Annotated in this window: 126 protein-coding genes and 1 pseudogene (1 of these 127 running past the window's edge); 41 read left to right on the top strand and 86 right to left on the bottom strand. The window is 45.9% G+C overall.

Features of this window, described 5'->3' with window-relative positions; genetic code table 11:
• On the bottom strand, positions 1-1,190 hold the 5' portion of the coding sequence (locus tag CYJ37_RS07250) for a sensor histidine kinase (RefSeq protein WP_101548806.1). The gene continues 283 nt to the left of window position 1, outside the view; only the first 1,190 of its 1,473 coding nucleotides appear in the window; the start codon lies at positions 1,188-1,190; its stop codon lies beyond the left edge, outside the window.
• A gap of 1 nt (position 1,191) precedes the next feature.
• Positions 1,192-2,190, bottom strand: coding sequence for a sugar-binding protein (locus tag CYJ37_RS07245; RefSeq protein ID WP_009794404.1), 999 nt, complete (start codon positions 2,188-2,190; stop codon positions 1,192-1,194).
• Positions 2,191-2,408: 218 nt separating this feature from the next.
• Between CYJ37_RS07245 and CYJ37_RS07240 the strand changes: the two genes are divergently transcribed.
• Together CYJ37_RS07240 and CYJ37_RS07235 are read left to right on the top strand one after the other, a co-directional pair.
• Positions 2,409-3,305 carry an AraC family transcriptional regulator gene (locus CYJ37_RS07240; protein ID WP_101548805.1) on the top strand — a complete coding sequence of 299 codons (897 nt, stop codon included), beginning with the start codon at positions 2,409-2,411 and terminating at the stop codon, positions 3,303-3,305.
• A gap of 12 nt (positions 3,306-3,317) precedes the next feature.
• Positions 3,318-3,695 (top strand): VOC family protein, encoded by a 378-nt coding sequence (locus tag CYJ37_RS07235; RefSeq protein WP_101548804.1) that lies wholly within the window; start codon positions 3,318-3,320, stop codon positions 3,693-3,695.
• A gap of 30 nt (positions 3,696-3,725) precedes the next feature.
• Here CYJ37_RS07235 and CYJ37_RS07230 read toward each other — a convergent pair whose 3' ends face one another.
• Positions 3,726-4,721 (bottom strand): HAAS signaling domain-containing protein, encoded by a 996-nt coding sequence (locus tag CYJ37_RS07230; protein WP_165352631.1) that lies wholly within the window; start codon positions 4,719-4,721, stop codon positions 3,726-3,728.
• Positions 4,708-5,055, bottom strand: a complete 348-nt coding sequence (locus CYJ37_RS07225; protein WP_022544538.1) for a PadR family transcriptional regulator — start codon at positions 5,053-5,055, stop codon at positions 4,708-4,710. Before CYJ37_RS07225 ends, CYJ37_RS07230 begins: the two co-directional genes overlap by 14 nt.
• Positions 5,056-5,515: 460 nt before the next feature.
• On the opposite strand from CYJ37_RS07225, the gene CYJ37_RS07220 reads away from it, so the two are divergent.
• Together CYJ37_RS07220 and CYJ37_RS07215 are read left to right on the top strand one after the other, a co-directional pair.
• Complete coding sequence (locus CYJ37_RS07220) at positions 5,516-6,424, top strand: Gfo/Idh/MocA family protein (protein WP_101548800.1); 909 nt, start codon at positions 5,516-5,518, stop codon at positions 6,422-6,424.
• A 186-nt stretch (positions 6,425-6,610) separates the two neighbouring features.
• Positions 6,611-7,063 carry a DUF305 domain-containing protein gene (locus tag CYJ37_RS07215; protein WP_101548798.1) on the top strand — a complete coding sequence of 151 codons (453 nt, stop codon included), beginning with the start codon at positions 6,611-6,613 and terminating at the stop codon, positions 7,061-7,063.
• An 89-nt stretch (positions 7,064-7,152) separates the two neighbouring features.
• Here the strand turns inward: CYJ37_RS07215 and CYJ37_RS07210 are convergent, their stop codons facing one another.
• The 3 genes from CYJ37_RS07210 to CYJ37_RS07200 all read right to left on the bottom strand — a co-directional run bounded on the left by CYJ37_RS07210 (position 7,153) and on the right by CYJ37_RS07200 (position 11,184).
• On the bottom strand, positions 7,153-8,508 hold the full coding sequence (locus CYJ37_RS07210; RefSeq protein WP_101548796.1) for a 6-phospho-alpha-glucosidase: 1,356 nt from the start codon (positions 8,506-8,508) through the stop codon (positions 7,153-7,155).
• 2 nt (positions 8,509-8,510) lie between these two features.
• Entirely contained in the window at positions 8,511-10,067 is a 1,557-nt protein-coding gene (locus tag CYJ37_RS07205) for a PTS transporter subunit EIIC (RefSeq protein WP_101548794.1), read from the bottom strand.
• A gap of 316 nt (positions 10,068-10,383) precedes the next feature.
• On the bottom strand, positions 10,384-11,184 hold the full coding sequence (locus CYJ37_RS07200; protein WP_094767969.1) for a MurR/RpiR family transcriptional regulator: 801 nt from the start codon (positions 11,182-11,184) through the stop codon (positions 10,384-10,386).
• A 299-nt stretch (positions 11,185-11,483) separates the two neighbouring features.
• Here CYJ37_RS07200 and CYJ37_RS07195 point away from each other — a divergent pair, with 299 nt between their 5' ends.
• From CYJ37_RS07195 to CYJ37_RS07170, 6 genes are all read left to right on the top strand, one after another.
• The gene (locus CYJ37_RS07195) at positions 11,484-12,809 is read left to right on the top strand and encodes an MFS transporter (protein WP_263625351.1); all 1,326 of its coding nucleotides are present in this window, start codon (positions 11,484-11,486) and stop codon (positions 12,807-12,809) included.
• A 58-nt stretch (positions 12,810-12,867) separates the two neighbouring features.
• Positions 12,868-13,857 carry an ornithine cyclodeaminase family protein gene (locus CYJ37_RS07190; RefSeq protein ID WP_101548792.1) on the top strand — a complete coding sequence of 330 codons (990 nt, stop codon included), beginning with the start codon at positions 12,868-12,870 and terminating at the stop codon, positions 13,855-13,857.
• 160 nt (positions 13,858-14,017) lie between these two features.
• Positions 14,018-14,707: a response regulator transcription factor gene (locus tag CYJ37_RS07185; protein WP_101548790.1), complete on the top strand. Its 690-nt coding sequence runs from the start codon at positions 14,018-14,020 to the stop codon at positions 14,705-14,707.
• Positions 14,704-15,708, top strand: a complete 1,005-nt coding sequence (locus CYJ37_RS07180; protein ID WP_101548788.1) for a sensor histidine kinase — start codon at positions 14,704-14,706, stop codon at positions 15,706-15,708. Before CYJ37_RS07185 ends, CYJ37_RS07180 begins: the two co-directional genes overlap by 4 nt.
• A 101-nt stretch (positions 15,709-15,809) precedes the next feature.
• Complete coding sequence (locus CYJ37_RS07175; protein WP_101548786.1) at positions 15,810-16,571, top strand: ABC transporter ATP-binding protein; 762 nt, start codon at positions 15,810-15,812, stop codon at positions 16,569-16,571.
• The gene (locus tag CYJ37_RS07170) at positions 16,561-18,507 is read left to right on the top strand and encodes an ABC transporter permease (protein ID WP_101548784.1); all 1,947 of its coding nucleotides are present in this window, start codon (positions 16,561-16,563) and stop codon (positions 18,505-18,507) included. Before CYJ37_RS07175 ends, CYJ37_RS07170 begins: the two co-directional genes overlap by 11 nt.
• Positions 18,508-18,567: 60 nt before the next feature.
• On the opposite strand, the gene CYJ37_RS07165 is transcribed toward CYJ37_RS07170, so the two are convergent.
• Positions 18,568-19,176 (bottom strand): LysE/ArgO family amino acid transporter, encoded by a 609-nt coding sequence (locus CYJ37_RS07165; protein WP_101548782.1) that lies wholly within the window; start codon positions 19,174-19,176, stop codon positions 18,568-18,570.
• A 387-nt stretch (positions 19,177-19,563) separates the two neighbouring features.
• On the opposite strand from CYJ37_RS07165, the gene ahpC reads away from it, so the two are divergent.
• Complete coding sequence (gene ahpC, locus CYJ37_RS07160) at positions 19,564-20,127, top strand: alkyl hydroperoxide reductase subunit C (protein ID WP_009794427.1); 564 nt, start codon at positions 19,564-19,566, stop codon at positions 20,125-20,127.
• A gap of 14 nt (positions 20,128-20,141) precedes the next feature.
• Positions 20,142-21,671 carry an alkyl hydroperoxide reductase subunit F gene (gene ahpF / locus CYJ37_RS07155; RefSeq protein ID WP_101548780.1) on the top strand — a complete coding sequence of 510 codons (1,530 nt, stop codon included), beginning with the start codon at positions 20,142-20,144 and terminating at the stop codon, positions 21,669-21,671.
• Positions 21,672-21,781: 110 nt separating this feature from the next.
• Here ahpF and CYJ37_RS07150 read toward each other — a convergent pair whose 3' ends face one another.
• The 5 genes from CYJ37_RS07150 to CYJ37_RS07130 all read right to left on the bottom strand — a co-directional run bounded on the left by CYJ37_RS07150 (position 21,782) and on the right by CYJ37_RS07130 (position 26,067).
• A complete protein-coding gene (locus CYJ37_RS07150; RefSeq protein ID WP_101548778.1) occupies positions 21,782-22,981 on the bottom strand; it encodes an MFS transporter in 1,200 nt (399 codons plus the stop codon).
• Between the two features lie 20 nt (positions 22,982-23,001).
• A complete protein-coding gene (locus tag CYJ37_RS07145) occupies positions 23,002-23,607 on the bottom strand; it encodes a TetR/AcrR family transcriptional regulator (RefSeq protein WP_101548776.1) in 606 nt (201 codons plus the stop codon).
• Between the two features lie 141 nt (positions 23,608-23,748).
• Positions 23,749-24,063, bottom strand: a complete 315-nt coding sequence (locus CYJ37_RS07140) for a putative quinol monooxygenase (protein WP_101548774.1) — start codon at positions 24,061-24,063, stop codon at positions 23,749-23,751.
• A 47-nt stretch (positions 24,064-24,110) separates the two neighbouring features.
• A complete protein-coding gene (locus CYJ37_RS07135) occupies positions 24,111-25,223 on the bottom strand; it encodes a metallophosphoesterase (protein WP_101548772.1) in 1,113 nt (370 codons plus the stop codon).
• 592 nt (positions 25,224-25,815) lie between these two features.
• A complete protein-coding gene (locus CYJ37_RS07130; protein WP_101548769.1) occupies positions 25,816-26,067 on the bottom strand; it encodes a hypothetical protein in 252 nt (83 codons plus the stop codon).
• Between the two features lie 197 nt (positions 26,068-26,264).
• Between CYJ37_RS07130 and CYJ37_RS07125 the strand changes: the two genes are divergently transcribed.
• The 4 genes from CYJ37_RS07125 (at position 26,265) to hpaB (ending at position 30,218) form a co-directional block, all read left to right on the top strand.
• Entirely contained in the window at positions 26,265-27,032 is a 768-nt protein-coding gene (locus CYJ37_RS07125; protein WP_022544543.1) for an SDR family NAD(P)-dependent oxidoreductase, read from the top strand.
• 44 nt (positions 27,033-27,076) lie between these two features.
• Positions 27,077-27,379, top strand: a complete 303-nt coding sequence (locus CYJ37_RS07120) for an ArsR/SmtB family transcription factor (RefSeq protein WP_094767952.1) — start codon at positions 27,077-27,079, stop codon at positions 27,377-27,379.
• Positions 27,380-27,597: 218 nt separating this feature from the next.
• The gene (locus tag CYJ37_RS07115) at positions 27,598-28,497 is read left to right on the top strand and encodes a phosphotransferase enzyme family protein (RefSeq protein ID WP_101548767.1); all 900 of its coding nucleotides are present in this window, start codon (positions 27,598-27,600) and stop codon (positions 28,495-28,497) included.
• Positions 28,498-28,772: 275 nt separating this feature from the next.
• On the top strand, positions 28,773-30,218 hold the full coding sequence (gene hpaB, locus CYJ37_RS07105; RefSeq protein ID WP_101548765.1) for a 4-hydroxyphenylacetate 3-monooxygenase, oxygenase component: 1,446 nt from the start codon (positions 28,773-28,775) through the stop codon (positions 30,216-30,218).
• Between the two features lie 49 nt (positions 30,219-30,267).
• Here hpaB and CYJ37_RS07100 read toward each other — a convergent pair whose 3' ends face one another.
• The 3 genes from CYJ37_RS07100 to CYJ37_RS07090 form a co-directional block, all read right to left on the bottom strand.
• Complete coding sequence (locus tag CYJ37_RS07100; RefSeq protein ID WP_101549646.1) at positions 30,268-31,041, bottom strand: DUF817 domain-containing protein; 774 nt, start codon at positions 31,039-31,041, stop codon at positions 30,268-30,270.
• A gap of 83 nt (positions 31,042-31,124) precedes the next feature.
• On the bottom strand, positions 31,125-31,349 hold the full coding sequence (locus CYJ37_RS07095) for a helix-turn-helix domain-containing protein (RefSeq protein WP_009794440.1): 225 nt from the start codon (positions 31,347-31,349) through the stop codon (positions 31,125-31,127).
• 9 nt (positions 31,350-31,358) lie between these two features.
• Complete coding sequence (locus tag CYJ37_RS07090; protein WP_094767949.1) at positions 31,359-31,838, bottom strand: DUF2975 domain-containing protein; 480 nt, start codon at positions 31,836-31,838, stop codon at positions 31,359-31,361.
• 265 nt (positions 31,839-32,103) lie between these two features.
• Here CYJ37_RS07090 and CYJ37_RS07085 point away from each other — a divergent pair, with 265 nt between their 5' ends.
• Positions 32,104-32,973, top strand: coding sequence for an SDR family oxidoreductase (locus CYJ37_RS07085; RefSeq protein ID WP_009794442.1), 870 nt, complete (start codon positions 32,104-32,106; stop codon positions 32,971-32,973).
• A 78-nt stretch (positions 32,974-33,051) separates the two neighbouring features.
• Here CYJ37_RS07085 and CYJ37_RS07080 read toward each other — a convergent pair whose 3' ends face one another.
• Both CYJ37_RS07080 and CYJ37_RS07075 read right to left on the bottom strand, forming a co-directional pair.
• On the bottom strand, positions 33,052-33,252 hold the full coding sequence (locus CYJ37_RS07080) for a hypothetical protein (RefSeq protein WP_022544545.1): 201 nt from the start codon (positions 33,250-33,252) through the stop codon (positions 33,052-33,054).
• Positions 33,253-33,354: 102 nt separating this feature from the next.
• Complete coding sequence (locus CYJ37_RS07075) at positions 33,355-33,951, bottom strand: cupin domain-containing protein (protein ID WP_009794444.1); 597 nt, start codon at positions 33,949-33,951, stop codon at positions 33,355-33,357.
• A 200-nt stretch (positions 33,952-34,151) separates the two neighbouring features.
• Between CYJ37_RS07075 and CYJ37_RS07070 the strand changes: the two genes are divergently transcribed.
• A complete protein-coding gene (locus tag CYJ37_RS07070) occupies positions 34,152-34,688 on the top strand; it encodes an MEDS domain-containing protein (protein WP_094767947.1) in 537 nt (178 codons plus the stop codon).
• 412 nt (positions 34,689-35,100) lie between these two features.
• Here CYJ37_RS07070 and CYJ37_RS07065 read toward each other — a convergent pair whose 3' ends face one another.
• The gene (locus tag CYJ37_RS07065) at positions 35,101-36,726 is read right to left on the bottom strand and encodes a catalase (protein ID WP_141195021.1); all 1,626 of its coding nucleotides are present in this window, start codon (positions 36,724-36,726) and stop codon (positions 35,101-35,103) included.
• 330 nt (positions 36,727-37,056) lie between these two features.
• Here CYJ37_RS07065 and CYJ37_RS07060 point away from each other — a divergent pair, with 330 nt between their 5' ends.
• Positions 37,057-37,488 (top strand): DUF4395 domain-containing protein, encoded by a 432-nt coding sequence (locus tag CYJ37_RS07060; RefSeq protein ID WP_101548763.1) that lies wholly within the window; start codon positions 37,057-37,059, stop codon positions 37,486-37,488.
• 139 nt (positions 37,489-37,627) lie between these two features.
• Positions 37,628-37,954, top strand: a complete 327-nt coding sequence (locus CYJ37_RS07055) for a hypothetical protein (RefSeq protein WP_009794454.1) — start codon at positions 37,628-37,630, stop codon at positions 37,952-37,954.
• A 240-nt stretch (positions 37,955-38,194) separates the two neighbouring features.
• Here CYJ37_RS07055 and CYJ37_RS07050 read toward each other — a convergent pair whose 3' ends face one another.
• The 3 genes from CYJ37_RS07050 to CYJ37_RS07040 form a co-directional block, all read right to left on the bottom strand.
• Entirely contained in the window at positions 38,195-38,653 is a 459-nt protein-coding gene (locus CYJ37_RS07050; protein WP_009794455.1) for a hypothetical protein, read from the bottom strand.
• Positions 38,654-38,656: 3 nt separating this feature from the next.
• Positions 38,657-39,445, bottom strand: a complete 789-nt coding sequence (locus CYJ37_RS07045; RefSeq protein ID WP_101548761.1) for a hypothetical protein — start codon at positions 39,443-39,445, stop codon at positions 38,657-38,659.
• Positions 39,446-39,783: 338 nt separating this feature from the next.
• The gene (locus CYJ37_RS07040; RefSeq protein ID WP_022544548.1) at positions 39,784-40,245 is read right to left on the bottom strand and encodes a DIP1984 family protein; all 462 of its coding nucleotides are present in this window, start codon (positions 40,243-40,245) and stop codon (positions 39,784-39,786) included.
• Positions 40,246-40,580: 335 nt separating this feature from the next.
• Between CYJ37_RS07040 and CYJ37_RS07035 the strand changes: the two genes are divergently transcribed.
• Entirely contained in the window at positions 40,581-41,342 is a 762-nt protein-coding gene (locus CYJ37_RS07035; protein WP_101548759.1) for an SDR family oxidoreductase, read from the top strand.
• Positions 41,343-41,700: 358 nt separating this feature from the next.
• Here CYJ37_RS07035 and CYJ37_RS07030 read toward each other — a convergent pair whose 3' ends face one another.
• Genes CYJ37_RS07030 through CYJ37_RS07020 form a run of 3 tightly spaced genes read right to left on the bottom strand, consistent with a single transcriptional unit; the run spans position 41,701 to position 43,488 of the window.
• Positions 41,701-42,171 carry a DUF523 domain-containing protein gene (locus tag CYJ37_RS07030; RefSeq protein WP_129613172.1) on the bottom strand — a complete coding sequence of 157 codons (471 nt, stop codon included), beginning with the start codon at positions 42,169-42,171 and terminating at the stop codon, positions 41,701-41,703.
• Positions 42,172-42,185: 14 nt separating this feature from the next.
• Entirely contained in the window at positions 42,186-42,893 is a 708-nt protein-coding gene (locus tag CYJ37_RS07025; protein WP_101548755.1) for a hypothetical protein, read from the bottom strand.
• Positions 42,894-42,936: 43 nt separating this feature from the next.
• Complete coding sequence (locus CYJ37_RS07020) at positions 42,937-43,488, bottom strand: GNAT family N-acetyltransferase (protein WP_101548753.1); 552 nt, start codon at positions 43,486-43,488, stop codon at positions 42,937-42,939.
• Between the two features lie 147 nt (positions 43,489-43,635).
• Here CYJ37_RS07020 and CYJ37_RS07015 point away from each other — a divergent pair, with 147 nt between their 5' ends.
• A complete protein-coding gene (locus CYJ37_RS07015; RefSeq protein ID WP_101548751.1) occupies positions 43,636-44,805 on the top strand; it encodes an acyltransferase family protein in 1,170 nt (389 codons plus the stop codon).
• A gap of 73 nt (positions 44,806-44,878) precedes the next feature.
• On the opposite strand, the gene CYJ37_RS07010 is transcribed toward CYJ37_RS07015, so the two are convergent.
• Both CYJ37_RS07010 and CYJ37_RS07005 read right to left on the bottom strand, forming a co-directional pair.
• Positions 44,879-45,913 carry a DUF3231 family protein gene (locus CYJ37_RS07010; protein ID WP_101548750.1) on the bottom strand — a complete coding sequence of 345 codons (1,035 nt, stop codon included), beginning with the start codon at positions 45,911-45,913 and terminating at the stop codon, positions 44,879-44,881.
• Positions 45,914-46,036: 123 nt separating this feature from the next.
• Positions 46,037-46,435: a cytidine deaminase gene (locus CYJ37_RS07005; RefSeq protein WP_009794465.1), complete on the bottom strand. Its 399-nt coding sequence runs from the start codon at positions 46,433-46,435 to the stop codon at positions 46,037-46,039.
• A gap of 328 nt (positions 46,436-46,763) precedes the next feature.
• Here CYJ37_RS07005 and CYJ37_RS07000 point away from each other — a divergent pair, with 328 nt between their 5' ends.
• A complete protein-coding gene (locus CYJ37_RS07000) occupies positions 46,764-47,252 on the top strand; it encodes a CBO0543 family protein (protein WP_101548748.1) in 489 nt (162 codons plus the stop codon).
• A 43-nt stretch (positions 47,253-47,295) separates the two neighbouring features.
• Here the strand turns inward: CYJ37_RS07000 and CYJ37_RS06995 are convergent, their stop codons facing one another.
• The 7 genes from CYJ37_RS06995 to CYJ37_RS06960 all read right to left on the bottom strand — a co-directional run bounded on the left by CYJ37_RS06995 (position 47,296) and on the right by CYJ37_RS06960 (position 54,681).
• Positions 47,296-48,021 (bottom strand): DUF421 domain-containing protein, encoded by a 726-nt coding sequence (locus CYJ37_RS06995; protein ID WP_101548746.1) that lies wholly within the window; start codon positions 48,019-48,021, stop codon positions 47,296-47,298.
• A gap of 575 nt (positions 48,022-48,596) precedes the next feature.
• On the bottom strand, positions 48,597-49,892 hold the full coding sequence (locus CYJ37_RS06985; RefSeq protein WP_009794470.1) for a TRAP transporter large permease: 1,296 nt from the start codon (positions 49,890-49,892) through the stop codon (positions 48,597-48,599).
• Positions 49,889-50,434 (bottom strand): TRAP transporter small permease, encoded by a 546-nt coding sequence (locus tag CYJ37_RS06980; protein ID WP_009794471.1) that lies wholly within the window; start codon positions 50,432-50,434, stop codon positions 49,889-49,891. Before CYJ37_RS06980 ends, CYJ37_RS06985 begins: the two co-directional genes overlap by 4 nt.
• A 14-nt stretch (positions 50,435-50,448) precedes the next feature.
• A complete protein-coding gene (locus CYJ37_RS06975) occupies positions 50,449-51,453 on the bottom strand; it encodes a TRAP transporter substrate-binding protein (protein ID WP_101548742.1) in 1,005 nt (334 codons plus the stop codon).
• A gap of 138 nt (positions 51,454-51,591) precedes the next feature.
• Positions 51,592-52,308: a trehalose operon repressor gene (gene treR, locus CYJ37_RS06970; RefSeq protein ID WP_101548739.1), complete on the bottom strand. Its 717-nt coding sequence runs from the start codon at positions 52,306-52,308 to the stop codon at positions 51,592-51,594.
• A gap of 79 nt (positions 52,309-52,387) precedes the next feature.
• Entirely contained in the window at positions 52,388-53,842 is a 1,455-nt protein-coding gene (treP, locus tag CYJ37_RS06965; RefSeq protein WP_094767933.1) for a PTS system trehalose-specific EIIBC component, read from the bottom strand.
• Positions 53,843-54,066: 224 nt separating this feature from the next.
• Positions 54,067-54,681 (bottom strand): YdhK family protein, encoded by a 615-nt coding sequence (locus CYJ37_RS06960; RefSeq protein WP_101548737.1) that lies wholly within the window; start codon positions 54,679-54,681, stop codon positions 54,067-54,069.
• 219 nt (positions 54,682-54,900) lie between these two features.
• Between CYJ37_RS06960 and CYJ37_RS06955 the strand changes: the two genes are divergently transcribed.
• From CYJ37_RS06955 to CYJ37_RS06945, 3 genes are all read left to right on the top strand, one after another.
• A complete protein-coding gene (locus CYJ37_RS06955; protein WP_101548736.1) occupies positions 54,901-56,262 on the top strand; it encodes a sensor histidine kinase in 1,362 nt (453 codons plus the stop codon).
• A 13-nt stretch (positions 56,263-56,275) separates the two neighbouring features.
• Positions 56,276-56,956 (top strand): response regulator transcription factor, encoded by a 681-nt coding sequence (locus CYJ37_RS06950; protein WP_101548734.1) that lies wholly within the window; start codon positions 56,276-56,278, stop codon positions 56,954-56,956.
• Between the two features lie 79 nt (positions 56,957-57,035).
• Positions 57,036-57,488 (top strand): DUF305 domain-containing protein, encoded by a 453-nt coding sequence (locus CYJ37_RS06945; RefSeq protein WP_022544554.1) that lies wholly within the window; start codon positions 57,036-57,038, stop codon positions 57,486-57,488.
• A 257-nt stretch (positions 57,489-57,745) separates the two neighbouring features.
• Here CYJ37_RS06945 and CYJ37_RS06935 read toward each other — a convergent pair whose 3' ends face one another.
• The 9 genes from CYJ37_RS06935 to CYJ37_RS06895 form a co-directional block, all read right to left on the bottom strand.
• Positions 57,746-58,822, bottom strand: a complete 1,077-nt coding sequence (locus CYJ37_RS06935) for a sensor histidine kinase (RefSeq protein WP_101548731.1) — start codon at positions 58,820-58,822, stop codon at positions 57,746-57,748.
• Positions 58,810-59,496, bottom strand: coding sequence for a response regulator transcription factor (locus CYJ37_RS06930; protein WP_101548729.1), 687 nt, complete (start codon positions 59,494-59,496; stop codon positions 58,810-58,812). The genes CYJ37_RS06935 and CYJ37_RS06930 overlap by 13 nt, the downstream gene beginning before the upstream one ends.
• Positions 59,497-59,511: 15 nt before the next feature.
• Positions 59,512-60,084: a class I SAM-dependent methyltransferase gene (locus tag CYJ37_RS06925; RefSeq protein ID WP_009794483.1), complete on the bottom strand. Its 573-nt coding sequence runs from the start codon at positions 60,082-60,084 to the stop codon at positions 59,512-59,514.
• A gap of 150 nt (positions 60,085-60,234) precedes the next feature.
• Complete coding sequence (locus CYJ37_RS06920; protein ID WP_101548727.1) at positions 60,235-61,110, bottom strand: SMP-30/gluconolactonase/LRE family protein; 876 nt, start codon at positions 61,108-61,110, stop codon at positions 60,235-60,237.
• 426 nt (positions 61,111-61,536) lie between these two features.
• The gene (locus CYJ37_RS06915; protein ID WP_009794485.1) at positions 61,537-62,076 is read right to left on the bottom strand and encodes a PadR family transcriptional regulator; all 540 of its coding nucleotides are present in this window, start codon (positions 62,074-62,076) and stop codon (positions 61,537-61,539) included.
• A gap of 44 nt (positions 62,077-62,120) precedes the next feature.
• A complete protein-coding gene (locus CYJ37_RS06910) occupies positions 62,121-63,311 on the bottom strand; it encodes a YhgE/Pip domain-containing protein (protein WP_101548725.1) in 1,191 nt (396 codons plus the stop codon).
• 158 nt (positions 63,312-63,469) lie between these two features.
• Entirely contained in the window at positions 63,470-64,105 is a 636-nt protein-coding gene (locus CYJ37_RS06905) for a DUF3885 domain-containing protein (RefSeq protein ID WP_101548723.1), read from the bottom strand.
• 12 nt (positions 64,106-64,117) lie between these two features.
• The gene (locus CYJ37_RS06900; protein ID WP_101548721.1) at positions 64,118-64,921 is read right to left on the bottom strand and encodes a hypothetical protein; all 804 of its coding nucleotides are present in this window, start codon (positions 64,919-64,921) and stop codon (positions 64,118-64,120) included.
• A 113-nt stretch (positions 64,922-65,034) separates the two neighbouring features.
• On the bottom strand, positions 65,035-65,472 hold the full coding sequence (locus CYJ37_RS06895; RefSeq protein WP_101548719.1) for a MarR family winged helix-turn-helix transcriptional regulator: 438 nt from the start codon (positions 65,470-65,472) through the stop codon (positions 65,035-65,037).
• Between the two features lie 159 nt (positions 65,473-65,631).
• Between CYJ37_RS06895 and CYJ37_RS06890 the strand changes: the two genes are divergently transcribed.
• Both CYJ37_RS06890 and CYJ37_RS06885 read left to right on the top strand, forming a co-directional pair.
• A complete protein-coding gene (locus CYJ37_RS06890) occupies positions 65,632-66,033 on the top strand; it encodes a CidA/LrgA family holin-like protein (RefSeq protein ID WP_101549642.1) in 402 nt (133 codons plus the stop codon).
• Entirely contained in the window at positions 66,006-66,698 is a 693-nt protein-coding gene (locus tag CYJ37_RS06885; protein ID WP_165352629.1) for an LrgB family protein, read from the top strand. Before CYJ37_RS06890 ends, CYJ37_RS06885 begins: the two co-directional genes overlap by 28 nt.
• A gap of 56 nt (positions 66,699-66,754) precedes the next feature.
• On the opposite strand, the gene CYJ37_RS06880 is transcribed toward CYJ37_RS06885, so the two are convergent.
• Positions 66,755-67,174, bottom strand: a complete 420-nt coding sequence (locus tag CYJ37_RS06880) for a universal stress protein (protein ID WP_009794492.1) — start codon at positions 67,172-67,174, stop codon at positions 66,755-66,757.
• 309 nt (positions 67,175-67,483) lie between these two features.
• Between CYJ37_RS06880 and CYJ37_RS06875 the strand changes: the two genes are divergently transcribed.
• The 3 genes from CYJ37_RS06875 (at position 67,484) to CYJ37_RS06865 (ending at position 71,374) form a co-directional block, all read left to right on the top strand.
• The gene (locus tag CYJ37_RS06875) at positions 67,484-68,092 is read left to right on the top strand and encodes a lysozyme inhibitor LprI family protein (RefSeq protein ID WP_101548717.1); all 609 of its coding nucleotides are present in this window, start codon (positions 67,484-67,486) and stop codon (positions 68,090-68,092) included.
• An 856-nt stretch (positions 68,093-68,948) separates the two neighbouring features.
• Complete coding sequence (locus CYJ37_RS06870) at positions 68,949-69,725, top strand: ABC transporter ATP-binding protein (RefSeq protein WP_101548715.1); 777 nt, start codon at positions 68,949-68,951, stop codon at positions 69,723-69,725.
• Between the two features lie 2 nt (positions 69,726-69,727).
• Positions 69,728-71,374, top strand: coding sequence for a hypothetical protein (locus CYJ37_RS06865; protein WP_101548713.1), 1,647 nt, complete (start codon positions 69,728-69,730; stop codon positions 71,372-71,374).
• A gap of 40 nt (positions 71,375-71,414) precedes the next feature.
• On the opposite strand, the gene CYJ37_RS06860 is transcribed toward CYJ37_RS06865, so the two are convergent.
• A complete protein-coding gene (locus CYJ37_RS06860) occupies positions 71,415-71,870 on the bottom strand; it encodes an NUDIX hydrolase (RefSeq protein WP_101548712.1) in 456 nt (151 codons plus the stop codon).
• A gap of 84 nt (positions 71,871-71,954) precedes the next feature.
• The gene (locus tag CYJ37_RS06855) at positions 71,955-72,659 is read right to left on the bottom strand and encodes a CPBP family intramembrane glutamic endopeptidase (protein ID WP_101548711.1); all 705 of its coding nucleotides are present in this window, start codon (positions 72,657-72,659) and stop codon (positions 71,955-71,957) included.
• 92 nt (positions 72,660-72,751) lie between these two features.
• Between CYJ37_RS06855 and CYJ37_RS06850 the strand changes: the two genes are divergently transcribed.
• Positions 72,752-73,489, top strand: coding sequence for a MerR family transcriptional regulator (locus tag CYJ37_RS06850; protein ID WP_101548709.1), 738 nt, complete (start codon positions 72,752-72,754; stop codon positions 73,487-73,489).
• A 64-nt stretch (positions 73,490-73,553) separates the two neighbouring features.
• Here CYJ37_RS06850 and CYJ37_RS06845 read toward each other — a convergent pair whose 3' ends face one another.
• Positions 73,554-74,117, bottom strand: coding sequence for a hypothetical protein (locus CYJ37_RS06845; protein ID WP_101548707.1), 564 nt, complete (start codon positions 74,115-74,117; stop codon positions 73,554-73,556).
• A gap of 196 nt (positions 74,118-74,313) precedes the next feature.
• On the opposite strand from CYJ37_RS06845, the gene CYJ37_RS06840 reads away from it, so the two are divergent.
• Positions 74,314-75,240: an RNA polymerase sigma factor gene (locus tag CYJ37_RS06840; RefSeq protein ID WP_094767916.1), complete on the top strand. Its 927-nt coding sequence runs from the start codon at positions 74,314-74,316 to the stop codon at positions 75,238-75,240.
• A 48-nt stretch (positions 75,241-75,288) separates the two neighbouring features.
• Here the strand turns inward: CYJ37_RS06840 and CYJ37_RS06835 are convergent, their stop codons facing one another.
• A complete protein-coding gene (locus CYJ37_RS06835; RefSeq protein ID WP_101548705.1) occupies positions 75,289-76,572 on the bottom strand; it encodes a S41 family peptidase in 1,284 nt (427 codons plus the stop codon).
• Between the two features lie 154 nt (positions 76,573-76,726).
• On the opposite strand from CYJ37_RS06835, the gene CYJ37_RS06830 reads away from it, so the two are divergent.
• On the top strand, positions 76,727-77,281 hold the full coding sequence (locus tag CYJ37_RS06830; protein WP_022544563.1) for a hypothetical protein: 555 nt from the start codon (positions 76,727-76,729) through the stop codon (positions 77,279-77,281).
• A gap of 472 nt (positions 77,282-77,753) precedes the next feature.
• On the opposite strand, the gene CYJ37_RS06820 is transcribed toward CYJ37_RS06830, so the two are convergent.
• On the bottom strand, positions 77,754-78,410 hold the full coding sequence (locus tag CYJ37_RS06820; RefSeq protein ID WP_101548699.1) for a hypothetical protein: 657 nt from the start codon (positions 78,408-78,410) through the stop codon (positions 77,754-77,756).
• A 135-nt stretch (positions 78,411-78,545) separates the two neighbouring features.
• Here CYJ37_RS06820 and CYJ37_RS06815 point away from each other — a divergent pair, with 135 nt between their 5' ends.
• The gene (locus CYJ37_RS06815; protein WP_308302668.1) at positions 78,546-80,324 is read left to right on the top strand and encodes an extracellular catalytic domain type 1 short-chain-length polyhydroxyalkanoate depolymerase; all 1,779 of its coding nucleotides are present in this window, start codon (positions 78,546-78,548) and stop codon (positions 80,322-80,324) included.
• A 52-nt stretch (positions 80,325-80,376) separates the two neighbouring features.
• Here CYJ37_RS06815 and CYJ37_RS06810 read toward each other — a convergent pair whose 3' ends face one another.
• The 7 genes from CYJ37_RS06810 to CYJ37_RS06775 form a co-directional block, all read right to left on the bottom strand.
• On the bottom strand, positions 80,377-80,835 hold the full coding sequence (locus tag CYJ37_RS06810; protein WP_009794514.1) for an SAM-dependent methyltransferase: 459 nt from the start codon (positions 80,833-80,835) through the stop codon (positions 80,377-80,379).
• 74 nt (positions 80,836-80,909) lie between these two features.
• Positions 80,910-81,629, bottom strand: a complete 720-nt coding sequence (locus CYJ37_RS06805) for a GNAT family N-acetyltransferase (RefSeq protein WP_009794515.1) — start codon at positions 81,627-81,629, stop codon at positions 80,910-80,912.
• 23 nt (positions 81,630-81,652) lie between these two features.
• Positions 81,653-82,258, bottom strand: coding sequence for an ABC-2 transporter permease (locus tag CYJ37_RS06800; RefSeq protein WP_009794516.1), 606 nt, complete (start codon positions 82,256-82,258; stop codon positions 81,653-81,655).
• A complete protein-coding gene (locus CYJ37_RS06795; RefSeq protein ID WP_101548695.1) occupies positions 82,251-83,117 on the bottom strand; it encodes an ABC transporter ATP-binding protein in 867 nt (288 codons plus the stop codon). Before CYJ37_RS06795 ends, CYJ37_RS06800 begins: the two co-directional genes overlap by 8 nt.
• A 4-nt stretch (positions 83,118-83,121) precedes the next feature.
• A complete protein-coding gene (locus CYJ37_RS06790; protein ID WP_009794518.1) occupies positions 83,122-83,493 on the bottom strand; it encodes a GntR family transcriptional regulator in 372 nt (123 codons plus the stop codon).
• A 171-nt stretch (positions 83,494-83,664) separates the two neighbouring features.
• Positions 83,665-84,147, bottom strand: coding sequence for a DUF5662 family protein (locus CYJ37_RS06785; RefSeq protein ID WP_101548693.1), 483 nt, complete (start codon positions 84,145-84,147; stop codon positions 83,665-83,667).
• A 701-nt stretch (positions 84,148-84,848) separates the two neighbouring features.
• Positions 84,849-85,124: a hypothetical protein gene (locus CYJ37_RS06775; RefSeq protein ID WP_101548690.1), complete on the bottom strand. Its 276-nt coding sequence runs from the start codon at positions 85,122-85,124 to the stop codon at positions 84,849-84,851.
• A gap of 196 nt (positions 85,125-85,320) precedes the next feature.
• Between CYJ37_RS06775 and CYJ37_RS06770 the strand changes: the two genes are divergently transcribed.
• Positions 85,321-86,334 carry a DUF3231 family protein gene (locus CYJ37_RS06770; RefSeq protein ID WP_009794524.1) on the top strand — a complete coding sequence of 338 codons (1,014 nt, stop codon included), beginning with the start codon at positions 85,321-85,323 and terminating at the stop codon, positions 86,332-86,334.
• A gap of 271 nt (positions 86,335-86,605) precedes the next feature.
• Here the strand turns inward: CYJ37_RS06770 and CYJ37_RS06765 are convergent, their stop codons facing one another.
• The 16 genes and pseudogenes from CYJ37_RS06765 to CYJ37_RS06690 form a co-directional block, all read right to left on the bottom strand.
• Positions 86,606-86,836: a hypothetical protein gene (locus CYJ37_RS06765; protein WP_009794525.1), complete on the bottom strand. Its 231-nt coding sequence runs from the start codon at positions 86,834-86,836 to the stop codon at positions 86,606-86,608.
• Positions 86,837-86,899: 63 nt separating this feature from the next.
• On the bottom strand, positions 86,900-87,748 hold the full coding sequence (locus CYJ37_RS06760) for a hypothetical protein (RefSeq protein ID WP_101548688.1): 849 nt from the start codon (positions 87,746-87,748) through the stop codon (positions 86,900-86,902).
• Positions 87,749-87,876: 128 nt separating this feature from the next.
• Entirely contained in the window at positions 87,877-88,299 is a 423-nt protein-coding gene (locus CYJ37_RS06755; protein WP_101548686.1) for an HIT family protein, read from the bottom strand.
• 35 nt (positions 88,300-88,334) lie between these two features.
• Positions 88,335-88,553: a hypothetical protein gene (locus tag CYJ37_RS06750; RefSeq protein ID WP_101548685.1), complete on the bottom strand. Its 219-nt coding sequence runs from the start codon at positions 88,551-88,553 to the stop codon at positions 88,335-88,337.
• A gap of 144 nt (positions 88,554-88,697) precedes the next feature.
• Positions 88,698-88,964 carry a SunI/YnzG family protein gene (locus tag CYJ37_RS06745; protein ID WP_009794530.1) on the bottom strand — a complete coding sequence of 89 codons (267 nt, stop codon included), beginning with the start codon at positions 88,962-88,964 and terminating at the stop codon, positions 88,698-88,700.
• Between the two features lie 117 nt (positions 88,965-89,081).
• On the bottom strand, positions 89,082-89,756 hold the full coding sequence (locus CYJ37_RS06740) for a DUF5694 domain-containing protein (protein WP_142385233.1): 675 nt from the start codon (positions 89,754-89,756) through the stop codon (positions 89,082-89,084).
• A 152-nt stretch (positions 89,757-89,908) separates the two neighbouring features.
• Positions 89,909-90,757, bottom strand: coding sequence for an AraC family transcriptional regulator (locus CYJ37_RS06735; RefSeq protein ID WP_022544572.1), 849 nt, complete (start codon positions 90,755-90,757; stop codon positions 89,909-89,911).
• Between the two features lie 85 nt (positions 90,758-90,842).
• Complete coding sequence (locus CYJ37_RS06730; protein WP_180827275.1) at positions 90,843-91,352, bottom strand: GNAT family N-acetyltransferase; 510 nt, start codon at positions 91,350-91,352, stop codon at positions 90,843-90,845.
• A gap of 298 nt (positions 91,353-91,650) precedes the next feature.
• The gene (locus CYJ37_RS06725; protein ID WP_101548683.1) at positions 91,651-92,442 is read right to left on the bottom strand and encodes an alpha/beta fold hydrolase; all 792 of its coding nucleotides are present in this window, start codon (positions 92,440-92,442) and stop codon (positions 91,651-91,653) included.
• Between the two features lie 489 nt (positions 92,443-92,931).
• On the bottom strand, positions 92,932-93,672 hold the full coding sequence (locus tag CYJ37_RS06720; protein WP_101548681.1) for an alpha/beta fold hydrolase: 741 nt from the start codon (positions 93,670-93,672) through the stop codon (positions 92,932-92,934).
• Positions 93,673-93,752: 80 nt separating this feature from the next.
• Positions 93,753-94,364: an FMN-binding negative transcriptional regulator gene (locus CYJ37_RS06715; RefSeq protein WP_009794538.1), complete on the bottom strand. Its 612-nt coding sequence runs from the start codon at positions 94,362-94,364 to the stop codon at positions 93,753-93,755.
• A gap of 19 nt (positions 94,365-94,383) precedes the next feature.
• Positions 94,384-94,902, bottom strand: a complete 519-nt coding sequence (locus CYJ37_RS06710) for a GNAT family N-acetyltransferase (protein ID WP_022544576.1) — start codon at positions 94,900-94,902, stop codon at positions 94,384-94,386.
• A 22-nt stretch (positions 94,903-94,924) separates the two neighbouring features.
• Complete coding sequence (locus CYJ37_RS06705; RefSeq protein ID WP_094767890.1) at positions 94,925-95,377, bottom strand: MarR family winged helix-turn-helix transcriptional regulator; 453 nt, start codon at positions 95,375-95,377, stop codon at positions 94,925-94,927.
• Between the two features lie 137 nt (positions 95,378-95,514).
• On the bottom strand, positions 95,515-95,958 hold the full coding sequence (locus CYJ37_RS06700; protein WP_101548679.1) for a GNAT family N-acetyltransferase: 444 nt from the start codon (positions 95,956-95,958) through the stop codon (positions 95,515-95,517).
• Positions 95,955-96,444, bottom strand: a pseudogene (locus tag CYJ37_RS06695) (helicase). Before CYJ37_RS06695 ends, CYJ37_RS06700 begins: the two are co-directional and overlap by 4 nt.
• A 188-nt stretch (positions 96,445-96,632) precedes the next feature.
• Entirely contained in the window at positions 96,633-97,181 is a 549-nt protein-coding gene (locus CYJ37_RS06690) for a TVP38/TMEM64 family protein (protein WP_101548677.1), read from the bottom strand.
• 56 nt (positions 97,182-97,237) lie between these two features.
• On the opposite strand from CYJ37_RS06690, the gene CYJ37_RS06685 reads away from it, so the two are divergent.
• The gene (locus CYJ37_RS06685; RefSeq protein ID WP_180827274.1) at positions 97,238-97,564 is read left to right on the top strand and encodes a YesK-like family protein; all 327 of its coding nucleotides are present in this window, start codon (positions 97,238-97,240) and stop codon (positions 97,562-97,564) included.
• Between the two features lie 54 nt (positions 97,565-97,618).
• On the opposite strand, the gene CYJ37_RS06680 is transcribed toward CYJ37_RS06685, so the two are convergent.
• Positions 97,619-98,671: an LLM class flavin-dependent oxidoreductase gene (locus CYJ37_RS06680; protein ID WP_101548673.1), complete on the bottom strand. Its 1,053-nt coding sequence runs from the start codon at positions 98,669-98,671 to the stop codon at positions 97,619-97,621.
• 20 nt (positions 98,672-98,691) lie between these two features.
• The gene (gene aspA, locus CYJ37_RS06675) at positions 98,692-100,122 is read right to left on the bottom strand and encodes an aspartate ammonia-lyase (protein ID WP_009794546.1); all 1,431 of its coding nucleotides are present in this window, start codon (positions 100,120-100,122) and stop codon (positions 98,692-98,694) included.
• Between the two features lie 514 nt (positions 100,123-100,636).
• Between aspA and CYJ37_RS06665 the strand changes: the two genes are divergently transcribed.
• The 3 genes from CYJ37_RS06665 to CYJ37_RS06655 all read left to right on the top strand — a co-directional run bounded on the left by CYJ37_RS06665 (position 100,637) and on the right by CYJ37_RS06655 (position 103,524).
• Complete coding sequence (locus CYJ37_RS06665) at positions 100,637-101,839, top strand: CynX/NimT family MFS transporter (protein WP_101548669.1); 1,203 nt, start codon at positions 100,637-100,639, stop codon at positions 101,837-101,839.
• Positions 101,840-101,946: 107 nt separating this feature from the next.
• Positions 101,947-102,501 (top strand): MEDS domain-containing protein, encoded by a 555-nt coding sequence (locus CYJ37_RS06660; protein ID WP_094767882.1) that lies wholly within the window; start codon positions 101,947-101,949, stop codon positions 102,499-102,501.
• Between the two features lie 267 nt (positions 102,502-102,768).
• Entirely contained in the window at positions 102,769-103,524 is a 756-nt protein-coding gene (locus CYJ37_RS06655) for an SDR family oxidoreductase (RefSeq protein WP_094767881.1), read from the top strand.
• A gap of 60 nt (positions 103,525-103,584) precedes the next feature.
• Here CYJ37_RS06655 and CYJ37_RS06650 read toward each other — a convergent pair whose 3' ends face one another.
• A complete protein-coding gene (locus CYJ37_RS06650; RefSeq protein WP_253618885.1) occupies positions 103,585-104,592 on the bottom strand; it encodes a DUF3231 family protein in 1,008 nt (335 codons plus the stop codon).
• A gap of 213 nt (positions 104,593-104,805) precedes the next feature.
• Between CYJ37_RS06650 and CYJ37_RS06645 the strand changes: the two genes are divergently transcribed.
• Complete coding sequence (locus CYJ37_RS06645) at positions 104,806-105,159, top strand: DUF5661 family protein (RefSeq protein WP_101548667.1); 354 nt, start codon at positions 104,806-104,808, stop codon at positions 105,157-105,159.
• Between the two features lie 51 nt (positions 105,160-105,210).
• Here the strand turns inward: CYJ37_RS06645 and CYJ37_RS27080 are convergent, their stop codons facing one another.
• The 11 genes from CYJ37_RS27080 to CYJ37_RS06595 all read right to left on the bottom strand — a co-directional run bounded on the left by CYJ37_RS27080 (position 105,211) and on the right by CYJ37_RS06595 (position 112,837).
• Positions 105,211-105,375: a hypothetical protein gene (locus CYJ37_RS27080; RefSeq protein ID WP_180827315.1), complete on the bottom strand. Its 165-nt coding sequence runs from the start codon at positions 105,373-105,375 to the stop codon at positions 105,211-105,213.
• A gap of 78 nt (positions 105,376-105,453) precedes the next feature.
• Positions 105,454-106,866, bottom strand: a complete 1,413-nt coding sequence (locus CYJ37_RS06640; protein ID WP_180827306.1) for an MFS transporter — start codon at positions 106,864-106,866, stop codon at positions 105,454-105,456.
• Positions 106,867-107,095: 229 nt separating this feature from the next.
• A complete protein-coding gene (locus tag CYJ37_RS06635; RefSeq protein WP_094767879.1) occupies positions 107,096-107,365 on the bottom strand; it encodes a hypothetical protein in 270 nt (89 codons plus the stop codon).
• 2 nt (positions 107,366-107,367) lie between these two features.
• Positions 107,368-107,757, bottom strand: coding sequence for an SHOCT-like domain-containing protein (locus tag CYJ37_RS06630; RefSeq protein ID WP_101548663.1), 390 nt, complete (start codon positions 107,755-107,757; stop codon positions 107,368-107,370).
• Positions 107,758-107,760: 3 nt separating this feature from the next.
• Complete coding sequence (locus tag CYJ37_RS06625) at positions 107,761-108,129, bottom strand: DUF2089 domain-containing protein (protein ID WP_094767877.1); 369 nt, start codon at positions 108,127-108,129, stop codon at positions 107,761-107,763.
• Between the two features lie 391 nt (positions 108,130-108,520).
• Entirely contained in the window at positions 108,521-109,243 is a 723-nt protein-coding gene (locus CYJ37_RS06620) for a TolB family protein (protein WP_101548661.1), read from the bottom strand.
• Positions 109,244-109,518: 275 nt separating this feature from the next.
• Entirely contained in the window at positions 109,519-110,268 is a 750-nt protein-coding gene (locus tag CYJ37_RS06615) for an ABC transporter permease (protein WP_101548659.1), read from the bottom strand.
• A complete protein-coding gene (locus CYJ37_RS06610) occupies positions 110,258-111,031 on the bottom strand; it encodes an ABC transporter ATP-binding protein (protein WP_094767874.1) in 774 nt (257 codons plus the stop codon). Before CYJ37_RS06610 ends, CYJ37_RS06615 begins: the two co-directional genes overlap by 11 nt.
• Before the next feature lie 225 nt (positions 111,032-111,256).
• Positions 111,257-111,598, bottom strand: a complete 342-nt coding sequence (locus tag CYJ37_RS06605) for a DUF1048 domain-containing protein (RefSeq protein ID WP_009794560.1) — start codon at positions 111,596-111,598, stop codon at positions 111,257-111,259.
• The gene (locus tag CYJ37_RS06600; protein WP_101548657.1) at positions 111,595-111,939 is read right to left on the bottom strand and encodes a PadR family transcriptional regulator; all 345 of its coding nucleotides are present in this window, start codon (positions 111,937-111,939) and stop codon (positions 111,595-111,597) included. Before CYJ37_RS06600 ends, CYJ37_RS06605 begins: the two co-directional genes overlap by 4 nt.
• A 229-nt stretch (positions 111,940-112,168) precedes the next feature.
• Complete coding sequence (locus tag CYJ37_RS06595) at positions 112,169-112,837, bottom strand: Type 1 glutamine amidotransferase-like domain-containing protein (RefSeq protein WP_101548655.1); 669 nt, start codon at positions 112,835-112,837, stop codon at positions 112,169-112,171.
• Positions 112,838-112,849: the final 12 nt, after the last annotated feature.

The raw sequence follows: 112,849 nt of genomic DNA, 5'->3' as shown, positions 1-112,849 counted from the left end.
ATCTCCTCACCTTTGCGAATGATGTCCAGGCGGATAATGCCATTTTCTTCGTACTCTTCCACCCCGTGTATGAAGGCATTTTCAATTAAAGGCTGGAGGGTCAGTCCCGGTATTTCAATGTCCAGGCAGTCTTCCTCAATGTCAGTGACAAAGCGGATGCGGTCTCCAAAGCGCGTCTGCTGGATATAAAAATACTCCTTGACCACCCTGACCTCTTCCCGGAGAGTCGAAGCTTTGTCCAGATCCCCCAGGTTGTAGCGGAGGAGGGCCCCGACGGATTCAATGAGGCGCGAGGTTTCTTCGGCATCTTCCAGATATGCCATTTTAGATATCGTATTCAGTGTATTGAACAGAAAATGCGGATTGATCTGATTCTGGAGACTCCTAAGCTCCAGCTCCTTCAGCAGTTTGTCCAATTCTGACTTCTGCTTGATTTCGATGACCAGTGTCCTGAGGTTTTTCCTCATCTGATTAAAGGTATCTGTCAGCAGCTTGAGTTCATCCTTGGCCGCCACTTTGATTTCTTCGCCTTCCAGATTCCCTTTTGCAATCTGCCTCGCCGCCTCTGAAAGCTTGGAGATTGGCTTGGTGATCCCTCCTGATATCCAGAAGGCCAGCAGCGTGCTTAAAAAGAAGGCTGCGGCAAAGAGGGACAGGGAAAGCATTTTATAATAGTGATTCTGCTGCTCCATCTGTCTGTAGAAGGAGCGGTAGTCGGTCAATTTATTATTTAGCAGGGCAAGCGTATTTTCCTGGAGAAAACCGCCGATCTTGAGCACCTCATTCAGATGGCCCGAATAGGTGTTGATTTCATCCCGCTGGAAGGCTTCGAGTGAGGCATCTGTTTCCTCCAGAAAGCTGTCGATCATGTTTTTATAGTTAACGAGCGTCATATCGCTGGTATCCATAATCTCATAGAGCCTTTTCTGGTCATCTACAAGCTTCGTCTTTTCCTGCTCATATTGGAGCAGATAGGTATGGTCCTTATCTGTGATATAGGCCTTCAGCTTCTCGGTCACCAAATCGGTACGCTGTGAGATATCATTAAGAAGCAGAAATCTCTCAAAGCTGTTGTCATATTCGGTGACCAGTTTTTCGCTGGCTTTATAGAAAAACAGGCCGACAGAAGTCAGGAGGGCGACGAGGACAATAAAATATAAGAGCAGCTTTGACCTTATCCGGAACAGCATATTAGTGGACCTCCCTGATTTGTTCCTGGCTGCTGATCGGCAGGTCTGCTTTTCTCAGAATCTTTGTATCCGTATGGACAAGAGGCGGAACCTCCCTGCCTTCAAGCAGGTCAATCATCATCCTGACAGACTTATAGCCCATCTCGAACGGCTCCTGAACGACCGTTCCCTGGATGGTGCCATTCTTCATATAGTCAAGGGTTTCAGGAAGCGTGTCGAAGCCCATGACGTAAATATCCCCCTGCCTCTGCATCATTTCCACCACCTGGGCGATCCCGATGGCATCAAGAGCACTGGTTCCGTAGAAAGCGGTTACATTCGGATGCTCTTTTAAGATTTGATACGCCTTTTCTGCCGCCTTTACTCTGCTGATCTCGGATTCTTCCACATCAATGATGCGGATGTTCTTTTCGCTTCCGACTGCAGCCTTAAAGCCGTTTACCCGCTGGATCTGGTGGTTTGCATAGAAATTGCCGGTGATGATGGCGACTTCAGCCTTTCCGTTCAGATCTTTCACAAGCGCCCTTCCGGCCAGATAGCCGGCATAATAATTATCAGTGCCGATATAGGCAACGCGCTCACTGTTGGCTGCATCTGTATCAATGGTGATAACAGGGGTTTTCCCGACCACTTTATTGATGAGGGGCGTGAACTGCTCATCACTCAGACCCTGTGTGATGATGCCATCAACCTTAGAAGCAGCTGCCTTTTCAATGGTTTCCAGATGTTCGTCAATGCTGGCCTGATTCGGACCGGCATATTCAAGAACAACACCTGCTTCCTCCGCAGCCTTCCTGGCCCCTTTTTCAACAAGCCTCCAGTACTCATTATCCAATTCCTCCGGCACAAGCACAAAGTGATAGCGGTAATCCTCAAGCTTGCCGGGTTCCTGGGGAACATGATGGGCAATTACTTTATATCCATAGAAAACTGCCATCGTACAGCTGATGACAAAAAAGAAGCTTAGAGATGTATAGGCAAACACTGACCATTTGCTCATGGCAGACAACCCTCTTTTTTAAATGGTAGATTGATAGGAACAATGACCGAAGCCAAAGCCATGCTTTAGCGAATAGGAATATTATAACGCCTCTTTTCAAAAGGTGGTATAATTTTCAGAATTCAAGACAGGATTTCTATGAATAAAAGATCTTCTGGAGGAAGTCTGCGCTATAATAGAATTATTCAAATTCTGGGAAAAACGTACAGGTGAGAAGAATGAATAAGCATCCTGCATCAAATTATGTGCTCCAAGCCAGGAGCAATGAATTTTACTGGGAAGGAGGCGGCCAGCTGTCGGTCAAAACCTTTCGGAACGGCCGTGCCCGGTATAAAAAAGGTCCCGGAACTTATGCTGTGGAGGAAGGACGCTATCTGCTTTTGAATGAAGGGGATTATGCCCTTTCGATTGAGGAGGCACACCCGGTCGAGTCATTTTGTGTATTTTTCCGGGACGGGTTCGCAGGGGAGGTGCTGCAGTCGCTCACAGCTGATCCTGACAGGCTTCTCAGCGACCCCTTCCGCCCTGCCTTTGATGAGGGATTCTTTGAGAGGACATACCAGCCCGGAGCGGTTTTGAGCGGCCGGCTAGCGGGATTGCAGGAGGCACATCTGCTTTCGGAAGATCCGGCTGCCTATGAAGAGCTGTTTTACCCGCTTATGCAGGAGATTCTCCTTGAACAGTCATATGCAAGAAGGGAAGCCTCAGCTATCAGTGCCGAGAAGCGTTCAACACGAGAGGAACTCTATAAGCGCCTGATGACAGCCAATGAATATATAAGGGCCTGCTATGCAAGCCCGGTTACATTAGATGAGCTTTCAAGAATCGCCTGCCTTTCGCCTAATCACCTGCTCAGGTCTTATACAGGACTCTTCGGCAGGACGCCTCATCAGCATCTGACAGAGTTCCGCATCAGAAAGGCGAAGGATATGCTGGAAAAAGAGGAGTGGAATATGACGGATATCAGCTTTGCAGTGGGCTTTCAGACCCCCTCCTCTTTCAGCAAAATGTTCAGGAAGCATACAGGGTTATCCCCCCTCCAGCACCGGAAAAAGGTGAGATTGGACAAGAATGAGACTGGTTTTTCGACTATGCTGGAGAAGAAGAAAAGTTAAGGAGTGATAGACATGCAGGAAATCCAGAAAATCAGCCAGATCGGCATCCCGGTCAAAAATATGGAAAGAGCAGTCCCGTTTTACCGGGATGTACTGGGGCTTCCCCTCTTATTCAGCATGGAGACAATGGCATTCTTTGAATGCGGCGGGCAGCGCCTGATGCTGAGCCTGCCGGAAAAGGAAGAGTTTGCCCATCCAAGCTCAGTCCTTTATTTCCAGGTGGAGGATATCCGCAAATCCTGCAGGGAGCTTGCTGAAAAAGGAGCAGGCTTCACAGGCGATCCGCACATGGTCGCCAAAATGGGGGATACCGAGACATGGATGGCGTTTTTCCAGGATACTGAAGGAAATACACATGCCTTGATGAGCGACATTCCGGCCCAGCAATAAACCCGCCTTTTATGGCGGGCTTTTCTTTTTTTAGCGGATCCGGGATTTTCTGAAGGCGTGGTACACCTCTATAGCACCAAAGACAATGATAGAGACAATGCCGCCCCAGAGAACCCAGTGTTCAAGGCGGAGCGAAGCATGGAAGAGTTCATCCATATAACCGGTAAAGTCCTTGTTCCAAACCGCGGAATTGCTGAAGATGAGGATAAAAGCTGCTAAGGATATGGCCTGTGAGGCAGCTGTCAGGGTCGCCAGCCCCTTCGTCCACTGTCCCTTCATCCATTTAAACAAAATCAATACGAGCTCCAGAAAGACGGCAGCCATTACAATTGGCCAATAGGAATTCAGGATGTCCTGCTGGAATACCGGTATCCTGAATTCCAATCCGGCGCCGCCTTGTTCATACAGTCCGATGATCCTATCGGCATTGAAATACAGGGCGGCGAAAATAATGGTCATGATTAGGCCAGCGATTGGCTCATGCTTCGGAATCCTTTTTTCCCTGCTGATCTGCGGGACATTTTTCAGGTCGTCCGGGGTCCATTTTTGCAGGCTGTCTGTTACAGGCTCCTGATTGTTTCCTTTGTCAGTCCGTTCGATGACGGCAAACACCAGTGTCAGCCAGAATAGCGTTTGGATGCCGGCGCCGAGCATCCCCCAAATGCCCGTTCCAAAAACGGCGAGAATAATATCAAGCGCAGATTCTCCGGTGTTCCGGGCCATGATTTCGACAGCTGCATTTGCTAGGAATGCGATAACTGCCGCGATGGGCAGAATCAGCTTGATGAGATGCACGTATACATCGAAATACCGCGGGCCGATCAGGTGCATTGGCCGGTCCATGTAATTTGCCGCCAGCCGTGCAGGGCTGCCAAGCTTTGCGAGCACCTCCTTTACATCTTTTTCTCCATAATCATCCGGAAGCATATCCTCGATTGTCGAACGAAGCTCCAGTCCGATATCCTCCCGCTTCCCTTCTGGAAGGCGGCGAGCAACCTCTTGAATGTAAAGCTCAATCAGGTTCATCCTTTCCATCTCCTTTCAGCAGGCCGCGAAGGTCCTGTGTGCTCCGCTCCCACTCTTTTTTCAGCTCTTTGTAAACCTCTGTCCCGTAATCGCTCAGCACATAGTAGCGCCGCGGCCTGCTTTCGCTCGTATCCCAGCTGCTTGTGACAAGCTCCTGCTTTTCCAGTCTTCTCAGGAGCGGGTACAGAGTGCTCTGCTCGATCGCAATGCCGCCCTCCTCCAGCCTCTGCACCAGCGAATAGCCGTATTGAGGCGTATCCAGCTGGCTGAGCACCGCAAGCGTCAATGTCCCCCTCCGCAATTCCGTCATTAAACTGTTCAGCAATGAATCCATCAGCTTCACCTCATTGATCTCATGTATTTCTGGGTTGTTTGCTATATGTCATACAGTATACTACATACTATGTGATATACACTATTGTTGATCACATAATATTTGTTTTTTAAAACTGAAGCACCTGCCCATACCTTTTTTGGCGGAATTGCTATAATCAGGGAGACAGCGGCAAATCATATAACCAGCATAAAGGTATTGAAATGCTGGAAATGGTCCGCGGCACTAAGCGGTTTTCCAATGGCCTTTTGACCTTATCGGAGAGAGTCAAGCCGATTTTTCCAATACAGTCTTCGCTATTTCCCATATAGGGAATATAAAAGATGCAGAGTATTTAAGATCCAGGATTGAGTGCCGGTACCATCGTCAACTATATGTGGGCGCGGTGAAGGGCACCTATGCCGGCAAGGGCGGGATCACCAATTCATTTGTATAAAAATTTTTGGAACGGAGTGAGCATATGAAAATTGGCATCATCGGCCTTGGAGACATTGCTAAAAAGGCATATCTGCCTGTATTGTCGGAACAGGAAAAGATTGAACTTGTGCTTTGTACAAGAAATGCGGAGACGCTCAATCAGCTTGCAGACAAGTACAGAATCAGGGAAACGGCAGGCACTGTTGAGGAGCTGATTGCTGCAGGGGCTGAGGCAGCCATTATCAGCACCGCGACCGAGGCACATTTTGAAATTGCCCAAAAACTGCTTTTGCATGACATCCATGTATACATAGACAAACCGGTTTCCATGAACTTGGAAGAAACCGAAAGGATTGTCAGTCTGGCAAAAGAAAAAGGCAAAATTGCCATGACAGGCTTTAACCGCCGCTTCATTCCAAGGGTAAGGGAGCTGAAGGGGCATGGCCGGGCAAACCTTATTCTGATGCAGAAGAACCGCTTTTCCTCCCCTGACGCTGCAAGGAGATTCGTGGTGGAAGACTTCATCCATGTTGTTGACACACTGCGCTTCCTCATGGATGAGCCGGTCAAGGATGTTACTGTCCAGTCAAAAGGATCAGGCGGCAAACTGGACCACCTCATCGTTCAGCTGATCGGGGAAAGCAGCACGGCGGTCGGCATCATGAACCGCAATGGCGGGGTTACTGAGGAAATCATCGAGTACAGCACCGGCCAGGATAAGTTTGTGGTCAATGCCCTTGTCGAAACGGTCCACTATCATGACAAAAGCATTCAGGTGACCAAATTCGGCGACTGGGAGCCCACCCTCTACAAACGCGGCTTCTACCAGCTGATCGGCCATTTCCTCGACTCGGTCCGGCAGAATAAAACTCCGGATCCCTCCATCGAAGACTCGCTCATCACCCATCAGATCTGCGAGGAGATTGTCAGGCAGATTGATCCGGAGGCTTGAGCAGGATGAAGGGACAGGTTTCTTGTCCCCATATTTGAATGACAATGAATAAAAGGAAAGCCGGAGACATCAGTTTCCGGCTTTTTGTGCCGGCCACGATATAAGCCGCCTGGAGAATTTCTGGTTTGTTCCGGGTGCAGCAAGGGAACGAGCAGTATAGAAACTATAGAGAAAGAGGGGTTTGCAATGAAGCATTACGCAAGATTTGGCCTGATGATCGCCGTTTCAACGATCATTATGTTCGGACTTATGTATTTGAATGTTTTTCAGCTCGATCATATTTTTTACAGCGAGACACGGGTGTATATGGCGCTGATCATGGGATCGGCCATGGCCATTGTCATGCTGCTGTTCATGTGGAAAATGTACAAAAATAAGCAGCTGAATTATATGATTTTAGCGGGAAGCGCCCTCGTATTCGCGGTTTCCCTCTGGCTCGTCCGCAGCCAGGCTACCATCGATGACACCGCATGGATGAAAGCGATGATCCCCCACCACTCCATCGCCATCCTGACGAGTGAACGCGCCGGCATTTCCGATCAGAGGGTCAAGAAGCTCTCTGAGGATATCATTGAAGCGCAGCGCAGGGAAATTGAGGAGATGAAGAAGCTGATTGAGGATTTGGAGGAGAAGGAATAAATGGCAGGCAATTTGCCGCCCGGCCATTGAAACTCTCCCCGGTACAAAAAACTGGCTCCTTCCGCCATGGAAGGAGCCTTTCTGTGTGCTTATGCCAGTACGCCTTCTTTATATTTCTTTTCAAGGGTTGGCCAGTATTCTTTATTAGCTTCAATAAGGTCATCCAGCACTTTTTTCGCCACGAAAGCGGATGGGATGGTTTTATTCAGAGTGAAGGCCTGCAATGCTTTTTCATATGAGCCTTCTGTGATGGCTTCTACCAGGATCTTCTCGGAAGCAAGCTGCTGCTCGATCATCGCTTTGTGGAAGTATGGGATCTCTCCCACATATTCAGCGACCGGTCCTTTATTGGTGATCAGTGCAGGCACTTCGATCATGGCGTCTGCCGGAAGATTTGGGATGGTGCCGTTGTTTTCCACCATAACCAGATAGCGATTAGCGAGGTTTTTCGCGATTGAAACGGTAACGTCGACGATAAAGATGCCATGTACGCCAACGTGGAAGGCATCTTCAAGCACACCGGTTTCCTCAAACTTGCGCACTGTTTCGAACAGTGATTTTTCCCGGCCTTCCATGACCTCATTGGCACGTGTATGCTCCTTGTTGGAGTTCTCAACGATATAGTCAGGCAGCAGATAGTACTGCAGATAAGGATTTGGCAGGTAATCAGGGAACATATCCATGATTGGCTTGATATTCTTGAACGTCTTGATCCATGATGAATCAGCATGTCGGTAGTCAATCTTGGAGATGTCCTCAGTCAGCAGTCCGTACTTGCTGACATGCTCGCGAAGCTCCGGCAGACGGTCAACACCGTCAACTTCTACCTTTGTGAACCACCCGAAATGATTGAGCCCAAAATAATCTACATTCAAGTCTTCCCTGCCGACTCCAAGGATCCCTGCCATATTGCGCATGGTTGCAACAGGCATATCGCAAATATTGACGACCTTTGCATTCGGGCGCAGCTTGCGCACTCCCTCAGCAACGATGGAAGCAGGGTTGGAGTAGTTGACAATCCAGCATGAATCTTTTGCGTATTTTTCAACATAATCAATGAGTTCGACCATCGGGAAAATTGTCCTTAAGCCATATGCCAGTCCGCCTGGCCCGCATGTTTCCTGGCCAACAACGTTATGGGATAATGGAATTTTTTCGTCCAGCTCCCTCATTGCATATTTGCCGACCCTCATTTGGGCAAAAACAAAGTCTGCATTTTCAAAGGCTGTTTCCGGATCGGTTGTATCAATCACCTTAATTTGATCTGTATATTCAGCAATAACCGCTTTGGCTGCCACAACAACCTTTGATTGCCTCTCTCCATCAATATCATAGAAGCGAATTTCCGACAATGGCAGATCTTCCAAACGATCCATCAGGCTTCTGACAATTCCCGGTGTATACGTGCTTCCTCCGCCTGCAATAGCCAATTTATAAGTAGTCATGGTTAAATTCCCCCTAAGTTTTGATCAACAGATTCTCGGACCGTTTTTACATTTAATCCGTACACAACCTGAACGTTATTCCCTGACTTTATGACACCTTTTGAACCTGTTTCCTTCAGCAGGCCTTCATCCACCTTGCCGGGGTCCTTCAGGACAAGTCTTAGACGTGTATAGCAGTTATCAACATTTTCAATATTTTCTGTGCCGCCCAAAGCCGCGATGATCGTTTCACCCATCGCAACTGCATTTCCAGCTGCTGCTTCTCTTTTAGCCTGCACAGGCTGTCCTTCTGCTGCAGTGTCTTCCTCGCGTCCCGGTGTCTTCAGATCCAGCTTTACAATCAGGAAGCTGAAGATGACAAAGTAAGCAGCAAACATGATCAGTCCGACCAGGATAAACATCGGCCAGTTGGATTTTTCTGTGCCAAGAGGCAGGTTGTAAAGCAGGAAGTCAATAACGCCATTGGCACCGATTGCATGGACATCAAATATATGCAAGAGCATGATCCCTACTCCAGCCAGGACGGCATGGATGGCAAACAGGATCGGAGCCGTAAATAAGAATGCAAATTCAATCGGTTCGGTAACACCCAAAAGGAAGGAAGTGAATGCAGCCGGCACAAGGATTGCCTTCGCAACCGCTCTCTTCTTCTTGTCGGCAGCCAAGTACATGGCCAGGGCAGCCCCCATCAGGCCGAACATTTTGCTCAAGCCGCGGGCATCCCAGTTAACGGTATCGCTAAGCACCTTTACAGATGAATCAGCCATTTCAGCAAAGTAGATATTCCTTGCACCATGGACAATTTCCCCGGCAATTGACTGTGTGCCGCCAAGCTCTGTATACAGGAATGGAGTGTAGACGAGGTGGTGGAGTCCAGTCGGAATTAGAATCCTTTCCAGGAAGCCGTAGATCAGGAAGCCGAATGCCCCCATGCTCTTGATGCCGTTGGCCAAATTGGTGATTCCATTCTGGACAATCGGCCAGAATTCTGCTGCAAAGGCACCAAGGAGCATCGCAGTCGGGATGGCCAGTATGGCCACAAAGCGGTGTCCGGAATAGATGGACATCACACCCTTGAATTCTGTGCTGGAATATTTATTATGCAGGACACCTACCAGGGCTCCGATGAGGATTCCTGAGAATACCCCCATCTCCAGCACCTGAACGTTCAGCACCATCCCTTGTCCGGCCATTTGCATTTCCTCAGCCGGCACCAGGCGGTCAGATAGCTTCAGCACCTGATTCATAGCGTTGATGAATATAACGAAAGTGACAAGACCGGTTAAGGCCGCATAGCCTTTATCCTTTTTTGCCAGCCCGATTGGAATCCCGACCGCAAAAATCAGCGCCAGGTTCTGCAGGATCGAAACAGCGGAAGAAGAAATGAACTTTCCGATGTTCTGGATCACCGGGTTGTCGAGGAACGGAATATATTGTGCGAGATTTCCGTTTCCAAACACGTTCCCGAACGCAATATATAGGCCAATGATTGGCAGTATTAAAATAGGAGCAAACATGGATTTACCAAAAAGCTGAAGACCATTTACAACCTTTTTCATATGCAACTTCCTTTCCATCGATCAAAAGCTGTCGTTTACAATTCAAAGTATAAGCATGGGCCAAATTTATGAAAAGGCTTTCTCGGGATTCTGTACTATGTGAACAAAAAACGTAACATGTTACATGTTGCGTTCAGGGGATGTTCGGGGTGAAGGCCTGGTCTTGTAAGGGGAAATAGGGAAGTCCGTTTCTTATCAGGCGCGGTCTTTACGATACTTGAAATTGGCATATTATCTCGTATTCCAATGTGGACTTCCCTGTAAAAGAATCTATCAGCATTTGCAGTTCATTCGGTGCCCCCTGCTTCGCTTTTCCTCAATACTCCTTGATGATTCCCTTTTTAATCGCCAGAATGAGGATAATATCAATCATCATGAACATATTGGATTCATAGGAGGTTACCTGAAACTCCTGCTGGGATTCGATCGTCGGGTCAAGGACGGAAAAGACGATATCTGCAAGATTTGCCGTTGTGCTGCGGCTGTTGCCTGTAAAAAGGACGGTCCTGATTCCTTTATCCTTGGCAATCTTCATTTTTTCTATGACCTTGCCAGTCTCGCCTGAACGGGAAAAGACAATCATAACGTCATACTTTTGGATATTGTTGAAAAAGATGGCCCGGCTGTCGCTTGTGGAGGCATTGGATACATAATAGCCAAACAGCTCCAGCTTTTTTGAAAGATAATTGGAAAACAGGGTAGAAAAGCCCGCCCCATAAAAATAAATCTTGCTGCTTTTCTCTATTTCAGCCAGGAATGCCTGGATGCTTTTCTCATCAAGAGCTTCAAAGCTGGAATTAAAATTGCGGACGAATTCCTGCCTTGATTCCTCCAGGGGCGAATGGATCTCAACAACCGACCCGTGGTCGGAATCATGCGCATTCTTGATCTTAAGCCCTAAATTAAAAATAAACTCGCTATAGCCGCTGAAGCCAAGCTTCTTGCAGAGCCTCATGATGGAGGTGGTTGAAACATACAGTTCATCAGCCGCGTTTCGGATGCTCAAAGGCTTGTCCTCAAATTTCCTTTTTATCAGAAAGGAAAGGATGTCCATCTCCGATTGGCTCAAATCACGGTCACTGGCATAATCGAAAAAGATCTTCTCTGATTTCTCCATTTTCACTCTTCCCTCTTGTTGGTTTTCGCACTGTATCTTTGCTTTTATTATCTCACAAAAACAGTTCAGTTATGGCAGTCAGGGTCTGTATTGCTGATATCTGAGTCATCGGCCTTGATGATAACTTTTCAGAAAATTTATAATTAATTATCTTTGGCTCTTGTTTCCGGGAGGCTTAGATTATATCCTAGTCTGTATAGCATTTTGCCATGGCTGGTTTTTGTCCTTTTTTCCCTATACATATTGCAGGGCCGGATTCAGGGGAAGTGCTTGAAGTGAAAATCCATTTAGAAGGAGAGATGCCCGTGGATAAGAAAGTGGCGAATAAGGTATTAATTGCAAGTTTGATAGGCAGTTCGATTGAGTGGTTTGATTATTTCCTGTACGGGACGGTGGCGGCGCTTGTTTTTAATCAGGTGATCTTCCACAGTGAAGATCCGGCGGTCGGCCTGCTGCTGGCGTATGCTTCATTTGCGCTGGCATTCTTCATTCGTCCGCTGGGCGGTGTGATTTTTGCCCATATCGGCGACAGGATCGGCAGGAAGAAAACGCTTGTCCTGACATTGTCGCTGATGGGGGGATCAACCGTTTTAATGGGGCTTTTGCCTACTTATGCTTCCATCGGGGTGGCAGCGCCAATCCTTTTGATTATCCTTCGCCTGATCCAGGGCATCGGGCTTGGCGGCGAGTGGGGCGGAGCGCTCCTGCTTGCAGTGGAGTATGCGCCTAAAGAGAAGCGCGGCCTGTTCGGCAGCGTCCCGCAGATGGGCGTGACGATCGGAATGCTGCTAGGCACACTGGCATTATCCATCATGTCGCTGCTCCCGGAAGCGGCCTTCATGTCATGGGGCTGGCGCGTCCCTTTCATCCTTAGCGCCCTGCTCGTTATTTTCGGGCTGTGGATCCGCAAAGGGATCGATGAGACACCTTCTTTCAAGAAAGCCCAGGAAAAGGGTGAAATCGCAAAGGTTCCGTTCGTCGAAACAATGCGCACCCATTGGAAGGAAGTGCTGATTGCGGTTGGCGCCAAGGTAGTCGAAACCGCACCCTTTTATATTTTTTCAACCTTCATTGTTTCCTATGCGACCACCCAGCTCGGCTTTTCCAGGACAGTGACGCTCAACGCGGTCACCATTGCCACGATTGTCACAACCATCCTGATTCCGATCATGGGCGGCCTTTCTGATAAGATTGGCCGAAAGAAGCTGTATGTCGGAGGCACAATCTTAATGATGCTCTATGCTTTCCCTTATTTTTGGATGCTTCAGCAGGGATCGTCCCTGATGCTGATCGTTGCGACAGTCCTCGGCCTCGGTATCATTTGGGCCCCTATAACGGCTGTGCTCGGGACTATGTTCTCTGAGATTTTTAAATCGAATGTCCGCTATACCGGCATTTCCCTGGGCTACCAGATCGGGGCTGCCCTTGCCGGGGGAACCGCGCCGCTGATTGCGACCGCCCTGCTCCAGGCATATGACAACTCCTATGTCCCGGTTGCCCTTTATATTATGCTGACTGCTGCCATCTCTCTGGTTGCCGTGGCAAGCATCAAGGACCGGAACAACCAGGACTTGGACACCAGCACAGTGATCTCAGAAACCCCAAAGACAAACGCTACGCTTTAAAAAAAGAAAAAGGAATTGCTGCGGCAGTTCCTTTTTTTCAGAAAGAGAGGAATTATGAATGCTTATTTTATCTGAAAAAGACATACGATCCTTTTATTCTATGAAAAATGCCCTCCAGGATATGAGGGAAGGCCTGATCCGGCAAACAGAAGCTGAAATCCTCAATCCGCACCGGGCAGTCCTCGATATCCCCGAGCATGAAGCATCTGCCCTTTATATGCCGTGCGCCATGCCATCGGCTGGAAAATCCGTTGTCAAAGCTGTTACCATTTTCCCGCACAACCCTTCCATCGGCAAGAAAACGACCCAGGGGGTGATTTTATTAAGTGATGCCAGGAATGGCGATCACCTTGCCCTTTTGAACGCCTCCTATCTCACAAGCCTGCGGACCGGGGCGATCAGCGGGGTGGCAACTGCGCATCTGGCGCGGGAGGATGCCCGGACTGTTGCTGTCATCGGCTGCGGGGCAATGGCAGAGGAACAGCTGCAGGCCGTCCTTGAAGTCAGGGAGATTTCCAGTGTTATCCTTTATAACCGCACCAAAGAAAAAGCTGAAAAATTCGCCCCAAAAATCAAGGAGCTTTGTCCGGACTTTGACGGGACAATCACAATCTCCGGCGATGCTGACAGTGCCGCTGCCGAAGCGGATATCATTATCTGCGCCACCCGCTCTTCCACTCCTGTTTTTTCAGGGAAAGCTCTTAATCCTGGCACCCATATCAACGGTGTCGGCTCTTATCAGCCTCATATGCAGGAAGTCGGCGAGGAGACGCTGCTGAAATGCTCTAAAATTGTGGCTGATACGATTGAGGGCGTAAAAGAAGAGGCTGGCGATTTGATCATTCCGGCAAATTCAGGGACCTGGAGCTTTGATCAGCTGCACGGTGAACTCAGGGAGCTCGCAGCAGGGCAGATTTCCGGCAGGGAAAATGACCAGGAAATCACCTTTTTCAAATCGGTTGGCACCGCCTATTTCGACCTGGCCATTGCCAGTGCTGTCTATCAGAAAGCACTCGAACTCGGAGCAGGTACCGAGGTGGAAATATAGCAAAGAGAGGGACAGGCTTACCGTCCCTCTTTCGGCTGAGCCACGGGGTCTGTCCCCCTGGCCTACTTGAGCCAAGGGGACAGACCCCCTGGCCCACTTGCCCATTTCCCATTATTTCCTTACACTTGAGGTAATTGATTAGAAACGTGTGGTGATGGGTGTGTTTAAGATTTTGCTGATTGAGGATGACCGGTCTCTTTTTCAGGAGATGGAGGAGCGGCTGGGACAGTGGTCGTATGAGGTGCTTGGGATTAAGGATTTCAGCCTGGTGATGGAGGAGTTTGCGGAGATTAGGCCCGATTTGGTAGTCATTGATATTCAGCTGCCCCGCTTCGATGGCTTTCATTGGTGCCGGATGATCCGGTCGGGTTCGAATGTGCCGATCATCTTTTTGTCGTCTCGGGACCATCCGACAGATATGGTGATGTCGATGCAGCTGGGTGCAGATGATTTTGTGCAGAAGCCGTTTCATTTTGAGGTGCTCATTGCCAAGATCCAGGCGATCCTGCGCCGCGTTTACAGCTACAGCACGGATGAAGTGAAGCTGAAGACATGGTGCGGTGCTGCAATCGACTTTGAACGGGGCATCGTGGAAAATGAAACCGGGCGAGTGGAGCTGACCAAGAATGAAATGTTCATTCTAAAGCAGCTGGTTGAGCAGAAGAACAAGATTGTGACGCGTGACCAGCTGATTAGCAGCCTGTGGGATGATAAGCGCTTCATCAGCGACAATACCCTGACGGTTAACATCAATCGCCTGCGCAAAAGGCTTGAGGAAATCGGGCTGGGCAGCTTTATTGAAACAAAGGTCGGAATGGGCTATATGGCAGTGGAGGAGCAGAGCACATGATACGCCGTTTTCTGCGGGAGCGGATTAGCTGGACTCTGTTCTTCCTGTTCGCCCACGCTTTGCTGCTGTTCATCTCATTCGTCGATTCTGCCATTCCCTTCGATAGCATTCTGTACTTTGCGGGACTGTCTTTCATTTCGTTTCTGATATTCCTGGCAGTCCGCTATCAGCGGGAGGCTCGCTTTTATAAAAACCTGGAGGAACGGTTAGGGGACCTGGATCCAGGCAGTCTCCCCGCCTCCTCCAGCCCGTTTGAAAAGGTTGTGGAAGAAGCCATGTATGAGCAGTCCGCCCTTTTGAAAAAAGAGGCCCAGGATCTCCACCTTGCCCTGGAGACAGAAAAGGACCAGATGCTTGCCTGGATCCATGAGGTTAAAACACCTCTGACCGCTTTGCACCTGATGATTGAAAGGATGGAAGACGGACCGCTCAAATCGAGCCTTACCTATGAATGGCTCCGCATCCACCTGCTTCTCGACCAGCAGCTTCACCAGAAGCGGATCCCTTTTATTGAGAATGACCTGTACATACAGAAGATTGATCTGGAGGAGGTCATCCACCACGAGCTGCTGACGATGAAAGCCTGGTGCATCCAGAAAGGGATCGGCTTTGATATCAGCCTTGAGGAGACAGAGGTGCTGACAGACGGCAAATGGCTGGCTTTTATCATCAGGCAGATCCTGACGAACAGCATCAAATACAGCGATGCAGGAGACATTAAGATCAAGAGCTGGAAACAGCAGGGGCAGACAAAGCTTGAAATCCGCGATTTTGGACGGGGAATCGACCCGAGGGACCTGCCCCGTATTTTTGATAAAGGCTTTACCTCAACATTCAAGCATGAAGACCATGCTGCTACAGGGATGGGGCTGTATCTCACAAAAAAAGCGGCCGTTCCTCTTCTCATTGAAATAGAGGTGCAATCCTCTCTTAGAGAAGGCACGGCTTTTACCCTTTCCTTTCCAAAGAGAAATGATTTTTCCCAAGTGATCAGCATGTGACAAGATTGTCACATGCTTTTCCTTTTTGTTCGTCTGCTGCAAGGATTTCCATCAGGGTTCTTTTTATAATAAGACTATCAAGATTAGAGGAGGAAGCTTACATGGCGATTCTAGAAGCAATCAAGCTCCATAAAAGCTACGGCACGAAGCTGAACCGGCAGGAGGTGCTGAAGGGCATTGACCTGGCGATTCACGAAGGCGAGTTCGTCGGCATCATGGGGGCCTCCGGCTCGGGAAAAACAACCTTGCTGAATGTATTATCATCGATCGATAAAGCAACCGGCGGAACGATCCGGATTGAAGATAAGGAAATGACAGTCATGAAGGAAAAAAAGCTGGCTGAGTTCAGGAAAAATCACCTCGGCTTTATTTTTCAGGATTATAACCTTCTGGACACTCTGACGGTAAAGGAAAATATCCTTCTGCCGCTGTCTATTTCGAAGGTAGCAAAAAAGGAGGCAGACCAGCGCTTCCAAACCATCGCATCTGAACTTGGCATCATGGACCTGAAAGATAAATACCCGAATGAAATCTCCGGCGGACAGAAGCAGCGGACATCGGCAGCGCGGGCTTTTATCCATGAGCCGAGCATTATTTTCGCCGACGAGCCGACGGGGGCGCTCGATTCAAAGGCCGCCGCAGACCTTCTGAAAAAGCTTGGCGGATTGAATGAAAGCCGCAGGGCGACAATCGTCATGGTTACCCATGATCCCGCCGCGGCGAGCTACTGCAGCCGCGTGATTTTCATCAAAGATGGGCAGATCTATACGCAGCTGAATAAAGGAGAGCAGACAAGGCAGGCTTTCTTCAAGGATATTATGAAAACGCAGGCTGTGCTGGGCGGTGTGCAGGATGAGCGTTAACCAGCTGATTTGGAAGAACCTGAAGAAGAATGTGAAGAATTATTATCTGTATATCTTCGCGCTTATCTTCAGCGCAGCCTTGTATTTTGCGTTTGTCACCCTGCAGTACGACCCGGCGATGGATGAGATTGAGGGCTCCATCAAGGGCGGGGCCGGAATGAAAGCGGCCTCTGTACTTCTTGTGGCCATTGTGGCAGTCTTTCTTGTTTATGCCAACAGCCTGTTTACGAAAAGGCGCAGCCGGGAGATCGGCTTATTCCAGCTGATCGGCATGACAAAAAGCCGGATTTTCCGTATCCTGACCGCAGAGAATTTCATGCTCTACTACGGCTCACTCCTCATCGGCATGATGGCCGGTTTCCTGGTTTCCAAGCTGATGATGATGATTCTGTTCAAAATCACTGGTGTTGATGAGGTGGCTGAGCTCTATTTTTCCAATAAGGCTCTCGTACAGACCCTTATCGTCTTTACGGCCATCTACCTGCTCATTATGCTGGTAAACTATCTATTCATTAAAGGACAGAGCATCCTGTCGCTCTTCAGGGTCCAGTCATCCGCTGAAGAAAAGATCCGGAAAATGTCTATTTTCAATATCATCATCGGCATTCTCGGCATCATCCTGATTGCGGCCGGCTATTATGTGTCAGGCATACTGTTCGAAGGAGATTTCACATCGATGCCGGAACTGTTTGGGGCGATGATCTTCATTTTAGGAGCTGTCATTCTCGGGACCTATTTCTTCTATAAAGGCTCAGTCAGCTTCATCATCTATCTGATTCGCAAGAAAAAGGACGGATATTTGAATGTAAAAGAAGTGCTCTCCCTTTCGTCCATCATGTTCCGGATGAAATCGAATGCGCTGCTGCTGACAATCATCACTACGGTTTCCGCCCTGGCGATTGGATTGCTTTCACTCAGCTATATCTCCTATTATTCGGCTGAAAAGATGGCGCGGGATAATGTGCCAAATGATTTTTCCTTCACGGTCGAAGATAGCGCGGTGCGGTTCAGGCAGGAGCTGGACTCAAAAAACATTGATTACAGGGAAAAACGGATTGAAGTAGTTACAGCCTCTATTGATGTCAAAGACATTCAAGGGAAAAAGCTGGAGGAAATGAATTTCGATACCGATAAGATGGACTTGCCGGTCATCAGTGAAAGCTCGGCCGGGAGAAAAGACCTTGATGAAAATGAGGCCATTTTTACAGGCTACAGCGACGTTCTTCAAAGGTTCATGCCCTTGAAGGATTCCGGAAAGGTTAAGCTTCATACCAAGGAAAAAGAAATTCCGCTCAATTACATTGGCCTGGAAAAGGATTATTTGATTCCGCTTTACTATACAAGAGGCGGCCTCCAGACTGCCATTGTAGATGACGCTGTTTTTGAGCAGCTGAAGGCGGAGATGGATCCCGGACAGCAGGCTGAAAATAATGTATATATCGGCATTGATATAAAAGATCCGGAACGCCTAAATGACGCCAATGAAGCCTTCCATGCGCTCCAGCTTGGCGAAAGCGGAGAGAACGATTCACAGCTTGATGTCATGATCAGCCAAAAGAGCAATATGGGGCTCATCATGTTCATTGTGGGCTTCCTTGGGCTTTCCTTCCTCGTCACATCCGGCTGTATCCTCTATTTCAAGCAGATGGGCGAAAGCGAGGACGAAAAGCCGAACTTCACGATTCTCCGCAAGCTGGGCTTCACAACAGGAGATCTCATGAAGGGCCTTCAGGCCAAGCAGCTGTTCAGCTTCGGGATCCCGCTTGCGATCGGCCTTGTACACAGCTACTTCGCCGTCCAATCCGGCTGGTTCATGTTCGGAGCCGAAGTATGGACACCCATGATCAGCGTCATGATCCTATACACCATCCTCTACTCCATCTTTGGCATACTATCTGTCCTGTACTCCAAGAAAGTCGTGAAGGATGCGCTATAAGCGAGCCAGGGGGTCTGTCCCCTTGGCTTAAAAGAGAGCCAGGGGGACAGACCCCCTGGCTCAAATCAATTGCCCGACCATATAGATTGCCATGGCCCAGATGATGAGGGCCGAGATTTTGTTCATCAAGCCAAGGACTTTGCCGTTTTTGTCGATTTGGCCGAGCTTCCTGCCTGCAAAAGCCAGGCCCAGGAACCAGATCCATGAGACTCCGATGCATCCGGCGGAGAACAGCACTTTCTCATAGCCTTCATAGGCAAGGGAGCTTGTTCCGATTACACCGATCGTGTCCATAATGGCATGGGGATTCAGCAAGGAGACAGAAGCGGCGAAGGCAATCTGGCGCTTTGCCGTGAAGCTGCCCTGCCCTTCTCCTGCTGCGGGCTCCGGCCTGCTTTTCCACATCTGCCAGCCCATATAAGCAAGAAAGACGGCTCCTGCTGCAAACAGCAGCATCCGCAGCCAGTCAAAGCTTAAAACAACAATAGACACCCCCGCAACCGCGAGCGAAATCAAAATGGTATCGCATATCCCCGCCGTCACCACTGCCGGCAGCGCACCGGTAAACCTTTTATGCAGAGCACCCTGACTAAAGATAAACACATTCTGAACGCCAAGCGGCAGAATCAGGCCGAAGGCGAGTATGATTCCGTGAAGCAATACTTCCACTTCCGATTACCCCCTATCCTTTAATAGAATAGCGGAGGAAAGCGATTCTGTCTTCAGAAAATTGTCCGGTCTGCCCGTTAAGAATCAGCTGCCTCGCTTCCGCGCCAAGGGACCCGACCCCCCGGCCCAAATTATCAACTTTAATAAGGTAAATATGATTAATTGAAAATCGCCTGCTGTCCGGGACAAAAGAAATTAAATTAGTCCCAATCAGGATCCCACTAGGGAGGAAGCTATTTTAAAACAGATTTGCTTGTGCCTATCCCTTGACAAACCACACCCTAATATATAATAATTTATATCTGATTATAATAATTATAGATAAGTAATAGTGACGTCCTGTGGGCATGCTATTATTTTCTAAAAAAATACTTAGGAGGAATTCAAATGTCTTTAATTGGAAAAGAAGTACTGCCATTCTCAGCAAAAGCTTACTTTAACGGTGATTTCATCGATGTAACAGAAGAAAACTTCAAAGGAAAGTGGAGCGTAGTCTGCTTCTACCCTGCAGATTTCACTTTCGTATGCCCAACTGAGCTTGAAGACCTTCAGAACGAATATGCAACTTTGAAAGATCTTGGAGTTGAAGTGTACTCTGTTTCAACAGACACTCACTTTACACATAAAGCTTGGCATGACCACTCAGAAGCAATCAGCAAGATCGAGTACGTTATGATCGGTGACCCATCACAAAAGATTACTCGCAACTTCGATGTTCTTGACGAAGAGGAAGGCCTTGCAGACCGCGGTACTTTCATCATCGATCCAGACGGCATCATCCAGACAGTTGAAATCAATGCAGGCGGCATCGGCCGTGACGCAAGCACAATCGTCAACAAAATCAAAGCAGCCCAATATGTACGCAACAATCCAGGTGAAGTTTGCCCTGCTAAATGGCAGGAAGGCGGAGAAACACTTAAGCCAAGCCTTGACCTTGTAGGAAAAATCTAAGGAGAGAAATTCAAATGGTACTAGATGCAGATATAAAAGCACAGTTAGCTCAATATCTTCAATTAATGGAAGGCGAGGTCCTGCTCAAGGTCAGCGCAGGCTCTGACGACGTCTCCCGCGATATGCTGGCACTGGTAGACGAATTGGCCTCCATGTCATCCAGCATTAAGGTGGAAAAAGCAGAATTGCATAGGACACCAAGCTTTAGTGTGAATCGGATCGGTGAAGATACAGGAGTAACTTTTGCCGGTATCCCTCTAGGACATGAATTCACTTCACTGGTGCTTGCTTTGCTGCAGGTCAGCGGAAGGGCACCTAAAGCCGACCAGAAGGTTATTGACCAGATTAAAAACATCAAAGGCGAATATCGCTTTGAATCATATATCAGCCTGAGCTGCCATAACTGCCCTGATGTGGTACAGGCACTCAATCTGATGAGCGTTCTCAATCCAAACATCACGCATACGATGATTGACGGCGCCGCTTTCAAGGAAGAAGTCGAAAGCAGAGACATCATGGCTGTTCCGACAGTCTTCCTGAACGGCGAATCATTCGGCAGCGGCCGCATGAGCCTTGAAGAAATTCTTGGCAAAATGGGCAGCGGCCCGGATGCATCCGAGCTGTCTGATAAAGACCCTTACGATGTCCTTGTTGTCGGCGGCGGCCCTGCCGGCGCGAGTGCGGCAATCTATGCGGCACGTAAAGGCATCCGCACCGGCATTGTAGCCGAGCGTTTCGGCGGCCAGGTTATGGATACTCTTGGCATCGAGAACTTCATCAGTGTCAAGCATACGGAAGGCCCTAAGCTTGTTGCAAGCCTTGAGGAGCATGTGAAAGAGTACGGCATTGATGTTATGAACCTTCAGCGCGCGAAGAGCCTGGAAAAGAAAGACCTGATCGAACTTGAACTTGAAAATGGCGCTGTGCTGAAGAGCAAGAGCGTCATCCTTTCAACAGGTGCCCGCTGGCGCAATGTCAACGTCCCTGGTGAAGCTGAGTTCAAGAACAAAGGTGTGGCATACTGCCCTCACTGTGACGGCCCGCTCTTTGAAGGTAAGGATGTTGCCGTTATCGGCGGCGGAAACTCCGGAATTGAAGCGGCAATCGACCTGGCCGGCATTGTCAAGCACGTAACTGTCCTTGAATTCATGCCTGAGCTGAAGGCCGATGCTGTCCTCCAGGACCGCCTGTACAGCCTGCCTAACGTAACTGTCCTGAAGAACGTTCAGACAAAGGAAATCACCGGTACTGATAAAGTGAACGGCATTTCCTATATTGACCGTGAGACAGGAGAAGAGCATCATGTTGAGCTTCAGGGTGTCTTCGTTCAAATCGGTCTTGTGCCAAACACAGACTGGCTCGGCGATTCAATCGAGCGTACACGCTTCGGCGAAATCATCGTGGACAAGCACGGCGCGACCAATGTCCCTGGTGTATTTGCGGCCGGCGACTGCACAGACAGCGCCTATAAGCAAATCATCATTTCCATGGGATCCGGCGCGACTGCTTCCCTCGGTGCGTTTGATTACCTGATCCGCAACTAAAATGAAAGCCGCTCTGCTATTGCAGCAGAGCGGCTTTTTTATATATTTTCTACGGTTACCGCAGCAGCAAGAAAAAAACTGACTGGCATTAAACCAATCAGCTCCCTTTATCACCCGGCAGACAACTTCCCCGCCACTTTTTTCTTCCTTTTCCCTGGTTCCGCCCATAAGAATGAAAGGCCAATCGAAAGGACAATCATAACGGCTGCAAAGTAAAAGGGATAGTCAAAATCCACATCAAAAAGCATCCCGCCGATGATCGGGCCCAAAACATTGCCTATGCTTGTAAACATTGAGTTCATGCCTCCGACAAACCCCTGCTCATTCCCTGCTATCTTCGAAAGATAAGTGGTAGCGGCAGGCCTTATCAAATCAAAGCCGACGAAAACCGTCATTGTAACCATCAGAATCGCTGCATAAGAGTTCACCGTCGTCATCAGATATACAAGCACAGCCGAAAAGATCAGGCAATAACGGATGAGCCGGATTTCCCCGAGCCAAATCGTGAGCTTGCTAAAGAAGACAATCTGGACGATGGCACCAAGAATGGCTCCCCCTGTAATCATAATAGCGATATCTTTCGGCGAAAATCCGAACTTGCGATCGGCAAATAATGAGAACAGCGACTCAAAGGACGCCAGGCCAAAGGCAGAGATCAGAATGATCACAAACGGGATGAAATAGATTGGTGCGAAGATCCTCTTTAAGCCGGCTTTCTGTGTCCCGGCTTCCTCCGCTTCCTCATTTTCCGGATTCCGCTCCGGCTCTTTCAGCGTCATCAGTGATAATACAGCCGCACCAAGGGCAAATGCCGCGGCAAAAAAGAACGGAAGCCTTGTGTCAACTTCTGCCAAAAATCCGCCGATGGCAGGCCCGATAATGAATCCTGTCGAGATGGCCGCGGACATATAGCCAAGCGCTTTTGGCCTGGATTTAATCGTTGTAATGTCAGCAATAAACGCCGTAACAGCAGGCATGATGAACGCCGCACTCACGCCTCCAAGGATGCGGGAGACAAATAGAGGCATAACAGACTGCCCCAGGCCGAACAAGAGCTCCGAGGCGCTGAAAATGAACAGGCCAATCACAATCATCCTCTTCCTGCCGAACTGGTCTGCCCATCTTCCCGCTATAGGCGACACAATCAGCTGGGCGCCCGCGAAGGCAGCAATCATATAGCCGACAACCGTACCCGATATATTCAATTCATTCATAATGGCAGGTGTAACAGGAATCACTAGGCCGATTCCTAAAAAGGCAATCAGCAGATTCATAAGCAGAATGGCCAAAGCAATATTATTTCTTTTCATACCTTTCCCTCCTGTAAGTATCATGTCCTGCTGCGCTTACTGGATACCCCTCTCCAATAGATACGCCAGGAAAAATCAAGCTTCTCTTGGACCCTTGATGCATCTCCTGTCAACAGCTCGAAAAACAAACCATCCAGCACACCCGTATACGCCACTGCGGCCGGCCTCGCCCCCAACTCGCTGTCAATCCGTCCGTCCTCTTCTCCCTTACTGGCAGCGAGAATAAGCATTTCTTCGAGATGATCGACATATTTCCGGCCGAATTCCTCCGCCTCTTTTGAAAGATGGGCAGGCTGAAAAAAGAGCATCCTTAATAAAAACTTCGTAAAGTCATCGTTTCCATAGCGGTCACGGTATTGTAAAAGAAAACCATAAAGGAAGTCCTCAAGCCGGCTCTCCTTATGGGTTTCTGCATAGTCATCCAAAAACCTCAGTTCTTCCTCCAGCACATCATCCAGCACTTCCAGCAGCAGCTCATCTTTTCCTTTGAAGTGTGTATAGATAGACTGCTTCCTGATACCGACTTCTTCTGCAATATTCGCCATCGAGGCCCCTTCATAGCCGAACTGGGCAAAATGCTTCAGAGCAGTCATTTTGATTCTTTCACTGGTCAGCTCAACAGCCACAGTTAAATCCCCTTCCTAACGTTCGTTAGTCATATTAAACACCGAAACCGCTGGAAAGTCAACCGAATGATTTGAGTTTCTCACCCTCCTGAAAAAAGAAAAGCCGCCAGAGACTGGCAGCTGATTTTCCCCTGTTCAATATTAATAGCCGGAGATACCCTTTCCTCCCCTGGCTTCCATGGTGCTGATCCGCTCCATCCCGGTAATGATAGGCTTGGCGCGCTTGATTAAGGTCTGGGTTGATTCAAGGGACAAAGAGTTTTGATGGGCAGCCTCATCGCTCCACAACTCGTAAACATAGACAGCATCCGGCTCAGCTTCTGTTGTATGGACAAGATAGATTTCGCATTCATTCAGTTCCTTCATGGATTCCGCTGCTTCAAGAAGGATACTGACCATATGATCACGTTCCCCTTCTTTTACTGTAAACCTGCCGAACAGACTGAATTTATTCATGTAGTGTCCTCCTATTATTTAGACTGCTATAAGAATGCCCAGATCCTTTAATTTGCAAGCACAGCAGCAGGCAGAATTTCTTTCCTTATCCAGCCGGTCATCCCGTCCTTTTTGATCAGTGCAAAGCCTGAGCAGCTGTCATCCAGAACAGACACAGCATCCCCTTTACTCACGGCTATAAGAGAGCAGGAAACATCAGATTTCACCTTGTACCTGCCATTCTCTTCTTGCAAGATGTATTCATTTTTCACATAAAGCAGCTCGTCCTTACCCGGCTGCCTGCATAAGGTAAAATACTCATCTTCTTCAAAAGGAACGATATCATAATCAGGGTAAAGTATGGCCCCCTTCATATCAAAGGTTTCAGAGAAATCCTTAACGGCCCGGCAAGCAGGGATTCCGTCCACATAGGCATGGGAGAACATATCCTCACCAGCATTCCTCTGGATGATGAAGGCGTTCAATTGCCCTTTATCCTTCACCCTGTTCCCGCCATCGATGCTGATTATTTTTTTCTCCCGATCAATGATTGGATTATCACTCGGAATATCTTTAGAATAATTCACAACAGGCCAATGGCCGACGACTACAAACTTCTCTGCCTGATGGGATTTTTCCAGAAAAGAAGGAATCGAAATAGCCTTATCCCTGTCTGTCTCCCTCCAATTTCCCAAATTCTCCAGCCCTGCGTGGACAAAGATATAATCTTCTGTTTCGATAGCTGTCGGCAGGCTGGACAGCCACTCGATTTCCTCTGAAAAATGCTCTATCAAGACTTCTTTTACCTCACTGATGCTTGTCTGTTCATTCAGCGGGAACCCCGCGTCTGCCAGCCATTCATTGAAAAGGCAATAGCGCCTTGAGAGTAAATATCTGATAAGCAATGGATTTTCTGCAAGCAGTTCCCCAACCAGAGCCTCGCAATTTCCTTCAATCACCTGCACCCGGGGATTGAGCGATGCAAGCTCCATTATGTATTTCACAGTCTCCTTGCTGTTCCTGCCCTTTTCACAAATATCGCCGTTGATAATGAGGTAATCCTCACTGTTAAAATCAACCTTTTCCAAAAGCTCCTTGAAAAGGCCAATTTCTCCGTGGATATCCGAAGTGACGATTATCCTGGCATCCTTTGGTATGTGCAGTTCTTTTATTTTATCCACTAGCGTTCTCCTTCTGTCTCCTTATTTTTACGATAATAACAGGATTCGTTTCTGAAAAAGGAAACCCTTCATATTAGGCATCATCAGAGTCGTCCAATGGAGGCGGCTCTGGCACCCTCTGGTTGCATTTTTGTGATTCAAGGGGTTTTAGGTCCTCTGACTAGCACCCTCTGGTTGCAATTTTGCGATTTAGAGGGTCTTAGTTCCTCTGATTAGCACCCTCTGGTTTGGTTTTTGCGATTCAGAGGGTCTTAGTTTCTCTGACTAACACCCTCTGGTTTGGTTTTTGTGATTCAGAGGGTCTTAGTTCCTCTGACTAGCACCCTCTGGTTGCAATTTTGTGATTCAGGGGGTCTTAGTTTCTCTGACTAACACCCTCTGGTTGCAATTTTGCGATTCAGAGGGTCTTAGTTCCTCTGACTAGAACCCTCTGATTGCATTTTTGTGATTCAGAGGGTCTTAGTTTCTCTGATTAACACCCTCTGATTTGGTTTTTATGATTCAGAGGGTCTTAGTTTCTCTGACTAGCACCCTCTGGTTTGATTTCTGTGGTGCAGAGGGTGTTAGTTTCCCAGCCTGGCATCCTTTGGGCCTATTCCTTTCCCCTTTGCTCCAAGGCCTGCTTTTCATTTTCTCTCTTGAAATTACCAGTTGCCTTCGCCATGATTAATTGTGTTTTATTTTCGTTTAAAGCTGAATCCATTCTTTTTAAAAACCTCTCAGCCTCTTTTCCTTTGAGAATCTTCACTTGCTTTCCGAAATACTCCAGAAAAACTATATTCTCTTTATTGATACGATAACTGAAGGGGGTCTCTCCCAGCCGGTTTCTTTTATCGGTATTCATCTTTTCCCTCTATTCATGAAGCGCTGAAATAGCTCTTACGGATAGATTCTCCATTGCTGGGCTTCATCCCTCTTCTGTCATTTAAGATTCTTCCACAATAAAATACTTGCAAGAAGTTTCCCTCTGTCATATTATATGTTTAAACACTTAAACATTTAAACTTTTAAACATTTATATAAAAGATGGAGGTTTTAATGATGAAAAAATCTGTTTTAATTACAGGCGCAACCAGTGGCTTAGGATATGACTTTGTAAAATTGTTTGCTGCAGACGGTTATGACTTGGTATTGGTGGCCAGGAATAAAGCAAAGCTGGAGGAAATTAAAAAAGAGTTCCAAGATCTTTCGGTTTTAACCATCAGTAAGGATTTGAGTATAGCAGGCGCGGCAAAAGAGGTTTATGAGGAAGTCTCAGCAGCTGGAATATCCATTGATGTGTTAGTGAATAATGCAGGCTTTGGGCTTATGGGGCCATTCCATGAGCTGGATATTCGGAAGCAGGCAGAAATGATCCAATTGAATGTCACCGCCCTTACTGAGCTGACCTATCATTTTCTGCCTGGCCTTAAGAGTCAAAAGGATAAGGCCAGAATCCTGAATGTTGCCAGTACTGCTGCCTTCCAGCCTGGCCCTTTAATGGCTGTTTATTATGCGACGAAAGCTTATGTATTATCATTGTCAGAAGCCCTGGCCGAAGAACTGGCAGATACAAATGTCACCGTCACCACCTTATGTCCGGGTGCCACTAAGACCAATTTTGCCTCTGTTGCAAAGGTGGAAAAAACCAAAATGTTCAGCGGAGCCATGGATTCAAGTGAGGTTGCACAGCAGGGATACCGGGCCCTGATGGCTGGAAAGCGTGTGGTCATTACGGGCACCTCGAATAAGCTTGGGGCCTATGCCGCAAAATTTCTTCCAAGAAGCGCGGCGGCCAAGATCGCTAAATATGTTGCAAAAGACGCTTAAATAAGCTTTAATTATGGGAGAAAAAGGCTAAAGGAGTTTGTTCGATGGGACAGCAGGCAATTGAAGTATTCCGTTCATGCATACCGCTTTTCACGGCATTAAGCGATCCCGCAAGACAGGATATCATTTTACTCTTGGCCGATCATGAAAGCTTAAGTGTAAATGAAATAGCGGATCAGTCTGCCTTATCCAGGCCGGCTATTTCCCATCATTTAAAAATCCTTCGGGACCAGAAGCTTGTTGCAATGGAACAGCGGGGTACGCAGCGTTATTATTCCCTTACACTGGACCAATCAGTTGAGATGCTGAAGGCCCTGATCCATATCGTTGAGTCGGAGTGTTTGTAATCATTGGCAGGACAGTTTAAAGCCAGCAAATAAAATATACTAATATATCCTTTATAAGATTCTCCTGCAGCCCAGGGGGATCTTATTTTTTTCATCATACTGCTTGTAATCTTTGTAAGCCCCAGCATTTTACAAGTTAATTCAGAAACGATTTCCTTCCGCCTTAAATCAGCTTATACTACTAATAAATTCATGTTCTCAGGGAGAGGGATTTTAGTATGAAAGAGAGATATGAGCGTCTCAGCGGCGGTTTCCACAATGAAGTATTCTACGATAAAAACGATAATAGAATCATAAGGATTTCTGCTAACTGCAAGTCAGCAGAAGAAGTACATCAGGAGCTTCAGTGGATGGATTTCTTACACAGAAACGGAATTCCTTTATCAAAACCTGCCCAGGAAATCGAACTGGATGGCGGACTGGTAAAGGCTCACTTCGAATTTGTCAGAGGGAACCCTGTTGACGTGACCAATCCCGCCCATTGGAACGAAAGGAATTTTGAACAGTTTGGACGGATATTGGGGAGGATGCACGCTTTATCAAAAGAATATAGGATTGAGAATAATAGGCGGCCTGTTTGGACGAAAGAGAATCCGGATGTGTTTGGCATCAAAAATGATCTTGCTGGCTGGCTAGAGAAGGAATATGACCGTCTGATGGAAGACCTGCAGCCATATAAACTGTCCCTGGACACTTTTGGGCTCATCCACAATGACTTTCATCAAGGGAATTTTATCGTTCGGGAAAATGGGGAAATCGTGGTAATCGACTTTGACGAATGCGCCTGTAATTGGTTTGCGCAGGATCTGGCCGTGCTGTTTTACCACGCCTACTGGCAGCAGGACTCGTTCATCGGGGAGGCAGAAGCTTTCTCACGCCGGTTTATGCATCATGTTTTTAGCGGATATCAGTCCGAAACAGAGCTCCATCCCGACACAATTGCCCAGATACCGATTTTTTTAAAATTAAGGGAGATTTTCTTATATCAGTTATTCCGCCGAAAATGGGATAAAGCTCATTTAGAAGATTGGCAGGAATATACACTCGAGGATTTGAAGCGGAAGATTAAGAATCGTGAACCTTATGCGGGAGTAGAGGACTTCTCTGCTTATCTATGAATAGTTGCCCGGAGAGAACCGGAGGCTTTGCTTCAGCAGCCCGAGGGATAGACTGCCGGCGTTTAGTCCTGCAAAATGATAAAGCCAGCTTCGAATTGAGCGGCCGGCTTTTTTTTACGCAGGGGCTCCGAGATCCGCGATTGACCAAAAGAAAACCAGCAGCCCATTCAAAAACAGGGCTTTTCCCCCTGGAACGAACAGCCAAGCCGGACAATACAGTGATAATAGCTTAAAGGCACGTTCTGTTGGCCAAATATGTAAAGGGGATTGGGACAATGGGAATTCGGAATGGGAAGGAATTCATTGAACGATTGGATCTGATGGAAAATGAGGTCTGGCTGGACGGGGAAAGGGTCGCGGGGAAAATTTCGGAGCATCCTGCTTTTAAAGGAATTGTGACGGCAAAGGCCTCTCTCTATGATAAGCAATGCGATCCGCCATTGCAGGAAGAGCTGACATTTCGCATACCTGGCACCGCAGAGCTGGCAGGCCTGTCATACCTGAGGCCTCAAACAAAAGAGGATCTGCTGAAGAGAAGAAAAATGACTGAGCATTGGGCAATGAGCACCCACGGCATGATGGGCAGAAGCCCGGATTATATGAATACGGCGGTCATGAGCCTTGCTGCCTCTGCCTCCGTCCTCGCGGGCAGGGAAAACTGTTTTCCCGGGCATGTGCAGGCACTTTATGAACGTGCCATCCATGAGGATCTCTCGTTCACGCACACGCTCATCACCCCCCAGGTCAACCGTTCTGCCTTCTACTTGGGCTCTGACACCCCGATCTCGGCGAAGGTAGTGGAGAAGAACCATAATGGCCTGGTCATCAAGGGCGCCCGCCTTTTGGCGACCCAGGGAGGATTGACCGATGAACTGCTGGTGCTCAGCTCACCCGGCAGGTTTGATACGGAGGAGGCATTTGCTTTTTCCATCCCCTCCAACACGGATCGGCTGCGATTCATCTGCAGGGGATCCTTTGCAGGCGATGGCTCTGCCTTTGATTACCCCCTCAGCTCCCATTACGATGAAATGGATGCTATCGTCGTGTTTGATGATGTCCTGGTCCCTTGGGAAAGGGTATTTCTCTATGACAATGTCGAGGCTGCGCTGGCGTTCAAAAATAAGAGCAGCTTCCATTCCTTTGCCTATCACCAGGCATTGATCAGGCAGATCGTTAAAACGGAATTCATCCTCGGCATTGCCGAATCTATTGTAAAGTGCCTCAATGTCAGTGAATATCAGCATATACAAGCCAAGATGGCCGAAATCATCATAGGCCTTGAATCGATGAAAGCGCTGCTCGAGAAGTCAGAAAACGATGCAATTCCCGATGAGTTTGGATGCATGCGCCCGAGCATTGTCCCTCTCCAGATTGCCAGTAATCTTTTCCCTGAACTATATCCCCGTTTTTGCGAGATCATCCAGGTTATCGGCGCAAGCGGCCTAACTTCACTGCCGACTGAAAAAGATTTTGAATCAGGCATCCGGGCTGACCTTGATCAATATCTTCAAGCGGAAGGCTTGAATGCAAAGGAACGGGTCCAGCTCTTCCGTTTGGCCTGGGATTTGACGATGAGCCCCTTTGGCACAAGGCAGACCCATTACGAAAGATATTTCTCCGGCGATCCGGTCCGGCTTGCAAGCACTTTATATCATACTTATCCAAAGGAAGACTTTGTCCGCAACATCAGTGAATTCCTGCAGCAGCGAAAATCAGATTAGTATTAAACAAAGCCGCATCCCCCTGCAACAAGGATACGGCTTTTTGAAATTAATGGGACTTCCCCTTGACCAGCTTCAGTGTCGCAACAATCAGGAAGCTGACAATCACCAGCAGCAGCCAGGAGCTTACCTTGCCAAGGTGGACAAGGCTCCAGGCATCCTGCTGGTTCGGATATTCCCACGCCCCGAAAAAGGTGGCGATATTTTCTGCTATCCAGATAAAAAATCCGATCAGTACGAATGATAGGGAAATCGGCATACGGTGCTTGATTCCTCCAACCTCATAAATGACCCAGGAACGCCAAAAGACTATGATTACAAGCCCCGAGAGCCACCAGCGGATGTCAATCCAATAATGATGTGTGAAAAAGTTCAGGTAGATGGCAGCAGCCAGCGGGACAACCAGCCAAAACGGCGGCCACTCTACCAGTTCAACCTTCAGCCTCCGCCACGCCTGGCAAAGATAGCTGGCAACGCTCGCATACATGAATCCGCTGTATAACGGTACGCCTCCAACCTTGAAGAAGCCTTCTTCCGGATAAGACCAGGAGCCCATATGGACCTTGAACAGCTCAAGCGCAAGCCCGATCAGGTGAAAAAGTGTGATAACCTTTAATTCATCGCGCGTTTCAAGTCCTGAGCGCAGCATCACCCATTGCATCACAAGGCAGATGAGGAGCAGCCAGTCATACCGCGGCAGGAACGGAAGCGGGATGATCTTCGTCAGGGCCAAGGAAGCAAAGATAACGACAGGGAAAAGGCAGGACAACGCCTGCTCCCAGCCAAAACGGCAGAGCTGCTGTGCTCCTCCAATCACCTGCATCCTTACTTTTCTTTTCTTAACATCATTCTGGATGGCTATGCTCATATGAAACCTCCCCTTATCTGGACAGAATTTGAACTAATTCATCGTTCCGGCTCTTCATCGTCCTTTTGGTATTCCAGGATATCCCCCGGCTGGCAGTCCAGCGCCTTGCAGATGGCTTCCAGAGTCGTCAGCCGGATTGCTTTTGCTTTTCCATTTTTCAATATGGAAAGGTTGGCCATGGTGATGCCGACCCTTTCTGACAGCTCTGTCACGCTCATTTTGCGTTTCGCCAGCATCACGTCGATACGAATGATAATTGCCATGTTTTCACCTCAGACCGTCAGATCATTTTCTGACTTGATATCGATCGCATTCTTCAATAATTTTTGGAGGACAGCGGCAAATACAGCAATCACAACGGAACCGAAAATGATGATCAATCCGATCAGGATGATGCCGGGGGCATCGTCGATCTCTGCCGCAAAATAAAAGAGCGGCATAGCTGCTGTATACAGCAGCATAATCGCAGCGGCACAATTTCTTATCGTCCTCAAAGCCCTCACAGCCATTTCTGAGAATGCGTTGTTATGGTCGATATAATTTAAAAGCTTGAATGCCTGAAACAAAGCAGCGAAAAACGGAATGGCCGATATATACATAACAGCCAAAATGCCATACAGCAGATTCCGCCATTCCAAACCGCTTTGGCTTGCATTGATTGCAAGAGAAGGCAGTCCGAATAAACATAATGCCAGTATCGGAGCCCCGATAAGGAAGATGGCTATTTTCAAAAAGAGTGTTTCCCTTTTCATTTCATACACCTCACAGGTTAAGTTATATTGATTTTAAATTATTTTTTATTGTTTTTCAATAAACTTTTAATGATTTTTATCATTTTTTTGTTGCGATAAGGATTTCCCCCCTTAGAAACAAGCTTGCATAAAGAGAGCCCGGCTCATGAGAGATCAGCATTCAAAATCCTGTTTTAAAACCAACCTCAAGGGTAAGAAAACTATATGGCTTATAAGTGATATACATCACAAAGCAACTATATGGTGAGAAAGGATTGACTAATCAATGGATAAAGACATGCCAAAACAGATTCCCGGACAAATGCAGGAACGCCAGCCAGGCTTTGAAAATGAAATGGAGCCCCGCCCCGACTTCACGCAGAATCTTGCAGGAAAAGGTGAAAGGCTGTCAGGCAAAACCGCGTTGATCACAGGTGGAGACAGCGGGATCGGCCGTGCTGTCGCTGTTGCTTTTGCGAAGGAAGGCGCTGATGTAGCCATTTCCTATCTCGATGAGCATGACGATGCGGAGGAAACAAAAAAGTATGTGGAACAGGAAGGCCGCCGCTGCCTGCTGATTGCCGGCGATATCGGTGAAGAATCTTTTTGCCAGGAAGCCGTGGAAAAAGTGGTTTCTGAATTCGGCAAGCTCGATATCCTCGTCAACAATGCCGGGGAGCAGCATACCCAGCCATCCATTAAAGACATCACGGCAGAGCAGCTTGAGCGCACATTCCGCACCAATATCTTCAGCATGTTCCATCTGACAAAAGCTGCACTTGACCATATGAAGCCTGGCAGCTCTATCGTCAACACCACGTCCATCACAGCCTTCCAGGGCGCGCCGAAGCTGATTGACTATTCTTCAACGAAAGGTGCCATCCTTGCCTTTACACGTTCCCTTTCAGGATCTCTGGTCGAACAGGGAATCCGGGTAAATGCCGTGGCGCCAGGCCCGATCTGGACACCGCTCATCCCCGCTTCTTTTTCTAAAGACGAGGTAGACGGTTTTGGCAGCGAAGGAGAATTCAAGACGCCAATGGGACGCCCGGGACAGCCGAGCGAACTTGCGCCAGGCTATGTATACTTTGCATCTGATGAATCTTCTTATGTAACTGGGCAGGTGCTGCATATTAACGGGGGCACTCCGTACTAAGAGTGCTGCAAAGCGTTTACGTAAAAAAATAAGACCCGTACTCTTGTTGATTCAGGAGCCGCGGGTCTTTTTTTGCTTTTATTCATCTTTATTCAACACAATGCTATAAGAAATGTTCAGCTTGTCCCAAATCCAAGCTTGAAGAATGTCCTCCAGAATCTTCCGCTCTGCTTCCTCATTCAAGTTTTCGGCAACTCCCAGCTCCTCAAAGGTAAAAGTTTCACATGTGCGTGAATTGATGTATTTTGTATCAAAAGAAAAAGTGACGTTTTTGGCCATTGTGTCCCCCTGTGCAGAATTTATATGTATAATACCATAATTAACCATAATTTTATCAAAAAGAAAGCTGCCCCGCCCGGCAGCCCTCTTTAATCTTATAGCCTAATACCCCCACCCATAAGGATACCCTCCATAATTGGAGCGATAACCGCGGTTTTGTTCTGCAGCCTCAGCAGCCGCTTTAGTTTGATGGACGGTGCCAAATGGATGATTGGGAGGCGCATAGATCGAGTACAGCTTCAGCGGTTTGTTCCCGGTGTTCGTAAGATTATGCCATGTGCCTGCAGGAATGAATATGGCCGAATCATCGTACACATTTCTCCTGAAATCCAGATTATTTTTCTTCTTCCCCATCTGGACGACACCCTGGCCTTTTTCTATACGGAGGAATTGGTCGAGGTTATTATGCCTCTCGAGTCCAATGTCCTCGCCGGGCTTCAGGCTCATCAGCGTCAGCTGCAGGTGCTTGCCTGTCCAGAGAGCTGTACGAAAGTTTTTGTTCTGTTTCGTCGCTTCATTGATATTCACGACAAACGGGTTGGGGCCATAATCCTTTAGCGGCACCCGAAAGTCCCCATGGGGCAAGGAATAAAAGCTGCTTCCATACCCTGCCTCCAGCGGATAGTGCCCGAACAAAGGCTGACTCCTGACTCCGGCAAGCCGCTCCACTGGATAAGGACACATATGATATCCATACATAATTTCTCAGTCCCTTCACTTCTATTCGGGATATCTTATGCATGGAAATAGGTGAATGACATACTTTTAAAATCAGAGAGATCTTTTCTTCCCCTAGTCCTATAGCACTTAATCTAAATCCTTGGCTTCAGGAGGCATCAATTTGTTCAAAACTATGTTACGCTTATTGGAATATGTCAAAAATTTAATGGGGTGCAAATTTGAAAAGTACTCGTGTAAACGAAGTGAATGAGCTTCAAAGCCTTGCCAAAGGACATGTACTATATTTTTTCAGGAACCAGGAGCTTTACCTCTCGCATGTAGAAGAGTATATCATCACCGGAATTAAACTGAATGAATATTCCGTTATTATAGAAAATGACCGATTGACTTCAATGATTAAACATAGACTTTCCAAAAAATTAGATGACCATCGCCTGCAGAAAGTCGTTTTCATAAACAACTATGACTTTTATTATGCAAAAGGCGATTTCCGGGTGAATTCAATCTTTGATTATCTTCCAAAGGTACTGGACGATTATTCAGAAGAGAATGCTGTAGTACGAAGCTGGGCTCATGTAGAATGGCGGGACGAAGAAGAAATAAGCAGCAAATTACTGGCATCTGAAGAAGAAGCGGATGCCATCGTGTCCGATAGCAGAATCCTATCGGTTTGCGCCTATGACTCAGAGCTGGCAAGCGATGATTTTAAGGCAGGTCTTCTCGCCTGCCACAACTATCTGCTGTGTGATAAATAGAGTTAAATGGCTTCCGGGTAACCGGGAGCTTTCTTAATTTTCGCTTGCCTTTACGGTTTTCAAAAAAAAATGCTCACCCGCCATTTGAAAGCAACGCTGGATCTACTTGAAGAAAATCTCCACTTATATATGGAAAATGCTGGTACTACGACTGCAATACAGAACCTAACAAACGAATCTCAATCTCCAATCATGGAGAATGCTTTGATGTTGCTTACTCTGTAAAAGAGATGGACTGCTTATATGCAGTCCATCTCTACTTTGGTCAAAACGGGAGACACTCTGAATAGACTCACTCTCTTGAGTGACTCACAGCATCCTCCCCCCATATCCAGATCCTTCTCCAACAAAAAAAGCCGCCCGGCCCACCAGTCATCCTGATGTCGCGGGCAGCCCTTCGGCTTATAGCGTATTAATATGGATCAGCTTCGTGGCCTTTGTCCACGGCTTCTCTCGTTGCCTCGTTGGCAGACAATGAGCCTTGGCCGTATTTGGATTGTCCTGCTTCACGGCCGGGAACATTGTCTTCCATAGACATTTCGTTCAGCTCTTTCGTTCTTTTTTCAATGCCTTCCTTCACGCGGCGGCCGTAATCTTCATCCGCCTGTGTGAAGTGCTCGACCATAGCGTCCTGGATGCGCTTATTGCACGCAGCAAGCGCTTCGGACAGGTTCTTGATCAGCTCATCGCGCTCCCAATCCTCCAGGCTGCGGTAGGTGTGTCCTGCCTGGCCATAATTGTTCGGGCGGTCGATCGGCGCGCTCATGGCTGCTGCATTATAAGTCGGCTGATGCGGTGCCGGGCTCGCTTCTCCCACTTCCTCAAAACCGCCGAGCATGGATGGCTCATAGTTGATATGCGGATTGTCCCCGGATTCCTTCGGATCGCGGACATCCATCTGGCCACGCTGCTGATTTGTGCGGACAGGCGCTTTTGGTGCATTGACCGGCACTTTCAGGTAGTTGGCGCCGACGCGGTAGCGCTGGGTATCAGAGTATGAGAAAGTGCGTCCCTGGAGCATTTTATCGTCGGAGAAGTCCATTCCATCGACCAGGACACCTGTTCCAAAGGCAGCCTGTTCAATCTCGGCATGGAAGTCAACCGGATTGCGGTCAAGAACCATGCGGCCAACCGGCAGCCATGGGAATTTGTCTTCCGGCCAAAGCTTCGTATCATCTAGAGGATCGAAGTCCAGCTCAGGGTGGTAGTCATCCTCCATGATCTGCACATACAGCTCCCATTCCGGATAGTCGCCGCGTTCAATCGCTTCATACAGATCCTGTGTAGCATGCCCCACGTTCTTCGCCTGGATCATATTCGCTTCTTCCTGTGTCAGGTTGCGGATGCCCTGCTTTGGCTCCCAATGGTACTTAACAAGCACCGCTTCACCTTTGTCATTGACCCATTTGTACGTATTAACGCCAGAGCCCTGCATATGGCGGTAAGTCGCAGGGATGCCCCATGGCGAGAACAGGAATGTGATCATATGCGTGGCTTCAGGCGTGCGGGAAACGAAATCAAACATCCGCTCAGGGTTAGGCACATTTGAAGCAGGATCAGCTTTGAAAGCATGGATCATATCAGGGAACTTCATCGCGTCGCGGATAAAGAAAATCTTAAGGTTGTTCCCGACCAGATCCCAGTTTCCATCCTCAGTGTACATTTTTACTGCAAAACCGCGCGGATCACGCGCTGTTTCAGGAGAGTCCTTCGCCCCTGCCACTGTGGAGAAGCGGACCATCAGCGGGGTCTTCTTCCCTGCACCTGAAAATACTTTCGCGCGGGTATATTTTTCGACTGGCTCATCGCCAACTTTTCCGTATGTCTCAAAATAGCCGAATGCCCCTGACCCGCGTGCATGGACGACGCGCTCAGGCACTTCCTCACGGTCAAAGTGGGAGATTTTTTCAATAAAGTGGTAATTCTCAAGTGTAGCGGGACCGCGGTTGCCGATCGTCCGTATATTCTGGTTATCTCTTACAGGATGGCCTTGGCGGGTCGTCAGCTTCTCGCGCTTCACATCATCGCCCTTTTGCATATTCTTATCCTTATTCTGATCCAAACTGCATAACCTCCTCAAATTAATCACCTTTATCTTTTCTAGTTAAGGAAATTTTATACAACAATAAAGGATGATTTTGTAAAATGATTTTCTTGCTATGTAGGTCTTAAGATGATATTGACCGGGGAACTTAAAGGTAAAAACAGCTGTTACAACTAAATTTTTACCCGGCGGATACCCCATTTAAACTGTCTATTATAAAAAAATAATTATAATTAGAGAAATACTTTTCACTTTCAAAACTGCTGCAAAATGAGTATGATAATATAAAACCTCAAATCCCTATACGAAAGGTCGTATTTATAAATGGCAGAAACAGTACGTTCAATTCCCCGTCCCCTCGTCAGGACCAACCAATGGTTCATTGTCATCAGTGTTGTTGCCAGCTGGCTGACCGGGCAGGAGTGGATTTTAGCGATCCCGCTTATTGCCGGTCTGATGGGCCTCCTGTTCGGATTCAACCCCATCATGCGGGCCGCCAGAACATTCCTGAAGAAAGAACCGTCTGCCTATATCCCTGAGGAATGGGACCAGCAGCAGTTCAACCAGGTTATTGCAGTTGTGTGCCTTGCCGGAGGACTGGTGTCCTATTCATTAGGATTCACAGTCCTGGGCCATATCTTCACCATCATGGTTGCTCTCGCTGCATTCGTTGCCATCCTCGGCTTCTGCATCGGGTGCTTCATAAGATTCCAGCTGATCAGATTGCGTGCCAAGCGAAGAATGAGCCAGAATTAATAAAGCGAGGGAACCTCAGATCAGAGGTTCCCTCGTCTATTTTTCTTTAAAAAAACAGAAAATGATCATTTTCCCTATTATACAAGCCCTCTCCATATCAATCAGTATTCATAGAATATAGAGGAAAGGGGGTTTAATAATGGCACAAAAGACATTTAATAATCGCAGCGCAGCCACCCTGCAAATTGCTCTCCTCGTCCGGCAAGGCGAAAACCCGGCCAACTTTGATGGAGATGTTTATTTTACACTGGCGCCCGGACAAACAAGAACGATTACCTATGGAAATGCACAGAACGTGTTCCTCAACGGAATTGTGCTGAGTACAAACTTTAATGGCGATATTTATAATAAAACGCAGATAGTCACCGAAAGGGGAAGCCAGCTCGATAATCTATTAAATACAAATAGCATTATTGATATTCTCCCCATCTCAACTGACTATGTCATTTTCGGCCGCAATGCTTAGTTAAGCAAACCGTTTAAGGTGAACCGCCCAGTTTTGAGAGGGCCGTTCACCTTAACTTTTGATAATCTATAATGTTCATCGAAGCCTTTTCCATCCGAAGATCCCCAGCGCTATTGCACGCAAAGAAAGCAATGATAAGGACTCTCTCAGGATCATAAAGAAAAAGCCCGGATATGGTACAATATTACTTTCCAAAAGAAAAAGCCGCCTGAACAGCAGCCTGAATTCTTCCTCCTCTATTCACTTCACCTTCGCCACTCCAAGTGCATAATGGCCAAACAGTATATTTTCAACCAGCTCACCTTCAGCGTCCTCGCATTCTACAATGAGGATGACCTCAGAATGGACTCCTTTCAGCTGCCTTCTTTTCTTTTTTACGATTGCTTCTGTAAAAAGGCGGATACCAACACCAATCAAGAAACCGGCAGCTGCGGTAATCAGCCCCCAGTAGATCGGACCCCATGCTAACTTAAATCCGATGCTAGCCCCGACAACAGAGAAGGCAGTCGCTAGCGCTGCCCCGATGTCAATAAGGGAAGTTCCATCAGAACGGTTCAGGCCATCGAACAGCTTATGCTTCTCCTGGCGATTATCCAAAGGGACGATATAGATTTTTTCACGCTTAATTCCCTTCTTCTCCAGAGTAGAAACCGCCATTTCGAGTGAACTGCTATGTTCAAATGTTGAAAACAGCTGCATTAGTCATTTCACCTTCTGACCTTTTAGAATCCGAAAAGAGGATGATTGGTAGTTTTTCCTGAAATATGCCCGCTGTTCTTTGTTAAATAACTTATTGTTCTCTACGGTGTTGATATAAGAGTCATATAATGAAAAGCCGTATAAGGACGGGAAAAATAACAGCCACTCCGCATGTATGACAGCCGTCGATTTCTCAATATCCCCCATAAATAAGTACGAAAGAGCTTCAAGGCCATGGGAGTAGTAAAAAATGACGACTGCCCAGACAATAGTGAAAAATGCTGACACAATCCGATGTATGTACAGCTGTCCCAATCCCGGTACAAAAAGTGACCAAACAACTGCCATAACGGGATTGCGCTTATCTAAATAGTTTATCTCCATAGCTCCCATGCTGAAGGAGTTGAACTGATGCTCTTCCCTTTCTGCGAGTACATGGATCTGATTTAAATCGACCGTCGTCCGGTAGCTGTCCCAGATGGCAAAGATATAGACCGGGATATATATCAGCAGCCACCTTACTTCCAAAATTTCTTTTGCCCTTTCAATTTCTCCTTGAAAAGAATAAACCATTGCTAAATTGAGCTTCGATTTAATATTTACGACTACTTCCCAAATGAATAGCACAAATCCCCGAAGATATTTTGATAAAAGAAGATGGCCAAAACCCGGAAAGGCAGCGCTCCACCAGGCAATGATATAGGGGTTCCGCAGATGGATCTGTGTAGTTCCCAAAATGCTCACATGCGCTCTGTACCTTCGGGCTGTATTGTCATTCGTATAGTTATTCATAGCCTTCCACCTTAACTGTATCTATTGTATTATCCTTCCTCCCATTCCTTCTTTTATCCAGACCGCTCTGTAAAAATAAAAAGGGCACCGATCCTTTCAGATCAGCGCCCATGCGAAATTTTGCTATTTTCCCCTATCCGCCCTCACGAAACGAGAATCAATGCCCGGTTGTTAGGTGTTATCTGTAAATGGTTCTGAGGTTACAATACTGGGTATGAGCTGTGAATGAGGAGTTGAACCTCAGGGCCACCCCGAACCCCGACCATTAAGTGCAGCTTGACCCTGCTGCAGGGTTTGGCATTCGCCTTCCCGTACGCTACCAACTTCCATAGCAATAATCAGCGTTCCATCAATTCTGTTTTCCAGTTCAATTCCTGAATCTTTACATCCAGGGTCCTGTATCTCTGGGATAATTCATCCACAAACTTTTGGGTTTCTTTCACATCAATCATCGAAACATATTTGATTTCCGACCGTGAATAGCGGTCATGCCGGATGGTTGCCTGCCCCAGCAGGTCGCTGTAAATCGTTCGTTCCTGCCCGATCAGATCCCTGCTTGTGAGTGCGTCAGCGAGCGACTGCGACTGATCATAAGGGGTATGGATATTGGTGCGGTTAATGTTTTGAATCAGGCTTTTTAGTTTTACCAGGATCTCTGTCAATTCTTCCATTAACACCTGAGGCTCCTCATTCGGAAGATCCCCCTCCTGGACTCTCGCATTCTGGCTCAGCCGGTTCCTTAATTGCTCGACCCTCTTCTGGTAATCCGAACGTAAAATCAAGGCCTCTGCTAATTTCATAAATGACCCTCCCATTGTTTATACTATTATAGTTTCGATTCTTTCCGGCAAATTCCTGCCGGGTAAAACAGTTTGCTGGCTTGTACTGCTTCCAGAGCCGTATGATGATGCTGCAGAAAGCCGGATGAACCTTTCTTCGAAGGGGTATACAGTAATTGTGGATATCATTCTTATTAGCAAAGGTTTTCAATCATCTTATTGTGGATATGGCTCGATTATGGGCAAATCCCGGAAATCCTGCTGTGGATATCTTGATTATCAACAATCATAGGGGGGATATCGACAGTTTTATGTGGATAGGGGAAATCATCAATTGAAAGAGAAGAGGTGCCAGAATGAAACTTTCAGGAAATACAATACTTATTACAGGCGGTGCTGCAGGAATCGGGCTGGCTTTTACTGAGAGATTTATTAATGCCGGCAATACTGTCATTGTCTGCGGCCGGCGGGAAAGTGTCCTGCAGGAAGCTAAGGAGAAATTCCCTGAACTGATTATAAGAGTTTGTGATTTGGCTGTGGAATCAGAGCGATCGGCCTTGTTTGACTGGGTGGAGGAAAATCATCCTGAGGTAAATGTACTGGTGAACAATGCCGGGATTCAGCAGCGCTTTAATGTGCTGAAAGCAGATGCGAAGAAGGACTGGGGCTATTTTAACAAAGAAATCACTACAAATATTGAGGCGCCTTTCCACCTTTCAATGCTGTTCGCTCCATTCCTGGCAAAGAAAACGGAAGCGGCCATCATCAACGTGACTTCCGGGCTGGCGTTTACGCCGCTCGTCATTGCACCAATCTATTCCGCTACGAAAGCAGCGTTCCATTCCTTTACCGTCAGCCTGCGCCACCAGCTTTCCGGAACACCAGTGGAAGTGATTGAAATCGCTCCTCCTGCAGTCAACACGGACTTAGGCGGTGCCGGACTCCATACCCAGGGCGAACCTTTGAATGAATTCGCAGATGGAATTTTTAAAGGACTGGCGGAGGGCAAAGAAGAAATCGGCTATGGCTCTTCTGTCGAACGTCTGCGTATGTCCCGGGATGAACTGGATGCACATACTGCGAAGATGTACCAGGCTATGAAACACACTATCGAATAGGTCTTTTCCCGCTTAATATCTCAATGGAGGGCTCAGTGCCGGGCCCTCTTCACTTTTCTTGCATCAATGGCAGGAAAAACTGCATAAAAAAACTGCTATTTTCTAGCAGTAATTGTTAACGCCCTGCGGAGTAAAAGTATGTCCTGGTGAATGCTTTTCCTTACTTGGTCATCGCTGCATAGCATAAGTTCATCTCTTAAACGTCCAAGCTCTCTGCTGATTAGTAAGTGTTCCGCCTTACTAAGCATAGTGAATCGCTCCTTTTTACATAGGAAGGACACTATGTCTGTACAAGGTTAACACTATTTGTTTCCCTTTACAATAACAGGGATACCCCATAAAATTACAGTCTATTGATTTATAGCTGAAAAGCTTCAAGCAGCTCTTCCAGCTCTTTTTCTGAAACTACTCTTATGCCATTCCTTTTCAGCAGGGCAGATGTCACCCCTTCCCCTGCCACTTTCCCTCCTGTAAATTCTCCGTTGTAAATGACACTGCTGCCGCATGAGGGGCTGAATTCTTTTAACACGACTGTACTTACCTGCAGCTCTTCCGCTTTTTTAAGGGCCGCATAGGCGCCATTTATGTATAATTCAGTTACATCCCTGCCTGATTTTTCGATGACCCTTGCCGTGCCGTCCAGGACATCGCCTCCATCGCCGCCTGTAATTTCTGCAGGCTCCCGTGGCACGGGAAATCCCCCAAGCAGTTCGGGGCAGATGGATACGGCTTTATTCTGATCAATCAATTGCCGGATCTTCTCATGCAGGCAATGAGTGCCGTTGTATCTTACTTCCAGCCCCGCCAGGCACGAACTGACTAATAACAAAACAACCAACTCCATTATTTATTTTTAAAAAAGTATGAATGAAGGATTAAAGCCACAATGGCTTCTGGGCTGCTGCCTTCATGGGGAGCAATCACAAAGACGCTGCTTAAAAGATGATGCCGCTTCAAAGTTCCGCATTGTTCTCCTTCCCGCGTCAGCGAGATTGCGGACGATATCGTTGCTGCAGAGGAAAGATAGGTGTCATCATTGATCGTATACTGGATGGCTTCTTTTAAGGATGCCGTATTTTTCATATTAATGAGTGTACGGGCTTCGCCAATCCTTTCCCCATTTTTAAAGATGCTCCAATGTTCCTGGCTGGTCAGCCATTTCTTGCGGTGCCACCGCACATCATAGAGATCCTGGCCAATCTGGATCTCGAGGCATAGATACCAGTTAAATCCAATAATATCGCCAAAGGCATATTGCCATTTGTGCGGAAAATAGCGCCTCACATAACCCCGAAGCTCATCTCCTTTAAAAAGCGGCTTCCGGATGAGGAGCGTTTTTTGGATATTATAGTAGGACCACCCGTGAATATTTTTAGGCTGATAAGTCCGTTCTTTCTCCGCCAGCTTCCTGCTGATGATATAAACAGCAAGAGCTGCTGCAGGAAGCAGAAAAATGAGTGTAAACTGCATCGGTTCAAAGGCGCCGTAAACCAGCCAGCGGGCAAGCACTGCAAGCAGCATTAATACAAAAAGCAGGAGCATTTCTATCATCTGATCACCTCAATACTAGTACGGACAGCCCTTATAAAGGTTCCTATTTATCTGCTGGGTTTATAAGTCCATAACACACCAGGCTCTCATACCGGCCTTCCTTCCGTACATGGTCAGCGAGGATTCCTTCTTCTTTCATGCCGAGCTTCTCCATGACCCGCCCTGAAGCCGGGTTGGACTGAAAATAGCGGGCGAACACTTTGTGGTACTTCTTTTCTTCAAATGCAAATCTGATGACTGCCTCTGCTGCCTCGGTGGCATAGCCTTTTCCCCAATATTCCTCACCTATCCAGTAAGCCAGCTCGCCATGGCGGAAATTTTGGTTGTTGGATAGGGCAATCGCACCGTACAGCTCACCGGTTTCCCTACCTGTCACTGCCAGTTCATAGGATCGGTCACTGCTGAAATTATTAAGATGATTCTCCATCCAGGAAAGGGCGTCATTTACTACATAGGGATAGGGCAGGTACAAAGTACTTTTATAAAGATTATAGTTGTCGCAGAGCCTGGCGACTGTTTCTGCATCGGAAACCTGGAACAATCTAAGCAGCAGCCGGTCTGTGGATATGGTTTTATTGACATGGTCATAAATCATCTGCAAACCTCCGTATTTTTTGTAATAATATACTATATTTGTAAATATTAATATACACTGAATAAAGGCAAGTAATCTATTGAAATATTGATATAGAACCGGCTGTGAGATACATAGCCGCACTGAACATATCTTGGGGGGAACTATATGGTACTGCCGGGGCAGGAGAAAAGCAGACATTATGATTTAGATTGGATTAAGGTATTAGCGATGCTGGTTGTATTTCTCTACCATTGTTCGATGTTCTTTAACTCATTTGAATGGCATGTAAAGAACGACGAAATCAATAGAACCTACATAGAACTGTTTTCCTTGGCTGTCGGCAATTGGATCATGCCTGTCTTTTTTGCCATTTCCGGAATCAGCACCTATCACGCTTTGAAAAAGCGCCACTCCGGAGCATTTTTGAAGGAAAGGGCGGTCCGCCTTGGCATTCCGCTGCTTTTGGGCATTTTTATCCTCTCACCTCCTCAAGTTTATATAGAGAGGCTGACCGGCAAACAGTTTGAAGGTTCTTTCTTTCAATTCTTCCCCCATTATTTTGATGGTCTGTATTTGGAAATCGGCGGAAGTGGAAACTTTGCCTTTTTCGGCCATCATCTGTGGTATTTATTGATGCTCCTGATTTTTTCAGCCCTAACTCTGCCTTTCTTCCTAAATGAGAGGCAGAGACAGCATATTCGAAATGGTTCCTTTGCCATTTCCCATTACTTGTTTTTGCCCCTGCCTTTAACAGTGGCAGCTCTATGGGCGAATGATATCTTAAATTTGGCTAGCTGGGGGATTTTGTTTTACTTGCTGCTGTACGCTTATGGCTATTATTTTTTTGCCCGGGAGTCATTCAGAAGTTTTGCACGAAATAGCGGCAAGCTTACAGGTACAATCAGTGCAGTCAGCTTAGCAGCCTATATTTTATGGGTATTCATGTCAGGCTTTCCCGCTTATGGGACTGCTGCCTTTTATATCTTCACTGTTATTCGCGTTCTTTTAGTATGGAATGTCCTGCTGTTCATTTTTTTCCTGGGGGATAGGCATTTGAATACTTCCACTCCAGCACTATCTTATGCGAGTGAAGCGGCCATGCCTTTTTACATTCTTCATCAGCCTGTCATAATCGTTTCAGGCTTCTGGATTGCTCATTTAGATTGGAGTATTCCTTTTAAGTTTGTTTTTCTTGCAACGGCTGCATTTGCAGTAATTATGATTTTTCATCATGCAGCAATACGCAGGTACAATGGACTGAGAGTTGTATTTGGCTTAAGAAGACAGCATAAACTGGCAGTGCCTCAAGAAACGAATGTGGATAGAGTTGTATAGCAAGATTAGAAAACAGCCGAGCTTAGCTGCGGCTGTTTTCTAGTGCCTCCCGTATAGAAGCTGACTGATTTAACTATTTGGAAGCCAGGTTCTGCCTCTCCGCTGCTTCGGGGGGTTTTTCCATCCAGCCATTCTCCATCATAATATCCGATGCTTCAGTGACAAATTGAGTGATATTCATTAGGGATTTTGAATATAAGAGTCCGATATCATGCCTGCCATTTACAGCCAGTGAATTGCCGAATGCCCTGATCTTCATGGAAAACATGTCCATCTTATGGAAAAGCATGAGTTTATCAGAAAATGGCGCAAAGGTAGAGTCTGTGACCAGGTCGTCCAGGAAGGTTGGCGAAGGCAAGTTTTCATCATGCAGCTTTTGCATATACCGCACCAGGTTGCTATGCGTCATGCTGGCCCCTTTTTGAAAAAGCTGCCGGATCTTCTCGTTTTTCGCTGTCTGGGCAAAGGCCATAATAAAGGCTTTGCTTGTGACATTGTTTTCAATATTGTCGTATAAATGGGCAATTTCCAGGGCGTGAAGCGGCCTGACCCGCCCAAGGAAGCCGTTTAGGAAATCCTTTTGGGCATAGTCCACTTTTTTGGGCACCGGGATGAATGGAGGCTTGATGATCAAGCCTTTTTTCATCAGAATCTCTTTGATCTGATCCATTAAATCCAATGTTGCTTGCGTGCAATACCTGAAAAATTCTACAATATCCTTCCGGAAGACAATCGGATAGCCTACACTGTATATGCTTATTCCCGCTTTCGCTGCATATTTTAAGTAATGGACGTAAAAATCATCGTGGAATAAACGGGGCGCTTCTAAATTGACATCATTTTCATTAAAGCCATCTGGTATAGGGAAATTAGCTTCTTTTAAGAGTCCCTCTGTTGCAGTCAGGAATTCCGTACATAATTTAGAGGCATTCTCCAATAAGGCTTTAATATCATGATCATCCACATGGTGCAAATAGTATGCCAGGATGCATTTTGACATGCTGTTTCCCATATAGGTAGCCCAGAGCTTTCCCATCTCTGCTGATGTTAATGGCTCCTTCGGGCGGGTTTTATTTGTTCCTGCTTTAATCGGCTTGATCGTATTCATGATTGATCTCCTTCATCCGCTTTATTGTATTAGTATCATCCTCCCGGCTGAAAGGTATTCTCTGTATATATGCATAGAAAAAGCCTGCTTCGAGTGTATCGAAGCAGGCTCATATAATTGATCTTACATTTCCAGATCAGTAAAAGCGTAAGGCAATAGCTCTTTCAGAGGCAGTTCCAGTATATCTTTCTTTTCGTTCGTTAAGTAAACAGGCATATCCGGTGAGCAGAATTCTGCCAGCACCTGCCTGCAGATGCTGCAAGGCGGAAGGAAGTCAGCCGTGTTCCCGGAAACCGCGATTGCCTGGAAGTCTCCTTTTTTATAGCCATTTGCAATAGCAGTGAAAATGGCTGTCCTTTCAGCGCAATTCGTCGCCCCAAGGGAAACATTCTCTACGTTCACTCCGCTGATAACGGTTCCATCTTTCAGCAGCAAAGCTGCTCCTACAGGAAAATTGGAATACGGTGCATACGCAGCCTGTTTTACAGCGCGTGCACTTTCCATTAATTTTTCTTTATCCATCACAATCCATCCCCTCACATAAGAATGAACCTTTCACAGTCCCCTAACGCCAATTTTTAGTTGGCAGGACTTCTTATATTATATTTCCGGGAAAAGTTTGTCAATACAGAATAATAAATTTAAATTAGATTCCCATTCTCTTTTCAGCAGAGAGAAGCAATAATCACCACAAGTACCTTCACAGTGACCTGGATGCCAATGTATTTATTCTAAAAGGGGGCCACCCCCTTCCCAGAGGCTGCCTTGTTCAAAACAAACCAGGATGAATACATCCCCCTCTTCCTTGGGATAGTAACAGTAATAATTACACAGCCGGGAAGGATACAGCATGGATAAATTTGAGAAAAACACATTGAAATTTCTTCTTGTCTTTGGATTGATATCTTTTATCAATTTGATGAGAAAGCCTCCGGTAAAAGACTGGATGCTGATCTTTCTCTTTAAAGGATACCTTTCTTCCATCCTCGACAAGCTGCTTGTCAGAAAAGGTTATATAACCTACCCAGTTAAGCTGGTGAAATCATTTGACGTCAGCTTTATTTTCGACTATCTTCTCTACCCGGTTACCTGTGTCTATTTTAATCAGGTTACAAAATCATCGAGCCCTATGGGCATTTTGATTAAGTCAGTCTGCTTCAGCGGCCCAATGGCTATAGTTGAACACTTTTTTGAAAAGAGAACAAGACTTATTAGATTTAAAAAAGGATGGAGTTCGGCTACCAGTTTCTTTTCTCTTACCCTGACCTTTTTGATTTCCAGGGCTTTTATAGCCATTATACGAAAGGCCAGTAAGGCACCAGTTCCCGATAATAAGTAGGAGCTGGTGCTGCTGTTTTAAGGACCGCCGCAAGTATAATGGGCTAATGATACAAAGATGGTATGGATTGTGCCTGTTCATTTTTCAGGGAGATATGCAGTTCTTTTTCAGGGCTGATAGAAGCAAAGAATATTTCCTGCAGCCGGGAGATGCCCAGCCGGGACAGCTCCGAATCAAGCCAGTCCTGATCTACGTCAAACCGTTCCAAAACCTCCCGGTATACCGTTCCTTCAACGATGACAGGAAAGGCAATTTGTGAAGAGCCTCCGGAAATATTCAGGTCTCCCTTAGTGGCAGGCAACTGTGCAGGCTTGAGCTGGACACTCAGCATTCCGTTTCCCTCCAGTATCCCTAATTCCACATATTGAACGTCAAAGACCTGCTTATCCCTCAGCATTTGCAGGATGTTATCAATACTGTAATGGTACTTTTTTAAATTGGCACTAAGGAATTTGCCTTTATGTATCACAATGACCGGCTCAAAAGTGATGAGTTTTCCGAATTTCCGCTTTGAAATCTTCAATCTCCCAATCAGCCGCTGGAGAAGGCCAATGGCAATAATGGCAAAGCCTGTTTCCAGATGCCTGATGGAGGGATCAGCTATATCCGCCCCGGCCACCGCCCCCAGTGTAATGATAACCAGATAATCAAAAACAGGAAGCTCGCCAATCGAGCGCCTCCCCATAAAAAGAGTAATAAAGAGCAATAAAGGCAGAATGGTGATGATCCTTCCGAAAATCAGAAGACAGTTATGCAGCAGATCTTCCATAATCTTTCCTCCTGGCAGATGATGACTTTAGTTTATCGGAGGATAGCTGGAATTATACGGAAAAATCAAAAGGGCTGCCTGGCCACAGTTAGTTTTCTGCTCCTTGCAGCTGAAGAGTGGGCTGCCAGTGAATTAAGGGGAGTTTTTACTGTTAAATGTAAATCAGTCGTGTTTTTTGAGAAAATAAGAGGAGTTTTTCCCTTTATGCAAAGAAAAATTATCTTTTTTTATGGTTTCGAGTCATATAAGGGGAATTTCTCCCTTTATTTAAGCTGTTTTCAGCACTATTTTAAAAATAAAGGAGATTTTTCCGTCTATAAATTTTTCATTAGCAGATAATCTAGTTTCCTTGTTTAAAAATGTTAAAGTTAAAGGAGAATCGCCTATTCAACTGTTCAGCCATTGAGTGCGTTTAATAAATACCAACATCCAAAGGTAAAAAGCCTGGGATATCCCAAGCTTTTTTGGTTAGTTAAGTACTGTACTACATATTCTACTAAAACGTATGCTGTTTAGTCTGTGATTTTTCCCACTATATCTGAACAGCTTATGGCTAAAGGCAGCCCTTCTTCATTTTATAGTCCAAACAGTCCCGGCAGCACCATGCTGACCTGCGGGATATAAGTAACAAGGAGCAGCACAACGATGATGGCAGCGTAGAATGGAAGCAATGGCTTCACAAGCTGCTCGATCTTCACCTTGCCGACGCTGGATCCGACGAACAAGGCGCTTCCTACCGGCGGTGTGATGCTTCCGATGCAAAGGTTGAGGCACATCATGATGCCAAAGTGCACCGGATCCATCCCGATATTCGTGGCAATCGGCAGGAATATCGGCGTGAATATCAGGACTGCAGGCGTGATATCCATGAAAGTCCCAATAATCAGCAGGATGACGTTCATCAGCAGCAGGATCAGGATCGGATTATCGGTCAGGCTGAGGATGCCGCTGCTAATGGCCTCAGGAATGCCGGTAAATGCCATGACAAGGGAAAGAATGGTCGATGCGGCAATCAGAAGCATGATGATGGCTGTCATCTCCACTGTTTCCATCAGCATCTTCGGAACATCCTTTATTTTAAATGTCCGATAAAACATCGAGAGAATGAGAGAATAGGCAACCGCAATGGCAGCGCCTTCTGTTGCCGTGAACACCCCGGCAATGATTCCGCCGATTACTATGAACACGAGCAGCAGGCTCGGAATCGCATCGAGGAATACTTTCATCACCTGGCTGAACGTAATTTTCGGTGCAATCGGATAATTCTTTTTCTTCGCAATCACATATGCTACAACCATGGTAGCAAGTCCCCAAAGGATGCCGGGAATATAACCGGCGATGAAGAGCGCGGCAATCGACGTCCCGCCGCTGACAAGGGAATAGACGATCAGCAGGCCGCTTGGCGGAATCAGCAGCCCTGTCGGTGCCGATGCGATATTAACCGCAGCAGAATACGCCGGGTTATAGCCTTCCTTCTTCTGAAGCGGAGACATGACTCCGCCGATTGCTGCTGCAGCCGCAACGGAGGAACCGGAAATTGAACCGAACAGCATATTCCCGACTACATTCGTATGGGCGAGCGATCCGGGCATCCTCCCGGAAAGGACCTTCGCAAAATTGATCAGGCGGATCGCGATTCCGCCATTATTCATGATAACCCCTGACAGGATGAAGAACGGGATGGCGAGCAGGGAAAAGCTGTCGAGCCCCGCCACCATCTTCTGCGCTGCTGTGAATACGGCAATATCAAAAGGAAACAAAACCAGCATGGTGACAAGAGAGGCACCGGCTATGCTGATGGCAATGGGAACGCCCAGAAATAAGAGCAGAAAGAATACAAAAAGCAATAGGAGTCCTGCTGTGATTGTCATCCCAGCCCCTCCTTTCTATCCTTATCAATATGTATGGGCTCTGGAGTCTCTACTTCTTCTGAATATAAGTCCGCTTTTCTATTTGCGGAGATTTCCCTGATGGAGATGATCGTATAAGCGGCAATCAGGATGCCGCTGACTGGCAGGGACAGATAAATATAGGCCATCGGGAGGCCAAGTGCGGCAGAATACTGCTCCATAGAGATCCCAACTGTTTTAGACCCGCCGACAATCATGACAAATACAGCAAATGCCAGGACAATCAGCTCAATCAGGATAGCTGCGGCAAGCCTCTTCCTGTTTTCCAGCTTTTCTACGATGAACTCGATTGCGATATGCTTCTTGTTTCCGAAGGCATAGGCTCCGCCGAGCATGGAAACCCATATCAGCGAATACCGGAGAAACTCCTCTGAAATCGTACTTGGCGAATCCAGCGCATATCTTGTGAACACTTGCCAGATGGCCATCAGGACCATCACACCCAAGAGGGTGCAGGTCACAAAGGCAATGCTCAGATCGATCCATTTTTTCATAGTCTGCATGATAGCTCCCCCTTTTAATTGCCTTCAGCCATGTCCCGGATTTCTTTATAGTATTTTCCGGTCGATTTCTTTTCTGCAAACTCCTTATGCAGCGGCTGTACAGCTTCCATGAAAGGCTCTTTATCCGGCCTGCTGAATGTGACATTCATATCCTTGGCGTCTTTTATCGCCTTCTCTGTCGCTTTCCGCCAAACCTCTTTATGGTAAAAAGAAGACTCTTCTGCCGCTTCTGTTATAGCTTTCTTCTGTTCAGCAGTAAATTGCTTCCATTTGCTTTCATTGATAATCAGGATATCCGGGATGATGGCATGTTCGCTGTAGCTGTACTGCTTTGCCACTTCTCCGTGATTATTATCCGTCAGTGCTGTTTCATTATTTTCCGAGCCGTCGATGACACCCTGCTGCATAGCCGTATAGACTTCACCGAAGGACATCGGCGTCGGCGACCCGCCCAGCAGCTCAAGCATCTTGAGGTTTGTCGGGCTCGGCTGGACCCGTATTTTCAGCCCCTTCAGATCATCAGGATGCATAATCGGCTTGTTTTTTGTATAAAAGTTCCTTGTGCCTGACTCATAGAACGTCAGTCCCCTCAGACCGATATCAGTCGTAGTCTGGTAAACCTCTTTTGCGGTGCTGCTGTTCATCGCTTTATAAAAATGGTCTTTATCGTCGAATAAATAAGGAAGGCTGAACAATGAATAGACTTCTGAAAAGTTCTCAAGCGAGCCTGCGCTCACCTTGGCAAAGTCAATCGCACCGGTCTGAGTCAGCTCAAGTGCCTCTCGTTCCCCGCCAAGCTGTCCGCTCGGGTAAATTTTGACCTTCATACTGCCATCTGTCTTTTCCTCTACCAATCTTGCAAACTCTGTCAGCGAAGTATGTATCGGATGTGTTGTGCCCTGATTATGGGCAAGCCTCAATGTGACTGTCCCTTCCTCCTCGGCAGCCTGCGCTGTACAGCCGGCCAGGATTCCTGCCATGAGCAGAAGGATAATGCCAAACACCTTAAAATTCTTCATAAATCCCCCTCCAGGTTATGTAAGCATTGTTGTATGATTTCCTGAAGGTATTCCCTAAAATATGACTATTGAAACAGAAGAGGTTATAAAAGAACATAAAAAAATGCCGGGGCAATGGCCGGCATTTGATAGTTTTATTCAATGGAGAGCTCTTCTCGCAAAGTCGGTGAAACGGAATTTGTCCGGACGGTGCCTGGACTCTGTGAACTGGAATAGGCTGGCATCGTTCAAGTATACATGGCTCCTGATGACCACTACATTCTGGAAGCCATCAAGGTCCAGCAGGGAGCGGTCCTCATCGGTTGGTTCCTCTACGATGATTTCTTTTTTGGCAAAGCTGATGTTCAGGTTCAATTCTTTTTCAAGGTACTGATAGATGGAATTCCTGCAAATATCACCAGTCAGATGGGGAACATGCTTCTCAGCCAGAAAGTCGCGGTCAAGAATGATTCTTTCTCCTCCCATCTTTCTTGTCCGCAGGACGTCCCAGACCAGATCGCCTTCCTCCAGCTGCAGCTCTTTTTTGATAAAACCCCCGGCTTCTCCAAGGCTCAATCCGTTAAGAATAGTCTGGGGAGGTTCGCTCATCTTGCCTGCCAGCTCCTTGAAGCTGACCAGCCCGGATACTGGGAAGTCGAATTTAGAAGTATTGAGGACCATGGATCCTTTTCCCCTGATTTTTTGAATATAGCCATTTTGTGCAAGGAGATTCAAAGCTTTGCGAATGGTTTCCCTTGAAGCCTGATATTCTTTTACCATTTCATTCTCAGATGGAAGATAGGTTTCCGGTTTAATCCTTCCGCTCCTGATTTGCTCTGTGATGCTTTGGCAGATATCGAGATACTTCTTTTTCATTGGACAAATCTCCATTCTCAATTTTATCAAGCAAAGAAAAAAAGAAGGGAGAATCACCCGTCCCCCTTCCTGTATGCAGTTAGACAGCTGCACTCTGTTTCTTTTGCTTTTTAAAAGTAAAATTCTTTACGCCTGTTTTAGCAAAGATGGTTGTCAGGACGAATGGAACGACAATCGCAATGATCATGCAGATGGCAAATGTTCCGATATACTGCGCCTGGATGGAAAGAATTCCAGGCAGTCCGCCAACACCGATTGAGTTGGCCATGACTCCGCTCGCTACAGAAACAACAGCTGCAATCATCGATCCAATCATGGCAGCCAGGAATGGGAACCCGTATTTCAGGTTGATCCCGAACATCGCAGGCTCGGTTACGCCAAGGTAGCAGGAGATGGCCGCAGGGATGGAAACCTGCTTTTCTTCCTCATTTTTGCGGTTGATGAAGATCATGGCTAATACTGCTGAGCCCTGAGCAATATTTGAGATGGCGATCATTGGCCAAAGGTTTGTTCCGCCAAGCTCACTCATCAGCTGAAGGTCAATGGCATTTGTCATATGATGCAGGCCGGTGATGACTAGCGGTGCATAAACGAAGCCAAACACTGCCGCAAACAGCCATCCGAATGAAGACGTCAGGCTTGAGTATACGACATCCGATATCACTGAACCGATCTGCCAGCCGATAGGGCCGAGCACTGTATGCGCTATCAAAACAGTCGGCACTAGGGCAAGGAAAGGAACAACAATCATTGAGATAGAGTTTGGAACCACTTTGCGCAATCTTGTTTCCAGGAAGCCTAACGTCAGACCAGCCAGGATTGCAGGGATGACCTGTGCCTGGTAGCCGATCATATCAATCTGGGCAAACCCGAAGTCCCATTGCGGGATATCTCCTGCCCCTGCCCCGGCAACGCCATAGGCATTCAGCAGCTGCGGCGATACTAATGTGATACCAAGGACGATTCCGAGAATCTGTGATGCACCCATCTTCTTGGCAACAGACCAGGTAATTCCGACAGGAAGGAAATGGAATATCGCTTCCCCAATCAGCCACAGGAAGGCGTGGACGCCAGCCCAGAACTGGGATATCTCAACAATCGTCTTGGTGCCATCTTCCACGAGCTTAATGTCACCGATTACATTTCTGAAGCCGAGAATCAAACCGCCGACTACAAGGGCGGGAATCAATGGTGTAAAAATTTCTGCCATATGCCCCATCATCCGCTGAAGCAAATTCTGGTTCTGCTTGGCCGCTGTTTTGGCTTCCTCTTTTGAAGTGCCTTCTACACCGGCAATCTTAGTGAATTCATTATAAAAGCTGGAAACTTCATTGCCGATGACTACCTGGAACTGGCCGGCTTGTGTGAAGGTTCCTTTTACAAGCTTAATGTTTTCGATTTTCTCAATATCAGCCTTGGATGGATCATTCAGGACAAAGCGCATGCGTGTCACACAATGTGTCACCGCTGCAATATTGTCCCGGCCGCCGATATGCTCCAGCAGCTCATTTGCAGGGCCTGTATATTTCGTCATAGGTATTCCCCCATATTTTATAATCAGCATAAATATATAATAGCGCTTTCATTAACTTGTATATACAAATACTGAGCTCTCTTAAAATTTAACTTATATATACAAGTTTGTCAATACAATTTATTCACCCGCTTAGGCAAATTATATAGTGAGCGTTCGGAGGGATTTCCGCCCCGCTTCTAAAACAAAAAAGCACCTGCCGCTTAAGCAGATGCTTCAGTACCTTATTCCGCAGAAGAAAGTTCCTCTTCAGTGACCCATAAATGATTCTTCACTTCCGCACCCCCATCTTTAGGAGTGAAATTGATGACGTAGACAGTCTTCTGCTCTGCTGTATCAATAATAGCAGCCGCCCCTTTCATCCCTTCCATGTGCTCCGCCTCAATGATGGCCTCACTGCCCGGTTCAAAGGGCTCCTCTCCTGCATCTTGAAGCTCTTCGTGAACAACCCACTTATGGTTTTCTATCCGGTCGCCCCCTGTTACAGGGTCATAGGAAACTGTATAAACCGTCGTGTCGTATACAGCAGCAACGGTTGCTTCGGCTCCCTGCATCCCCGGCATATGTCCTTCTTCAATGATCACTTTGCTTCCCACTTTATATTTCGGATTCTCCGCTTCCTTCATGCCTTGAGGGATTTCCCCGCTGCCTGAATGATCCATTTCTGAATGGTCCATTCCCGCATGATCCTCTTGCTCTCCTGCTGATTGGCCACTCTGATGATGCTCTGTACTGTTTCCTCCATTGTCTTCACTTGTGTTGTCCGGATTGTTAGAACTGCATGCCGCCAGGATCAGGGTCAGCGTAAAAATCAAAATAGCGAGTGTTTTTTTCATCATTTTCTTCCTCCTTCTTTTAACATGTTTTATTATTTCAGATAAAAATGCAGAATTTATGTAGATAGCTTTACATTTATATTTCCCCTACCTGATGATTTTTGTTCTCCAAAAGCGTCCCTTTAGAATAGTTATCTTCAAATTTTTTGCAAATGTTAATGATATATTAGGTAATGCCGGCTCTCATCTGCTTAGCGCCTGGCCTGGAAACGGAGGGACTTTATGAATAAAATATCGACAAAGCTGGCTGCCTGGTTTCTACTTGCTGTTTTAGTCCTGGAATCTTTTTTAATGTTTTATTTACACAACAATATCATCGATTCGCGGGTGGAGGAGGAGTTCAATTCCATTCTCTCAAGAGGCAACAGCCACCGGGATGTGCTGGAGGACAGTTATACTGAAGGCACCCTCAGCCATATCGCGCTAATGGAATCAAAGACGGAAACAGAGGTCGTCATTACTGATTTAGATAAACAGATTATTGTAAGTTCGAGAAGCGTTTCTAAAAGAATGAAAGAAATTATGACAAGGCATTCTTCTGATGTTTCAAGAAATGGGACTGTTATTGAATCCAACTGGAGGGAAATGCGCTATCTTGCGACAGTGACCCGGTTCAGCAGCTCCGGCCAAGAAGGCTATGTGTATATGTTTAAGGATACCGCTCCAATGAGGCAGCTGATTGAAAAATTAAACCGCCACTTTTTTCTTGCAAGTGTTCTTAGCCTATTGGCGATTGCCTTTATCTATTTTATTTTATCCAAGTTCCTGACACGCCCTTTGATCAAAATGAAGGAAGCAACTGAGCAACTAAGCAAAGGCCATTTTCAGGTAAAACTTCCTCCCGCCGGCAAAGATGAATTAGGAGAGCTGTCCACTTCCATCCAGAAGCTTGCCAGCGACCTGAAGATTATCCAGAAAAGCCGCCTTGATTTCCTGGCCAGCATCTCACATGAATTGCGTACTCCCCTGACTTATATGCAGGGCTATACAGCAATCGCCCTGCGGGAAGGCCTGCCAGACAGTGAACGGCGGGAATACCTAGAGATCATCCAGGATGAATCCGCAAAGCTCGGTAACTTAATTGACAACCTTTTCCAGCTAGCCAAGATTGACCAGACCAATTTTACAATCCAGAAGCAGGAAATCGACCTGTGCAGGATACTGGGGGAACTTACAGCAAAAGTCAAGCCGGCGTTCAACGGGAAAAACATAGAGCTTCAGACTTGCTGTAAAGAAGGGCTTACGCTGTCAGCTGACCCATTAAGGTTCGAGCAAATAATCTATAACCTGCTTGATAATGCTTTAAAATACTCTGATGAACATACGAAAACAGCTGTACATGCTGAACAAACTGCAAAAGGGACAGTAAAGATCCTGATTGAGGATCAAGGTAAGGGAATCCCGCAAGCAGATCTTAAATATGTATTTGACAGGCTGTACAGAGTGGATAAGTCAAGATCGCGCGAGAACGGCGGCTCCGGCCTCGGACTTTCGATTGTAAAGGAATTAGTGGAGGCCCACGGGGGCACCATCCATATTTCCAGCCAGGAGACTAAAGGAACAATCGTTGAGATTGAAATTTAAGAGGTGACGCTTTTTGAAAACCATTTTGCTTGTTGATGACGAGGAACGGATGAAGAATTTGCTGGCTCTGTTCCTGGAGCCGCATGGTTACAAATGCCTGAGGGCGAAAGACGGATATGAGGCAATCCAGCTGGTTAAACGTACACATGTTGACATGCTGCTGCTCGACATTATGATGCCAGAGCTGGACGGCCTGGAGACATGCCGGAAAATCAGAGAATTTTCGAATGTCCCCATAATTATGCTCACAGCCAGGACCGACAATCTGGATATGATCAAAGGATTTGATTGCGGAGCCGACGACTATGTGACCAAGCCTTTCGATGAGAGGGTGCTGCTCGCCCGGGTAAATGCTTTATTCAGGAGGCAGCAAATCCAGCATGATGCAAAAGAAGTCATACGCGGGGATTTCAAACTGGATATGGATTCTTATACATTAAAGTATAAAGGGAAAGCCGTTTCGCTGACCTTAAAAGAATTCCTGCTGCTCGAAACACTAATGAAACATCCTGAACGCGTATATACACGGGATCAGCTGCTGGCAGTCGCATGGGATATTAATGCCAGCACAGAAATCAGGACGGTAGACTCTCATGTAAGGAATCTGCGCGAAAAATTAAAGGGGGCTTCCTTTCCAATAGAAGAGCATTTGGCAACCGTATGGGGCATTGGCTATCAATGGAAAATAAAATAAAAGGAAAGTATGTACACATTCTGCAAACTTAAAGGGGATTTAACCTATAACCCCAATTGAAGAAAAGGAGTGAGCAGAATTGAAACCATACTGGAAATTTGCTGGAATGGTCGTGACCTCTACCATTATTATGTTCCTTTTTAAATATTGGAGCACCTTTAAGGCGGATCATATCTTCTTCAGCGAGATGCGAGCATACATGGCTTTGCTGATGGGGGCAACCATGGCTGTGATCATGCTTCTCTTCATGAGAAATATGCTGAAAAACAAGAAAGCCAACATAAGCATCCTGACTGGCAGCATCCTCTTATTCTTTTTATCGCTGTTCCTGATCCGGAGCCAGGCGCTTGTCGATGATGTCGATTATATGGAAGGCATGATTCCGCACCATTCCATCGCAATTTTGACCAGCGAGCGTGCACGAATATCGGATCCAAGAGTAAGGAAGCTCGCAGATGAGATCATTAAAGCGCAGGTTAGGGAAATCGATGAAATGAAGCAGCTTATTGAGGATCTTAAAGATGAGGAATAATTTTAAAAAATCAGCCTGGCAGGCTGATTTTTCCTTTTCAGGTAAAACAGAACGAGAAGATTCAGAAGAAGAAAATTTATAGAACATAGATAAAATCCGAAAAGAAATGATTCGGGCTGCTTCTGCCAAAATCCTGGATTTTCTTGATGAAGAAGTATTGGCAATGAGCCCCTGGAGCTGAAAAATTGCTGCATTGCCAAAGAATTGGCCCGCTCCTTCTCCGAGAAAAATCCTTACTGACTCTTCCAGCCCCAAAGCTATATCTGGTGCTCCACCACAACTGTCATCCAGCCCTCTGCGTATTCCGCGTAGATCTTCCCGCCATGCAGCTCAACGATCCTTTTGGAAATAGCCAGTCCCAGACCTGTTCCCTGGCTTTCTGTTCTCGCTTTTTCGCCTACGACAAACCGGTCGAATAATTGATTCAAGTCGGCAACAGGAGGCTTATCCGTCCTATTGGAAATTTTCAGTACGGCCATGGAGCCTTCAGCATTTAGAGAGAGTTCTATTGAAGAGGGCTTCGTGCTGTATTTTATGCTATTCGAGAAAAGATTTTCATAAACCCGCACCATCATTTCCACGTCCATTAAAATCCGGACAGGCTCTCCTGTAATAGAAGAATGAACGGTGAGCTGCTCCCGTTCCATGATGGGCATATACTCGCCGGCCATCTGCCTTAATAAAGCTGAGAGGTCAACCTTATCCATATTCAAGAGAACATCAGGACTGGCCAGCCGTGTGTATTCCAATAACTCATTCATCAGTGATTTCAGCCTTTGTGATTTCGAATAGGTTGTTTCCAGATACTCCTTTAATTCTGTGCTGTCCTGGTATTGCCCTTTTCTCAAGAGATCCAGATAGCCGATAATCGAGGTTAACGGAGTCCTTAAATCATGGGAAACATTGGTGATCAGTTCATTCTTGGCGTTTTCAAGGCTTCTTTCATGCTCAAATCTGCTCTCAAGCTCCTTGGACATAAAATTGATATTACCGGCGAGCAGGGATAGTTCATCCTTCCCTTTGATATGGATGGTCAGGCCCAGCTGTCCTCCGGCTATTTCCTGGACACGATCGCTGATCATCTTCAAATAGAAGATTTTCTTGCGTACCAGCAAAAGGAACACCAGAATGAAGCTTAAAATAATTATTGTAAAAAACAGGAACATGGTGACATTGTAAATCGGCACACTCAGTTCTGTCAGAAATTTCACATCGTACACTCTGAAAATCATTTGAGATAGCAGAACCATCACCAGGAAAGATGCTACAAAGCTGATGGCGATAGACCCGAGAAGTTTAAAAAACAGCCTGTTTTTCAGCATCATATCTTGTATCCCACGCCCCAGATGGTTTTGATATAAATCGGATGCTTAGGGTCTTCCTCGATTTTCTCCCTGATTTTTGTAATATGGACCATGACTGTGTTGTCCGATTTCAGCAGGTCCTCTTTCCAGACGGACTCGTAAATCTTGCTGACGCTCATGACAATCCCTTTGTTTCTCGCAAGCAGCTCGAGGATATCAAATTCCTTCGGGGTAAGTCTGATCTCTTTTCCGCCTGCATACACCAGCCTTGTATCTGTATTGATCTCCAGGCTGCCAATTACAATCACATTTTTATCTGCTTCTGATTCTGTATTGTATTTCTTGTATCTTCTCAAATGGGATTTGACCCTTGCGATCAGCTCAAGAGGGTTGAACGGCTTTGATATATAATCGTCTGCCCCTGAGGTCAATCCCTGGATCTTGTCCATATCTTCCGATTTCGCCGAGAGCATGATGATCGGCATATGCTGCTCTTCCCTGATTTTCATGCATGCTTCTATGCCATCCATTTCCGGCATCATGATATCCAGGATAATCAAATCGAATGCCTGCTCTTCCAGCTTGCCTAAAGCGTCCAGCGCGTTCTCCGCCTGACTTGTCTTCAGTCCTTCGTTTTCCAGATATACCGAAATCAAATGCCTGATTTCTTTATCGTCGTCCACAATTAAAATATTGCCATCCACCCGTAACACATCCCATCATACTTCTAGTTTATCGTTGCTGCAGCTCAGTACATAAGCCGGCGGAAAATTGCGGTACTCCCGTTTAATGTCAATATTCTTAAAGAATTGCTCTATATATGCTTTTTTCAGCATTGTATATTGAAAGGTGATGAAACGCCCTTCAGGTCCCAGCAGCCTTCTGGTGTTATTTAAGATAGCATGGGACACAGGCTCAGGCAAACTTGCAAAGGGCAGTCCAGAGATGACAAAATCAATCTTTCCAAGTCCGAAGCTTTCAATATAAAAATCTATCTTCTCTGCCGACCCGTTAACAATAATCACATTATCTTCATTCTGATATTTTTCCTTCAGCAAAGAATAAAATTCCAAGTTGTTTTCGATCAATAGGACGGTCGCATCGGAGTTTCTGTATTCCAGGATCTTTTTGGTGAACACGCCTGTTCCAGGGCCATACTCAACAATCAATTTAGCGCTCCCGAATGCAGGATCACTGACCATCTTTTCAGCCAGATAGCCGGAGCTTGGCAAGAGTGCCCCAACTTTTCTTGGATGCTTTAAATATTGCTGCAGAAATACATGCCCTTTCATTTCGCTTCACTCCATCTGTCGAATTTATACCTTTAGCATAAATTCAAAACCTGAAGAATTTCTTAGGGAATTTATTAAGAATTATTAAGATGCTTATATAGTAGTATGGGCTGGAAAACTAAAAAAGCTGCCTTAATAGCAGCTCAGATTTTAACCTTTATAAGAATAAGCCGGACTTCCCTTCACATCCGTTTTTACCCTGAACAGCCCGCCTGACAATGGATACTCTTTCTGCTGCTCTTCGTTCAGCCCATCTCTTGCAGTGGTGATGTACAAGTCCTTTAAGTCCTCGCCCCCGAATGTACAGCAGGTCACATTCTTGGCAGGGACCTTTATTTCTGACAGCTTCTTGCCTGTATGAGGATTCCATCTCGATACCTTGCCGCCGCCATAGTGGGCAATCCACAGCATTCCCTCTCCATCAATCGTCATCCCGTCCGGTGCACCGTCTCCTTCTGGAAAGCTGATGACTTCAGTGCGGTTTTCAATTGCCCCCGTTCCGAGGTCAAAATCAAAGCGGCTGATCTTTTTGGTTGGTGTATCGATGAAATACATGAATCTGTTATCCGGTGACCACGCTAGGCCATTCGAAATGCCAAGCTGATTTAACTTTTTCACAACTTGCTGATCGGTATCCAGACAGTACAGCGCCCCTTCAGCACCTGCACCCTGCTTGTCCATTGTCCCTGCCCAGAACCGGCCGGCAGGATCGCACTTGCCGTCATTAAAACGATTAGAAGGAATATCGCTCTCTAATTCCTTTATTAAAGTGAGCTTCTCTGTCTCTAAGTTAAGAAGATAAAGGCCATCCTCCAACGCAACTGCCGCTTCCTCCGCATTTCTCGGAACAATCGTCCCTATATTCTGATCCAGCTGGATCTCCCGGTTTTCTCCTGAAGCCGGGTTAAAGATATTCACCTTTTTCTCCTTGATATCCACCCAGTATAGTAACTGCTTTTCTGCGTCCCAGCATGGGCCTTCTCCCAATGTGGCTTTTGCGTCCAGGACTAATTCCGCTTCTCCCATTCTTAACACCTCGTCAATTATAAGAATTTACTTTATTATAGACTTTCCCGGGAGGAAGCGGCTGGAAACGTATGAGCTAACAATATAAAAACGGCTGCCGAGTTAGTCGGCAGCCTGAAGTGCGGCATCTATAGGGGCATTTATCAATTTTTTTTCTTAGCTGGAACCATTATTTCGGCTTTACCCAGAGATAGTGGCTCCAGCTCTCTTACCTGGAACCACTATTCCAGCTTTTCCCTGAAATAGTGGCTCCAGCTCCCTCATCTAGAACCACTATTCCGGCTTTTGCCTGAAATAGTGGCTCCAGCTCTCTTACCTAGAACCACTATTCCGGCTTGTCTCTGAAATAGTGGCTCCAGCTCTCTTACCTGGAACCACTATTCCGGCTTGTCTCTGAAATAGTGGCTCCAGCTCTCTCCTGGAACGCTAAATTTCCTTTCGCTCCACCCGCCGGATCAGCTCTTCCAGCCAGTGAATCGTATGCTCCATCCTGGTGGAAACATAGCCTTCCATGAATTCTCTGATATTCTGCTGTGCCTCGCCGACATGCTTCTCGGCGTCTATGCTGCTGATCTGCTCCCAGCGGGCCTTGATGGCGTCCAGCTTTTTTTCCAGGATGGTGATGACCTTGCCGCGGTCCACATATTTAATATTGGCGATCGCGACGACCATCTCCCCGATCCCAGTGGATTTCTCGAATTCCTTGTAGATTTTCTTCGGCAATTCTTCACGGCCTTTTGCTGTGATACCGAACACCTGCTTATCAGGGCGATGTTCCTCTTTGATGATTTCGACTGTCTCAATGAGGCCCTGCTTCGCCAGTGTATCGAAGTGGTAGTACAGCTTGCTTTCCGTCAGCCCGCTCAGCTGATCGAGCGGGATCGGTTCGGAAAGCTGTTTTTTTAATTTATACGGATAATTATTATCCTCCATCAGTTTGCTCAATATGAAAATTTGTATGGACATACTATATCCTCCTGGAAGAAGACTCTCTTCATATCATAGCAAAACTAGGCGGTGACTTCACCTGCAGCCTTGAGGGATTCACTTGCGTCAAGCTCTGGAATCACGACCGGCGCCGGTTTGTGAAGGAACGCAACAATTGCGATATTGATCAGCATGGCAGCACCTCCGACTGCAGCCATGGACCAGAGGTACGGGCTCGGACTGATGCTGCTGTACATATTGGCCATATATGCCTGCACAGAGTAGTACATAGGAGAAATATGGCTCATCCATTGGAATGGAGCATACATCATTTCCCTTGAGATCGTAGCGCCATTGGCCAATGTCTGCATCAGCAGGATTGGCAGGTTCAACACCATGCCGCCCTCTCCGATCAGGAAAACCAGAACTGCTGTGAAGTTGAAGCAGACCATATAGTTCAGAATCTGCTGGCCGGCGATGCCGAAGAACAGATCGCCGCTTGGCTCATTGACCAGATAAGCCACTCCGACGGCTACAGCCGATGATACAACAGCGATCAGAAGAGCTGTTAATTGCACATAAAGAAACAGCCTGGTTTTACTTGCTTTGCCGCGGCTTTCCCTGAAAGCGGCGACCAGCTGCATCGCACCAATCATCGCACCAACATAGCCGGCCATTGTCAAGAACATCGGCAGCATATTATTATTCATGCCAGCTGGAATCTTATTGATTGAAATGACATTCCCGCTATACGCTGTTTCAATTTTTTTAGCCATCTCTGCTGCCTGGTCTTCCGGCAGATTAAAGTTCATCAGCACACCCTGTGCGGTTTGCTGTGAGAATTGGCTGCGCAGCTGGTTGTTAATTTCACCGACGACAGATTTCATAGTAGAAGAAACGGTAGTGGCCGAGGCTTCATTAATTGTAAAATCAATCCCTGTCGATCCCTCACCTTTTTGCAGATCCGCAGAGAAGGTTTCCGGAATTCGCACAACTAAAGCCAGGTCATTATGATTCAGGTCTTTAATGGCCTGCTTATTGCTTATATCTGTTTCAATTTCTTTAAAAGGCAGATTCTCCTGGAGCTGCCCGGCAATCTGGGCACCATATGCGCCGGCATCTTCGTTCACTATCGCAATCGGCATTTGATCGACATTCCCTGGAATCGCAGAATAGCCTGGGAGAAAGATGCCAAGCATCGCAGCTGCATAAAAAATCCCCATAAAAATCGATGCGATCGCCCCTCGTGTTTTTAGAAACTGCGTAAATTTCATTATTGCTTTCCTTCCTTCTGTGAAATTTATATTACTTTTACTAATATACTTTATTAAAAGTACTTTAATTTGAGTACTTTGTTAGTTTATTGTATCTTTTTGGGAAAGTCAACATAAAAAAAACTGCAAAGAGAGGCGCAATTAAGCACTCTTTGCAGTCACATATGATATTCATCAACCCATTCGCTATATTCACCATACAGCTGCCTTAAGCTATCAGTCCGGGCTGCAATAACCTCACATCCGCGGTCATCATAGATGAAAAAGATAATATCCCTCGTCATGTTAATGAAAAAAATATCAGGATAATAGGAAACCTCCGCACTGCCGAACCTTGGCTTCAGGAGGAAGTCTTCATTGCAGGCTGCTTCAATAAGCTTGCGGCAATGAAAATCACATTTTCTGCCTTTCAGATAATATCGGGAAGTATACCCGGCCTCTTCATCATTAAGCAGATGCTTAAGAGTTTCATGTATGATTTTATATTTAAGCTTCTTATTTATTAAGTAATGACCAAACACCTTTGTTGGCCTTTTTTTCGTTCTGTCCGTTTCGGGATGATAGATATTTAAAGCAACAGCCATTTCATCTTCTTCCGAAAAAAGTGACATAAAAATGGAGCATGCCTGGCTGTATACAGTCTCGAACAGATCCAGATTCAATTCCCCATCTTCCTTGAACTGATAGATTCCGTTCCCGAGTTCAAAGTGGATGCCAATATTCCATTGGGAGTAAAGGCTCGGCTTTAATATAAGATTAGGGAAAGTCCTCTCCAAGTAAGATTTGACTTCCATCAGTATAACCTCCTAAAACCAGCTCAAAATCAGCACAAACAATCCAACACCGCAGACCAGAATCTCAAAAAAATGAATTCCGACTACGACCATATGGCTGCTGTTTTTTTGATGAAAGCCGAGAAATGGGGCGTGCTGGTTGATATACAGGCAGGCACAGGACACCAGGAGAGCGGCATTGAGATGGAATTCTGTCCTGAGCGAGGTGGCATAAGGGCTGTAGCCTTCCTGATCAATCACAAGGCTGATTCCGTATTTCTTGGATAAAAGCAAAGACAAGTTCATCAGAATGAATACAAGGAGGGCGAGGCTGAACGGATGCCTGCGGTAATCAATGAAGCGCAGCCAGCGGTAAGCATTGCCTGGTTCATCATCTTCCTCCGGCTCGGCTTTCGCCATATAAAGAACGAAGCTGGCTCCAGCAGCAGCCGGGATCATCGTGAAAACTACATCGAGCAGCGGAAAACCCGGAAAGGCAAAAAAGACCACAGCCAGGATGATTACCACGGCAAGCAGCAAAGCCCAAATACGCTTATCTCCGTTTTGTGCCTTTGCCGCTAAAGGCTGGATATATTCCCTCATATCTTTTCTTTTAGAACCAGGGAAGCCTGAATGGCTTCCGCCGGCCTTCCCCTTCAGCACTTCCATAAAAGTAAAAGATATGAGCATAAGAAGAACTCCGGCAAAGAGCCATAGATAGGCGGCGAACGGATAAGGAGCAGGGTCTTCATAGCTGCTGATGATCCATATACCATCGCCAAGCAGGCATATCAGGCCGGCAAGCATCAGGTATGCTGATATTTTACAAAGAAGCATAAGATTCCCTCTTTTTTCACTCTTTTTCTCTTATTATATCAAAGGGAAAGCAGATGAAAATTCCCTGTCGGCTCCGGGTATGGATGCGCTTACTTTTTTTCAAGTCTTAAAAGCTACTCAAAGAACGAAGTATTGAGTCGCACAACCAGCTTTCCGAAAATCTCCTTTTCTTCTTCTGTCCAGTCATTTAGAACTTTGAAATAATGGGCCCTTCGGTTTGCGATATCTGCTGCCAGTTTTTCTTTTCCCAGGTCTGTAATCGAAAATACGCTTACTCTGCCATCCTTTGGATCGGAACAGCGCTTGATAAGGTCTTTTGATTCAAGTGACGCAGCCTGTCTGGACAATGTCGAGATATCAAGCTTAAATGCTTCAGCCAGCTCTTTAACGCGGGCTGGGCCGAATTCATCAAGCTGTCTGAGCAGCAGATAGGCTGAGCGCTCCAGCTGGCCGATCTTCTTTTCCGACTGCTCAAGATAGACTGCCTTGCGGATGAAGGTCGCCAATTCGTATTCTATTAGTTCAACGTCGTATTGTTTCTCTTTTGACATGCTTTCATCTCCTAGTATGAGTGGCACATAGATTGACAAAGATTAAAATGCTTGTATAATACAAATATATACTTGTACTATACAAACATTTATCTGAAAAGTAAAGTGATTTTGAAAGGAGGAACGCTGTTCTTATTTTCCAGGACGGCTATGACTATCATGAAATGGCTGCAAATTGTCCTCCAAATCTGTGTACTATACGCCTTCACCTTTACGGGTGATGTGATCCAGCGGGCTTTCCATATACCAATACCGGGCAGCATTATCGGACTCTTGCTGCTGCTTGCCTGTTTGCTGCTCCATATTTTGCCGGTCATCTTTGTGAAAGACGGAGCAAGCTTCCTGCTGTCGATCCTGCCTCTCCTGTTCATCCCGTCGATGGCAGGTGTCGTCAATTATCCGAGCCTGCTTTCCGCTACCGGAGCAGTACTGGCTGCCATCGTTGTCGTGAGTACGATAGCCACGATTGCCGCTGCAGGCCTGATGAGCCAGTTTTTAGAAAACCGTGCCGATAAACGAAAGGAGAAAAAAGCGTGCAAAGCCTTATCATCGCAATCCTGATGATTTTCTCGACCATCACCATCTATATGGTGATGGCTTCCGTATATAAGCGATATTCTTATCCTGTATTCATTCCAGTCCTGACTTCTACCATCATTATTGTCGCCCTGCTTGCAGGACTTCATGTGCCGTATAAAGAGTATATGACAGGCGGGAAATGGATCCACTTTTTGCTTGGCCCTGCTGTGACTGCCCTTGCCTATCCGCTTTATACTCAGCGCGAAGTTTTGAAAAAATACAGTCTGCCAGTACTTGGCGGCGTGTTCACGGGCCTGTTCACCGGGATGATCACCGGCATGCTGTTTGCTATGCTGCTCGGGATGAACCACGAGCTCATCCTGTCGCTCATCCCTAAATCGATCACCACGCCCGTTGCCATGCAGATTGCAGACGGTATTGGAGGCATTCCTTCCATGACCGTCATCTTTGTCACACTCGCCGGCTTCTCAGGTGTCCTATTAGGCCCTTCCATCATCAAGTGGGTCCGGATCCGCTCCTCGCTTGGCCGCGGCATCGCACTCGGCAGCGCCTCACACGGACTCGGCACCTCAAAAGCGTCCGAGTACGGCGAAGTCAGCGTCTCCATGAGCTCTGTTTCGATGACCCTGTGCGCCCTTCTTGGATCCGTGTTTGGTCCGGTTATTGTGTGGCTGTTCCATATTTAAAGAAAGCCTGCTTATCCATTTGGAAGGCAGGTTTTTTTTATATGCAAAGCCGCAGCTCACTTCACAATCAGCACCGGACAGGCCGCCCGCTTGGCAACCTTATGGCTCACACTTCCCAGAACGAATTCCTGCAGGACATTCAGCCCCCTGCTGCCGATGATTACGATATCAGCTTTATTTTTATTGGCATAGTCGACAATGCATGGGCCCGGGTCTCCATCCAGAACAATGATCTCATACTGTACTCCGGATTCCTTTGCAAGCTTTTCAACTTCTGCCAGCCGCCTCTTTTTCCCCTCGCCAAGATTGGCAGAATTCCAGTGGCTCAGCGTTTCCGACTTGGCTTTATCAGGATCGGCGACATAGACGATTTCAATCCTGGAACCCGAACTGCATTTGGCGATATGGATGGCATTTTCAGCAGCCCTTTTACTGTGCTCTGAACCATCTGTTGCTAATAATATCTTTTGGTACATTTGATAACCTCCTGATATTAAATTGAAAGCGCTTTTATTTGTGATATAAAGCCTTTCCTACAACTTATTAATGATTGTATCTATTTATATGCTGAATAGCTATGACGCAGGATAAAAAAATGAAAGATTGCTCTCCTGATTTCGGAACACACTGGCAGCAGGACTGATAGATCCATCCGGACAAGGAGTTTTCGTTATTCCCCCTCAGCTTTCCCAGATAAAAGAGATAATGTTACAGTATAATAGGAAGCCAAATCTATTAACTGGGCGCCAGAATACGTTATGAATTAAAAGAGGGGGTTTTTTAACATGGAAAACAAAGAAAAACATTACATAGCCATATTTGCTGTTTTATTAGTACTGCTATTAGCGGCTTGTGAAAGCTCATCTGGTGTATCAAACGATGAGTCCGAGAAGCAGCAGAATAATGATTCGTCTCAAGATGCAGAGCATGAATCTTCTGGTGCAGACTCTGCAGAAGATGACACAAATACCGGCAGCACGAATACAGATGACACAGCATCTGAAAAAGAAGAAGACCCTCCTGCCAATGAAACCGAAGATAGCTTGAAGGAAGAGTATCTCAAAAAACTGAATAACAGCAAAAAAGAAGCAGACGCATTAGAAGCGGCAGATTCATCAACATACGCTTTGAAAAAAGTAGAAAATGACCGTTGGGAAATCTGGGATGACAGGCTGAATGAGATTTATGGAGTTCTACAAGAGCGGCTTCCGGCAGAAGAGATGGAGTCCTTAAGAGAAGAACAGCGCGATTGGCTAAAGGAACGTGACGCCCGCGCATTGGAGGCATCCCTCAAGTATGAAGGAGGCACGCAGGAACATTTAGAATATGTCGCTGTCCTGGCCGATCTCACAGAAGAAAGATGCTATGAACTGGTCGAAAATTATATGAACTGATTCTTCCTTGGCGGGATTGCTGATAAACTGAAAAAAGGAAGTATCCTAAGGCATTGCGCTGAGCAATGCCTTTTTTGTTTTTTTGAGATCCCTCATACCGGTTCTTTGAGGTACTCTGGGGCAGGGGGTCTCTCTCTTGAGTGACTCATATCGGTTCTCTGAGGTACTCTGGGGTGAGCATTCACTCTCTTGAGTGACTCATACCGGTTCTTTGAGGCACTCTGGGGCAGGGGGTCTCTCTCTTGAGTGACTCATATCGGTTCTCTGAGGCACTCTGGAGTGAGCATTCACTCTCTTGAGTGATTCATACCGGTTCTTTGAGGCACTCTGGGGCAGGGGGTCTCTCTCTTGAGTGACTCATATCGGTTCTCTGAGGCACTCTGGAGTGGGCATTCACTCTCTTGAGTGACTCATACCGGTTCTTTGAGGCACTCTGGGGTGAGGGGTCTCTCTCTTGAGTGACTCATATCGGTTCTCTGAGGCACTCTGGGGCAGGGGGTCTCTCTCTTGAGTGACTCATATCGGTTCTCTGAGGCACTCTGGGGCAGGTTTCCCTCTCTTGAGTGACTCATTCCGGTTCATCGAGGCACTCTGGGGCGGAAATCTCTCTCTTGAGTGACTCATAACAATTCCCCGAATCACTCTGGGTCAGTAAAGTCCTCTTTTAAATGCCTCTTACAGGACTTCCTCCCGCACTTTCCAACCCGAAGTCCCCTTACTCAACTCGTTCAATGGCATCCTTCCGAGATCGTATACAACTGAAAAAATGGAACAATTCCCAATCCACCCTTTAGCCCCCCAGCACCTAATGTTACACTAATAATAAATGGAATTATTTTGAAATGGGGTTAGGGGTATGGAAGACATCATATTAGAGATTGAAGACCTGAAAAAGAGCTATGGATCGAAGCCTGTGCTGAAAGGTGTTTCTTTTCAGGTGAAGCGCGGGGAGATCATTGGCTATATCGGACCGAATGGTGCCGGAAAGAGTACGACTGTGAAAATTATGCTGGGGATTGAGGACGGGTATTCAGGCGAGGTGAAGATCTTCGGCCAGGATATATCGGATGGGAAGATTGATTATAAAAGGAAAATCGGCTATGTGCCGGAAATTGCCGAGGTTTATGACAATTTAACGGGCCATGAGTATTTAACGTTTATCGGCGAGCTGTACGGCATTGATTCTGACCTTGCCAGCTATAAGGCAAAGGCCTTGATGGAGCTGTTTGGCATTGGGGAGGTCTATTATTCCAGGATTGCTTCTTATTCAAAGGGCATGCGGCAGAAGCTGCTCATCATTTCGAGCTTATTGCATAATCCGGACCTCTTGTTTTTTGATGAGCCCATCAATGGCCTGGATGCGAACAGCGTCATGATTTTTAAAGAGATCATGGCCCAGCTGGCTGTGCAGGGCAAAACCATCTTTTATTCTTCTCACATCATGGATGTGGTTGAAAAAATCAGCAGCCGCATCATCCTCCTTCATGATGGCAGGATTGCTGCTGATGGCACCTTTGAAGAGCTGCAGCAGACGACGGAAGGCTCGCTTGAGCAGATTTTTAACCAGCTGACAGGATTCAGCGAGCATAAGGAACTGGGTGCGAGATTTGTTTCGATTGTAGGGGAGATGTAAGGATGCAGGACTTTCAGACTCTCAAGATATTAGACCGTTTTGAATGGATGTTCAGCCGCTTTGGCGTAGACTACAAGGTTATGAGAATGATCCTGCAAGTAAAGCTGACGATGGATGGGCGCCGTGTGCCGACCGTTTTTGCGCAGAATGCGAGGAAGGCAGAAGACAAGGAAAAGAGCAATCAGTATATAAAATCACTATGGATTTATGTTTTATTCGGGCTGTTCATGATTCCCTTTCTGCTGATGGGTGAGAACTACCTTTTTCAAATGAGCCTTTTTTATGGGATTTTCACCTTTTTTGTCATGACAGCGATGATTTCCGATTTTTCGACGGTCCTGCTGGATATACGTGATCGGAATATCCTGTTTCCGAAGCCTGTTGACCGCAAAACGATCAATACAGCGAAAATGGTTCATGTTGTCATCTATCTATCATTTCTTACCATCGCGCTTGCCACAATACCATTGTTTGTCGGGCTTTTTAACATTGGGCCTTTATTCTTCCTGACCGCAGTCATTAACATCATCCTGATTGACCTGTTTATCGTTGGATTGACTGCTCTTATCTATCTCGCATTCCTGAAATTCTTTGATGGGGAGAAATTAAAAGATCTTATTAACTATGTCCAGATCGGGCTTTCCCTGATGATCATGGTCGGCTATCAATTGCTGATCCGCTCCTTTGCTATCATTGATTTCACCGTCTCACTGGAGCCTGAATGGTGGCAGGTATTCATCTTCCCGATGTGGTTTGGAGCCAATATGGAATTGGTGCTGAACGGCAGCTTCCAGCCGTTCTTTATCATCTTTACAGCTTTAAGTATCGTGGTTCCGTTCCTGAGCATTTGGATTTATACGAAATTCAATTCGTCTTTTGAGCAAAACCTGCAGAAGCTTGCCTATCATGGCAGTGCTAAGGAAAAGAAGCGGAGCAAAACCGGCCGATTCCTCCTTAAGGTGCTTTGCCGCTCAAAGGAAGAAAGAGCATTCTTTAAATTTGCCAGCAGCATGATGAAAAATGAACGGGATTTCAAGTTGAAGGTGTACCCATCATTAGGGTTTTCCATCGTCGTTCCGTTTCTAATGATATTCAGCAGTTTTGATACAGACCTCAGCCGCCTGGAAGGCAGCAAATCATATTTATCTATTTATTTCAGCATGATCATCATCCCGACCATCATGATCCTTCTGAAGTATTCAGGTAAATATAAAGGAGGCTGGATTTTCAGAGCCGCGCCTTTAGACCAGCTTGGCCCCATGTTCAGCGGGACGATAAAGGCATTCATCCTTAAATTGTATCTGCCGATCTATTCTATATTAAGTGTCCTGTTTGTCCTGCTTTTCGGGGCAAGGGTTGTGCCGGATCTGGTTGTCGTGTTTATCAATGCCTGCACCTATGCGGTCCTTTGCTTCATGTTCCTGAAAACAGCGATTCCGTTTTCGGAGTCTTTTGACCAGTATAATCAGAACGGCAATGGTGTGATTATATTCGGACTGATGCTGTTTGCCGGATTATTTGCCGGACTGCACTACTTAAGCACATTGCTGCCGTATGGAATCTATCTGTATATGGCAGTTGCCCTTATATATCTGGCTGTTTTTTGGAAGCTGGCGTTTAGGGTTACTTGGAAGGATGTTCTTGAGTAGGAAGGCACAAGAAAGCCGCCATGGTTTGGCGGCTTCTTTTTTACTGCGACAGCGATTGTGCATATTGCTTTATAAGATTCTTTATCATAGGATTCAGCGCTTCAGGCAGCTCATCTGCTCTGAAAAATTTTGCCTCAGTCGTTTCCAGGCCGTCCGCTTTAAGAACGCCGCCTTTCATATCCCTCGAAATATAGGCGATTGTCACAGGATAAAATTCATCCCCGTTCGGTAATTTCACATGATGCTCTTTTCCTGAAATCACGCCGGCCAAATCAAGCCTGCCTATTTCAATGCCGGTTTCCTCCAGGACTTCCCTTCTTCCTGCTTCTTCAGTGGATTCGCCCAATTCAATGAATCCCCCAGGAACGCCCCAGCGGCCGTCAATCCTTTTTTGCAGCAAAAATTCTCCCATATCATTGATGACCGCTACTGCAACGCCAACCAATATGAGCGGCTCATTGCCTACAACACTGCGTAAATCTTCTATATACCCCATAGTCTCCTCCATCTCTTTCTGTATGGAGTATATTTCCATATCGTCAATCCATTCCCCTTCTTTTCGATCCCAAAAATTCTCCCATTATCCCAAACTGGTCAGCAACACCATAAATCCATTCGTCAGTCCGTGAATTAGAACCGAAGGCCAGATGGAGCCTGTCCGCTCGTAAGCCAGGGCGAAAAGAATGCCGCTGAAGAAATTGACGGGCATAACGTTATAGGTCGGGATATGAATGATGGTAAAGATCAGCGAGCTGAGCAGCAGCGCCCCCTTCAGCCCCATCCGTGTCCGCAGCCAGCGATACAAGAAGCCCCGGTAGAAGATTTCCTCATATATGGGCGAAATGACAGCAGCAGAAATGAAGGCAATGAGCACTGTGAAAAAAGTGACGTTCTGCTGCATGGCCTCAGTTTTGCTGTTTTCCCATGAGTTTCCTATGAAACTGGTAAGCACGACAATGATGACGGCGCCAATCAGCAAAGCCACTGAATATAGGCCTATAAGCTTCCAGTCCTTGGGGCTGAATGCTTTTACCCCTGCTTCCCTCCAGGAGAGCCTTTTTGGACGGAGGGCTATAAAGTATATCCCGGCCATTAACATAACAGCTATGGTTAATCCGGTTAATGTCCCGGCATATAGATCGTCTTTAAGCCACTCGGCATAAAGAGGCTGTACAATAAGCTTCACGACTCCAATTACAATAATAAATTCAAGCAGCATTAATAAAATGAATTCTCTCCAACCCCAGCGGTCCCGTGTTTTCCAATTCATTTGATCTGTTCCCATTCTTCATCCCTCTTTCTAACTTTCAAATGGTATAATCTAACTATATTGGGTGACGCGGCGTAACCCGCAAGCTTTTTTTAGGAGGAATTCCAATGAAACGCTGGACAACCGGAGAAGCAGCGAAGCAGCGCAATGTTTCCGTTCGCACACTCCGCTATTATGATCAAATCGGCCTTCTGGCGCCAAGCTTTAAAGATGAAAATGGAAAGCGGCATTATTCAGAGGAAGACTTATTTACATTGGAGAAAATATTGATTCTTAAGTCCCTTTCACTTCCGTTAGAGGAGATCCGTGAGGTACTGAAACAGCTTTCTTATAAACAAATCTTAGTATCCCACTATAATCACCTGCAGGAGCAGCTCTCAGAGCTCCAAGCCAGCATCTCCAACACAGCATCCCTGATCAATATGACCGATTTGGAGGAGTCACTATCCTGGGATCGTGTTGCCGAGCTTATACAAAATTCACAAAAGCGCGCTAAGAAATGGACCGACTATTTTCAGGAAGAGGAAAAAGCGTTCCTGGAAAAAACAATCCCAAGCCTGGGCAGCAATGATGAGACCACCCAGCAGTATATTTCTCTGCTGCGAAGGATTGAATGGTGCGTGGAAAACCACATTCCAGCCGAGTCGGAGGAAGGCTTTGAAATTGCTTCTGAATTAATCCATCTATCAAATAAAAGCTTCCAGGGAGATACAGAACTGATGGACCAATTTTGGGAAGTCAGGAAAATGCCTGCCGAGGAAACTGGGCTCTATCCTGTTTCAGAAGAGGTGCTGGAGTTTGTGGAGCGCTGTTTGGCTTATGCGGGTTCAAGGGCTGGCAGCTAAGCTCAATGGTACATAGCTGGAAAGGAGAAAGATCAAGGCTGAATCATTGCGGCTGGATAGCCCTTTATTTTTTCATTACCTTAAAGTCGACGGTCCCCTTTACCCTGACATGTTCTCCGGATTCAACACTAAAATCAGTAGAGCCTTGAACCACATAATAACCGGCGGGAAAGCCGGAGGCATTCAGGAACTCCTTCATAAAGTTAACATAGTCTTGAGGATCCTGATCCTCACTATAGCTGCCGCTTTTTCCGTACTCTTCCCGATAAGGCTTTCCTTTTTTAATGGTTGTTGATAATCCGATGTCATTAACTGCACTTCCTATTTCATACCCCCGTATCTTTTCCCGCATCGGGAACAAGACAGCTGAGGAAGAATGATAGATTGTGACCTCTTCTTTTTCCCCTATATATTCAATTTCCCCATATAACTCTATGTCCTCACCTACTTCGTACTCTCCCTTTTCACTTTTAATCCGGAAGATAAAGTCACCTTGAACGTTTTCATCGCTGGTCTGAGAAACTTCATATTTTTCTAAGTCTCTGTTATCGACAGAATGGGACGATTGACAGCCTGCCGTTAGAATAGTGAACAGCAGAAAAACAGCTAAGATCAAATATTTATTCACTTAACCTCTCCTTTTGGCTTCTTTAAATATTAGAAGGGATTTTCATGAGAAAGGTTTCAACTTTTTTGGCGATACAAAAGAATACTGGGCATCAATGAGCCGGCGATGTAGACTTAAAATGAGCTTTGATAAAATTTCATTTTTACCGTACAATTTCGCCCTACCTATTCGTCCTACCAATAAAGGAGCTGATTATATGGTGACAGAACAAGAATTAGCAGGCAAAGCACGCGAACTGAAGGATATGTTTTCTGAGCTTGCGGAAGCCCATTCAGAGCAGCTTTGGAATTATTGCCGCTATCTGACCGGATCTCCGTGGGATGGCGAGGATTTGTTTCAAGAAACGATGCTGAAGGCATTGGGCGGATTATTTCAAAGATGGCATCCGACAAATACAAAATCCTATTTGTACAGGATGGCCACTAACATCTGGATCGACCACTGCCGCAGGGAGAAAAGAAATCTTGGCACATTAGACGAAGGAGATATCCCAGCGGTTGAATTTACGGAGACGCTGGAGCTTCAGCAGGCACTCGGCTGCCTTGTTGAGCTTTTCAAACCAAGGCAGATCGCCGTATTCCTGCTGTTTGAAGTCTTCCAGTTCAAGGCAGAGGAAGTGGCTGGCATGGCCAGGACCACGCCGGGAGCCGTTTATGCCACAACGAGAAGGATGAAGGAAAAATTGAAGCAGCATAACAATCCGGAAACTCAGGATCACCGCTTCGTCCATGAAAATGAGCCGGTCATCAAAGCCTATTTAAAGGCCTTAAACGAAGGCGATGTCGAAGCAGTCCTGGATCTGATCAGTGACCAGGCACAAAATGAAGCACCTTTAGGCTTCGCAGAATTTAGCAAAGAAGAAATGCGGAATGGCTCGCTTCGCTATGGTTTGCCTGGATATAGAGCAGAAGCCCGTATACTCTGGGACAAGCCGGTTATCATTGTTTTTGCTGACGAAGGACAAGGCCCGCTCATCCATGATATTCAATACCAGGAAACCGAGAACGGAAAAATCGTCAGGCATGTAAGCTATTTTTTCCGAAAAGAATTCATTCTGGCGGCCGCAGAGGAACTAGGTGTGCCGGCGCAGCTTATAAAGCCGCCTGTGGATTGGGCGAAGTAATCTTTAAAGGCAGATTTAGGTCTGTCTTTTTCTCTTGTAAATTCTGCCCTACCTGAATGTACTTTTTTCCAATGACAGCCACTCTATCGCCTTCTCCAGGTCAACATCCCGCTTCAAGTGCTCGGGTGTCCATGGTACATACAAATCTGGCGCTATCCCTTTGCCCGTCATCCCCATGCCCCTGTCAATCCGTGACAGCCTTGAAGTGGGATACATGAATTCAAATCCGTTATCCCAGTGCTTGCTTATGAGGTTGGCATAATCATTTAATCCTTTTGTCGGCCTGCCGATGACCCGGACTTTGCTGGACTTTTTACAAAGCTCAACAAAGGAATCACCCGAACTGCCGCACATATAATCTGACAAAACTGCAACTGATTTAGGATATTTGGCGCCTTTCACATACGTGTCGGGCACAATATCTTTAAAATCAAACTCGACGAATCCTTTTCCTTTGTTCTTCTGCCACTCCCGAATAAAGACCTTAAGGAATTGCTGTGCCTCTTGCCCCTGTATGCCTTCCAGTTCCGGGAACGCTCCCGCCAGAAATCTGCCGGTGTTCGAATGGGTGCAGTTAAACAGCATCGTGTCCTCTCTGTCAGCGAGCTCCACACCTTCTTCAGGCATGATATACGGCATGAGAGGATAGTAGCTGGAGTCGCTTCCGCCATAATTGACCCGAACATCTATTATCCATTGGTCTGCTGATTCAATAAGATCCCTATTATCTTTGACCAGTTTTACAATGGCATCTGGATCCGCAAAATCAGTAATGGTGAATAGCAATGTATCCTGATTCACCTTTTCCACAGTATAGGCTGGCGTATATCCTGGTTTTTCATAAGTATTGAAAGTGATTTTTTGGACATTACCCTGTTCATCCTGTATGTCGCCATATTCATACAGCGAAAGGATCGGCATCCAGTCTTCCCGTTCCGGATGATAAGCCTTCAAAAGCCGGCTGTGCTTTTCTTTCAGTTCCGGAATGGTGAAGCCCCCAAGCGAAATAATCGCCATGCCGGCATTTAATTTTTGTTCATTTTTCGCTCCGGTAACATAAAGGCAGTCCTTATATCGCCTGACCTGGAAACCTCTGTCCAGTGGCTTTCTTTTTTCCGCCAAGCTGTCAGCAAAGTAAATATGGTGGTCTTGAAAGTCCAATAAATAGTCTCTTACTATATCTGCAAACTGCTCCCTGGTCAGCTTATTGGTTTCTTTTAAAAGCTGTATTTTTTCAAAATAAGCCTCCGGATGATCATATCCTTTTTTATCGATGCACCCCGCATAGTCGTGATGCATTATTTCAACAATGTCTCTGAAGATCTGTTCCATTCTAATCCTCCGTATTCATGTTTTTCCTTATATTACCTATTTTATATCATGAAAGGTTTGACCTTCTTAAGAGGTATAAACTGTTCTTCCTTTAAATCACTTGGAATAATATGTTAAAATATAACAGCATCCAAAAAAACAGGGAGCTGAGAAATTGAAGCGGAGAATGAGTCTTTTGCTGCTTGGATTAATGTTAATTGCCAGTGCCTGTTCCTCTCAAACGGACGGAGGAGCCAATTCTTTTCAAGAGCAGGCTGGCGATGAATTTGAGACTGATGTATTTATTCCTGAATATGAACAGTATTCCATCACATCGGCTGAGGTTAAATATCCGCCAACAGGTGACAAGAAGGACCTGGTTGTGGTCTATTCAAAAGAAAAGGGTAAGTTAAGAGACAAAGAGTATATCGAAAAATATGAGAATACAATGGATTCGAAGGTTCTATATGGACTTTATGATGGAGAACCCTGGCTTTTCATCATCACCTACAGCAATTTCGAGATCATTGATGGTGAAATTGACAGCAAGATTAAAACGATGAACGGTGTGGATGTCCATTATAGAGAGATTGCGGCTGACACAGATATGCTAATAGCATTCTTCAATCTCGAGAAAGGCTCTTATCATATTGAGTTTTCATTGAGAGAGGGAATGACTAAGGAGAAGGCATTTGAGATTGTTGAGGATATTATTGAGAATAATGGATAGAGGGATGGAGTTTTCCATCCCTTTGTTTTTTGCTGGGCAAAAGTGCCGGAGCAAATAGGCCGATAAGAAACCTTATTGTTTTTTATTGCGTTTTTCATCAAAATAAGTCCAGATATAATAAACAATCCAAAATACTAATGGGGTCATATATGCGTAGATATTCTTTATTGGGAGAAAAAATATGATTACAATACTAATAATTAATGCTACAGGCATCAGCGTCCAATAGATCTTATCTTTAAAAGGCTTCAAGGGCAGGCCCCTCTTTCTAACAGCATTATTTTTCAATCACCCGATAATCTTTTGTTTTAGTTATTGAAATACTGTTGTCGTTTGCAAATTCAATTAGGTCTGCAAATAGGTAATCAGACGAAAAATGAACACCAGAAAATGATATAAATATGTAACCGTGCAAGGACAAGTCCCCCTGGCCCAGCCGCCAAAAAAGAGCCAAGGGACCTGTCCCCCTGGTTCATTCTAATTTCAACTGTTTGACCACGGAAGAGACTAATGTATCCAAGGGATTAATTATAGTTTTAGTCGTATGCTTAATTTCTTTGGATGCTTGGACCATAGATAGTTGAGCAACAGAAATTATTTTATCTTCCAGAATAATCCCTTGCAAAAACTTGGAAATCTCATGATTATATTCATGTTTTCGCCCTTGCATTATCAATTCAAAAGTATTGTTGATTACCTTTGCCTCTATATCAATCGATTTCTGATGATTGTGTGCATATTGATTCAGACGCTCTAAAGTTCCTTTGACTGTTGCAGGATTTGTAAATACGATTGTCTGTGCCCGCTTTACTTTACAGACAGACTCAAAGAAGGGTTCATCAATCTTTATGATAGGCACAGAAATTGAAAGTTGTTCTTCCGATAGAATAGCAATATAGTTTGTGCAAGTAACCAGTATGGCATCAACATTACATTGGGCTATCCATTCTATCTGTTCCTTTACTTTATTTCGTGCGTCTGCAGTTTTGAAGCTCCTATCTGATGTAACTCGATATATTAATGCAGGATCAACAAAATGTATTAGTTCCATATCATATGGGGCAAAGGCTTTCTCAATGTATTCGATATTCGAAAAATGGGCGTGTAAGCACCCTAACTTTATTTTCAATTCAAACCCGCCTCTATATATTAATCAATATAAAATTCAACAAAAAATGCTCAATCCCTTCCTGGATACTGTAACTTCATTGTAACTCCCCCCTCCTACACTAGACCCGAAGAATGAAAAGGAGGAATGGTTTTGATGGCTCGCAGAAAATCCTGGATTGGTTTAATCGTTTTGATTTTTGTATGCTCGGTCACATTGCTTCCTGGTAATTCAAAGGCTGCAGGACAATTTATCACAGGCACCTATGGAGGGAAGCCTTATAAATTGTATGTTCCTGATCAGTACAATGAAAGTCAGTCTTATCCGTTATATGTCATGCTGCATGGGTGCACACAGGATGCCAGCCAGTTTGCGACAGGGACTAAGATGAATACACTCGCTGATGAAAAAAAGTTTTTGGTGCTGTATCCTGAACAGACCAGCAGCGCCAATTCCAACAAGTGCTGGAACTGGTTCGAATCAGTCCACCAGTCGCGCGGCAGCGGGGAACCAGCTGCTATCGCCGGAATGGTAAATCTTATTAAAAATAATTACTCTGTCCAAGGTGATCAGGTGTATGCGGCGGGTCTCTCAGCAGGTGCAGCGATGAGTGTGATCATGGGGGCTGCATATCCTGACCTTTTCTCTGGAATTGGGGTGGGAGCAGGTCTTGAATACAAGGCTGCAACCAGCATGACCGGAGCTTTTACGGCTATGTCGAGCGGCGGCCCTGACCCTGTGCGCCAGGGGAGGGCTGCCTATCAGGCAATGGGAAGCCAGGCAGACACCATGCCAGTCATAGTGTTTCACGGAACTTCGGACTATACAGTCGCACCGGTAAATGGAAACCAAGTCATTAGCCAATGGGCTGTCACAAACGATTTAGCACAGAATGGCATAGAGGATGGCTGGATGGATGACCAGCCGGACCAAACCGAGAACTTAAACGTTCCTGGCGGAAAAAGCTACACTGTCAGCCATTATAAAGCTGGGGACGGCAGAGTCTGGATGAAAAAAGTCACTGTCCAAAGCATGGGGCATGCCTGGTCAGGGGGAAATGTGCAAGGCAGCTATACGGATCCACAAGGCCCTGATGCCAGCCGGATGATGTGGGAATTTTTCCATTCATTTGCAGGCGGTGATGATGGAGGAGATGCCGGCGATGCCCCTGCTACATCAGCAAGCCCTAAAGGCGGAACCTATAATCAGCCTGTCTATGTAGAGCTCCAGACCAATAAAGAAGCATCCACTTACTACACAGTGGACGGTTCGAATCCTACAGCACAATCCACACTCTACACGGGACCGATTTACATTTACGACGATACGACCCTTAAGTTTTTCAGCCAGGACAGCTCCGGGCAAAGAGAGTCTGTCAAAGAAGAAGTATATATCATCGAAGAAGATGCTCCTCCCGGGGACTCGCTGACATTCAGCGCCATCTCAGGGGAAAGCGGGTTTGCCGGCCGCTTCACAGCAGATGGCAAAGGCTCCGGGGACATCAAGGCTGGCGATAAAGGAATGTACAATACTGATACCTTCAGAGGGATCTTATCCTTTGACACAAGCACGCTCGGACAGACAGCGATTGGGTCAGCAAAATTGCGCCTGTATACAAAATTGATCACAGGGGCTGTCACTGATGTAAAAATCGACATGAAGAACGGAACTTTTGGATCTGACCCAATCGAACAAAGCGATTATTCCGCCGCAGCCACACTTACCGATATAGCCAGTTTTCAGCCGGCCGCCGTTTCTAATTACATTGATATAGATATCCCGGCCAGCGCACTGGCTCAAATCAACCGGAGCGGCAAGACTCAGTTCAGGCTAAAAGCAGCAACGGCAGCTAGCTTTAATCAGAATTCCGTCCTTTTTTATGGAGGCGGGAATGGAAATCTTTCTCCGGTTCTAATAGTAAATCGCACCAACTGAATGAAAGAGAGATCAGCAGGAACTGCTGATCTCTCTTTTTTCCCTTTGAACTTCAGTCCCAATAATTCTTCATAATCTCATGGGACCAATCTGGCTGGCTGATAGGCTCTTTAGGCAGGAATTCCTCCATCACCGGCTTGATATCAAGAATCGGCGTCCCATTGATGCAATCAAGCCCAGTGACGGTCAGTTCCCTGCCTTCTCTTTTGACTATCCTCACAGTTGTCAGGCCTAGTTGATTCGGTCTATTTTTGCCGCGCTGAGCAAAGATCCCCACTTTGGGGAGGCTGCTGTCATTTCTGGGATGCCTTGCACCAGGCACTATTTTACTTTGATCCACCCGATGAAAATGATAAATGATTTCTAAGTGGGAGAAGGATTCAATTCCGTCGAGCCCGTCTTCTGGCAGAGAATCGTCCAGCACGATCCTGCTGACCACTTCGCCCCAGTAATCGTCCTCTATTTCGTGTCTTTCATTATATGCAATCCCGATAGGATTTACTGTAATCATAGCACTGCCCCTTTCTACGGTGAGAGGAAACTGTTTCTTTTTATTTATGTGAAACAAGGTCAGATTCCTGTTACTTATAAATTATATTCCAATGATAGGACCGTATTTTTGTTCTGAGTACAACCATTCGCTATCATAATTTTTCTCATTGGCGTGTTATCAATTTTCGTTGCGCCCAGGTACGAGTTTGCTTTAAATTCATTTCTCAGCCTATATAACCCCAGCAAATGGAGCCTCTGACCCAGCCCATTCCCTGAAAATTTCGGGTGCATGCCAATCCAAAAGAGACGTCCTTGTCTATCCGAATCAGGCTCCAGGTGGGGAAAAACAACGCCAGCCGGTTCATCTGCAATCATCAGTACTGTGTACATATTGTTTACCTGTGAGGGCAACTCTGTTTGCATGCCCGTTAAAAATCTTCTAGTATCGTTAAAACTCCTGCCCATTACCTCTGACAGGAAAGCGATTGATTCCTCGTGCTCAATGGACCATACTTCATAACCGGCTGCAGGTTGATTGATAGGTTCAGTAAATTCCCTGGTGTAAATGACTCTTTCTCCAGTCATTACCATTTTCCTTTTTGTGAACATCAATTGATCAAGGAGAGTTCTAGGGCATTCGAACAAGATACGCCTCTCTTTAAAGGCAGTTAGATTAGTAATAAGTTTCATTATGGCTGTGTCTGCTTCATGGGGATTGTTTATATTATCTTCAAACATTTCTAAGATGAATTCTTGATCATTTTTTATGTAATGGATCCCTGCTTTTTTTAGACTCTTGAATACTTCATCCATTTCCGGCCCTCCTCAAAGGAGCATTAAAACGCCTTTCTCTGGTAAATGAATGTGGTGACTCCCCAGGAAATGCCATACAGAGCCAAAATGATTACTGCTGCCCCCGTGTACAACGCCGGGTTGGACAAACTTGCAATAAAACCGGTGATTAAAGAAAGATCTTCAGCAATCAGGTTTAGGAGATGCGGACCCATCCCTGTTAATAGAACGAATGTAATCATCAGGACTGTTGTGATATGCCCTGGTTTAAATATATAAAACAGCGGAAATGTGAATGCAGCGAATGCTAAGAAGATGCCGCCTCCCATAGCCATATCTTCGATGGTAAATGCCTTATTGAATGCAAGCAATGCCAGACAAGTGCCGCCTATGGCTAAAATCATATAGATAACTGCTCCGAGATAACGTGAAGCAATGATTTCATTACGCGTATAGGGCAGGCTGTTCAGCAGAATGTTCGCCTCTGCTTTTTCATCATAGGCATAGGCATTAAAAGGAATGAAAATGCTGGCAACGCTGAAAATCAGCACAGGATGCGAATCCATTACAATAAAGAACAGGATAAAAGGAATAAAGGTCAAGATCAGTTTTTTCTGCAGTATCACATCGCGCCTGATAAGGTTAAACATAGCTTTTCCTCCCCTTCATGTAATACATAATATCCTCCAGGCCCGCCTGTTCCACTACAACAGAATGGCCAAAAGTATTATTTACAAGTTCGATATTGTCAGTCAGGGCCTCAAACCCTGTAGGAGCCCGGTGAATATGGACAAAAGCCTTCTCTGTATCCCGGTCCAAAAGTTCCAGCCCGCCTTTTACGAGCGCATAATTTTCCCCCACCTCGTGGACAGACTGATTAAATACCAGTCTCCCATTTTGCAAAAAGGCAATATAATCAGCGATGCGGTCCAAATCTGTGGTGATATGTGTAGAGAAGAAAATCGTGCGCCGGTCATCCAGCATCAATTCCTGCAGCAGATCGAGCATTTCCCGCCTGAAAATAGGATCCAGTCCTGATGTAGGTTCATCCATGATAATCAGCTCTGGATGGTGCGATAAGGCAATCGCCAGTGATGCCTTCATCTGCATCCCTTTTGAGAAAGTTTTAATCGCTTTATTAAGGGGCAGCTCGAACTGCTCTACATATTGATAAAACAAACGATCGTCCCAGCGCTTATACGCTGGTCCAACAATGCGTTTTATATCTTTTAAATTCATCCCTTCATAAAACACATTTCCGTCATAAACGAACCCGATGCGCTCCTTGATCTCCTTCTCATGTGTCTTATAGTCCAGCCCGAAGATCCTGATCTCGCCCTGATCCGGCTTCAGCAGATTCATCATCATTTTAATGGTCGTCGACTTTCCGGCGCCATTCCCTCCGATGAACCCTGTAATAAAGCCCTGCTTTACTTGAAAATTTATATCTTTAATGGAAAAACCCTTGAATTCCTTGGAAACATTTTTCAATTCGACCACATTCTCCATACAGTCACTCCTCATATAAAATCTTCAATAGCTGCTGAAGTTCATCCAATGAGAGACCAATTTCCCGACCGTTAATTATAACCGCCCCCAGCTGTTCCTCAATGACCTTCAGCTTCTTTTCCCTAATAACTTCTAAATTTTGTTCGGCAACAAAAGACCCTTTGCCAACAATAGAATAAATAAAACCCGCCTTCTCCAATTCCTCGTAAGCCCGTTTCGTCGTAATCACACTGATCTGGAGATCCTTCGCGAGCTGGCGTATGGAAGGCAGCGCTGACCCCTCCTGCAGATCGCCCGCTAAAATTAAGGATTGAATCTGTTTAGTAATTTGTTCATAAATCGGCTCCTTGGAACTGTTGGAGATAATGATTTGCATGGAATTCCCTCTTTTTCAACTATTGTATATATACTATATATACATTATATACACACTTCCAAAACCGCGCAACCATTTTTTGGGCCAGGGGGTCAGGTTCCTTGGCTCATTTTTTTCCTGCATTTATTCCGAAACAGCAAAAAAGCCGCCTTGCAGGCAGCCTATTCCAAGTTAAATCGCGTCCCTATTTTTCCACCTAGCATCCTCTGCCTTTTTCTTCTCCAATATATCTTCCAGTTCCTTTTTCGTATCGGGATGCAAAATTATATTGCCGCTCAAGTCCATAGTGGAAGCTTTCACCCTTCTTCCCCACTTCCTCGAAAACGAACGCCAGTCACAAACCATTTCAAGAAGATATTTTCTGGGCATCGGCAGGGCTTGTTTATTTTTCGGGTCAACCACCCAATGTTCCCAGTGGTGCTTGTTCTTGTGCTGATGGTGGAGCCATGCGTACTTCCACTTTAACTCATCAATGGAGTCCTTTTGGCCCTCATAGAAGAACTTCTTTGCATATGGCATAAACTCCTGCGGGGAAAATTTTGACCAATCGTGGACAATCCCCTGCAGGAATAGCCCCTCTTTCCAGCACTCGATCAGGACATTAAGTTTATGTTCCAGTATATACAATATGTTTTTCCAGACTGCCCGCAGCACGATACTCCCCCCATCCAGTTTTGTTTCCTTTCCCTAAATTTCCGGAGCTCTGAGTTTGCTTGCCAGCCAGCTCTAAATAACTTTCCGCAAAAAATGTGCAGATCCTTTCCCACAGTCAAATCAGCGTACTTTATTCCTCCAAAAAAGAAATGTCAGAAGCAGCGAAAATATAGGAGCTAAAGCAACCAGCCTCCAGCTATTTTCAGCTCCCAGGAAGTAATAAGCTATCGGAAGTGATGTGATAAAACTGATGAACATGGAAAGCCATGATTTCTTAAATAGACCAAACAGGAGAGTGACGACACAAAGGAGGAAGGATACTTGCCATAGCACCACTATCAAATCAACGCCCCCTGTAGATTTGCATGTGATATCAAGAATGAAAGTGAATAAAGGAATCTGCTCTGGAGGATATTAATGCTAGTGCACCTTTTTCCGTGCACGATCATGAATGTGGAGGGATACATTGTGAGTACACTTACTAGCTTGATTAAAAGGATCCTTCATTTAATTATTAAGCTGGAGTTTTTTATTGATACGTATAGATATCGCTTAAACCGCTTAATAAGAATGCAGCCCTTAACGTAAGCAATAAGGGGCTCATGGCTATCTTTTCCCCGCGTGATGAAGACAGGCAGCTGTGCCGGGCTTGCCTATAGGACAGAAGGACAGGTTTCTCATGTATCTGTCCCTCTGTTCTTCTAAAATTTTTCAGCAGTACAAAACAGCTCCGCAAAATCATTCACAATGTTTATATCCGGATTTAATTTCACATCGTTCCTCATTCTCTCTAACCCTTCATAATACTCACTGTCATTTATTAAAGTCAGCACCGAAATATCTCTATTTTCTGCATGGAACAGGTAGTCATTCACTCTTATTTTTTCCCTTCGATACTCAATTCTTAAATTTACTTTAAAGCCTAATTCAGTAAGTTTTAAACATTTAGCCTTTGTTCCTATCCAATCTAATTTCATCTGTCCTAAATTGATTCTTACTAATATTCACCAATCTATTCCATTATCCTGCTTTTAAAGATGAATATACTTATAAAAAGGAGTATGCAAAAGGGACAGATACCACGGCCCAAAATACAGTATGGTTTTTCCTTAATTGGAAACGCTAGAAACAACATACATAGCACTTAGGGATATTTGATTAGGAGGTATCTGCATGGTTCTGACAAATCCTTTAAATGTGTCCGAAATAGGTTCGCTTTGGCAGACATATCAGGAAAAAACCTTGATTATGCGGTTTCTGGAATACTTTATCGAAAAGGCAGATGACCCGCAAGCAAGAAATATTTTGGGCGGATTATGGCAGGAGCTTAATTTTTATGTAGCTGAGATGGAAAATCTATTTTCTGAACAGGGAATGGTTAAACCTGTGGGTTTCACATCAGAGGATGTAAACCTGGAGGCCCCCAAGTTATATGATAATGGATTTGATATCATGTTTGTCCGTGTATTAAAGGAAGTTAGCATGGGGCTGTACACCCTTGGCATGAATATGACCTACAACAAAAAGGTAATGGCCATTTATGAGGGACTCACAACTGTCACTCAAAAAATCTATAAACTTTCAACCCGCTATTTACTTGAAAATGGAATTCTATCTCTCCCTCCTAAAGTGACTATGCAGAAGAAGACGGAATTTATTAAAAGCAAAAAGTACATGGAGGGGTTTAAACTAATTGGTGAAAAAAGGCCTCTATCAGCCCTGGAGGTTGGGATCCTTCATCATAATCTTGAAGTTAATAATATTGGAATGCAGTTAATTACAGGCTTTGCTCAGTGCGCTCAAAACAAGGAAGCCAGGCAATATTTTTTAAAAGGGAAGGATCTTGCCAAGAAACAGGTCAAAGTTATGGAGGAATTACTTCTGGATGGGGATGTCCATCTCTCCGCGACTTCCGGGGCAACGGTAACTACATCAACAGTTCCTCCCTTTTCTGACAAGCTGATGATGCACTGTATATATATTCTTAATGGGTTTGGACTGATTGGGTCAGGCACAGGGGGATTTTTCAGTTTAAGAAACGATTTGGCGATGAAAACACTTTTGCTCGCAAAAGATGTCTATTTCTACGCGCAGGAAGGGATTAATATTAAGATTAAAAATGGCTGGTTCGAGGAACCCCCGCAAATGGAAAACCGTTCCCAAATCATTAAGAAAGGACTTGAATAAGGCATTTCTATAGAAGATATTAATGGCAGATCCGGTTCTGCCTGACACTAATATCCTTCCAGAGAGATAACTTTGAGTTCACTCTCAAGATTATTACGCTGCTCATAAACATCGAATGCTGTATGGAAACATTTAAGGACAGGCTTAACCACTAATGAGAATACAGCCTTTAACCATAAGCAGCAGGTATTTCAAGACTATTATGCTTCCACACTAATACAGAGAGACAGGTTTTCCGTCCGCTCGGGCCAAGAAACCTGTCCCTTTGCTTTCATGTAAACCAAATCCTCGATATCTGCAATGGGTTGATCACTGATTTCAACCTGCCGTCAGGATGATACAGCTTAATAGAGTCCATCTTTTTAAAATCATGCGATGCTTTTTCCATATTGTCGAGCAGTACCTTCGTTTCGTTTACATCCAATTTAAAAGAAAGAGATTGCCCCGATAGCAGGATCTCTGCCTTAATATTTCCTTTAGGATCGTGGTTTTTATTATACATTTGAAAGTCCTCCCAATGAGCCAAGGGGACAGGTCCGCTGGCCCGTTTGGCATGGAACCTGTCCTATGACTTTATATATATTCCATCCTTGCCGTATGCATACAGATGTGAGCCCCGCATGAACACCGGCCCAATGATGCGTTTGCCATCTTCATCAATTAACTGCAGCTTATGTTTTGCTGTATAGCTGTGTTGATTTTTCCGGTAGCGCATGAGCGTTGACATATCGATTTGACCAATCAAACCCTCTTTATGCAGCATAAATTGCCCCATCATAGGGTAACGGCCGTTCACACGATAGCGCCCGGCTTCTCTCATCTCATCCAGATGAACGAGATCAAAATCATCATAATAGTAAAAGTAGACTTCCTTTGATCCAGCCACATTCATTGCGCAGCAGTCAATGATGCCATAATCACTTGCTCCCCACAGCTTCTTCCCATCCATTGTGTAAGCCACAACACCGGCACTTCCCATGGGCTCATCCCATCCAAAATTCCCAAAGATGCCTTCATCAAAGTAACTGACCCAAATGGTATCTGAGTCATCAATCTGCACATCATTGATTCCATCACCGAGCGTGAATGCCTCGATTAACTGCCCATTTTGGTTATATCTCCTGGCGTTCCGTTCAACGTAAGTTCCTTCCTTTAAACTGCGGCTTTGTACTATAAGCAATGTCCCATCGGAAAACAGATCAGCGTGAGTCGGCATTAGAGGAATGTTCTTTAATTCCACAGTCTCTATACTGTTATCTCTAATCAACGTGATGGTCCAGCTGCATTTCGGCACAGGCCGCTCAAAAAAATCGAGTTCCTGTTGGCCGGTTTCAATCAGCAGCAGTGTTCCATCCTGAGCTATCTGGCCGCCGGCAAAGTTTAAATTTGAACTATAATCATGCCGCTTATGCAATATTAATTTTTCTATTGGAATCACCCTATCTGGAGAACATTTCCCAATCCCTTACTTGGTGCTGACTGAAATAAACATAGAGGCATCCTGCTTCATGAAAACACGTTATTTTCCATCAGCTCTCTCTTTCAAGTCGCCAAAGGGGAAGGTTTAAGCCCCCTCTGATTTTCTTTCCCTTTAAACATATACCGGATTCCTTTACCCGCAAGAGGTTCGTCCTCATATCTCGGGATCACATGAAAGTGTGCATGGAAAATATGCTGTCCGCCAGCCTCGCCGCAGTTCCAGCCTAAATTATAACCTTGAGGCTCATGCCTTTCATCCAAGTACTTTTTCACATCCTGAAGGAGACTGTAGGTGGCCGTCCACTCCTCGGGTGTTAAGTCAAACGCAGTTTCCCTGTGCTGAATAGGAACAATTAACCCTGCGCCTTCCAGCTGGCTTCCCTTTATTTGACTCTGCCCCAGCTGTAAAAAAAGACAATGTTCATTGCTCATGACAACATTCTGATCCGGCTCACGCTCCAGCCTGCAAAAAATACAGTTATCCATCATTGATCTCCTCACTTTTATCGGCAAAACTTATGTCAGCTAACCGAAAACCACCACACAACAAGCCCCATGCTCACAACTCCCCAGACTGTCGTCGCGAAGATCCACCAGACAACAGGACGGGATGAAATACTGCTGCTTTCCCCGTCTCTTTTTAGCGCAGCGACCCTGCGTTCCATATTCTTTTTCATGGAAACGAGAACCGCAAATCCGCCTATGAAAAAGCCGAAAAGAACCCAGAATAGTAAATCCACATTTCAGCCTCCTTTTCATATTGTGAGCCATAGGGACAGACCCCCTGGCCCATGCCCCCTTCAATTTCAGCTGTGAATGCACATATGAGTGCCTGCCCGCTTACCAAAGAACTTCAACAAAAAAAGCGCTAATCCTCCTTAAGATCAACGCACAGACTTATTCATCAAAGTTAAGATCTTTTCTTTTATGCCGCCAATACTCGTAAAAAGTATATAAGTTTCTTTCTCTGTTTTAATAACCACTCTGTCTGTATTGCCGGATGGAAACCCAATCCTTATGGCTTCCTTTTCCTGCCCGCCATAGGTATCATCATTCGATACTTCTGTAATAGCCGATAACGGTATTTCAGTCTTATTTAATAGCCAGTTTATCTCCAGGCTCCCATTCTTCTCTGCCACTTTAACTTCCATGGTATCCCTCCTGTTAATATTTGTATACGGAAGAGACACCGATTTAGTTTCAATTTTTTGGTGATATGAGCCATGGGGACAGACCCCCCGGCCCCACACTAGATCAAAAGTTAATCCCTACCCCAAATAATCCCCGGCTGCCTCAACATCAAATAACCCGCTCTCCCTCGCAAACTGCAATAGCAGATGGAGATGGGCCGCACCATATAAAACAAAAATCCGTTCTTCATTGGAATCCAATAAGTTTACCAGATTTCTAAAAATCAACAGATTGCGATAATACCAATACTTCGCTGTCCAAATGGCGCCCGCCGGGTTGCTATTGCTGCCTGTCAGGGACATTTTCATGTAAAGTTCCTGTCCCCTGGCAATATTCCGCGGTTCATTATGCCAAAGCAGATAGTCCTTTATAGAATGATTCTGCAAAAATGTATTTGCTTCAGAAGTGATTTTCTGCCCTATCTCTGTAAACGCCCTATACTCTTCCGTATCTTCCCATTCACTTAGAGCCCCGAGGTCCGGCACACCCTCCTCATCCTGATTCCAATCGACTGCATGTACATGTCCCAAACCGCATTCCTTTGCCAGCCGGAATCCGACTTGATCGATTTCATTAACGGTTAATTCATAGCCTCCACTCAAATAAGAAGCATATTCATTATTCAAAGCTTCTTCCTTTTCCTGCAGAACTTCCAAGGCTACCTTTGTCGGGTTAAAATTCTTTAAACAAGTGATAACCTCCTGGATTTCTGCTTGCCTTGTGCCTGATAAAATATCCATTTTGTCTGTCATATACATATCTCCATTATCTATGCCTGCAAAATGGTCCGTTCCAAAGATTAACAGAGTTGGCTTGATAGGAAACATCCCCTTGGTAGATTTTCAAAAACAAAGGAACAGGTCTCTCATACAGCTTGTCACAAAAAACCTGTCACTCCTTCCCGCTATTTAGCTATGACCGGCACCCACAACTCGCTGTTTGGAACCCTGTCAGGCGCCAGGTAGTTCTCAACGCACGGCAAATCTGCCAATTCATAGCCTGAGGCAGGCAGCCATTCGGTGTACAGGCGCTTCCAAGCCTCAGGAATGTCAGGGAAAACAGCCCAGGTACTTGCGGGAATCACGATTTTCTCCATTTCGCTTGCAGATTCACCCGTATAACGGCAGCCCATGAAATAATCGAACTCTTCATCGGTAATGGCAGCCTGCTTTCCGACTAGACCCAGTATCCCTTCCAGCTTGCATTGGGGATTTTCCCAGGATAGATTGATAAAACGCTGCAGCATGCCCGTTTCAGTTGCTTCTTTCCACAGCCGCGGTATTGTTTTAAAAGCATCCTCCGTAACCACCTTCCGCCTGACTCCCGCTATTTCAACATCAGTTTCCAGCACTTCGATCCGGTAATCCATTTCCTCGTCCCCTTTAATCGAAATTTGAAAAGAAATCCTCGGGATGGCTTTTAGCTTGATTCCTTTATTCCTGGCCGCTGATGGAGTAATTCCATGAAGGTTTTTAAAAGCACGGCTGAAGGCATCGGGGGAATCATAGCCATATTGAAACGCCAGATCAATCACCCGGACTTCAGCGTTGTTTTGAAGCTCGAATGCCGCCTGTGATAAGCGCCTCCGCCTGATATAGTCTGATAAAGATAATCCGGTCATGGAAGAGAACATCCTTGGAAAATGGTAACCCGAACAGCATGCTCTTCTCGCTATTTCTTTTCCATCTATTTCACCCGCTAAATTCTCCTCAATATAATCCATTGCTCTATTCAATCGCTCTAGCCAATCCATCTCTTACCTCCTTCCCTGCTAAATATAGATAAAAAAGAAAACTTAAGTCCGGCATTCTAAGTGCAGAAAATGACGGGTACAAAAGTCAAAGCTGTATCCAATACCTCTGAACCTCCTCACCGCTGTCTGGCGAAATGACCTCATTCTCCAATACCCCGCCAACTTTCTGAATGGTCCTGGCTGAAGCTATATTTGCTTTATCACATGTGACCAGCACTTTTTCCAAACCCAGTTTCTTTGCTTCGACCAGGCTCATCTTCAGCTGTTCAGCGGCATATCCTTTGCGGCGTTCAGCCGGATGGATGCTGTAGCCGATATGCCCGCTCTCCACCAGCAGTTCTGGTGTCAGCCGGTGGCGTATATTAACCAGGCCGACTACTTTATCATCAACCATGCTCAGGAATTGTGTCGCAGGAACCCGGTTTGGCGGCAGCTGCCCTTCTTCCTGGCTGATGACTTTTTCGAGCCATTTCTCATAATGTTCATAGTTTTGCAGGGAAGAGCCTCCATAAAGAAGTTCTCCCGAGTCCAGAAATGCTTTTCGGTATGCCAACATTTGTTCTTTATGTATCTTTGCGGGTCTTATCAATTTCATTAAGATCAGCTTCCTTTGCTGTTTTTCCAAAATATGCATATGACTTGTTTCGCTGCCGGGTAACGGGTTTCCTTCTTGCTGATGGAAATCGCGAAAAAAGAGCCACAGGGACAGGTCCCTTGGCTCAATTTTGAAAGGGCAGCTGCCCTGTGTTCTTCCTGATTACTTAAAGACGCAATATTGCCCTTCCAATTTCCTTTATCACACCGTATGTCCCTTCCGTTTGGTTCGAGCATACGAGCCACAGGGCAGTTCCCTCGGTCCGTTTGGGCTCAAGAAACCTGCTCCTGTGCTATCCTCAGCTCTTCTCCTCAAGCCTATTCAGCCATTCCTCAACCAGAGCATTAAACACATCTGCCTGCTCAATCTGCAGATTGTGACCCGCCATATCAAGAACTGCAAAAGTGGCCCGCGGATAGTCCTCTATCAGCTCCCAGGTATCACGGTAGCCGGTAATATGATCCTGCCTTCCTGTGATGATCAGCGCCGGATGGTCAAGTCTTGTTGTTATATCAAAGCTAAAGCCGTATCCGTTATTTTGGATTCTCTCTAGAAACTCTGCATTGGCCAGTCTGGAAGGAAGCAGAACTTCTTTCTGGAATCTTTCCCATTCTTCCTCACCCTGCACAACTCCAACGGAACAGAACTCTTCAGCGTCCTCTGGGGATAGACTCGAAATCAAGCTGCTGTCCTTTTTTAAAACCGCATGCTGGGGCAATGTCCTGCCGGCAGACTCAGCTATGGCCACCGGCGCCAGCAGCATTAGACCCCGGACCCTACCCGGCCTTGAATAAGCGACCCCTCTCGCCAGATAGCCCCCATACGAATAGCCGCAGACGGCAAACGTTTCTTCAGGAATGATCTCATCTAAAAGCTGCAGCACGGCTTCCAGCATGTCATCCGAGTTTCGGATCGAAGGCAGCGGCTCAGACTGGCCCATGCCAGGCAAATCAATATAAATTCTTTTCCAGCCGTCCTGCTTCTCGAACAGCGGCTCCATTGCATGCTGCATCACTCTGTGGTCAAGTGTCCAGCCGTGCAGCATAACGATTGGGACCCCTTCTCCAATGGTTTTATGGTAAATAGACATAGTTGCAGTTCTCCTTTTCCTAATTAAAAATATGTAAGAATCTAATTTGTTTCAGGCATTAAACTTGGTTAGAAAAACACAGTCGCAGCCACAAAGATCACAGCAGCCGAAATAGCTGGCATTACAAACAACACAATCGGCAAAAAGAGTATTCTCCAAACTAAGGGCAGATCAATATCTTTCTTTCTTAAACTGAACAGCATCGCTATAAGATTTATAATTAAAAATGGAGCGAACTTCAGGATATCTGTTAAAACTGACTTCTTACCGGAGTCTGATTAGAATGCTGCCATTGTTAAGGAGAAAAAGTAAACAGGAATGGAAAATAGATTCACAAACCAGCTTTTTGATTAGGTTCATCCACCCTCTCCTTATGCTATATAAACAGTTCTATACTAGAACTCAATCCCCTCTTTTATCCAGATATTTCTGCCCGCAAAATAAAAAGGACATTCATCCATATAGAATAAATGTCCATCCAAAAGGTATTTATCCGCAGCATTGCAGATCAATGAGCTTCCTTACTGCATTCACAATCACTTCAGGTTCATCCCGCTGTATATAATGAGCACTGTTTTCAGCGATCACCATCTCACCCTGTGAGGAGATCTCCAGCAGTTCCCGCTGCATATCGTTCCACAATGCCTGTGATTCAGCAGAATAGTGAGCCTTCTTCCCGGCTGATAGGACAATTAGCGGCACGTTTAACCGGCGCCTCGTATCTTTCAGCTGCTGGAGGCTCTCCATAAACTCATCATAATTGCCTTCCCTGACGAATTGCTTATTGTAGGCTTCCTGAAAATCCTCCGGCATTGACGGTAGGAATCTTTCCCTGTACTCTTCAGGAGTTGAGTCAACCAGGACCAGCCCGCACACCTCATCAGGAAATTCCGTAGCATACATCCGCATGTTCCCGCCGCCAAATGAGTGGCCCACTAATAGGTAGGGCGGGGCAATCGCGGCTACAGTGAGCAGCTGTTTTAATTCTTTTACCATCTCGCGGCTAGTTCTCGGGCTGTTACTTCTTTCGCTTTTTCCGAGCCCTGCCCGGTCATAGGTGAAAACTCTCGATAGCATTGAGAGTTCTTCAAGTACCGGATCCCAGGCCTTTGAATAGTCGCCATAGCCTGCGTCCATAATGATTGTTGGATTCCCGCAGTTTCCGCCCATCAATTTGGCATATAGTTTGCAGCCCTTTATCTCTGCCATTATTTCTTTCATAAAACCCATTCCCCTCGTGTTTCTGAATGATTACCAAGAATCATTTAACAACTAACAGGCAGCTCTTCAACCAGCATGATTTGAGAAAGCTATTTTTGCAGATTCTTCTTCATAAGAGATGCAATTTGCAGACCGTCATGCTGACCGGTTTGCTCCAAATGTTTAATGATTAATCCCTGCCGCTCCACGGGATGATTTTGGCTCAATTTAGCCTTTGCTTCAATTCTGGCGATCTTTATTTTAAGAGCAACAATCCCTCTGCTCATCCCCTTTATGAAATCTTGATCTATGTGCTCCAATTGATATGGGCTTTCCGGACTTTCATATTTGACGGTCAAGTCATTCAGGGTATTGAATATCTCTGATTCATCTTCAATTATCTCCAGTTTTCCGTATACATGTACAGAGACATAGTTCCAGGTCGGGACAGCCATTTTCGTTTCATACCAGGAGGGTGAAATATAACTGTGAGGGCCTTGAAAAATGGCAAGGACCTGCTGGCCCCCGGCGGTACTCCACTGATTGTTCGGACGGGCAAAATGTCCATATAAAGCATGCTCGGACTTCTTCAATGTCAGGGGAAGGTGAGTCGCATATGGTTCCCCGTTGTGCTGGGAAATGAGCGTCGCAAAGCTGTAATTCTCGATAAAACGACAAATCTCATTTTCATCATTAACCCTGAAATGCTTTGGAACATACATACTAATATCACCCCAATTGTTATAGAAGCACCTTAACCATGATCAGATCTGTTTGTTCTTCATCGCCCATATAGAATGAATGGGCTCCTGTTTGGACAAATCCCATCTTTTGATAAAAAGCAATCGCATTTTCATTCTGTTCCCACACACCCAGCCAGACTTTCTTCTTTCCCTGCTCCTCTGCCATTCCGATCGCTTTGTTCAGCAGATATTTGCCAAGCCCATGCTTCTGGAATGACTTCTTGATATAAATCCGCTCTATTTCAAGCGCTTCCTCGCCCATTTCCTCCGACTGGGCATCCTTCACATTGACCTTCAAGTATCCTGCGATCTCTTCATTGAAAAAAACAAAAAAGAACTGTGAAGACTTATGGGATAACTCTTTTATCAGCTGCTCTAAGTTATATGCCTTCTCCAGATAAGCATTCATATTTTCTGGTGAATTCTGGTCTTTAAAGGTATCATTGAAAGTTTCAATGCTGATCTGCTGCAGCTGGTGTAAATCTTCCAGGGTACATCTTTTCAAATACATCGACATTTTTTAACCGCTCCTTCATTGGTCAATAGATTCTCTTGTTTCCTTTTTTCACAGATTCCCAGTCTTTTTCAACATTCTTTCTGACTCTCTGGAGAAAATGGAACATGGCTTCTGCTTCTCCTTCAGTGAATCCTTCTAATGCAACCTTGTTGGAATAATCATTTTCACTCTTGATGAAAGGGTACACACTGCTGCCCTTCTCAGTTGGATTAAGCCTCTTAATTTTCTTATTTTCAGGATCGTCCCTTTTTTCAATAAAGCCATTCATTTCAAGTTTTTTAATGGCACGGGCGGCTGTAGTCCGGTCGACTTTAATCATCTCGGCCAGCTTTTCCTGGATAATCCCGGGATTCTCACAGATCCGCACTACATACAAATACTGCCCTTTGGTAAGGTCATGCTCTTTGAATTCAATATTGCTGATTGAATCCAGGGCTCTTGCAATCATGCCTATTTCTCGAAGAATTTCCGTCATTAGTTGCTCCTTAAGCCATATTTAATGTACTGACATGAATTAAATCTAACTTATTTATGTTGCATTTACAACAAAAACTACGCCGATATAAATAAAAAATAAGCACCGCCAGCGGCAATGCCTGTTTTTCATCCATCTCACCTGCCTGATTCCTTTTCCCATTCATAAAGAATATCCGGCAAATTTTCTTCGTTCTCGAAGCCACGGCCGATAATGTTGAATCCATGCTTATGATAGAAGCGCTGAGCATTCTCATTTACCTCAAAGGTGTATAGGGTAAGCCGGCCATCTGATTGTTCTTTTGCCCTGCTGAGCAGTTCTGTTCCTATCCCTATACCCTGATAGTCAGTATGGATATAAAGCTGGCTGATTTCGGTTTTATTATAGGCGACGATGCCGACTACTTTTTCACCCGACAATGCCAGATCGATCTCACACTGGCGTGCTAGAATGTTATTTAAAAAATATATATGTTCCTCAAAGCTGTGGATTTCTTTCTGCCCAATCGCCTTCTCCTTGCTGTCCCTCCACATTTTCACGGTCTCTGAGGCATAGCGCGGGTGATACGGGATCATTTTCATTTCTTTTCTCCTGAAAATGATGCTGCAAAAATAAAATGATCATTGGGATCCCAAATATGCAGGTAATCCGCAATATAACCGCGCAGCCATATGGCGCCGTCCATGCTTCTTAGATAAAAGCCCTTCGGGAAATCATGGTCATCTGTCAGTACGGCTGAAGCAATGGTGATGGAGCCGGTAGGTGCCTGATGACGCTGTGATAATTCTGCGGATAACCCTTCAGGCTGATCCTGATACTGCAGCCTCATGTAAGGACCCAGCTCCAGCGGACACAAACCCAGCCCCAGTTCACCCGCTCTTTGAAAAATCCGGTCCAGAGGAGCTCCCTGCTGAAAACCAAGCCCAGCCACTGTCAGTTCAACGGTTTCAATCATGTATGTTTCAGCAGAAGCCGTGAACAGATCATCAGAAAACAATCTTTCTCCATATTTCGTTCATCAGGATAGAGGCTTGCTGCAATCTCTGGAGAAGCTGTTGTTTCGTCATGCCGCCCGCTTCTATTGTTCTTTTTACAATAGGGCAATCCGGGTATATTTTTAGGCTGTTAATGGCCAATGTGATCACTCCTAATCTGTGCTTTTATATATTCATATTCAATGCAGCAGGCCTATTTCCTTTTTCTATTCTCCGGACAAAAAAACAAGACAAGCGCTCAGATGGCGCTTGTCTTGTTTTTACCGGGTACGAAACTTCCTTGAAACATAAATGAGCAGAATGGCGGCAATCACGATTGCGGCTATTCTCCACTCCCATTCCATATTGATAATCTGGTATACCGAAAAACCTTCAATCAGGATGGCCGGTATTTTTCCAAGGGTGCTGGCAAGGAAGAACGTGAGAAAAGCGGTTTTTCCAATTGAAGCAATGAAAGTGACAAGGCCTGAAGGGACAAAAGGAAGAATTCTAAGAGCAAGAATCAGTGAGAATGCTTCCTTGCCGTCGGCTTCCAACAGTTTCTGTACTTTGGGATGGGACAGGCCGCGCATGTCCTTTAACCTTCGAAATCCTTTTCTGTAGAGGATGAAGGCAACGGCTGCCCCAGCGGCCTCACCTGCAAAAGATACAGCGATTCCTCCCCATAAACCAAATACCGCCAGATTCGCGGCAGTCAGAAAAACACTGGGTACAACCCCAAGCAGGCTGATGAAAATGTTTATTATAAGGCTTAGCATCAAGGCTATATACGTATATGACTCAAATAAATCAATGATCATTTCCTTCATACTAAATAGGCTTTCCTTCCTTATAAGGCTGTTTTGTGAACTTTGTGGCTTTTTTGATGAAAATTACTATAATAGTACAACCGAATGTAAAATATGTTAGTTCTGGAGGGGAAGGTATCGCAGGCTTCAGAGTTTTTATCTTTATATTATTAGGAATCAGCATTTTATTTGCAGCTGCATCCAAAATTTTAAAAGGTTCTGTACAGAAAGACAAGTACCTTAAAGCAGGCTTTTCAGCTTTAATAATAATCAGCATAGCCATTATCATTATCAGTCTGTTTATCGGCGGCTGGAGCGGTATGGGATATGGATTTATTGGAGTTTGTATTTTGATTGGAACTATTTTAACCGGAATTATAAATTGGCTTATGAATTCTATTTGACTTAAAACGGCTTATAGAATGAAACAGAGGGACAAAAAATGCCCCTCTGTCCTTTTATTTCTGTTCTGCTTCCCACTTGGCAATTTCCTCACGCACAATCGGCGCAACTTCCCTGCCGAGCAATTCGATGCTTTTCATGACATCTTCATGCGGCATGCTTCCGACTGGCACATGGTGCATGAAGCGGGTAACGCCGACGTTCTTTCGAAGGTCGATGATTTTTTTAGCAACAGTTTCCGGATCTCCTACATACAGGGCGCCTTCAAAGCTGCGTGCCGCATCAAAGGCTCCGCGGTCATAATGGCCCCAGCCCCGTTCTCTGCCAAGGACGTTCATGGCCTGCTGGGTCGGCGGGAAGAATTTGTCCGCTGCCTCTTCATTGCTTTCCGCCACGAACCCATGTGAGTGTGAAGCTACCTGGAGCTTGGAAATGTCATGGCCGGCTTGTGCTGCAGCCCTGTAGTACAGCTGTACGAGCGGGGCAAACTGCACCGGACGGCCGCCGATGATTGCGAGGACAAGCGGCAGTCCCAGAAGTCCGGCGCGGATGACAGAATCACTGCTCCCTCCGCTCCCGATCCAGATTGGCAATGGATCCTGGACCGGGCGCGGATACACACCGAGATTTTCAATTGCCGGACGGTGATTTCCAGCCCAAGTCACTTTTTCAGATTTCTGCAGTGCCAGGAGCAGGCCCAGCTTCTCATCGAAAAGCTCATTATAGTCCTGGAGATCATAACCGAAGAGCGGGAACGATTCAATGAACGACCCTCGACCCGCCATGATCTCAGCCCGGCCGTTCGAGATGCCGTCGAGTGTGGCAAAGTCCTGGAAGACCCGGACTGGATCAGCCGATGACAGGACGGTGACCGCACTTGTCAGGCGGATTTTTTTGGTCTGCGGCGCGGCAGCAGCCAGGACGACTGCAGGTGAAGAAGCAGCATAGTCCTTCCTGTGGTGCTCGCCGACACCGAAAACGTCCAGCCCAACTTCATCAGCCAGGATAATTTCTTCAACAACCTCGCGCAGCCGCTGTGAATGGCTTGCAGTTTCTCCTGTTTTAACGTCAGGGGTCGTTTCCACAAATGTGCTGATTCCGATTTCCATTTTCATCTCTCCCTGATCGTTTAGTCTCTATCTAATAGTGCAGCACCGGCGATGCCTGGATGTGTCATTTCGTACGGATCCAGAATCAGGTCCAGTTCTTCTTCTGTCAGGACATCATACTGCAGGCAGAGTTCCCTGACAGGGGCGCCGTTCAGGATGGCTTCCCTGGCAATCCGGGCCGCCACTTCATAGCCAATATGAGGATTGACGGCTGTGATAATGCCAACGCTTTTTTCTACATATTGCTTCATCCGGTCCTCATTTGCTTCAATCCCTTTGACACAGTGGTCGGTAAACGACTTGAAAGCATTCGTCATAATGGTGATCGACTGCAGCAGGTTGAAGATCAGCACTGGCTCCATGACATTCAGCTCCAGCTGCCCGGCTTCAGAGGCCAGTGAAATGGTTTGGTCGTTGCCGATTACCTGGAAGGCAGTCTGGTTGATCAGCTCCGGCATAACCGGGTTAACCTTGCCTGGCATGATGGAAGATCCCGGCTGCCTCGCCGGCAGGGAGATTTCCCCGAGTCCTGCCCTGGGACCTGAAGCCATCAGACGCAGGTCGTTTGCAATTTTAGACATATTGATCATACAGATTTTCAGCGCGCTGGAGACCTCTGTATATGAATCTGTATTCTGAGTAGCATCAACCAGATGCTCCGCCCCTTTAAACGGAAGGCCGCTGATATCTGCCAGATACTCAACCACTAATTCAATGTAACGGGGCTGTGCGTTCAAGCCTGTGCCGACAGCCGTTGCTCCCATATTCAATTCATACAGATGCTGCCTTGATTGCTTGATGCGCTTAATATCGCGTTCAATCACGCGGCTGTAGGCTTCAAACTCCTGCCCAAGCCTGATTGGCACAGCATCCTGCAGATGTGTCCGGCCCATCTTGATGACATGGTTAAACTGATCAGCTTTATCCATAAATGCCTTATGCATGTGCTCCATAGAAGCAATCAGCTGCTCGAGCACCTTGAGAATGGATATGTGCATCGCTGTAGGAAAGGAATCATTCGTAGACTGTGACATATTCACATGAGTGTTCGGGCTGCAGTATGGATAGTCCCCTTTTTCCCTGCCCATGATTTCAAGCGCCCGGTTTGCCAGCACTTCATTCATGTTCATATTAAAAGAAGTCCCTGCTCCCCCCTGGATCGGATCGACTATTACTTGATCATGCCAGTTGCCGGCAAGCATTTCATCTGCCGCCTGGACAACCGCGTCTCCAATGCCTGAGTAAAGAGCCTTGACCTCCACATTCGCCATTGCAGCTGCCTTCTTTACCATCGCCATCGCTTTGATCAGCTCAGGATGGATCCGGTAGCCGGTAATCGGGAAATTTTCTACCGCACGCAGTGTTTGAATCCCGTAGTACGCATGTGCAGGGACCTCTTTTGACCCCAGAAAGTCCTTCTCTATTCGAAAACCGTTTGTCTTGACTGACATCGTTGCCTCATTCCTCTTCTTTTCGCTATTTGTTTTTGATGTTATATCTTATTGCTAATCCCACTCTATTGTAAATGACTTCGGTCCAATATTCATCTTTAATATCTGTTTTAGGATGGCCTTTTTTGACGGTGTTCAGCAGGTTATTTCCTTCCAGTGCGGAGGGGTAATGGCGGGGAGAATGGCACATACTATGATGGATGGCTTAGTCGGCTGGTGCGGGGCAGAAAAAATAGCGGATTGCTACCGCGGGCTGGAGCAAGCATTATTATTACAAGCAATTGCACCCATTCCCCTTATAAGGTCTTCACAATACCAGCGTTTAAATCTTAAATTCCAATTAATATAACAAACCTTACTTTCCCCGCTTCCCCTGCATTTTGAAAATCCGAAAAAAATTTGTTCCACGTGAAACATTGTCAGAAATTTGGAACAATCCTCCTTCTCACCCGGTTAATCCCCTTCCTGCTATGCTATACTTGAGAAAAAATGGGTATGAGAGAAGGAATGTTTTATGGATAAGCTGAATCCTAGAGCCAAAATGGATCCAGCCAAGCAGTATTTATTTATTGCGGGTATCATCCTGGTTGCTTTTAACCTTCGGCCAGCCATCACATCATTAGGGCCTCTGGTAGGAATCATCCAGGATGATGTCGGCCTGGCGCACTGGAGTGCAGGTCTTCTGATGAGCCTGCCGCTCCTGGTATTTGCGTTCATGTCTCCCCTGGTGCCAAAAATCGCTTTGCGCCTGACTAATGAGCGGACACTGCTGATCGGCCTGCTTTCCCTTTTCACCGGCATTGCTATCCGCTCGATTCCAATGGCCTTTTTTCTTTTTGCCGGGACCTTTCTGGCCGGATTAGGCATCGCTATCGGCAATGTCCTTCTGCCGGCAGTAGTGAAGGATAAATTTCCGAATAAGTTCGGATTGATGACAAGTGTGTATTCCACTTCTATGGGTTTAATTGCTTCGCTTGCATCCGGAGTAAGCGTCCCCCTGGCAGTCGATGCGAATCTTGGCTGGCAGGGCGCCCAGGCGGTATGGGCCATTCCGGTGATTGCTGCATTCACTGTATGGCTTTTCGTTTTCAGATCTCACCAAAGCAATCCTGGCACCGTCATGCCAAATCCCGGGACAGCTTCCGGGCAAATGTGGAAAACGCCTCTAGCCTGGCAGCTTGCGCTTTTCATGGGTTTTCAGTCATCCTTGTTTTATATTACGATCTCCTGGCTGCCGGAAATTCTGCAAAGCCACGGGATCAGCATCACAACGGCAGGGTGGCTGCTGTCTTTTACCCAGCTGGTAGGACTGCCGGCAAGCTTTTTCATCCCTGTCCTTGCAGGCAGATATCAATCACAGGTCTGGATTGCCTTCGCACTCAGCCTTTGTGCAGTAGCCGGCTACTGCGGGCTGCTGATTGGTTCCACCTACCCTCTCCTAATCATCAGCATCATCCTGATCGGAGTCGCACTTGGCGGCAGCTTTCCGCTCGCCCTCAGCTACATAGGACTCCGGGCCCGGAATGGCAGGCAGGCTGCTGAGTTATCAGGCATGGCCCAATCTACCGGCTATATCCTTGCCTCCATCGGACCACTTTTCATCGGCTACTTATTTGACCTGACACATTCATGGACAATGCCGCTGATTACACTGATCGGCATTTCAGCTATAGTGATGGTGTTTGGAATGCTGTCAGGTAGGAATCGTTTTGTATAATTGGATTTAGTGAAAAAGATATTATATAATCTGTGATATTGTTTAGCTGTGTATGGGGTTGCTCATTTTTACCAATGTTATAAACATCTATAGATGAGGAGATTTGCATGGACAGTTTAATTGTGGATTTGTATCACGAGTATAAGAAGAATAATGGCGGACATATCTGCTATCTTTATAACCAGGAAGAAAATTATATCAATAATGCCGTTTCTTTTATCTCGGCGGGCATCAGGAATGGCGATTTCATCTTTCTTCTTGAAAATGATCGAAATCTTCGCCTGATTCAGGAAAGGCTCCATAAAGAATTTAGCACAGATCAATTATCCAACTTGCTAGTCATGAATAATTACGATTTCTATTATGCCCAAGGTAATTTCCATCCTCATATTGTGGTCAGTGAATTTTTAAAAACACTTGAACCGCATTTAGAGAAAAAGACTTCTATTAGTACTTGGGGACTCGTAGAATGGAGAGAAGACAAGGAGATTTACGAAAAATTAGCAGAGTATGAACAGATAGTCGATAAGAGTGTCAACGAAAAAGGTATCCTGTCTGTATGTGTTTATCCTGCAGGAAAGACCCCTGGTTCATTCAGGAAGGCTTTGCACAATTGCCATAATATAGTTATAAATGATGAGGAAGTCATGTACCTTTCTTAATCATATTTAACCCGGTTCCAACCCTACTGGAACCGGGTTTTTTGCTTAGTTTATCGGCTTTTTGCTTCTTTAATGTATAGATTTCTCATCCCATTCACCTTATGATACAATTAATCAACTGAATATTCATAACATTTTACTGATCTGGTATGGAACCATATCATGCCATCGGCCAGGCAGAAATTGTAAAAGGGGTGTGCTATTTTCGGTGACTCTGCATCTCTTTTGCCAGCATCAAATCGTTCTCTATACTGGGAGGTAAAAACAATGAGTCATTCTCGAAGAAAGGCCGCACTGATAACAGGTGCGAGCAGTGAAAATGAAATTGGTACAGCAATTTGCCGCAAGCTGGCTTCACAGGATATAGATATATTTTTTACACACTGGCATTCTGATGCTGAGTGGATTGAACAATTTCAGCAGGATATTGCTGATATTGGTGTACGCTGCGAGGCACTAAAGGTGGATCTGACAGATGCAAATGCGGCATTGGCCATCTATGAAGAAGCTGCAGGCCGACTGGGCTCTCCGTCCATCTTGGTTAACAATGCCGCTCATTCTGTTAATAATGATTATAAATCGTTAGATGCAAGCACACTTGACCTTCATTACTCGGTCAATATGAGGTCCACCTTTCTTCTGTGTGCTGAGTTTGCCCGCCGGTTTAAAGACTCAGGTTCACCGTCTGGCCGCATCATCAACATGACATCCGGTCAGGATATAGCCCCAATGCCAGGGGAACTGGCCTATGCAGCGACCAAAGGCGCCATTTCTGCTTTTACGAGATCATTAGCACAGGAGCTTGCACCGCTTCGGATTACCGTTAATGCTATCAATCCAGGTCCAACCGATTCGACGTGGATGACAGACGGTATCAGAAATCACCTCCTGCCTAAATTTCCAATGGGCCGGATTGGCACACCGGATGATACTGCACGTCTTGCTGCCTTCCTGGCAAGCGAAGATGCTGAATGGATCACCGGCCAGATTATCCATTCGGAAGGCGGGTTTATGAGGGGATGATCCTGCAGCTCAAAAAAGGTGCCTGCCCCCCCTGTTCCGGGCAATGGCACCTCTTTTTTATCAATCCTTCGCCAAGTCCCTGCGATTTGCTGCCAATGGCGGCTGCTCCATCCATTCGTTTTCAATCATCAGATTTACTCCATCCTCAGATAGCTTGAGGACCTCTCCAGTAAACCGCTCATAATCAATAACCAGATCGCTTCTATTGCTCTCTGAAATGGCTATTCCATAGTTGCCGATTCCGGCATAAATCATCAGGCCAAAGTGGAACATCATTAATTTATTTGAAAATGGCGACTCGGTTGATTCGGTTACTTCCTGGTCAAAGCCCATGGGGACAGGCAATGAACACATCTCCAAGTAGCGGCTCAGAACCTTTATATGTTTCCGGGAAACTTCTTTTCCTCTTAATATATATTTCCGGACCTTATCTGATTTGGCCACCTGGCTGAAGGCTGAAGCCATACAGGTTCCTAAATGATTCGTCTGGATATTTGCATGAAGATTCGTCACCTCTGACCCGGTGAGGGATTCCCTCCTCCCCAGCCCTTCCAGAATAAAGGACTGCTTATGAACAAACTCCGTTTTTTCCGGATATGGAATGCTTGGCGGGCGCACACTCAGTCCCTTTTCCAATAACAGCTCATTGGCCTCGGTCTTTAATTCGATTGTTGAGGTTAAGCACTTGGAATAGAATGAATGAATATCAGACCGCCATGTATTCTGCAGCACCCGGCCATAAGTGGCAAGACCCCCCTTTGCCATATTGTGTATGTAGCGCAAATAAAAAACGTCGGAAAACAATCGCTTCGCCTCTAAATTCACATCTTCCTCCGTAAATCCCTGCGGAATCCGGATGCCTTCTTCTGTAAAGATCCCTCTTATGATCTCCACATGCTGCTGTGACAAATCCAAAGCATGGGAACCAAGCTTTTGGATATCTTCATCTTCAATATGACGAAGAAAATACTTTAATACACAAACCGCCATACTGTCTGCCATGAAAGAAGCCCATAAATAACTCAATTCTGCGGCGGTTAGCTTCATATGATTATGATGAGTCTCCATGTCTTTTCCTCCTATTTAAGTCCATAAGGGTTATTATCTCCTGAATAAGGAGAAATATGTTTGAACACATACCTAAGGGCTAGGGGGAACAGTTCCCTTGTCCTTCCTTTTAAAAGCAAGCTCCTCCCAAGTATAAAAGACTTGGAGCCAGACACCATCTCACTTTGAAATTCATAGCCTACTAACGTAATCTGCCCTCTAGGAGTGATGTACATGTACTTTCATGATCCTTATTCTCACCGTTTCATCGTTGGCCATAGGCATAGTGTAAGATATCCATATCCCCATCATGCTGCCAGGCAAAAATCTTTTTCCAAAGAAGAAGCAGCTGCCATCGCTTTGCTGCTGGGAATCGATTTTACTAAAAGCAGGTTTGATTTAAATGAATTTTGGCTTGGTGTAAATACAGAGCTTGAGCACGGTAAGATCTCCAGCCAAACGAATGTAACAGGTGATGACCCTCTCATCACAGGAAAAATTGCCCTCGCACACCTTAACGAGTTTCCTGATTACTACAAACGGCTAAAGGTGCTGGAGAAAGAAGCGAAGGCTTATTGGAATAAATGAGGTGCATTCCCCCACTTTCTTAAGTATCTTGGGACAGCGGGACAGGTCGCCTCACTCTTTTCTTCTATACACAGCTAAAACAAGAATAATCACCGCGCCGGCCGCAAAGCCTGCCAGGACACCCAGTGGAAATCCCCCGTTTATAAGATATACAATGAGTCCTCCAACTAAAGCCCCCACTATGATAAATATCAATCGCAAAGACATGGTTTTCACCCTTGCACCCTCCTTATTAAAAAAATGCCTGACTCCATAAGCACAGCTTGTATGCGTTTGGAGTCAGGCACCTTTTTTTTAATGCTTATTCAACAATCCAGCCAATAACCCTTTACCCAAAGCGCCTTTCCTGGCTCTTCCTTCATTCTTCCACCAGTAGGCTCTCTCCGGATTCTTAAGGACTTCCTTCACTTCGCTCTGATGCTCAACAACCGGTGCAGAACCGCGAAGCGATCTTCCTGCCGTCTCCCTGACAAACAGGGTGACAACAATAATGCCGAACAGGCACATGCCCATCAGGTAATAAGCTGGCACCATATTATTGCCGGTTACGCTCACCAGCCATGCGACCAGCAGCGGTGTTGTGCCTCCGAACAGCGACGTTGCTGTATTATACGTGATTGCCAGTGCCCCGTAGCGCACTTTCGTATAAAATAACGACGGGAGTGTTGCCGGCAGTGAGCCCTGCATAGTCGTCAGCAGCAGGCCGAGGATCAGCAATCCAAGGAAAGCGCCCATGGTGCTGCCCGATCGGACGAGCATGAAAGCAGGGATGCTCAGGACAACCGCGCCAATCAGGCCGGCTTTCAGGATGCGGTTCCGTCCGAATTTGTCGCTCAAATGCCCCATTGCCAATACCATCGGGATCATGACGATCATCACAAGAACAAGCATCAGGAGCCCTTTCCCTTCACTGTACCCGAGCTCTTCTGACATATAAGACGGCATATAAGTCAGAACGGTATAACTCATAACATTGTAAAAAATAACAATCGCCGTACAAGTCAATAATGCTCTCCAATGTCCGGCAAAAATCTCTTTTAGCGTAACACTTTCATTCTTTTTCTCTTCAATCGATTCATTCATCGCCTCAAAAGCCGGCGTTTCACCTAAATGATTACGGAAATAGAAGCCGATGATTCCAAGCGGAGCGGCAATGAAGAACGGAATTCTCCAGCCCCATGCCGTCATCGCCTCGCTGTCAAGCATAAAGGTCAGCAGCGTAACAAGGCCGGCGCCGGCAATAAAGCCGACCAGTGTTCCAACCTCAAGGCCGCTGGCCATGAAGCTGCGTTTTTTATCAGGAGTTGTTTCTGTTATGTAGGTCATAGCCCCGGCATATTCTCCGCCGGTTGAAAAACCTTGCACAAGCCTTGCTGATAATAGTAAAATTTGAGCTGTGATCCCAATCGCTGCAAAGCCCGGGATCAAGCCGATGCTGAGCGTGGAAGCCGCCATCAGGATCATCGTAATGGCCAGCACATTCTTCCTGCCTACCCGGTCACCAAGCATCCCGAAGAACATACCGCCGAGCGGACGAGCAATAAATGCCACCGCAAACGTGGCAAACGCGTATATTAATTGAAAAGATGGGTCAATCTCCGGAAAAAACACCCTGCCCATCGTAACTGCCAAAAATGAATAGATACCAAAATCAAACCACTCCATCGCATTCCCGATGGATGTCCCCATCATGGACTTCTTCGCCATCGAACTGTCCACAACAGTAATATCTTTTGCCTCTAGTGTCTCTCGCTGTTTCTTCACATTTCCCCCTCCTAAATACTATCTAACTAACTAGCTTAGTTGGTTTTTCCCTTTATTTGGGGGTTAAAACATAGGAATACTAGAAAAACAGGCGGGACTGGCAGGAAAAATTTTCGAGAAATGAAAAAAGCCGCCTCGCCGGCAGCCGCAAAAACAACATGATAGATATCTCTTAAAGCTTCACCACTACCTCAGTACCATCCTTCAATTTCGTGTCCACAAGGGTAACCCCTCTGTAATCAGAAATGGCCTCCAGCAGCAGCTTCAAATCCTTTCTGTCAATTTCAGGAAAAACAAACTTACTTCCGTCTTTCTCGATGGCTTTATTGATTAAGCGGTTAATCCTTCTGGATGTGATAACCAGACCGGCTGCGTTCAAAATAGCATAGGGCACGGGTATGGAAAACCTTTTATCCTTTGCTTTCACCTTGACCTTTAACATAATTATTCGATCACCACTAGCACTTTGTCGCAATTGGCCGAGATGATGTCAACGATTTGTCCGTCCAATTCATTTTCAATCGCTGCAATAAGCAGGTCGACATCTATATCTTTCACATATTTGGCTGCCTCAGGAATCCTTTCAGCAATATTGGTCCCTACTCTCAGGACAGCCTTGACCAGGTTGATCGGCAAATTCACATTTACATTATCGCCTTCACTGGAGTTCACACGAATCTTCAGCATTTTATTACCATAAGACACTTCTTTTTTCACCGCCACCAGCTCTGGCTGATCTTTGCCTTGCAAGACATTAATCAGCTCACCTGCTTTTTCCTTATCAAGCTTTCCTTCCTCCACCAGCGTTAAGACCCTTGAAATTTCATCTTTCATGGTCTATTCTCCCTCCTTTAATAACTGAATGGCTTTCTCTGCTGAAATCTCGCCTTTTTCGAGCATTGATACAATCTTTTTCTTATCCACTTCAGGTTTCTTTTGAGTGGAGTACCCAAGAGCAGTGATGATTTCATCCAATTTGCCTCTGACAGTCGGATAGGAGATGCCAAGTTCCTTCTCGACCTCTTTGATATTCCCGCGGCTTTTTAGAAAAATCTCAATAAAGTGCAGCTGCTCCTGCCCAAGTGCCGCCAGTTTGGAAACCTCAAATTCATTTTCTACGGTGGTTTGGCAATGGCTGCATTGCAGCTTGGTGATCGTCAGCGCATTTGTGCAAACAGGACAATTAGTGAGTAAAGGATACGCCATACCATGCTCCTTTCTTTTAGTTAATCAAATCATACAACAGGATTTTCATTTTTTAAATAGTTAATTTATAATTTTTATGAAAAATGTATATTTTATTAAATAATTCAATTTTAACTTTATAAAAATTAATTTTATTAATGATAACCAAGGAACTTACACAAAAAAAGCGACCCTCATTGATGAGGCATCGCATCAGTTAACGGATATACAATTCTGTCTTAATTCTTTTCATTCAGGAAATTAATATAAATAAACATAAGATCCTCGCACAGCTCGACTTGCCGGCCGCGAAGGCAGACGGCTGATTGTCCATTGACCAGTATCACGAAAAATTGGTGGAGCAGTTTATGCTCGTTACTATGTCTTATTTAAAAGCTTCTTCCTTCTTATTTTACGAATTATTCACCCATTCCTTATATTCATCCTTGTCTATTTCAGAAACCTTCTCCACCTTTCCGCCAATTAACTTGCCCTTTGATTCGATTTCAGTCTGATAAAGTCCATACATATTTTTATTCTCAAGTGAATCAGCAGTATAATAGATGGATTTCCCTGCAACATCCCATTTGACACCGTATATATCATTAAAAATGGGTGAACCTGCAGGAGCCTGAAGTTCCTCGTCCATATCAAAGTGATAAATATTTATTCGGGCTGAATCATTATATCCACCGATAAAGGCAATTATATTCTGGTCAGGCGCCCAGGCAATTCCACAGGATGAATGGTAGCCTTTGTAGTCATACTTATAACCGATCGTTTCGGACAAATTGACCTTTTCACCCGTTTCTAAGTCAACGACAAAAATTTTAACAGCGTTACCCTCGACAGCATCATAAGCTAAATACCGATTATCATATGAAAAATGAAAATGAAAACTTTGAATACTGCTGTGATGTTCAGGTAAAGAAACCTCGAACTTTTTCTTTTTGCTGTCTATAATTAATTGATCATCCGCTACAGACAGCTGATAGTCACCTCTTTGAACACGATTATTATCTTGAAGCACAGCAACATCTGGATTTGAATAATATTGTATTTCCTTTTGAGAGCATCCGTATAATAAAATGGTCATGATTGCCATCAATATAGATAGCCTGGCTGTATTCTTCACCGGTCCCCCTCCTTTTCTTTTCCCTTATACGGAACAATAGAACACTATTGTTTCATGGTACCATCTATTTTTACTTTGTTGGGCGGTTATAAAGAAAAAGCCGCCGGATCGGCAGCTGAATATAGTGTCAGACTGGCTGGAAGCCAAGAAGCCGCTGTGTAAATAGTTTGCAGATGAGCTCCAGTCAACCTTGAGGACAATTGGCAGAGTTGGCAGATCATTGGGCCAAATAATCAAATTCCGCTCAGACACCACGAAAGAGTCTCCTCCTTTTCTTACCCCAATTGCCGTCTAAAGGCTTTACCGGCAATCAAATAAGCAATGATCATAACGCCAAGGCACCAGGCAAGTGCAGTCCAGATCCCGCTGCCGACAGCCCCATTATACAAGAGGGCACGAACTGAATTGACGATGGAAGTCACTGGCTGGTTCTCAGCAAATACCCGAACAACTTTAGGCATGGTTTCAGTGGGAACAAAAGCCGAACTGATAAATGGGAGAAATATCAACGGGTAGGAATATGCTGTAGCCCCTTCCATTGAATCGGCAGTCAACCCTGGAATTACCGCCAGCCATGTCAGCGCCAGCGTAAACAGCAGGAGAATCCCACCCGCCGCGAGCCAATCGAAGATATTAGCATCCGGACGAAAGCCCATTATGAATGCGACGAGGATTACCACCATAATAGCAAGTGCATTGGACACAAGCGAGGTCAGCACATGAGCCCACAATATAGATGAGCGCTTAATGGGCATGGTAACGAAACGGGCCATCAGCCCGCTCTTTACATCATTAAAGAGCCTCAAGGATGTGTAAGCGACGCCGGACGCGATCGTGATCAGCAAGATTCCAGGCAGTAAATAATTCACGTAGTTCTCCGTGCCCGTTTCAATAGCACCGCCAAATACGTAAACAAACAGCAGCATCATCGTAATCGGCGTAATGGCTACCGTGACGATTGTGTCCGGGCTGCGCAAGATATTGCGCATTAATCGTCCCAGCAGTACCCCAGTTTTATTTTTCATTTCCATCTCCTCCTTTTTTGCCGATAATTGCAAGGAATATCTCCTCTAATGTCGGCTGCTTCTCAATGTATTCTACTTTTGCCTGCGGAAACATCTCCTTGAGTTCAACAAGGGTGCCCGTGGTGATGATCTTCCCGTCATGCAGGATGGCAATGCGGTCGGCCAGCTGTTCGGCTTCCTCCAGGTACTGGGTCGTCAGTAATATAGTCGTACCATTGCCGGCTAGCTCTTTGACAATATTCCAGACTTCAATCCGGGCTTCAGGATCAAGCCCTGTGGTAGGTTCGTCGAGAAAAATGACTTCTGGCTTCCCAATCAGGCTCATGGCGAGATCGAGCCGGCGCTTCATCCCGCCTGAATACTTTTCTGCCCGGCGGCTGGCCGCTTCTGTCAGACTGAATCGGGAAAGCAGATTGTCGGAGACTTCAGCTGGATTGGATACTCCCCGGAGCTTGGCAATCATCATTAAATTTTCCCGCCCGGTCAGCATGCCGTCTATTGCGGCGAACTGCCCGGTCAGACTGATACTCTGGCGGACGTGCTCCGGCTGGCGCTGAACATCAAAACCACCAATAACTGCTTTACCATCATCTGCCTTCAATAACGTCGAGAGAATATTTACAGTCGTTGTTTTGCCCGCCCCATTGGAACCCAACAATGCAAAGATCTCGCCGCGCCTCACCTCAAAATCCACCCCCTTTAAAACTTCCTTGTCTTTGAAGGATTTTGTTAACCCTTTTACAGAAATCGCTTTATGGTTCATATAGATTCCTCCTTTTTATTTGCAGCAAAAACCGATGTCCGAGAAACAATCTGTTTTCTGCCTTCGGACAAAAAGACACAGGGCTTTGATCACATAATCTTATTCGCTACTCTGTTTTACCGATTATCAGTATTACTTACTACCCGCTTAAAAAAATACTGAATAGCAGCAGTCAATCAGACCTGGCTATTCAGCAGGTTTCTAATTCAATTGTTAGATTATTGCCTATCCGCGGCCGATGGTATCATTCAGCTTCTTACGATATTTGTCATTCCAGGTTTTCTCATCCTTCACCAGCTCATCACAGAAAGCAGCAACATCCTCGCCCGTCAGATCAGTGACTTTCTTGCCTTCCGCTGCCCCTTCCTCAAAAAGGTCCAGGATGCCGGTGAAGATGCGATTCGTGCCTTTCCAATCAGTCGGACCGCCTCCAGCCGTCCACATATATTTCTGGATCGCTTTATACGCGGCAGAGTACTCGCTTGGAAGTGCCTTCGCACGCGCCTCCATCGCTTTCCATTCCCGCTTGTCATCCAGGCTGCCGATGATTTTTTCAAAAATACTCATTTCGCATTCTCCTTTTTGATTTGTTTAGTTTTCAGTTCGTCAATTTTGCCCGAAACAAAGGCCCATTTTTCCCAAAAGGCTTTGAGTTTTTCCTGGCCAGCTGCGTTTAGGGTGTAGAACTTTCTCGGCGGTCCCACAGTGGAGGGCTTTTTCTCGATATCCACCAGATTGTTTTTCTCCAGCCGCATGGTAATGGTGTACACAGTCCCTTCAACCACATCAGTGAAGCCGAGCTGCCGGAGCTGCTGCGTGATTTCATAACCATATGTTTCGCCGCGGCTGATGATCTCAAGCACACAGCCCTCAAGCACTCCTTTCAGCATTTCCGTGATATTTTCCAATTCTTTTACCCCCGTCTATATCTCACTTGTATATTTAGTACTCTGTATAACCGGTATTCAGTATTACTTATTACTAACTATATAGTAATACCGAGTAGCGTTGTCTGTCAAGTACGTTAAAGCTGTTTGCTGCCCATTTTTGCAAAAAAGAAAAAAGCCGCCTTGCTGGCAGCTGATCGAGAATACTTTATTCATTTAAGGATGCAAATCTTTGTTTGTGATATCGACATCAATTAGAAAACAGCATCCACTGCCCTTCGGAAACAACTTCTACTGCTCCGTCAACCACTTTGATGGCCGTTTGATCATCCATTGCATAAGCTAACCCCTTCATCCCGGCGGCCCATTTCTCTGCGGCAGCCATGGTGTTTCCCGGAAGCATCTCGTGGTCCAGATGCGGAAACATTGCAAATTCGACCAGTCCAAGCGCGGCATCACCACCGTCGGGCGGAGTCCAGCCTGCAAAGTATTCCCCGATGTTAGGTGCCATCACCATGCTTCCGGCACTCATCCCAACATAGACTGACTGCAGGGACGGCAAAAGGTCTGCCAGTCCTGACTGCTGCATCCAGTGGCTAAGGTAGAGGGCGTCCCCTCCTGACACCAGCAGGACGTCCGTCTCCCTGACAAGCGGCACCCAGCGGTCTTCATCGATGCTTGGGAGAGCTGTGAGCTCCAGCACACCGATCGACTTCCAGCCCAGATCGACCATGGAATTACCGGGACTTCCGCTGATGAACTCCCAGGCTTTGACACCGGGGCCGACCCAGGGGTGCCCATACATGGCGGTTGGGATGCATAAGGCCGTTGAGTCAGCGACCGGTTTGCCCAGCATATCGACAAGTGCATCGTTTATGCTCTTATTATTAACGCCGCCAGAAGTAAGCAAAAACTTCATAACATCGCTCCT

The organism is Bacillus sp. UMB0728 (genome assembly GCF_002858875.1).
GTDB classification, from domain to species: Bacteria; Bacillota; Bacilli; order Bacillales; family Cytobacillaceae; genus Bacillus_AB; species Bacillus_AB infantis.
Note: the sequence above shows the minus strand (reverse complement) of the source record. Positions and strands in the feature narration are given on the sequence as shown.

Coding starts and splice junctions, on each gene's coding strand:
- CYJ37_RS06730 (WP_180827275.1), bottom strand. CDS start 91,352: ATGAAATTGATAAGACCCGCAAAGATACATAAAGAACAAATGTTGGCA.
- CYJ37_RS06765 (WP_009794525.1), bottom strand. CDS start 86,836: ATGTATAATAAAAACCACGATCCTAAAGGAAATATTAAGGCAGAGATC.
- CYJ37_RS06920 (WP_101548727.1), bottom strand. CDS start 61,110: ATGGGAGAAGCGGAATTAGTCCTGGACGCAAAAGCCACATTGGGAGAA.
- CYJ37_RS06855 (WP_101548711.1), bottom strand. CDS start 72,659: ATGGGAACAGATCAAATGAATTGGAAAACACGGGACCGCTGGGGTTGG.
- CYJ37_RS06725 (WP_101548683.1), bottom strand. CDS start 92,442: ATGTCTATTTACCATAAAACCATTGGAGAAGGGGTCCCAATCGTTATG.
- CYJ37_RS06665 (WP_101548669.1), top strand. CDS start 100,637: ATGGATAAGCTGAATCCTAGAGCCAAAATGGATCCAGCCAAGCAGTAT.
- CYJ37_RS06975 (WP_101548742.1), bottom strand. CDS start 51,453: ATGAAGAATTTTAAGGTGTTTGGCATTATCCTTCTGCTCATGGCAGGA.
- CYJ37_RS07175 (WP_101548786.1), top strand. CDS start 15,810: ATGGCGATTCTAGAAGCAATCAAGCTCCATAAAAGCTACGGCACGAAG.
- CYJ37_RS06740 (WP_142385233.1), bottom strand. CDS start 89,756: ATGACAGACAAAATGGATATTTTATCAGGCACAAGGCAAGCAGAAATC.
- CYJ37_RS06715 (WP_009794538.1), bottom strand. CDS start 94,364: ATGTATGTTCCAAAGCATTTCAGGGTTAATGATGAAAATGAGATTTGT.
- CYJ37_RS06685 (WP_180827274.1), top strand. CDS start 97,238: ATGAAAATTACTATAATAGTACAACCGAATGTAAAATATGTTAGTTCT.
- CYJ37_RS07235 (WP_101548804.1), top strand. CDS start 3,318: ATGCAGGAAATCCAGAAAATCAGCCAGATCGGCATCCCGGTCAAAAAT.
- CYJ37_RS06870 (WP_101548715.1), top strand. CDS start 68,949: ATGGAAGACATCATATTAGAGATTGAAGACCTGAAAAAGAGCTATGGA.
- CYJ37_RS06890 (WP_101549642.1), top strand. CDS start 65,632: ATGAAATGGCTGCAAATTGTCCTCCAAATCTGTGTACTATACGCCTTC.
- CYJ37_RS07000 (WP_101548748.1), top strand. CDS start 46,764: ATGGATAAATTTGAGAAAAACACATTGAAATTTCTTCTTGTCTTTGGA.
- CYJ37_RS07125 (WP_022544543.1), top strand. CDS start 26,265: ATGAAAAAATCTGTTTTAATTACAGGCGCAACCAGTGGCTTAGGATAT.
- CYJ37_RS06850 (WP_101548709.1), top strand. CDS start 72,752: ATGAAACGCTGGACAACCGGAGAAGCAGCGAAGCAGCGCAATGTTTCC.
- CYJ37_RS06955 (WP_101548736.1), top strand. CDS start 54,901: ATGAATAAAATATCGACAAAGCTGGCTGCCTGGTTTCTACTTGCTGTT.
- CYJ37_RS06650 (WP_253618885.1), bottom strand. CDS start 104,592: ATGGAGACTCATCATAATCATATGAAGCTAACCGCCGCAGAATTGAGT.
- CYJ37_RS06710 (WP_022544576.1), bottom strand. CDS start 94,902: ATGTCGATGTATTTGAAAAGATGTACCCTGGAAGATTTACACCAGCTG.
- CYJ37_RS06810 (WP_009794514.1), bottom strand. CDS start 80,835: ATGATTACAGTAAATCCTATCGGGATTGCATATAATGAAAGACACGAA.
- CYJ37_RS07005 (WP_009794465.1), bottom strand. CDS start 46,435: ATGGATAAAGAAAAATTAATGGAAAGTGCACGCGCTGTAAAACAGGCT.
- CYJ37_RS06915 (WP_009794485.1), bottom strand. CDS start 62,076: ATGTCCATACAAATTTTCATATTGAGCAAACTGATGGAGGATAATAAT.
- CYJ37_RS06865 (WP_101548713.1), top strand. CDS start 69,728: ATGCAGGACTTTCAGACTCTCAAGATATTAGACCGTTTTGAATGGATG.
- CYJ37_RS07095 (WP_009794440.1), bottom strand. CDS start 31,349: ATGGCAATTATCATTCGTATCGACGTGATGCTGGCGAAACGCAAAATG.
- CYJ37_RS07210 (WP_101548796.1), bottom strand. CDS start 8,508: ATGACTACTTATAAATTGGCTATTGCAGGCGGAGGAAGCACGTATACA.
- CYJ37_RS06770 (WP_009794524.1), top strand. CDS start 85,321: ATGGTTCTGACAAATCCTTTAAATGTGTCCGAAATAGGTTCGCTTTGG.
- CYJ37_RS07215 (WP_101548798.1), top strand. CDS start 6,611: ATGAAGCATTACGCAAGATTTGGCCTGATGATCGCCGTTTCAACGATC.
- CYJ37_RS07180 (WP_101548788.1), top strand. CDS start 14,704: ATGATACGCCGTTTTCTGCGGGAGCGGATTAGCTGGACTCTGTTCTTC.
- CYJ37_RS07090 (WP_094767949.1), bottom strand. CDS start 31,838: ATGAAAAGGGAAACACTCTTTTTGAAAATAGCCATCTTCCTTATCGGG.
- CYJ37_RS06690 (WP_101548677.1), bottom strand. CDS start 97,181: ATGAAGGAAATGATCATTGATTTATTTGAGTCATATACGTATATAGCC.
- CYJ37_RS06875 (WP_101548717.1), top strand. CDS start 67,484: ATGGAAAACAAAGAAAAACATTACATAGCCATATTTGCTGTTTTATTA.
- CYJ37_RS06655 (WP_094767881.1), top strand. CDS start 102,769: ATGAGTCATTCTCGAAGAAAGGCCGCACTGATAACAGGTGCGAGCAGT.
- CYJ37_RS07120 (WP_094767952.1), top strand. CDS start 27,077: ATGGGACAGCAGGCAATTGAAGTATTCCGTTCATGCATACCGCTTTTC.
- CYJ37_RS07025 (WP_101548755.1), bottom strand. CDS start 42,893: ATGATAGAAATGCTCCTGCTTTTTGTATTAATGCTGCTTGCAGTGCTT.
- CYJ37_RS06900 (WP_101548721.1), bottom strand. CDS start 64,921: ATGCTTCTTTGTAAAATATCAGCATACCTGATGCTTGCCGGCCTGATA.
- CYJ37_RS07200 (WP_094767969.1), bottom strand. CDS start 11,184: ATGGAGAAATCAGAGAAGATCTTTTTCGATTATGCCAGTGACCGTGAT.
- CYJ37_RS07115 (WP_101548767.1), top strand. CDS start 27,598: ATGAAAGAGAGATATGAGCGTCTCAGCGGCGGTTTCCACAATGAAGTA.
- CYJ37_RS06630 (WP_101548663.1), bottom strand. CDS start 107,757: ATGAAAGATGAAATTTCAAGGGTCTTAACGCTGGTGGAGGAAGGAAAG.
- CYJ37_RS06645 (WP_101548667.1), top strand. CDS start 104,806: ATGTACTTTCATGATCCTTATTCTCACCGTTTCATCGTTGGCCATAGG.
- CYJ37_RS07195 (WP_263625351.1), top strand. CDS start 11,484: ATGCCCGTGGATAAGAAAGTGGCGAATAAGGTATTAATTGCAAGTTTG.
- CYJ37_RS06625 (WP_094767877.1), bottom strand. CDS start 108,129: ATGGCGTATCCTTTACTCACTAATTGTCCTGTTTGCACAAATGCGCTG.
- ahpC (WP_009794427.1), top strand. CDS start 19,564: ATGTCTTTAATTGGAAAAGAAGTACTGCCATTCTCAGCAAAAGCTTAC.
- CYJ37_RS07140 (WP_101548774.1), bottom strand. CDS start 24,063: ATGAATAAATTCAGTCTGTTCGGCAGGTTTACAGTAAAAGAAGGGGAA.
- CYJ37_RS06815 (WP_308302668.1), top strand. CDS start 78,546: ATGGCTCGCAGAAAATCCTGGATTGGTTTAATCGTTTTGATTTTTGTA.
- CYJ37_RS07150 (WP_101548778.1), bottom strand. CDS start 22,981: ATGAAAAGAAATAATATTGCTTTGGCCATTCTGCTTATGAATCTGCTG.
- CYJ37_RS07040 (WP_022544548.1), bottom strand. CDS start 40,245: ATGAAATTAGCAGAGGCCTTGATTTTACGTTCGGATTACCAGAAGAGG.
- CYJ37_RS06840 (WP_094767916.1), top strand. CDS start 74,314: ATGGTGACAGAACAAGAATTAGCAGGCAAAGCACGCGAACTGAAGGAT.
- CYJ37_RS06700 (WP_101548679.1), bottom strand. CDS start 95,958: ATGAAAATGATCCCGTATCACCCGCGCTATGCCTCAGAGACCGTGAAA.
- ahpF (WP_101548780.1), top strand. CDS start 20,142: ATGGTACTAGATGCAGATATAAAAGCACAGTTAGCTCAATATCTTCAA.
- CYJ37_RS06680 (WP_101548673.1), bottom strand. CDS start 98,671: ATGGAAATCGGAATCAGCACATTTGTGGAAACGACCCCTGACGTTAAA.
- aspA (WP_009794546.1), bottom strand. CDS start 100,122: ATGTCAGTCAAGACAAACGGTTTTCGAATAGAGAAGGACTTTCTGGGG.
- CYJ37_RS07205 (WP_101548794.1), bottom strand. CDS start 10,067: ATGAAAAAGGTTGTAAATGGTCTTCAGCTTTTTGGTAAATCCATGTTT.
- CYJ37_RS06635 (WP_094767879.1), bottom strand. CDS start 107,365: ATGTTAAAGGTCAAGGTGAAAGCAAAGGATAAAAGGTTTTCCATACCC.
- CYJ37_RS07035 (WP_101548759.1), top strand. CDS start 40,581: ATGAAACTTTCAGGAAATACAATACTTATTACAGGCGGTGCTGCAGGA.
- CYJ37_RS07225 (WP_022544538.1), bottom strand. CDS start 5,055: ATGGATTCATTGCTGAACAGTTTAATGACGGAATTGCGGAGGGGGACA.
- CYJ37_RS06960 (WP_101548737.1), bottom strand. CDS start 54,681: ATGATGAAAAAAACACTCGCTATTTTGATTTTTACGCTGACCCTGATC.
- CYJ37_RS07130 (WP_101548769.1), bottom strand. CDS start 26,067: ATGAATACCGATAAAAGAAACCGGCTGGGAGAGACCCCCTTCAGTTAT.
- CYJ37_RS06720 (WP_101548681.1), bottom strand. CDS start 93,672: ATGGGTTTTATGAAAGAAATAATGGCAGAGATAAAGGGCTGCAAACTA.
- CYJ37_RS06995 (WP_101548746.1), bottom strand. CDS start 48,021: ATGGAAGATCTGCTGCATAACTGTCTTCTGATTTTCGGAAGGATCATC.
- CYJ37_RS07245 (WP_009794404.1), bottom strand. CDS start 2,190: ATGAGCAAATGGTCAGTGTTTGCCTATACATCTCTAAGCTTCTTTTTT.
- treP (WP_094767933.1), bottom strand. CDS start 53,842: ATGACGAAATATACAGGCCCTGCAAATGAGCTGCTGGAGCATATCGGC.
- CYJ37_RS07015 (WP_101548751.1), top strand. CDS start 43,636: ATGGTACTGCCGGGGCAGGAGAAAAGCAGACATTATGATTTAGATTGG.
- CYJ37_RS06925 (WP_009794483.1), bottom strand. CDS start 60,084: ATGAAAGGGCATGTATTTCTGCAGCAATATTTAAAGCATCCAAGAAAA.
- CYJ37_RS06755 (WP_101548686.1), bottom strand. CDS start 88,299: ATGGATAACTGTATTTTTTGCAGGCTGGAGCGTGAGCCGGATCAGAAT.
- CYJ37_RS07190 (WP_101548792.1), top strand. CDS start 12,868: ATGCTTATTTTATCTGAAAAAGACATACGATCCTTTTATTCTATGAAA.
- CYJ37_RS07045 (WP_101548761.1), bottom strand. CDS start 39,445: ATGAATAACTATACGAATGACAATACAGCCCGAAGGTACAGAGCGCAT.
- CYJ37_RS06745 (WP_009794530.1), bottom strand. CDS start 88,964: ATGGAAGTTAAAGTGGCAGAGAAGAATGGGAGCCTGGAGATAAACTGG.
- CYJ37_RS07065 (WP_141195021.1), bottom strand. CDS start 36,726: ATGCAAAAGGGCGATGATGTGAAGCGCGAGAAGCTGACGACCCGCCAA.
- CYJ37_RS06595 (WP_101548655.1), bottom strand. CDS start 112,837: ATGAAGTTTTTGCTTACTTCTGGCGGCGTTAATAATAAGAGCATAAAC.
- CYJ37_RS06775 (WP_101548690.1), bottom strand. CDS start 85,124: ATGAAATTAGATTGGATAGGAACAAAGGCTAAATGTTTAAAACTTACT.
- CYJ37_RS07220 (WP_101548800.1), top strand. CDS start 5,516: ATGAAAATTGGCATCATCGGCCTTGGAGACATTGCTAAAAAGGCATAT.
- CYJ37_RS07055 (WP_009794454.1), top strand. CDS start 37,628: ATGGCACAAAAGACATTTAATAATCGCAGCGCAGCCACCCTGCAAATT.
- CYJ37_RS07020 (WP_101548753.1), bottom strand. CDS start 43,488: ATGATTTATGACCATGTCAATAAAACCATATCCACAGACCGGCTGCTG.
- CYJ37_RS06735 (WP_022544572.1), bottom strand. CDS start 90,757: ATGGATTGGCTAGAGCGATTGAATAGAGCAATGGATTATATTGAGGAG.
- CYJ37_RS06895 (WP_101548719.1), bottom strand. CDS start 65,472: ATGTCAAAAGAGAAACAATACGACGTTGAACTAATAGAATACGAATTG.
- CYJ37_RS07085 (WP_009794442.1), top strand. CDS start 32,104: ATGGATAAAGACATGCCAAAACAGATTCCCGGACAAATGCAGGAACGC.
- CYJ37_RS06790 (WP_009794518.1), bottom strand. CDS start 83,493: ATGCAAATCATTATCTCCAACAGTTCCAAGGAGCCGATTTATGAACAA.
- CYJ37_RS07050 (WP_009794455.1), bottom strand. CDS start 38,653: ATGCAGCTGTTTTCAACATTTGAACATAGCAGTTCACTCGAAATGGCG.
- treR (WP_101548739.1), bottom strand. CDS start 52,308: ATGAAAAAGAAGTATCTCGATATCTGCCAAAGCATCACAGAGCAAATC.
- CYJ37_RS06835 (WP_101548705.1), bottom strand. CDS start 76,572: ATGGAACAGATCTTCAGAGACATTGTTGAAATAATGCATCACGACTAT.
- CYJ37_RS06805 (WP_009794515.1), bottom strand. CDS start 81,629: ATGGATGAAGTATTCAAGAGTCTAAAAAAAGCAGGGATCCATTACATA.
- CYJ37_RS07060 (WP_101548763.1), top strand. CDS start 37,057: ATGGCAGAAACAGTACGTTCAATTCCCCGTCCCCTCGTCAGGACCAAC.
- CYJ37_RS07100 (WP_101549646.1), bottom strand. CDS start 31,041: ATGCAGGTGATTGGAGGAGCACAGCAGCTCTGCCGTTTTGGCTGGGAG.
- CYJ37_RS06795 (WP_101548695.1), bottom strand. CDS start 83,117: ATGGAGAATGTGGTCGAATTGAAAAATGTTTCCAAGGAATTCAAGGGT.
- CYJ37_RS06980 (WP_009794471.1), bottom strand. CDS start 50,434: ATGCAGACTATGAAAAAATGGATCGATCTGAGCATTGCCTTTGTGACC.
- CYJ37_RS06905 (WP_101548723.1), bottom strand. CDS start 64,105: ATGGAAGTCAAATCTTACTTGGAGAGGACTTTCCCTAATCTTATATTA.
- CYJ37_RS06615 (WP_101548659.1), bottom strand. CDS start 110,268: ATGAAAAATAAAACTGGGGTACTGCTGGGACGATTAATGCGCAATATC.
- CYJ37_RS06660 (WP_094767882.1), top strand. CDS start 101,947: ATGGACAGTTTAATTGTGGATTTGTATCACGAGTATAAGAAGAATAAT.
- CYJ37_RS06985 (WP_009794470.1), bottom strand. CDS start 49,892: ATGACAATCACAGCAGGACTCCTATTGCTTTTTGTATTCTTTCTGCTC.
- hpaB (WP_101548765.1), top strand. CDS start 28,773: ATGGGAATTCGGAATGGGAAGGAATTCATTGAACGATTGGATCTGATG.
- CYJ37_RS07010 (WP_101548750.1), bottom strand. CDS start 45,913: ATGAATACGATCAAGCCGATTAAAGCAGGAACAAATAAAACCCGCCCG.
- CYJ37_RS07075 (WP_009794444.1), bottom strand. CDS start 33,951: ATGTATGGATATCATATGTGTCCTTATCCAGTGGAGCGGCTTGCCGGA.
- CYJ37_RS06910 (WP_101548725.1), bottom strand. CDS start 63,311: ATGAAATTTACGCAGTTTCTAAAAACACGAGGGGCGATCGCATCGATT.
- CYJ37_RS06605 (WP_009794560.1), bottom strand. CDS start 111,598: ATGAGTATTTTTGAAAAAATCATCGGCAGCCTGGATGACAAGCGGGAA.
- CYJ37_RS06640 (WP_180827306.1), bottom strand. CDS start 106,866: ATGGCGAAGAAGTCCATGATGGGGACATCCATCGGGAATGCGATGGAG.
- CYJ37_RS06610 (WP_094767874.1), bottom strand. CDS start 111,031: ATGAACCATAAAGCGATTTCTGTAAAAGGGTTAACAAAATCCTTCAAA.
- CYJ37_RS07170 (WP_101548784.1), top strand. CDS start 16,561: ATGAGCGTTAACCAGCTGATTTGGAAGAACCTGAAGAAGAATGTGAAG.
- CYJ37_RS06880 (WP_009794492.1), bottom strand. CDS start 67,174: ATGTACCAAAAGATATTATTAGCAACAGATGGTTCAGAGCACAGTAAA.
- CYJ37_RS06860 (WP_101548712.1), bottom strand. CDS start 71,870: ATGGGGTATATAGAAGATTTACGCAGTGTTGTAGGCAATGAGCCGCTC.
- CYJ37_RS06800 (WP_009794516.1), bottom strand. CDS start 82,258: ATGTTTAACCTTATCAGGCGCGATGTGATACTGCAGAAAAAACTGATC.
- CYJ37_RS07080 (WP_022544545.1), bottom strand. CDS start 33,252: ATGGCCAAAAACGTCACTTTTTCTTTTGATACAAAATACATCAATTCA.
- CYJ37_RS07240 (WP_101548805.1), top strand. CDS start 2,409: ATGAATAAGCATCCTGCATCAAATTATGTGCTCCAAGCCAGGAGCAAT.
- CYJ37_RS07230 (WP_165352631.1), bottom strand. CDS start 4,721: ATGAACCTGATTGAGCTTTACATTCAAGAGGTTGCTCGCCGCCTTCCA.
- CYJ37_RS06705 (WP_094767890.1), bottom strand. CDS start 95,377: ATGACGGAAATTCTTCGAGAAATAGGCATGATTGCAAGAGCCCTGGAT.